Annotated in this window: 97 protein-coding genes and 6 pseudogenes; 44 read left to right on the top strand and 59 right to left on the bottom strand. The window is 71.6% G+C overall.

Translation table 11 applies throughout. The annotated features are described in order from the left end of the window. Positions 1–12: 12 nt before the first annotated feature. From AB0946_RS31450 to AB0946_RS31430, 5 genes are all read right to left on the bottom strand, one after another. The gene (locus AB0946_RS31450) at positions 13–1,275 is read right to left on the bottom strand and encodes an acetamidase/formamidase family protein (RefSeq protein WP_366764063.1); all 1,263 of its coding nucleotides are present in this window, start codon (positions 1,273–1,275) and stop codon (positions 13–15) included. Positions 1,276–1,572: 297 nt separating this feature from the next. Next, positions 1,573–2,484: a carbohydrate ABC transporter permease gene (locus tag AB0946_RS31445; RefSeq protein ID WP_366764062.1), complete on the bottom strand. Its 912-nt coding sequence runs from the start codon at positions 2,482–2,484 to the stop codon at positions 1,573–1,575. Further along, positions 2,481–3,335, bottom strand: a complete 855-nt coding sequence (locus AB0946_RS31440) for a sugar ABC transporter permease (RefSeq protein ID WP_366764061.1) — start codon at positions 3,333–3,335, stop codon at positions 2,481–2,483. The genes AB0946_RS31445 and AB0946_RS31440 overlap by 4 nt, the downstream gene beginning before the upstream one ends. Before the next feature lie 121 nt (positions 3,336–3,456). Beyond that, on the bottom strand, positions 3,457–4,812 hold the full coding sequence (locus AB0946_RS31435; RefSeq protein ID WP_366764060.1) for an ABC transporter substrate-binding protein: 1,356 nt from the start codon (positions 4,810–4,812) through the stop codon (positions 3,457–3,459). A 57-nt stretch (positions 4,813–4,869) separates the two neighbouring features. Continuing rightward, positions 4,870–6,375: an alpha-N-arabinofuranosidase gene (locus AB0946_RS31430; protein WP_366764059.1), complete on the bottom strand. Its 1,506-nt coding sequence runs from the start codon at positions 6,373–6,375 to the stop codon at positions 4,870–4,872. A gap of 249 nt (positions 6,376–6,624) precedes the next feature. Here AB0946_RS31430 and AB0946_RS31425 point away from each other — a divergent pair, with 249 nt between their 5' ends. Both AB0946_RS31425 and AB0946_RS31420 read left to right on the top strand, forming a co-directional pair. After that, the gene (locus AB0946_RS31425) at positions 6,625–7,644 is read left to right on the top strand and encodes a LacI family DNA-binding transcriptional regulator (protein ID WP_366764058.1); all 1,020 of its coding nucleotides are present in this window, start codon (positions 6,625–6,627) and stop codon (positions 7,642–7,644) included. A 273-nt stretch (positions 7,645–7,917) separates the two neighbouring features. Further along, complete coding sequence (locus AB0946_RS31420; protein WP_366764057.1) at positions 7,918–8,667, top strand: lysophospholipid acyltransferase family protein; 750 nt, start codon at positions 7,918–7,920, stop codon at positions 8,665–8,667. A 171-nt stretch (positions 8,668–8,838) separates the two neighbouring features. Here AB0946_RS31420 and AB0946_RS31415 read toward each other — a convergent pair whose 3' ends face one another. Beyond that, positions 8,839–10,104 carry a biotin carboxylase gene (locus tag AB0946_RS31415; protein WP_366764056.1) on the bottom strand — a complete coding sequence of 422 codons (1,266 nt, stop codon included), beginning with the start codon at positions 10,102–10,104 and terminating at the stop codon, positions 8,839–8,841. 16 nt (positions 10,105–10,120) lie between these two features. Beyond that, on the bottom strand, positions 10,121–11,149 hold the full coding sequence (locus AB0946_RS31410) for a hypothetical protein (protein ID WP_366764055.1): 1,029 nt from the start codon (positions 11,147–11,149) through the stop codon (positions 10,121–10,123). A gap of 499 nt (positions 11,150–11,648) precedes the next feature. On the opposite strand from AB0946_RS31410, the gene AB0946_RS31405 reads away from it, so the two are divergent. Continuing rightward, positions 11,649–15,365, top strand: coding sequence for a S8 family serine peptidase (locus AB0946_RS31405; protein WP_366764054.1), 3,717 nt, complete (start codon positions 11,649–11,651; stop codon positions 15,363–15,365). A gap of 186 nt (positions 15,366–15,551) precedes the next feature. On the opposite strand, the gene AB0946_RS31400 is transcribed toward AB0946_RS31405, so the two are convergent. The 3 genes from AB0946_RS31400 to AB0946_RS31390 all read right to left on the bottom strand — a co-directional run bounded on the left by AB0946_RS31400 (position 15,552) and on the right by AB0946_RS31390 (position 17,517). Next, positions 15,552–16,067 (bottom strand): VOC family protein, encoded by a 516-nt coding sequence (locus AB0946_RS31400; RefSeq protein ID WP_366764053.1) that lies wholly within the window; start codon positions 16,065–16,067, stop codon positions 15,552–15,554. Positions 16,068–16,178: 111 nt separating this feature from the next. Continuing rightward, a complete protein-coding gene (locus AB0946_RS31395; RefSeq protein ID WP_366764052.1) occupies positions 16,179–17,210 on the bottom strand; it encodes an LLM class flavin-dependent oxidoreductase in 1,032 nt (343 codons plus the stop codon). Continuing rightward, on the bottom strand, positions 17,203–17,517 hold the full coding sequence (locus AB0946_RS31390) for a hypothetical protein (protein WP_366764051.1): 315 nt from the start codon (positions 17,515–17,517) through the stop codon (positions 17,203–17,205). Before AB0946_RS31390 ends, AB0946_RS31395 begins: the two co-directional genes overlap by 8 nt. Positions 17,518–17,700: 183 nt before the next feature. Between AB0946_RS31390 and AB0946_RS31385 the strand changes: the two genes are divergently transcribed. Then, entirely contained in the window at positions 17,701–18,474 is a 774-nt protein-coding gene (locus tag AB0946_RS31385) for a hypothetical protein (RefSeq protein ID WP_366764050.1), read from the top strand. A 5-nt stretch (positions 18,475–18,479) separates the two neighbouring features. Continuing rightward, positions 18,480–19,172 carry a DedA family protein gene (locus tag AB0946_RS31380; protein ID WP_366764049.1) on the top strand — a complete coding sequence of 231 codons (693 nt, stop codon included), beginning with the start codon at positions 18,480–18,482 and terminating at the stop codon, positions 19,170–19,172. A gap of 935 nt (positions 19,173–20,107) precedes the next feature. Here the strand turns inward: AB0946_RS31380 and AB0946_RS31375 are convergent. Continuing rightward, entirely contained in the window at positions 20,108–20,707 is a 600-nt protein-coding gene (locus tag AB0946_RS31375) for a TetR/AcrR family transcriptional regulator (protein WP_366764048.1), read from the bottom strand. A gap of 172 nt (positions 20,708–20,879) precedes the next feature. Between AB0946_RS31375 and AB0946_RS31370 the strand changes: the two genes are divergently transcribed. The 4 genes from AB0946_RS31370 to AB0946_RS31355 all read left to right on the top strand — a co-directional run bounded on the left by AB0946_RS31370 (position 20,880) and on the right by AB0946_RS31355 (position 24,944). After that, on the top strand, positions 20,880–21,509 hold the full coding sequence (locus AB0946_RS31370; RefSeq protein ID WP_366764047.1) for an isochorismatase family cysteine hydrolase: 630 nt from the start codon (positions 20,880–20,882) through the stop codon (positions 21,507–21,509). Beyond that, positions 21,506–23,083 carry an aldehyde dehydrogenase (NADP(+)) gene (locus tag AB0946_RS31365; RefSeq protein WP_366764046.1) on the top strand — a complete coding sequence of 526 codons (1,578 nt, stop codon included), beginning with the start codon at positions 21,506–21,508 and terminating at the stop codon, positions 23,081–23,083. The genes AB0946_RS31370 and AB0946_RS31365 overlap by 4 nt, the downstream gene beginning before the upstream one ends. Before the next feature lie 88 nt (positions 23,084–23,171). After that, positions 23,172–23,657 (top strand): lipocalin-like domain-containing protein, encoded by a 486-nt coding sequence (locus tag AB0946_RS31360; protein WP_366764045.1) that lies wholly within the window; start codon positions 23,172–23,174, stop codon positions 23,655–23,657. 522 nt (positions 23,658–24,179) lie between these two features. Further along, positions 24,180–24,944, top strand: coding sequence for an SDR family NAD(P)-dependent oxidoreductase (locus AB0946_RS31355; RefSeq protein ID WP_366764044.1), 765 nt, complete (start codon positions 24,180–24,182; stop codon positions 24,942–24,944). A gap of 301 nt (positions 24,945–25,245) precedes the next feature. Here AB0946_RS31355 and AB0946_RS31350 read toward each other — a convergent pair whose 3' ends face one another. The 4 genes from AB0946_RS31350 to AB0946_RS31335 form a co-directional block, all read right to left on the bottom strand. Then, a complete protein-coding gene (locus AB0946_RS31350; protein WP_366764043.1) occupies positions 25,246–25,872 on the bottom strand; it encodes an FMN reductase in 627 nt (208 codons plus the stop codon). Continuing rightward, a complete protein-coding gene (locus AB0946_RS31345; RefSeq protein ID WP_366764042.1) occupies positions 25,869–26,966 on the bottom strand; it encodes a CE1758 family FMN-dependent luciferase-like monooxygenase in 1,098 nt (365 codons plus the stop codon). Before AB0946_RS31345 ends, AB0946_RS31350 begins: the two co-directional genes overlap by 4 nt. A gap of 229 nt (positions 26,967–27,195) precedes the next feature. Next, a complete protein-coding gene (locus AB0946_RS31340) occupies positions 27,196–27,429 on the bottom strand; it encodes a hypothetical protein (RefSeq protein ID WP_366764041.1) in 234 nt (77 codons plus the stop codon). Between the two features lie 303 nt (positions 27,430–27,732). Next, positions 27,733–28,200 (bottom strand): MarR family transcriptional regulator, encoded by a 468-nt coding sequence (locus tag AB0946_RS31335; protein WP_366764040.1) that lies wholly within the window; start codon positions 28,198–28,200, stop codon positions 27,733–27,735. A gap of 270 nt (positions 28,201–28,470) precedes the next feature. Here AB0946_RS31335 and AB0946_RS31330 point away from each other — a divergent pair, with 270 nt between their 5' ends. The 3 genes and pseudogenes from AB0946_RS31330 to AB0946_RS31320 form a co-directional block, all read left to right on the top strand. Next, complete coding sequence (locus tag AB0946_RS31330) at positions 28,471–28,947, top strand: MarR family transcriptional regulator (RefSeq protein WP_366764039.1); 477 nt, start codon at positions 28,471–28,473, stop codon at positions 28,945–28,947. A gap of 191 nt (positions 28,948–29,138) precedes the next feature. Next, on the top strand, positions 29,139–29,507 hold the full coding sequence (locus AB0946_RS31325) for a DoxX family protein (protein ID WP_366764038.1): 369 nt from the start codon (positions 29,139–29,141) through the stop codon (positions 29,505–29,507). A 267-nt stretch (positions 29,508–29,774) separates the two neighbouring features. Continuing rightward, positions 29,775–29,942, top strand: a pseudogene (locus tag AB0946_RS31320) (LuxR C-terminal-related transcriptional regulator); the annotation flags it as partial. A 76-nt stretch (positions 29,943–30,018) separates the two neighbouring features. Here AB0946_RS31320 and AB0946_RS31315 read toward each other — a convergent pair. Next, complete coding sequence (locus AB0946_RS31315) at positions 30,019–30,504, bottom strand: helix-turn-helix domain-containing protein (protein ID WP_366764037.1); 486 nt, start codon at positions 30,502–30,504, stop codon at positions 30,019–30,021. A gap of 108 nt (positions 30,505–30,612) precedes the next feature. Between AB0946_RS31315 and AB0946_RS31310 the strand changes: the two genes are divergently transcribed. The 3 genes from AB0946_RS31310 (at position 30,613) to AB0946_RS31300 (ending at position 33,292) form a co-directional block, all read left to right on the top strand. Continuing rightward, positions 30,613–31,449, top strand: coding sequence for an enoyl-CoA hydratase/isomerase family protein (locus tag AB0946_RS31310; RefSeq protein WP_366764036.1), 837 nt, complete (start codon positions 30,613–30,615; stop codon positions 31,447–31,449). Positions 31,450–31,534: 85 nt separating this feature from the next. Beyond that, on the top strand, positions 31,535–32,353 hold the full coding sequence (locus AB0946_RS31305; RefSeq protein ID WP_366764035.1) for an enoyl-CoA hydratase/isomerase family protein: 819 nt from the start codon (positions 31,535–31,537) through the stop codon (positions 32,351–32,353). Between the two features lie 39 nt (positions 32,354–32,392). Then, positions 32,393–33,292: an alpha/beta fold hydrolase gene (locus AB0946_RS31300; RefSeq protein ID WP_366764034.1), complete on the top strand. Its 900-nt coding sequence runs from the start codon at positions 32,393–32,395 to the stop codon at positions 33,290–33,292. A gap of 113 nt (positions 33,293–33,405) precedes the next feature. On the opposite strand, the gene AB0946_RS31295 is transcribed toward AB0946_RS31300, so the two are convergent. Then, complete coding sequence (locus AB0946_RS31295) at positions 33,406–34,206, bottom strand: enoyl-CoA hydratase/isomerase family protein (RefSeq protein ID WP_366764033.1); 801 nt, start codon at positions 34,204–34,206, stop codon at positions 33,406–33,408. A gap of 138 nt (positions 34,207–34,344) precedes the next feature. On the opposite strand from AB0946_RS31295, the gene AB0946_RS31290 reads away from it, so the two are divergent. Further along, the gene (locus AB0946_RS31290; RefSeq protein WP_366764032.1) at positions 34,345–34,710 is read left to right on the top strand and encodes a hypothetical protein; all 366 of its coding nucleotides are present in this window, start codon (positions 34,345–34,347) and stop codon (positions 34,708–34,710) included. Positions 34,711–34,939: 229 nt separating this feature from the next. Here the strand turns inward: AB0946_RS31290 and AB0946_RS31285 are convergent, their stop codons facing one another. From AB0946_RS31285 to AB0946_RS31275, 3 genes and pseudogenes are all read right to left on the bottom strand, one after another. Further along, a complete protein-coding gene (locus AB0946_RS31285) occupies positions 34,940–35,788 on the bottom strand; it encodes an alpha/beta hydrolase (protein WP_366764031.1) in 849 nt (282 codons plus the stop codon). 248 nt (positions 35,789–36,036) lie between these two features. After that, positions 36,037–36,437 (bottom strand): annotated as a pseudogene (locus AB0946_RS31280) (12-oxophytodienoate reductase); the annotation flags it as partial. A 142-nt stretch (positions 36,438–36,579) separates the two neighbouring features. Further along, a complete protein-coding gene (locus tag AB0946_RS31275) occupies positions 36,580–37,260 on the bottom strand; it encodes a TetR/AcrR family transcriptional regulator (RefSeq protein WP_366764030.1) in 681 nt (226 codons plus the stop codon). A gap of 60 nt (positions 37,261–37,320) precedes the next feature. Between AB0946_RS31275 and AB0946_RS31270 the strand changes: the two genes are divergently transcribed. From AB0946_RS31270 to AB0946_RS31260, 3 genes are all read left to right on the top strand, one after another. Beyond that, a complete protein-coding gene (locus AB0946_RS31270) occupies positions 37,321–37,944 on the top strand; it encodes a hemerythrin domain-containing protein (protein WP_366764029.1) in 624 nt (207 codons plus the stop codon). A 454-nt stretch (positions 37,945–38,398) separates the two neighbouring features. Continuing rightward, on the top strand, positions 38,399–39,118 hold the full coding sequence (locus AB0946_RS31265; RefSeq protein WP_366764028.1) for a helix-turn-helix domain-containing protein: 720 nt from the start codon (positions 38,399–38,401) through the stop codon (positions 39,116–39,118). Positions 39,119–39,197: 79 nt separating this feature from the next. Continuing rightward, positions 39,198–39,752 carry a dihydrofolate reductase family protein gene (locus AB0946_RS31260; protein ID WP_366764027.1) on the top strand — a complete coding sequence of 185 codons (555 nt, stop codon included), beginning with the start codon at positions 39,198–39,200 and terminating at the stop codon, positions 39,750–39,752. Positions 39,753–39,967: 215 nt separating this feature from the next. On the opposite strand, the gene AB0946_RS31255 is transcribed toward AB0946_RS31260, so the two are convergent. Together AB0946_RS31255 and AB0946_RS31250 are read right to left on the bottom strand one after the other, a co-directional pair. After that, complete coding sequence (locus AB0946_RS31255) at positions 39,968–40,714, bottom strand: phosphotransferase (protein ID WP_366764026.1); 747 nt, start codon at positions 40,712–40,714, stop codon at positions 39,968–39,970. A 270-nt stretch (positions 40,715–40,984) separates the two neighbouring features. Then, a complete protein-coding gene (locus AB0946_RS31250) occupies positions 40,985–41,743 on the bottom strand; it encodes an SDR family oxidoreductase (protein WP_366764025.1) in 759 nt (252 codons plus the stop codon). Positions 41,744–41,931: 188 nt separating this feature from the next. Here AB0946_RS31250 and AB0946_RS31245 point away from each other — a divergent pair, with 188 nt between their 5' ends. Then, on the top strand, positions 41,932–42,249 hold the full coding sequence (locus AB0946_RS31245) for an ArsR family transcriptional regulator (RefSeq protein WP_366764024.1): 318 nt from the start codon (positions 41,932–41,934) through the stop codon (positions 42,247–42,249). 164 nt (positions 42,250–42,413) lie between these two features. Here the strand turns inward: AB0946_RS31245 and AB0946_RS31240 are convergent, their stop codons facing one another. Continuing rightward, entirely contained in the window at positions 42,414–44,351 is a 1,938-nt protein-coding gene (locus AB0946_RS31240; protein WP_366764023.1) for an AfsR/SARP family transcriptional regulator, read from the bottom strand. Between the two features lie 137 nt (positions 44,352–44,488). On the opposite strand from AB0946_RS31240, the gene AB0946_RS31235 reads away from it, so the two are divergent. Together AB0946_RS31235 and AB0946_RS31230 are read left to right on the top strand one after the other, a co-directional pair. After that, on the top strand, positions 44,489–45,367 hold the full coding sequence (locus AB0946_RS31235) for an alpha/beta hydrolase (RefSeq protein WP_366764022.1): 879 nt from the start codon (positions 44,489–44,491) through the stop codon (positions 45,365–45,367). 278 nt (positions 45,368–45,645) lie between these two features. Further along, positions 45,646–45,813, top strand: coding sequence for a hypothetical protein (locus tag AB0946_RS31230; protein ID WP_366764021.1), 168 nt, complete (start codon positions 45,646–45,648; stop codon positions 45,811–45,813). Between the two features lie 59 nt (positions 45,814–45,872). Here AB0946_RS31230 and AB0946_RS31225 read toward each other — a convergent pair whose 3' ends face one another. Beyond that, positions 45,873–46,601, bottom strand: a complete 729-nt coding sequence (locus AB0946_RS31225) for an SDR family oxidoreductase (RefSeq protein ID WP_366764020.1) — start codon at positions 46,599–46,601, stop codon at positions 45,873–45,875. Between the two features lie 75 nt (positions 46,602–46,676). Here AB0946_RS31225 and AB0946_RS31220 point away from each other — a divergent pair, with 75 nt between their 5' ends. Beyond that, complete coding sequence (locus AB0946_RS31220; protein ID WP_366764019.1) at positions 46,677–47,054, top strand: MerR family transcriptional regulator; 378 nt, start codon at positions 46,677–46,679, stop codon at positions 47,052–47,054. Between the two features lie 28 nt (positions 47,055–47,082). On the opposite strand, the gene AB0946_RS31215 is transcribed toward AB0946_RS31220, so the two are convergent. Then, positions 47,083–47,211 (bottom strand): short-chain dehydrogenase/reductase, encoded by a 129-nt coding sequence (locus AB0946_RS31215; RefSeq protein ID WP_366764018.1) that lies wholly within the window; start codon positions 47,209–47,211, stop codon positions 47,083–47,085. Positions 47,212–47,273: 62 nt separating this feature from the next. Between AB0946_RS31215 and AB0946_RS31210 the strand changes: the two are divergent. Then, positions 47,274–47,451 (top strand): annotated as a pseudogene (locus AB0946_RS31210) (lamin tail domain-containing protein); the annotation flags it as partial. 101 nt (positions 47,452–47,552) lie between these two features. Here AB0946_RS31210 and AB0946_RS31205 read toward each other — a convergent pair. Both AB0946_RS31205 and AB0946_RS31200 read right to left on the bottom strand, forming a co-directional pair. Continuing rightward, a complete protein-coding gene (locus AB0946_RS31205; RefSeq protein ID WP_366764017.1) occupies positions 47,553–47,675 on the bottom strand; it encodes a hypothetical protein in 123 nt (40 codons plus the stop codon). 115 nt (positions 47,676–47,790) lie between these two features. Next, on the bottom strand, positions 47,791–48,396 hold the full coding sequence (locus AB0946_RS31200) for an AAA family ATPase (RefSeq protein ID WP_366764016.1): 606 nt from the start codon (positions 48,394–48,396) through the stop codon (positions 47,791–47,793). A 297-nt stretch (positions 48,397–48,693) separates the two neighbouring features. Here AB0946_RS31200 and AB0946_RS31195 point away from each other — a divergent pair, with 297 nt between their 5' ends. Beyond that, positions 48,694–49,335: a hypothetical protein gene (locus AB0946_RS31195; RefSeq protein ID WP_366764015.1), complete on the top strand. Its 642-nt coding sequence runs from the start codon at positions 48,694–48,696 to the stop codon at positions 49,333–49,335. Between the two features lie 76 nt (positions 49,336–49,411). Here the strand turns inward: AB0946_RS31195 and AB0946_RS31190 are convergent, their stop codons facing one another. After that, positions 49,412–50,137, bottom strand: a complete 726-nt coding sequence (locus AB0946_RS31190) for a dienelactone hydrolase family protein (RefSeq protein WP_366764014.1) — start codon at positions 50,135–50,137, stop codon at positions 49,412–49,414. A gap of 949 nt (positions 50,138–51,086) precedes the next feature. Here AB0946_RS31190 and AB0946_RS31185 point away from each other — a divergent pair. Both AB0946_RS31185 and AB0946_RS31180 read left to right on the top strand, forming a co-directional pair. Next, positions 51,087–53,261, top strand: a complete 2,175-nt coding sequence (locus AB0946_RS31185) for a discoidin domain-containing protein (RefSeq protein ID WP_366764013.1) — start codon at positions 51,087–51,089, stop codon at positions 53,259–53,261. 127 nt (positions 53,262–53,388) lie between these two features. After that, a complete protein-coding gene (locus tag AB0946_RS31180; protein ID WP_366764012.1) occupies positions 53,389–54,468 on the top strand; it encodes a DUF1996 domain-containing protein in 1,080 nt (359 codons plus the stop codon). Between the two features lie 154 nt (positions 54,469–54,622). Here AB0946_RS31180 and AB0946_RS31175 read toward each other — a convergent pair whose 3' ends face one another. From AB0946_RS31175 to AB0946_RS31165, 3 genes are all read right to left on the bottom strand, one after another. Further along, on the bottom strand, positions 54,623–55,663 hold the full coding sequence (locus tag AB0946_RS31175; protein ID WP_366764011.1) for a LacI family DNA-binding transcriptional regulator: 1,041 nt from the start codon (positions 55,661–55,663) through the stop codon (positions 54,623–54,625). Positions 55,664–56,552: 889 nt separating this feature from the next. Next, a complete protein-coding gene (locus tag AB0946_RS31170; RefSeq protein ID WP_366764010.1) occupies positions 56,553–56,717 on the bottom strand; it encodes a hypothetical protein in 165 nt (54 codons plus the stop codon). An 8-nt stretch (positions 56,718–56,725) separates the two neighbouring features. Then, positions 56,726–57,748: a TDT family transporter gene (locus AB0946_RS31165; protein WP_366764093.1), complete on the bottom strand. Its 1,023-nt coding sequence runs from the start codon at positions 57,746–57,748 to the stop codon at positions 56,726–56,728. Here AB0946_RS31165 and AB0946_RS31160 point away from each other — a divergent pair, their 5' ends adjacent. The 4 genes from AB0946_RS31160 to AB0946_RS31145 all read left to right on the top strand — a co-directional run bounded on the left by AB0946_RS31160 (position 57,749) and on the right by AB0946_RS31145 (position 66,596). Next, complete coding sequence (locus AB0946_RS31160; protein ID WP_366764009.1) at positions 57,749–61,066, top strand: multifunctional oxoglutarate decarboxylase/oxoglutarate dehydrogenase thiamine pyrophosphate-binding subunit/dihydrolipoyllysine-residue succinyltransferase subunit; 3,318 nt, start codon at positions 57,749–57,751, stop codon at positions 61,064–61,066. It begins immediately after the preceding gene. A 354-nt stretch (positions 61,067–61,420) separates the two neighbouring features. Next, entirely contained in the window at positions 61,421–62,902 is a 1,482-nt protein-coding gene (locus AB0946_RS31155; protein WP_366764008.1) for a CoA-acylating methylmalonate-semialdehyde dehydrogenase, read from the top strand. 172 nt (positions 62,903–63,074) lie between these two features. Then, complete coding sequence (gene dxs, locus AB0946_RS31150; protein WP_366764007.1) at positions 63,075–65,051, top strand: 1-deoxy-D-xylulose-5-phosphate synthase; 1,977 nt, start codon at positions 63,075–63,077, stop codon at positions 65,049–65,051. A gap of 48 nt (positions 65,052–65,099) precedes the next feature. Further along, complete coding sequence (locus AB0946_RS31145; protein WP_366764006.1) at positions 65,100–66,596, top strand: DUF488 family protein; 1,497 nt, start codon at positions 65,100–65,102, stop codon at positions 66,594–66,596. Between the two features lie 100 nt (positions 66,597–66,696). Here AB0946_RS31145 and AB0946_RS31140 read toward each other — a convergent pair whose 3' ends face one another. Beyond that, entirely contained in the window at positions 66,697–67,716 is a 1,020-nt protein-coding gene (locus AB0946_RS31140; protein ID WP_366764005.1) for a GlxA family transcriptional regulator, read from the bottom strand. Between the two features lie 366 nt (positions 67,717–68,082). On the opposite strand from AB0946_RS31140, the gene AB0946_RS31135 reads away from it, so the two are divergent. Next, positions 68,083–68,595: a DUF6884 domain-containing protein gene (locus tag AB0946_RS31135; RefSeq protein WP_366764004.1), complete on the top strand. Its 513-nt coding sequence runs from the start codon at positions 68,083–68,085 to the stop codon at positions 68,593–68,595. Positions 68,596–68,866: 271 nt separating this feature from the next. Here the strand turns inward: AB0946_RS31135 and AB0946_RS31130 are convergent, their stop codons facing one another. From AB0946_RS31130 to AB0946_RS31120, 3 genes are all read right to left on the bottom strand, one after another. Next, positions 68,867–69,319 carry an SRPBCC family protein gene (locus AB0946_RS31130; RefSeq protein WP_366764003.1) on the bottom strand — a complete coding sequence of 151 codons (453 nt, stop codon included), beginning with the start codon at positions 69,317–69,319 and terminating at the stop codon, positions 68,867–68,869. Between the two features lie 97 nt (positions 69,320–69,416). Then, positions 69,417–69,986 carry a hypothetical protein gene (locus AB0946_RS31125; RefSeq protein WP_366764002.1) on the bottom strand — a complete coding sequence of 190 codons (570 nt, stop codon included), beginning with the start codon at positions 69,984–69,986 and terminating at the stop codon, positions 69,417–69,419. A gap of 815 nt (positions 69,987–70,801) precedes the next feature. Then, a complete protein-coding gene (locus AB0946_RS31120; RefSeq protein WP_366764001.1) occupies positions 70,802–71,959 on the bottom strand; it encodes a phospholipase D-like domain-containing protein in 1,158 nt (385 codons plus the stop codon). Positions 71,960–72,076: 117 nt separating this feature from the next. Between AB0946_RS31120 and AB0946_RS31115 the strand changes: the two genes are divergently transcribed. The 4 genes from AB0946_RS31115 to AB0946_RS31100 all read left to right on the top strand — a co-directional run bounded on the left by AB0946_RS31115 (position 72,077) and on the right by AB0946_RS31100 (position 74,285). After that, positions 72,077–72,256: a hypothetical protein gene (locus AB0946_RS31115; protein ID WP_366764000.1), complete on the top strand. Its 180-nt coding sequence runs from the start codon at positions 72,077–72,079 to the stop codon at positions 72,254–72,256. Between the two features lie 169 nt (positions 72,257–72,425). Beyond that, positions 72,426–72,956, top strand: coding sequence for a DUF6584 family protein (locus AB0946_RS31110; protein WP_366763999.1), 531 nt, complete (start codon positions 72,426–72,428; stop codon positions 72,954–72,956). Between the two features lie 478 nt (positions 72,957–73,434). After that, complete coding sequence (locus AB0946_RS31105) at positions 73,435–73,656, top strand: hypothetical protein (protein ID WP_366763998.1); 222 nt, start codon at positions 73,435–73,437, stop codon at positions 73,654–73,656. A gap of 263 nt (positions 73,657–73,919) precedes the next feature. Beyond that, positions 73,920–74,285, top strand: coding sequence for a DUF4440 domain-containing protein (locus tag AB0946_RS31100; protein WP_366763997.1), 366 nt, complete (start codon positions 73,920–73,922; stop codon positions 74,283–74,285). 360 nt (positions 74,286–74,645) lie between these two features. Here the strand turns inward: AB0946_RS31100 and AB0946_RS31095 are convergent, their stop codons facing one another. Both AB0946_RS31095 and hchA read right to left on the bottom strand, forming a co-directional pair. Next, the gene (locus AB0946_RS31095; protein WP_366763996.1) at positions 74,646–75,497 is read right to left on the bottom strand and encodes a methyltransferase domain-containing protein; all 852 of its coding nucleotides are present in this window, start codon (positions 75,495–75,497) and stop codon (positions 74,646–74,648) included. Between the two features lie 258 nt (positions 75,498–75,755). Further along, a complete protein-coding gene (gene hchA / locus AB0946_RS31090; protein WP_366763995.1) occupies positions 75,756–76,637 on the bottom strand; it encodes a glyoxalase III HchA in 882 nt (293 codons plus the stop codon). 652 nt (positions 76,638–77,289) lie between these two features. Here hchA and AB0946_RS31085 point away from each other — a divergent pair. Together AB0946_RS31085 and AB0946_RS31080 are read left to right on the top strand one after the other, a co-directional pair. Beyond that, positions 77,290–77,718 carry a signal peptidase I gene (locus tag AB0946_RS31085; protein WP_366763994.1) on the top strand — a complete coding sequence of 143 codons (429 nt, stop codon included), beginning with the start codon at positions 77,290–77,292 and terminating at the stop codon, positions 77,716–77,718. 283 nt (positions 77,719–78,001) lie between these two features. Continuing rightward, the gene (locus tag AB0946_RS31080) at positions 78,002–78,538 is read left to right on the top strand and encodes a hypothetical protein (RefSeq protein WP_366763993.1); all 537 of its coding nucleotides are present in this window, start codon (positions 78,002–78,004) and stop codon (positions 78,536–78,538) included. 279 nt (positions 78,539–78,817) lie between these two features. On the opposite strand, the gene AB0946_RS31075 is transcribed toward AB0946_RS31080, so the two are convergent. The 6 genes and pseudogenes from AB0946_RS31075 to AB0946_RS31050 all read right to left on the bottom strand — a co-directional run. Further along, positions 78,818–80,512 carry an ABC transporter family substrate-binding protein gene (locus tag AB0946_RS31075; RefSeq protein WP_366763992.1) on the bottom strand — a complete coding sequence of 565 codons (1,695 nt, stop codon included), beginning with the start codon at positions 80,510–80,512 and terminating at the stop codon, positions 78,818–78,820. A 77-nt stretch (positions 80,513–80,589) separates the two neighbouring features. Then, positions 80,590–82,686 (bottom strand): ABC transporter ATP-binding protein, encoded by a 2,097-nt coding sequence (locus AB0946_RS31070; protein WP_366763991.1) that lies wholly within the window; start codon positions 82,684–82,686, stop codon positions 80,590–80,592. Beyond that, on the bottom strand, positions 82,683–83,615 hold the full coding sequence (locus AB0946_RS31065) for an ABC transporter permease (protein WP_366763990.1): 933 nt from the start codon (positions 83,613–83,615) through the stop codon (positions 82,683–82,685). The genes AB0946_RS31070 and AB0946_RS31065 overlap by 4 nt, the downstream gene beginning before the upstream one ends. A gap of 1 nt (position 83,616) precedes the next feature. Then, on the bottom strand, positions 83,617–84,600 hold the full coding sequence (locus AB0946_RS31060) for an ABC transporter permease (RefSeq protein WP_366763989.1): 984 nt from the start codon (positions 84,598–84,600) through the stop codon (positions 83,617–83,619). Between the two features lie 1,461 nt (positions 84,601–86,061). Further along, positions 86,062–86,706: pseudogene (snpA, locus tag AB0946_RS31055) on the bottom strand (snapalysin); the annotation flags it as partial. A gap of 867 nt (positions 86,707–87,573) precedes the next feature. Then, positions 87,574–87,741: pseudogene (locus AB0946_RS31050) on the bottom strand (leucine zipper domain-containing protein); the annotation flags it as partial. A gap of 68 nt (positions 87,742–87,809) precedes the next feature. Between AB0946_RS31050 and AB0946_RS31045 the strand changes: the two are divergent. Further along, the gene (locus tag AB0946_RS31045) at positions 87,810–88,448 is read left to right on the top strand and encodes a DUF1963 domain-containing protein (RefSeq protein ID WP_366763988.1); all 639 of its coding nucleotides are present in this window, start codon (positions 87,810–87,812) and stop codon (positions 88,446–88,448) included. 77 nt (positions 88,449–88,525) lie between these two features. Here the strand turns inward: AB0946_RS31045 and AB0946_RS31040 are convergent, their stop codons facing one another. The 3 genes from AB0946_RS31040 to AB0946_RS31030 form a co-directional block, all read right to left on the bottom strand. Next, positions 88,526–89,245 carry a hypothetical protein gene (locus tag AB0946_RS31040; protein ID WP_366763987.1) on the bottom strand — a complete coding sequence of 240 codons (720 nt, stop codon included), beginning with the start codon at positions 89,243–89,245 and terminating at the stop codon, positions 88,526–88,528. A 122-nt stretch (positions 89,246–89,367) separates the two neighbouring features. Continuing rightward, positions 89,368–89,976: a DJ-1/PfpI family protein gene (locus tag AB0946_RS31035; RefSeq protein ID WP_366763986.1), complete on the bottom strand. Its 609-nt coding sequence runs from the start codon at positions 89,974–89,976 to the stop codon at positions 89,368–89,370. 289 nt (positions 89,977–90,265) lie between these two features. Then, the gene (locus AB0946_RS31030) at positions 90,266–90,745 is read right to left on the bottom strand and encodes a helix-turn-helix domain-containing protein (RefSeq protein ID WP_366763985.1); all 480 of its coding nucleotides are present in this window, start codon (positions 90,743–90,745) and stop codon (positions 90,266–90,268) included. 60 nt (positions 90,746–90,805) lie between these two features. On the opposite strand from AB0946_RS31030, the gene AB0946_RS31025 reads away from it, so the two are divergent. Then, the gene (locus AB0946_RS31025; RefSeq protein ID WP_366763984.1) at positions 90,806–92,260 is read left to right on the top strand and encodes an MFS transporter; all 1,455 of its coding nucleotides are present in this window, start codon (positions 90,806–90,808) and stop codon (positions 92,258–92,260) included. A gap of 78 nt (positions 92,261–92,338) precedes the next feature. Here the strand turns inward: AB0946_RS31025 and AB0946_RS31020 are convergent, their stop codons facing one another. Together AB0946_RS31020 and AB0946_RS31015 are read right to left on the bottom strand one after the other, a co-directional pair. After that, positions 92,339–93,397 (bottom strand): zinc-dependent alcohol dehydrogenase family protein, encoded by a 1,059-nt coding sequence (locus tag AB0946_RS31020; RefSeq protein ID WP_366763983.1) that lies wholly within the window; start codon positions 93,395–93,397, stop codon positions 92,339–92,341. Between the two features lie 577 nt (positions 93,398–93,974). After that, positions 93,975–94,769, bottom strand: coding sequence for an SDR family oxidoreductase (locus tag AB0946_RS31015; protein WP_366763982.1), 795 nt, complete (start codon positions 94,767–94,769; stop codon positions 93,975–93,977). Between the two features lie 168 nt (positions 94,770–94,937). Here AB0946_RS31015 and AB0946_RS31010 point away from each other — a divergent pair, with 168 nt between their 5' ends. The 3 genes and pseudogenes from AB0946_RS31010 (at position 94,938) to AB0946_RS31000 (ending at position 96,858) form a co-directional block, all read left to right on the top strand. Then, positions 94,938–95,519: a TetR/AcrR family transcriptional regulator gene (locus tag AB0946_RS31010; protein ID WP_366763981.1), complete on the top strand. Its 582-nt coding sequence runs from the start codon at positions 94,938–94,940 to the stop codon at positions 95,517–95,519. A 163-nt stretch (positions 95,520–95,682) separates the two neighbouring features. Continuing rightward, positions 95,683–95,850 (top strand): annotated as a pseudogene (locus tag AB0946_RS31005) (oxidoreductase); the annotation flags it as partial. A 381-nt stretch (positions 95,851–96,231) separates the two neighbouring features. Beyond that, complete coding sequence (locus tag AB0946_RS31000) at positions 96,232–96,858, top strand: pyridoxamine 5'-phosphate oxidase family protein (protein ID WP_366763980.1); 627 nt, start codon at positions 96,232–96,234, stop codon at positions 96,856–96,858. 39 nt (positions 96,859–96,897) lie between these two features. On the opposite strand, the gene AB0946_RS30995 is transcribed toward AB0946_RS31000, so the two are convergent. The 10 genes from AB0946_RS30995 to AB0946_RS30950 all read right to left on the bottom strand — a co-directional run bounded on the left by AB0946_RS30995 (position 96,898) and on the right by AB0946_RS30950 (position 112,097). Further along, complete coding sequence (locus tag AB0946_RS30995) at positions 96,898–98,112, bottom strand: M20 family metallopeptidase (RefSeq protein WP_366763979.1); 1,215 nt, start codon at positions 98,110–98,112, stop codon at positions 96,898–96,900. Then, positions 98,109–99,164, bottom strand: a complete 1,056-nt coding sequence (locus tag AB0946_RS30990) for a methyltransferase (protein ID WP_366763978.1) — start codon at positions 99,162–99,164, stop codon at positions 98,109–98,111. The genes AB0946_RS30995 and AB0946_RS30990 overlap by 4 nt, the downstream gene beginning before the upstream one ends. Then, positions 99,161–99,925 carry a 4'-phosphopantetheinyl transferase superfamily protein gene (locus AB0946_RS30985; RefSeq protein WP_366763977.1) on the bottom strand — a complete coding sequence of 255 codons (765 nt, stop codon included), beginning with the start codon at positions 99,923–99,925 and terminating at the stop codon, positions 99,161–99,163. Before AB0946_RS30985 ends, AB0946_RS30990 begins: the two co-directional genes overlap by 4 nt. Positions 99,926–99,932: 7 nt before the next feature. Beyond that, entirely contained in the window at positions 99,933–100,862 is a 930-nt protein-coding gene (locus tag AB0946_RS30980; RefSeq protein ID WP_366763976.1) for a DMT family transporter, read from the bottom strand. Further along, positions 100,859–106,228, bottom strand: a complete 5,370-nt coding sequence (locus AB0946_RS30975) for an amino acid adenylation domain-containing protein (RefSeq protein ID WP_366763975.1) — start codon at positions 106,226–106,228, stop codon at positions 100,859–100,861. Before AB0946_RS30975 ends, AB0946_RS30980 begins: the two co-directional genes overlap by 4 nt. Continuing rightward, the gene (locus AB0946_RS30970; RefSeq protein ID WP_366763974.1) at positions 106,225–107,046 is read right to left on the bottom strand and encodes a hypothetical protein; all 822 of its coding nucleotides are present in this window, start codon (positions 107,044–107,046) and stop codon (positions 106,225–106,227) included. Before AB0946_RS30970 ends, AB0946_RS30975 begins: the two co-directional genes overlap by 4 nt. Next, positions 107,039–107,305, bottom strand: coding sequence for an acyl carrier protein (locus AB0946_RS30965; protein WP_366763973.1), 267 nt, complete (start codon positions 107,303–107,305; stop codon positions 107,039–107,041). The genes AB0946_RS30970 and AB0946_RS30965 overlap by 8 nt, the downstream gene beginning before the upstream one ends. Then, positions 107,305–108,186 (bottom strand): diiron oxygenase, encoded by an 882-nt coding sequence (locus AB0946_RS30960; RefSeq protein ID WP_225812889.1) that lies wholly within the window; start codon positions 108,184–108,186, stop codon positions 107,305–107,307. Before AB0946_RS30960 ends, AB0946_RS30965 begins: the two co-directional genes overlap by 1 nt. Positions 108,187–108,259: 73 nt before the next feature. Beyond that, positions 108,260–110,248 carry an AMP-binding protein gene (locus tag AB0946_RS30955; RefSeq protein ID WP_366763972.1) on the bottom strand — a complete coding sequence of 663 codons (1,989 nt, stop codon included), beginning with the start codon at positions 110,246–110,248 and terminating at the stop codon, positions 108,260–108,262. 769 nt (positions 110,249–111,017) lie between these two features. After that, entirely contained in the window at positions 111,018–112,097 is a 1,080-nt protein-coding gene (locus AB0946_RS30950) for a protein kinase family protein (RefSeq protein WP_366763971.1), read from the bottom strand. Between the two features lie 439 nt (positions 112,098–112,536). On the opposite strand from AB0946_RS30950, the gene AB0946_RS30945 reads away from it, so the two are divergent. Beyond that, positions 112,537–112,689, top strand: a complete 153-nt coding sequence (locus AB0946_RS30945) for a hypothetical protein (protein ID WP_366763970.1) — start codon at positions 112,537–112,539, stop codon at positions 112,687–112,689. Positions 112,690–113,117: 428 nt separating this feature from the next. Here AB0946_RS30945 and AB0946_RS30940 read toward each other — a convergent pair whose 3' ends face one another. Beyond that, the gene (locus tag AB0946_RS30940) at positions 113,118–113,390 is read right to left on the bottom strand and encodes a carboxylesterase family protein (protein ID WP_366763969.1); all 273 of its coding nucleotides are present in this window, start codon (positions 113,388–113,390) and stop codon (positions 113,118–113,120) included. Positions 113,391–113,621: the final 231 nt, after the last annotated feature.

The raw sequence follows: 113,621 nt of genomic DNA, 5'->3' as shown, positions 1-113,621 counted from the left end.
AGGGAGCGGCAGTCAGCCGAAGATGCCGCGGGGCAGGGTCATCGACACGAGCCACTTGGGCAGGTCGACCGTCTCGTTGATCTTCAGGTCACCGGCCACACTGCACAGGGCGTACGCCTGGTGCAGGCTCAGCTGCTGGTCGTTCACCAGCCAGTCGACCATCTCCCGGACGGCTGTCTTGGCGTTCTCCATCAGATCCGGCCCCGTGCCCACGGTCTGGTAGTACCCCCGCCGCAGCATCTCCGCGGGCATGGTCAGCTGCGTGGGGTCCGCCGCGGGAACGACGGCCCGGGACGAGGCGATCACGGTGTTCTTCACCAGGCCGAAGCGCAGCGTGACGGCCATGAGCGTCTCGACGGCCGTGCCCGTCACCTCCCCGTCGCCCTGCGCCATGTGCCCGTCCCCGGCGGAGAACATGGCTCCCGGCACGTACACGGGGAACTGGACCCGGGCGCCTTTGACGAGCTGCCGGATGTCGGTGTTCCCGCCCATCGACCCGCTGACGTCCGGCGGGAAGGTGCGGTACATGCCCCTGTGCAGCGGGGCGACCCCGAGGATGCCCATGAACGGGGCGACGGGGATGTGGGCCTTCCTGCCCGTGTCGACACCGGTGAAGGAGGCGAGGCCCTCGCTCTGGCCCCGCTCGAACGTGAAGGTCTGCAGGAAGGGGGCTCCGCTGTTGTAGGCCTGGTCCTCGGGTACGGCCCCGGCCGCGGGCCCCGGGGTGGGGTCGCTCAGCTGCGAGGCCTCGCTCCAGGAGGCGAACGGCGCCAGCGCCTCCGGACGGAGCGAGCCGAACAGGCCGAGGGCGGGGCTGATGGCGACGTAGCCGAAGTCCACCAGGGGAGCGACGTCCAGGATCTCCACCTCGAGGATGTCGCCGGGCTCGGCGCCCACGATCTGAACCGGCCCCGTCAGCGGATGCACCAGGCCCAGGTCGATGGTGAGGGTCCCGTCGGGCGTCATCGTCCGTGCCGCCTCACCGATGTCCAGCGCGTCCCGGCACAGCAACTGCACCACTTCGCCGGGCCGTACGGTGGCCACCGGCGGCAGGTCCCTGTTCCAGCGGTTGTGCAGCACCCTGCCGTACCCGTCCACGACCGTCTGCCCGCCCGGTCCCGCCGTCACGTCGGGAGTGCCGGAGCCGGCGACGTCCATGCCGCCGAGGCCCTCCTCGCCGGCGGCCAGGCGGGACAGCGCGTCCGCGCCCGGCCCGGCGGACGCCCGGTGCCGCAGGCTGCCGTCCGGCATGGTCCCGGAGTGGACGAAGCACATGGTGATACCTCCCGCGATGCCGCGCCGGCCGTACCCGGTGCGCCGGGGCCCCGGGAACGGATCCGCCGGCGGGTGACGAACCGCCGGCCCGCGGGAGTCGAGCCCTGTCACCACCTGGCGCCGTCTGATGGGGTCTGGACGGTCCGCACACGACCGTGCGCGGGCGCCGTGTGCCCGCGGGCTCTCCCAGCAGGTTCACTCACTCCGACCGCGTCGGCAAGCGGGGCACGGGGGCCGACGGTCCCGCGCGTCCCCGGCACCGGCAGCCCGGTACTGACCACCCGCCCCGGCGATCCGCTATCCCTTGAGGCCCGACCGGGAGACGCCCTCGATGACCCAGCGCTGTGCCACGACGTACAGCAGCAGGACGGGCACGCTGGCGATCACCGCCCCCGCCATCAGCAGGTCGTAGTGGATGCTGTTGGCGCTCTGGAAGTTGGCGAGCCCGGCGGGCAGGGTGAGCGAGTCGGGACTGAGCAGCACGTACAGCGGCCACAGGAAGTCGTTCCAGTTGGCGAGGAAGGCGAGCATGCCCAGCGTGGTGAGCGCCGGCTTGGACAGGGGCAGGATCACCTTGACGAAGATCTGCCACCGGTTGCAGCCGTCGAGTTCGGCGGCCTCCTCCAGTTCGGCCGGCACGGTGAGGAAGAACTGACGGAGGAAGAACACCCCGAACGCGCTCGCCGCGCCCGGGACGATCACCGCGGGCAGACTGTCCACCCAGGTCAGCTCGTTGACGATCAGGAAGTTCGGGATGAGCAGCACCATGGGCGGCACGAACAGCGTCGCGACGATCGACGTGAAGATCACCCGCCGGCCCCTGAACCGCAACCGCGCCAGCGCGTAGGCGGCGGGGGTGGCGGTGGCGAGCACCAGGGCGGCGTGCGCCGAGGCGGCGAGGACGCTGTTGAGGAGCCAACGCCCCACCGGGCTGTCGGTGGCGCCGAGGACGTGCCGGTAGGCCTGCACCGTGGCCGGGGAGGGGATCCACCGCGGATCCGTGGACCCCGCGGCCTCTCCGGTCTTGAAGGAGGTGACGAGCATGTACAGGAGCGGGCTCAGGTACAGCGCGGCCACGACGGCCAGTACCAGGTGGAGCAGGGACCGGCGCAGGCGCCGGGCGCCGCGCGAGGCCCTCGCGGGGGGCCGCCGCTCATCGGGGAAGGGGGCGGCGGCGGGCGGCCGCTGTCGTGTGCTCGTACCGGTCATCGCCCCTCCTGGCGTTCACGGAAGACGCGGAAGACCACGGCGCTGGCCGCCATGAGGGCCAGGGCCAGGATGAAGCTCATGGCCGAGGCCGACCCCATCTCGAAGCGTCGCAGGCCGGTCTCCGCGATGAGGTAGATGGCCGTCTTGGTCTCGTCCGCGGGCGCGCCCCCGGTGATGATGTACGACTGGCCGAACATGTTGGCCGAGGCCAGCAGCGTGGAGTTCACGACGAACAGCGCCACGGGCCGCAGGCCGGGAAGGGTGACGTACCGGAAGCGCTGCCACGCGCCCGCCCCGTCGACCCGGGCGGACTCGTACAGTTCGGCGGGGATGTCCTGGAGGCCGGCGAGGTAGATGACGGAGTTGAAGCCGAGCGTCCACCACACGGTGACCAGCACGAGGGCCCACCAGGCGGCCGGGGTGTCGGTGGTCCACTGGATGTCGTCCGGCAGGCCGAGGACCCCCAGGTAGTGGTTGACCAGGCCGATGTTGCCGTCGAGCAGGAACCGCCACAGGAGACCCACGACCGCCACGCCGAGGACGTACGGCGCGAAGTAGACGGCCCGGTAGAGGGTGCGCCCGCGGAACTTCCCGTTCATCAGCAGTGCGGTGAACAGGGGCACGACGAGCAGCAACGGCGTCGACAGCAGCGTGAAGACGCCGGTCGCGCGCATGGCCTGCCAGAAGCGGGGGCCGTCCACGCCCTGCGGATCGAACACCTCCCGGTAGTTGTCCAGGCCCACGAAGGGCTTGGCCGGCAGGTTGATGTCCCACTCGTGCAGGCTGATCCACAGGCCGTAGCCGATGGGGACGAGCACGAAGGTGAGGAAGAGCACCAGGTACGGTGCCATGAAGACATAGGGGGTCCACCACCGGTAGGACCGTGAGCCGGTCCGGACCGCGGCGCGGTCCGGGACTCGCGGTTCTTCCGTGGTGGACGGCGGTGTTGTCAGCCGTCGCACCGGACTTGCCTCACTTCGCGTACTTCCGCTTGTTCTCGGCCAGGATCTTGTTGGCGGTCTTCACGCCGTCGGCCAGGGCGTCGGCCGGCGACTGCTGGCCGAGGACGGCCTTCTGGACGGCCAGTTCCATCGCCTTGCTCTGCACGTCCCCGAGTCCGGGCAGCGCGGGCAGGAAGCGGAAGACGTCGACGTCCCGGGCGAGTGCAGTCTGCGGCAGCCGGGCCACCTCGGGTCGGGCGCGCACGCTGTTGCGGGCGGGGATCATGCCGGCCTTGGCCCACTCCGTGGACCGCTCGCTCATGTAGTCGATGAAGAACTTCGCCGCCTGGACCTTGTGCTCGTCCCGTCCCGCCTGGGACGTGAGCACGAAGTTGTGGCCGGCCGTCCACACGGCGGGCGACGAACCGATCGTGGGTATGGCGGAGATGCCCCACTTGATCTTCCCGGCCGTCGACTGCAGGTCGTTGATCTGCCAGATGCCGTCCCAGGTGAAGCTGACCTTGTCGTTCTTGAAGGCGTTGTACTGGGAGTCCTGCGCGACCTGAGCGGGGCTGTACCCCTTGCGGATCTGCTCCACCATCCAGCCGAGGGCCTGTTCACCCGCGTCCGAACCCCAGAGCGCCTGGGTGCCCTGCGCGTTGTACAGCTCGCCGCCGAACTGCCACAGCAGGCTCATGAACATCATGTGCGCGGGCCATTTGTTGGGCATCCAGAACGGGTGGGACACGCCCGCGGACCTCAGCTCCTTCAGGGCGTCCTCGTAGCCGGCGCGGTCGCCCGGCGCCGCACGCAGTCCCGCACGGGTCAGATGGCGCACGTTCCAGTAGTCGGCGAGGCAGTGCACGTCGAGCGGCACACTGTAGCGCTTGCCCTCGAAGACGCCGGCCTGCCACACGGCGGGGATGAAGTCGGACTCGCTGAGCTTCAGGGCGGACACGACGTCGTCCAGCGGCATCAGCGTGCCGCGTACGGCGAAGGTGGCGATCTGGTCGTTGTGGATGACGGCGACGTCCGGGCCCTTGCCGGCGCTGATGGCGGTCGGCAGGGCCGGGTAGAGGTCCTCCCAGCGCCGGGTGGTGTTCTTGACGGTGATGCGCCCCTCGTACCTCTTGTTGAACGAGGCCACCATCGCCTGCATGTGCGGACCGTCGCCGCCGGTGAAGCCGTTCCAGTACTCCAGGGTGACCTTGGGCCCCTTGTACTCGCCTCCGCTGAAGGCCGGCGCGTCGGCGGTCTCGCCCTGCCCGGCCCCCACCTTGGTGCCGCCGCCGCACGCGGTGAGGAGGCCGGCGGCCGTCACTCCGGCGGCGGCGCCGAGGAACGCCCTGCGCGGGACCGGGGGGAGGGGTGGGGTGGTACTGCGCATGCTCTGCTCCTTCGGATGGGTGCTTCGTCGACCGGTAGGGCGCTGTCGTGCCTGGGCTCAGACAGCGGTGAGGCGGATCATGGTCCAGCTCACGGGCGGCAGTTCCGTGCTGAGGACGCGGTCGTCGGTCTTGGTGCCCGCGACGGTCCTCGGCCTGACGCGGTCGGGGGCGGCCTCGGTGTTCGTCGCGGTCGGATCGGCGTCGTGCAGGATCACGTGCTCGGCGACCTGGTGCCGGGGGAAGGCACGGAGGTCGACGGACAGGGCCAGCCGGTCGTGGCGACCGCGGTTCACCGCGAAGAGGACCACCTCGCCGCTCTCCTCGTCGTGCGTGGCGGTCGCCCACAGGGCGGGAACGGCACCGTACTTCGCCGTGTCCACGAGCGGGGACTGCGGCTCCACCCGCAGCACGGTGCCGCGTGCGTGGCGCGCGGTGCGGGCGAAGGGGTGGAAGATGGTCTGCCGCCAGGCGGGACCTCCCGCCCGGGTCATGATGGGCGCGATGACGTTGGCGAGTTGAGCCTGGCAGGCCGCCCCCACCCGGTCGGCGTGCCGGAGCAGGGTGATGAGGAGGCTGCCCACGACCACCGCGTCGGTCACGTCGTAGACGTCCTCGATGAGCTCGGGGGCCTCCCGCCACGGCAGGGAGGACTCACCGCCGAAGCGGCTCTGGTACCAGACGTTCCACTCGTCGAAGGACAGTTTGATCTTCTTGCCGCTGCGGACGCGCGCGCCCACGTGGTCGGCGGTGGCCGTGATCGCGGAGATCATGCGGTCCATCTCCTCGCCGCTGGCCAGGAAGGAGTCGACGTCACCGTTCTCCGGCTGGTAGTAGGCGTGCAGGGAGACGAAGTCCACGAACTCGTAGGTGTGCTCGAGCACCGTGGCCTCCCAGGAGGCGAAGGTGTCGATGTAGGCGTTGGAGCTGCCGCAGGCGACCAGCTCCAGTTCCGGGTCGAACCGCTTCATGGCACGGGCCGTCTCCGCCGCCACCCGTCCGTACTCGTGAGCCGTCTTGTGGCCCATCTGCCAGGGCCCGTCCAGTTCGTTGCCCAGGCACCACAGGCGGACGCCGTGCGGCTCGGCCACCCCGTGGGAGCGGCGCAGGTCCGACAGCGCCGTACCCGCGGGATAGTTGCTGTATTCCAGCAGGTCGAGGGCCTCACGGACGCCGCGGGTGCCGAGGTTGACCGCCATCATCGGCTCCACCCCGGCCTTGCCGGCCCAGGCCATGAACTCGTTCAGGCCGAACGCGTTGCTCTCCAGGCTGCGCCAGGCCAGGTCGAGCCGCCGGGGCCGCTCGGACACGGGGCCGACCCCGTCCTCCCAGCGGTAGTTGGAGACGAAGTTGCCGCCCGGGTAGCGCACGGTGGTGACGCCGAGTTCCCGCACCAGATCGAGGACGTCGGTGCGGAAGCCGTCCTCGTCGGCGGCGGGATGCCCGGGCTCGAAGACGCCGGTGTAGACGCATCTGCCCATGTGCTCCACGAAGGAGCCGAACAGTCTGCGGTCGACGGTGCCGGTCGCGAACGCCGGGTCAAGGGTGAGACGGGCTGTGGCCATACGGGGAGCTCCTCGGTTCCGTCGGACGGCGAAGGCGGGCGCACAAGGGACACGACGCGGGCACGCCGTCTGTGACGGGATACGATTACATCGTTGAAACAGCGTCGTAAAGAGCTCGGGTCGCTCGGATTCGAAACGTGGCCGTGGCCGCGTGGGGGAAACGGTTGCGGACATGGGCGGGCCGTCTGCGAGTGTGGCCCTCGACGCGCTGGTGCAAGCGCCTTGCCCGGGCGCAGTGGAGGTGGACTGGTGGGAGCGAGTCTCAAGGACGTCGCGGCCCTGGCCGGAGTCTCGGTGAAGACCGTGTCGAACGTGGTGAACGGCTACACCTACGTCGCACCGCCGACGCGGGAGAAGGTCGAACGCGCTCTGGCGGAACTCGACTACCGCCCGAACCTGTCCGCCCGCAACCTGCGTCAGGGCCGCACCGGCGTGATCGCCCTCGCCCTGCCGGAACTCGACGCGCCGTACTTCGCGGAGCTGACGCGCTTCGTCATCGACGCGGCGTCCGAACGCGGCTGGACGGTCATCATCGAGCAGACGGACGGTCGGCCGGAACGGGAACGCCAGGTCCTCGAAGGGATCCGCGCGCAGCGCATCGACGGCCTGATCTTCAGCCCCATCGCGGTCGGGCGGGAGGAACTGGCCGACCGCGACGCCGGCACCGCCCTCGTCCTGCTCGGCGAGCGGGTCATCGACGGCCCCACCCACCACGTCGCCATCGACAACCAGCGCGCGGCGCGGGAGGTGACCGAGCACCTGCTGTCACTCGGCCACACCCGTATCGCCGCCATCGGACGGCAGACGAACCCGTCCGCGAACACCGCCCTCCTCCGGCTCGCCGGCTACAAGGAGGCCCTGCGCTCGGCCGGCCTGCCCTACGACGAGGCACTCGCCCCGCCGACGGACTCCTACCACCGGTCCGACGGTGCCGAGGCGATGGCGCGGCTGCTCGCTCTGGACGAGCCGCCGCAGGCGGTCTTCTGCTTCAACGACCTGCTGGCCCTCGGGGCCCAGCGCACCGCGCTCGCCCGCGGCCTGCGCGTACCGCAGGACGTGGCCGTCGCGGGGTTCGACGACATCGAGGACGGGCGCTACAGCACCCCGACGCTCACCACCGTCTCCCCGGACAAGGAGCAGATCGCCCGGGTCGCGGTGGAGATGCTGCAACAGCAGATCCACGGTTCGCCGCGCGGCGCCACCCGCCCCGGTCCGCGGGAGGTGACCGCGGCGCACCGGCTCCTCGTACGCGAGAGCACGACCGGCTGACGCGGGGACGCGGGCTCCGGCACGGGGGTGCCGGCACGGCCGGTGCCGCATCCGGACCCACGCCGGCACGCCGTCCGCGGTCCGCTTCGGTGAGGTGTCCCGCTGTCACCGGCGGCGGTGTTGATCGCGGCGCACACCAGCCGTAGACTGTTGCACAGTCAAGCAAATGGGTCGCACGGCGGTCCGTGTGTGCCGTGACCGGCCGCGGCGGGGAGACAGACGCGCGAGCGAGAGGCGGCCGGACCGTGCCGCAAGGAGGAAAGAGGATCCCGGGTGCCCCGCAGGACACACAGCCCCTACGGCTTCTGGTACCGACTGGCCGCGGCCATCGCGAAACCGGTGCTGTTCCTTCTCGTCAGACACCAGTGGCGCGGGAAGGAGCACATACCCGCCGAGGGCGGCTTCCTCACCGCCGTCAACCACATCTCCTACTTCGACCCGCTCACCTACGGGCACTTCCAGTACGACAGCGGCCGGCCGCCCCGCCTGCTCGCCAAGGCGTCGCTCTTCGCCATCCCCTTCGTCGGCACGGTGCTGCGCAGGACGGGCCAGATCCCGGTCCACCGCGGGACCGCGGACGCCGCGTTCGCGCTGCGGGACGCGGTGGACGCCGTCAACAGGGGGGAGTGTGTCGCGGTCTACCCCGAGGGCACCGTCACCCGCGACCCCGGGCTGTGGCCGATGACCGGCAAGACCGGTGCGGCGCGGATCGCGCTGACGACCGGAGCGCCCGTCATCCCGGTCGCCCAGTGGGGGGCCCACCGCATCGTGCCGCCGTACGCGCGCGGCGGTCGCGGCGACCGCAGGGTGCGGCTGGTCCCCCGCCAGCGGGTCCACGTGACGGCCGGGCCGCCCGTCGACCTCAGCCGGTACCGCGGCATGCCCCTCACCTCCGATGTACTGGCGGCGGCCACCGAGGACATCATGGCCGCCATCACCGCGCTCCTGGCGGAGATACGTGGCGAACAGCCGCCCGCGGAACGGCACACGCTCCGCGGGCAGGCACGCGAGGGCACCGGGTGAGGAGCCGGGAAGTGTGAGCGGGCCGCCGGGCGGACCGGCCGGGAACACCGTTCGCACCGAGGTGCACACCTCGTGGGCGCGGGTGACGACACGTGTGCGGGGTCCCGAACACGCCTCCGCACTCGGCCGCCGACGGCAGCGGGCCGCGGCCCCCGGCAGCCGGCGGGCCGGTCACGCCCGTTCGCCGGAAGGGCCCGGGTCCTCCCGCACCTCGTACATCCCCGTGCCGTCCAGGAAGCGGAGCGTGTTCAGGTCGCGCCGCAGGACGGCCTCCACGGGGTGGCTCAAGGTGAGCGTCGCCGGGTACCCCAGATCCCACGTGGTGGGCACGACGCGGTCACCGGGTTCGACCAGGAGCGTCACGTCCCGGAAGCTCTCCAGGCGCCGTACCTCCTCGAGGGCGCGGTAGCGTACCAGCCGTCCCGACACCGGGGACACGAGCGCCGCCCAGGCGAACGCGGTCCGGCGCCGGTACTCGCTCCCGGCGCGCGCCCTGAAGCGTTCCGGTCTGAGGTAGGCGTCGGCGGACCACTCCAACTGGCCCTCGCCGACCGCTTCCGCCACGTAGTAGGGCAGCCCCGAGGGCCGGGCGCCCGCTTCGACCAGCCGGGGGCCGTCCGGCGTCAGCTTGATCTCCAGATGCGCCGCGCCGTGCCGGATGCCCAGCGCGTCGAGGACCCGGCGGGCGTAGGGCACCAACTCACGGACCGGGAGGTCGTCCGGGCGGAGCAGCACCTGCGCGACGACCAGGTCCCGTACCCCGTTCGCGGTGATGCGGTCGGTGCTCCACACATCGGTGACCTGGTGGAGGCCCGCACAGCTCACGGTGTTGACGATGTACTCGGCGCCGACCAGGTATTCCTGCGCCACGACGTGGGTGTTGCGCTCGCCGAGACTGTTCACACGGTGCAGCAGCGAGCCGAGCGCGGCGGCCGACTCGTCCGGGGTGTCGCAGAAGGTCACACCGTCCCCGCCACCGGCACGCAGCGGCTTGACCACGGCGGTACCGGCGAGTGCCTCGTGCCAGGCGCGCAGTTCGTCCTCGTCGTCGGTGCGTATCTGCCGCATGGCGGGCACGCCTTGTGCCTTCAGGCGTTCGATCTGCAGGTACTTGTCGCGGCGTGCCGCGCTGAGCTCGGTGCCGTTGGTGGGCAGACCGAGTCGTTCGGACAGCGCGTCGGCGAGCTCCACACCCGACTCGCGCCCGGGCAGGACGGCGAGCGGCCGCAGCGCCGTCAGGCTGTCGGCGAGGCCGTCGAGGTCGCCGTCGTGCACCAGGGTCCGGGTGAACTTCGCCGGGTCCACCGGCGCGACCCCCGGAAGGAGTCCGGGCGTGCTCTGGACGTGTATCACCCCGGTGCCCAGGGCGGCGAACGCGTCGGTGTAACGGAAGGCCGTCCCGAACGCGTCCACGACGGCCACCTGTGGCTCGGACATCACATCTCCCCGCGCGTCAGGACGAGACGGCATGGAGGGCCTCGATCTCCCGGCGGGCCGCGAGCAGCCGGTACACCGCGTTGGTGAGCACGTTGCGCACGTCGAAGCCGGATGTGCCCGGATTCTCCTCGGCCAGGACGGTGCGCTCGCCGGACTGTGCGGCGATGTCCCTGCGGGTCGTCCCGCCCGTTCCCGCGAACGCTTCCGGGATCATTTTCCTGGTCACCCCGAGATGGACCATGCGGAAGTCCGTGAACTTGTCGAAGACGCCGAGCAGGGCGGTCGCGGACTCCCGGTCCAGCTTGAGGCGGCCGTCGAGGACCGCCTGCGTGATGTTCTCCCCCTGGGCGGACACCGCCCGCCGTTCGGCGATGAGCTCGCGGGACCACGTGGGGAAGTAGGGCATGGACTGGTCGAGGTACACCTCGTACTCCTCGGTCGGCGGGACGAGGACCAGCTCCAGCAGCTGCACGCTGGGCATGAAGGCGCCGCTGGCTCCCCGTGGCCCGCCCTGACGGCCCATGTGGTAGCGGCGGAAGGAGTTGAACTGCTCCCTGGTCAGTCTGGCGTAGCGTGCCATGCCGAGCCGGAACTCATCGAGTTTCCGGAGCGCCTCGTCCATGCCGGGCGCGAGGTCGTCCGGGGGCGGCTCCGACAGTGCCGAGCACAGCCGGTCGTAGGCCGTTCGTACGGCCGGCTCCGTGAGGTGGTGTCCCAGGTAGAAGTCGCGCTCCAGGCGTCCGAGCTCGCCTTCCGAGAACACCCGCATGTGTCCGTGTCGCTGCCACTGTTCGCTGTTGACGTCGATCAGGAGTTCGTAACTCATGTGCGGGTCCAGCGAGGTGTGCCGCGCGCACTGTGCCGTGATGGCGTCCAGCAGCGGCCGCGGGAACGCCTCCGGGCCGGCGGGCAGATAGCCGTTCAGCATGAAGAGCAGGTCGAGCTGGGTCACCCGCGCCGCGGCCAGGTCGTCGACCGGGAAGGCGCCGGCACCGGCCTCTTCCAGGATCCGGCACTGTTTGGCGGCGAGACCCGTGTAGGTCATTTCCTGCCGAGACACGGCCGACAGGTCGGACGGCAGCTCGGAGAGGACATAGTCACGGATTCTGCGGACGTGTGCAGGAAGTGTTTCGGGTGAGGGCGGTCGTGGGGGATTCTCCGAGCCGGAGAAGAGGTCTTCCTGGTTCATCGCTGCCTTCACTCGGTCGCTTTTGACGACTCGTCACACCGGCAAGTCATTGTTGGATCAAGTACATGTGACCACCTGACAGTGAGTCAAGTCGTTACAGGTGTCACACATGTCACGCGACCACCGACGGTGCGCGGCCTTGACGGCGGCCCGGTGTCACGGGTCGGCCGTCGCGGCCGGCGGGGGCTGTCGCGCGAGTCTTGACTTGTTGTTCACCAGGACTTTGAATGACGCCGCATTACTTGCTCTGTAAATTATCTGCGCTTGCTTGTGTTCTGTCCGTCCTTGTCGGACGTGACTGGGACACGCGCTCGCTGTGCGGCAGGCGAGCCCTGCTGCCCGAAGGGGAGTCTTCTTGCTCAGTTCATCCGGTCCCAGACCGGGGCCGATCACGCTCGTCGCGGCCGCCGCCCTGGCTTTCGGGGTGCTGCCGGCCACCGGGGCGGCAGCCGCACCCCGGACCGCCCCCGGCCCCGCCGACGTCGTACAGCAGCCCGATCACACGGGTGGCACCCACACCGTCACGCTGATCACCGGTGACAAGGTCACGGTCGCCGCCTCCCGCGGCCGGACCACCGTCCGCTCCTTCGAGGGGGCGGAGAAGACCGGCTCCGGTTACCACGCCGTCGTCATGGACGGTGCGACATATGTGTTTCCCACCGTCGTCCTGCCGTACGTGTCCTCGGGGCTGCTGGACAAGCAGTTGTTCAATCTGACCCGGTTGGTGCGCGACGGTTACGACGACGCGCACACCGACAGGCTGCCGCTGATCGTCCGCTACACCGACGAGGCCGCCAAGGCGCGCACCCCGGCGAAACTCGCCGGATCCACCACCGTCCGCGCGCTGGACAGCATCAACGGCGCGGCCGTCGCGGAGAACCACACCCGGGCCTCCGCGTTCTGGTCCGCGCTCACCACCGGAGCCGGCGCGTCGACCCGAACGGCGAAACCCGCCTTCGCCCAGGGCGTCGCGAAGGTGTGGCTTGACGGCAGGGTCACCGCGGACCTGGCCGACTCGACCGCTCAGATAGGAGCGCCGCGGGTCTGGGCGCAGGGGAACACCGGGGCGGGCGTGAAGGTGGCCGTCCTCGACAGCGGTGCGGATCTCGACCACCCCGACCTGGCCGGGCAGGTGGACGGGACCGCCAGCTTCGTCCCCGCCGACCAGGACATGACCGACGTGGTGGGGCACGGTACGCACGTCGCCTCGACCGTCGCGGGCACCGGCGCCGCCTCCGCCGGCAAGGAACGTGGCGTCGCGTCCGGCGCACGCCTGGAGATCGGCAAGGTGCTCAACCCCCGGGGCCAGGGGCAGGCTTCCTGGATCATCGCCGGAATGGAGTGGGCCGCCCGGGACCGGCACGCCAGGGTCGTCAGCATGAGCCTCGGCGGGTACGGCGACGGCACCGACCCGATGAGCCAGGCGGTGAACGGACTCAGCGCCGAGACCGGCGCGCTGTTCGTGATCGCGGCCGGCAACTCCGGGCCGGGCGCGCACTCGGTCAACAGCCCCGGCGCCGCCGACGCCGCGCTGACCGTCGGGGCGGTGGACGCATCCGACCACCTCGCCGACTTCTCCAGCCGCGGCCCGCGCACCGGGGACGACGGACTGAAACCGGAGATCACCGCGCCGGGTGTCGGCATCCTGGCCGCCCGCTCCCAGGACAGCGCGGAGGGCAGCGGCCTCTACACCACGATGAGCGGCACCTCGATGGCGACCCCGCATGTCGCCGGAGCCGCCGCGCTGCTGGCCGCCGCCCACCCGGACTGGTCGGGCCAGCAGCTGAAGCAGGCGCTGGTCAGCAGCGCCCGGCCCACCCCGTCCTACACGCCGTACGAGGCCGGGGCGGGACGCGTCGACGCCGGCGCCGCCACGCGCGCGGACGTCTTCGCGACCGCCAGCGCCTACGCCGGCCGCCACACCTGGCCGACCGCACCGGACGAGACCGACGTGCGGACGGTGACGTACAGCAACGTCGGTGACATCCCGGTCGACCTCGGCCTGGCGGTCGACGCCGGTACCGCCACGGACGCGTTCTCGCTGTCCGAGCGGCGCGTCACCGTGCCCGCGCACGGCACCCGGTCGGTGCGGCTCACCACGGCGGTCGGCCGCCTGCCCGCCGACCGGCCGGTCAGCGGCACGGTCCTCGCGACCGACGACACCGGAACCGTCCGGGGCCGGACGCTGATCGGTGCCTCCCGCGAGGGGGAACGCCACAACCTGACCCTCGTCGCCAAGGACCGGTCCGGCCGGCCGCTCGCCGGGGAGTCGATCCTGGTCGCGTCCGAACACCTGTGGACGTCGGCGACGTTCGACGACTCCGGCCGCGCCACCCTGCGGGTGCCGCCGGGTGTCTACAGCGGATGGATGCTGTCCACCGTCACGGGGGCCGCCGGCCCCCATGCGCTGGGTCTGGCACTGCTCGGCTTCCAGGGTGCCGAGGTGGAACAGGACCGCACCGTCACCCTCGACGGACGCCGGCTCCGGCGGGTCGGCGCGGAGGTCCCCCAGGACGCCACGGCACTCCTGTCGCGGCTGGACGTGTCCCAGACGTTCGGCGACAGCTCCGTGACGACCGTGCAGATGCCCGATGACACGTATGACAGCCTCTGGGCACTGCCGACCTCCCGGCAGCACGAGGAGGGCTTCACCTTCGGGGCGCGGTTCCGGCTGGAGGAGCCCGCCCTGACCATCGCGACCAAGACGCACACCTACCGCGACATCCTGGTCAGGCGGGGAGGCGCACCGCTGCCGGCCGGCACCCACCGGCTGACGGCGGTCTACGGCGGAACGGGTTCGGCCGACGAGCTGGCCGAGGCCGGTGTGCGCGGCAAGGCCGCGGTGGTGCGCCGCAGCGACACCCTCACACCGCAGCAGCAGGCGGAGGCCGCCGCCGCGGCGGGCGCCCGGCTGATCGTCGTCGTCAACGACGGCCTCGGTCGTCTGCTCCCCTCCCCGGAGGGGAAGCTGGAAGCCGACCCGGCTCCGCTGTCGACGGCCACGCTCGACACCGACCAGGGCGCCGCCCTCCTCGACGCCCTGCGGCAGGGCAGCGTCCGCCTGACGGTCACCTCGAACCCCACCACCGACTACGTCTACGACGTGGTGCACCACTGGACCGGGGGCGTCCCCGCGGACCCCACGTGGCGCGAGCGCCGGGGCGACCTGGCGCGCGTCGACGTCTCCTTCCGCAACTACCGGCCGGGCAAGGCGTACGAGTACCGCTCGGACGAGCAGGGCTTCGCGGGCGTCTGGGCGCCCCTCCCCGCTCCCGCCCAGGGCGAGCGGACCGACTGGCTCACCGGGGACATCCCGTGGCAGGACTACGCGGGCATCCTCGGTGAGACGTCCCAGGTGTCGCAGGATTTCACCACCTACCGCCACGGGACCACCAGCCCGGTCACCTGGTTCGGACCGGTCCAGCGGCCCCGGATGGGTCCGCTCGGGTACCAGCCGGCGCGCTACGGCGACACGATGTGGCTGCCGGTGCCGGGCTGGGGTGACTCCGGTGCCGGACACATCGGCGACTCCCACGCCAACTTCGGCGTCAAGAACCGCGTCACCCTCTACCAGGGGGACCAGGAGGTCGACTGGGGCAACGACGAGAAACTGCTGCTGTCCGGCCTGGCCCCGCAGCGGCTGCCGTACCGGCTGGTGGTCGACAACGACCGCGGCGCCTGGGCCAACCCCTACTCCCGGCACACCCTGACCGAGTGGAGGTTCACCTCGGAGGCCGCCGAGGGGGAGGCACCGCTGCCGATGATCCAGGTGGACTACGGCATCGGCACCGATCCGGCCGGCCGCGCCGGCCGGCACGCCGCGCTGACGGTGACCGTCTCGCAGCTCCCGGGCGTGCACAGCGCGGTGAACAAGCCGACCGTCGACCTCTCGTACGACGACGGGAAGACCTGGCACCGCGCCGAACCGAGCCGTGACGGCGGGGGCGGGGCCTGGCGCACCGCGTTGCGCGCCCCGAAGGACGCGCGGTTCGTGAGCCTCCGGGTCGGCGCGACGGACCACGACGGGGACAGCGTGACGCAGACGCTCACCCGGGCCTTCGGCCTGCGCTGACGCCGAGCACAAGGGGCGGGACCGCGACCGGCGGTCCCGCCCTTCGTCGTGCGTGCCCCGTCCGGGCCGCCCGCGCACGCCGGTGACGAGCGGGCCGAGCGCGGATCAGTGGCCGTGCCGAACGCCGTCAGCCGGTCCGCCGGGAGGTGCCCCGGCCCCGGCCGACGGGGGCCGGCGCGCGCGGTGTCACAGGAGGTACTCGCCGAGCGAGTGACCCATCGCCTCCGTGGTCAGCTCGATCCGCAGCCCGTTGGGGTCGGCCACGAACAGGCTGAGAGTGGGGCCCATCGGGAAGGCCGCGTACGGGATCTCACGCTCGTCGAGGCGGGCCTTCACCTCGTCGTACGTCTCCCGCGTGACCGACAGCGCGATGTGGTGGCCGCCGCCGATCGTCTCCGCGTAGTCCGGGTGCGGGTGACCCGGGAAGTCGAAGAAGGCGAGCATGTTCTCGCCGCCGACGTCGAAGAAGAAGTGGGTCGACCCGGGATAGTCCCGGTTGTCGCTCAGGTCCACCAGCGGAAAGCCCATCACGTCCCGGTGGAAGAGGATCGTCTCCTCGACGTCCCGGGCGATGTACACGGCGTGCTGGATGCCCCGTGCGGTGGTCCGCGGCCGTTCCGCCGCCGGTACGAGGTACTTGTTCCTCAGTTCCTCCTGTCGCTTCAGAAGCGCCTGCAGCTCCTCGCCTTGCGGCTGTGCCATGATCGGGTTCCTTTCTGGTGGACCGTGTGGGCATGGTGGCGACGCACCGCGGTCGCCGCGTTCGACGGCGCGGTTCACGCCCGGCTTCTTCCGGCCCGGTGCCGGACCGATTCAGCCGGCGAGCATGTCGCGGACCATGGGGATGACCTTCGAGCCGTAGAGCTCCACCGCGCGAAGGCGGGCGCTGATCGGCTGTGAGCCCGCGGTGTACAGGAGGTCGAACCTGGTGACGCCGAGCCCGCGCATGGCGCCGGCGATCTTGCGCGCGACCGTCTCGGGCGAGCCGATGTACAGGGAACCGTGCTCGATCTCGGCGTCGAACTCCCGCCGGCGCACCGGGGGCCAGCCCCGCAGCGCGCCGATCCGGTCCCGGATCTCCCGGTAGTGCGGCCAGAACACCTCCCTGGCCTCCTCGTCGGTGTCGGCGACGAAGCCGGGGGAGTGCAGACCCACCGGATGGGCGGTGGTGCCGAACTGCTCCGCCGCGCGCCGGTAGAGGTCGACGTAGGGCGCGAAGCGCTCGGCCGAACCACTGATCACGGCGAGCATCAGGGGGAGCCCGTAGTGGGCCGTCCGGACGACCGACTGCGGGGAACCGCCGACGCCGACCCACGTGGTCAGGCGTCCGGACTCGGTGGTGGGGAAGACCTCCGCGTTCTCCAGGGGGGCCCGCACGGTGCCCTTCCAGGTGACGGGCTTCTCCTCCAGCAGCCGCACGAAGAGGTCGAGCTTCTCCTCGAACAGCGTGTCGTAGTCGCTCAGGTCGAATCCGAACAATGGGAACGACTCCGTGGAGGAGCCGCGGCCGAGGATGATTTCGGCCCGGCCGCCGGACAGCGCGTCGACCGTCGCGAAGCGCTGGTACACCCGTACGGGGTCGTCCGAGCTCAGCACGGTCACCCCGGAGGAGAGACGAATGCGGCTGGTGCGGGTGGCGATGCCGGCCAGCACGGTCTCCGGCGTCGAGACCGCGTACTCGGGGCGGTGGTGTTCGCCGAGCGCGAGGACGTCCACGCCGAGGTCGTCCGCGAGCACCGCCTCCTCGACCAGTTGCCGGATCGCCCGGGCGTGGGAGACGAGGACGCCGGAGTCGTCCTCGGGCACCTCGCCGAACGTGTCCAGGCCGAACACGGGATCAGACATGGGCGGACTCCTTGCTGAGCGGTTCCCTGACGCGCGGGGCGACTTCGCGGCCCAGCAGCTCGCTCCTGCGGTCGCGGGCCCTCAGGGGAAGGTGCGTGATGGCGTACGTGAGGCCGAAGCGGCTCGGACGCGGGTCGCGGGCCACGTTGGCGATCTTGCCAGCGACGGTCTGCGGGGAACCGGCGAACAGCGCGCCGCGGTCGAGCTCCTTCTCGGAACGTTCCCGCGTGGGTTCGCAGAACCCCTGCTCCCCGGCCGGCACGGTCACGACCGGCTGCCAGTACCGCCAAAAGGCCGGGGCCGTCATGGTGTCCTCCTCGGGCAGCCTCGCTGCGGCAGACCACTCTCCACCACACCTGTTTGACTCGTCAAGTATTCGCGGCGCCGGTCACATGTCGACTCCGGTCGCCGTCGGGAAGTGTGTGTGAACTACTTGCTTGACGGATCAAATAATGTCATGGTTGCCGCGTCAAGTTAGTGAGGTGACCAAGTGGTAACCCACACCACGAAACCGCACGGCTCCACCGCCCCGGCGTCCGAGCGCCCGCAGACAGACCGTCCGCGTGCCGACCGGCAGGGGCGGGAGACCGTCACCCGCAGGACCCTGCGGCACCTGGCGACCGGGGCGGCGGCGCTCGCACTGCTCCACGCGGCCCTCCTCGGCGTCTCCTCCGCGGCCGGCACCCCGCTGGAACCCGACCGGCTGGACACGGCGCAGACCGTGGCCGTCGTCCGCCTCCTCGCTCCCTGGCCGTTGACGGCCCTGGTGCTGCTGTGGCTGGCACACCAGCGGCCGGCGGCCTACGCCCGCGCCGCTCTCGCACTGCTGTCGACCGGCGCCGCCGGGCTCGCCTGCACCAGCTGGATGCCTCTGGACCGCCTCCCGGCGCGCGAGGGCAGCCTCCTCGGCGACTACCTGGCGATGCCCGGTGCGCTGACGGGGTGGTGCCTGCTGACCGCGCTCGGGGTCGTCAGCGCCGTCTCGTCGTCCCGAGCGCGTGTCGCCGTCATGACGACCGCGCTGGGCGCCGTCGCCACGTCCGTGCTGACCACCGAACACACCGGGCTCGCCGTCACGTTCGCCGTGGGGGTGCCGCTGGTGAGCTGGCTCCTCGCGGGACGCCTCTCGCGCCTGGGCGCACGGGCCCGCGGCCCCGCGGACGCCTGGGAGCCGGAAGGCCGGGCCGAGCCGGTGCGGGGGCGCGCCGGAACCCGGAAGCGCCTACCGGGCGCGTCCTCCGCGACCCTGCGGCAGGCGGGCTGACGGCCGTGCACCTCGACCGTGTGATCGAGGCGGCCGGATGGTGGTCGTACGCCGCGGTGTTCGTCCTCACGGCCGGCGAGACCAGCGCGTTCATCGGCCTTCTGGTGCCCGGCGAGACGGCCGTCCTGCTGGCGTCGGCCGTCGCCGGCCGGGGCGAGCTGAACGGCCCCCTCCTGGCGGCCGTCGTGGTCGCGGGCGCCGTCACCGGCGACAACCTCGGCTACGCCCTCGGCCGCAGGTGTGCGCGGCGGCCCGGCCGGCGGTCCCTCAAGGCCCTCGTCGGCCACCGCGACGGACGGGCCCGGGCCTTCCTCACCCGCCACGGCGGAGCCGCGGTCTTCACGGGCAAGTTCATCGGGTTCGCGAGGACCTTCCTGCCCTACGCCGCCGGCTCGTCGGGCATGCCCTATCGGCGCTTCCTTCTCTACAGCACCACGGCGTCGCTGGTCTGGGGCACCGGAACGGTGCTGCTGGGCTTCTTCGCCGGTGCCGCCGCGACCGGACTGCTGCGCACGGCCGGCACGGTCGCCGTCGCGGCGGTGGCGGCCGTGACGGTTCCGGCACTCGCCGTCAAGGTCCTCGCACGACGCCGGCGCCACCGGCCGGTCACCAGGTCCAGGATCGTGGCGTGCGGCGGGCCGCGGCGCCCGCCGGCGCGGGGCGCGGCACGCGAGTTCACCCGTTCGCGGGAGGGATAGTCACGCCATGCGGGGCCGGGGACCGGGGCGCCACGGCCGCGCACCGGCGCGCGCTGCCGTTGCCGGTCTCGCGGGACCCCGGACCGCGTGGTGCAAACTGTGCTGGAATCCGCCCGCCGGGCAGGGCCTTTGCGCCCGTCCGCCGACGGCATGTCGGTGCTCGGGCAGCCGATGCTCGCGCCGGTCGCCGGCGGGGTGTTCGGTGCGGGTCCGGCCGAGGGCCGTACCGACCGCGTCCTGGTGAGGGTGGTGCGGGCGGTCCGACCGGCTCGTGGACGGCAGCACGCAAAGGGAACGCCATCGGTTCACGCGGCGCGCCCGGTCGGCGGGGGCGGCCGGGCCCGACGTCACGGCGGCCGTCTGCCGAAGAGGGGCCGGGCCCGCCGGGCGGCGGATCCGGCGTCGGCACCGCCTGGCACGGCCAGGGTGCAGGTGCCGATCACCGGGTACTCGTCGCGGACTCACCGGACCCGGACTTCGCGCCCCGGCCGCCGGACCCCGCGGGGCTGGTGGGGACACGGGCGGCGTCACGCCCGCCTGCGTGACCCGCGAGTACGGCGTTCCCGCCACGGTCCGCGTCGCGTGCGCGACCACCCGCTTCCCCTCGGGCACACCCCTGGCCGTCGACGGAGGCGCCGGGGCGGTCACCGTCCGCGAGCTGCCCGGGCTCGCCCCGCGCCGACGGCCTGACGACAGGAGCCGGCGGCGTGGAGGCCACGCGGCTGTCTGGCGTGTTGGAGAGCCCGATCGCTTCGGCCGGCCGGCCGGCGCGGCGGCCGGTTCCGGGCGGTCGCGGCCCGCCGCCGTCGCGGACGGGTGGCCCGCTGAGCGCAGGGGATCGCCGCACGCCCGGGTGGTGCGCCCCCGGCCCGGAACCGGGCGGCACCGTGCAGTCGTACGCCCCGGTGCCACCGCCTCCCGGCCCGTGACACGTATCAGGGGGCCGGAACCGTGTCGTGTGACGCGTGCCCCGTCAGCCGGGCGGTGACCGTCTCCAGCAGTTCGTCGGAGAACTCCTGGTCGTCGACGGCCCGGGCCATGAGCACGGCACCGACGAGGGCGCTCAGGGTGACCATCGCCTCCGCCCGGGCGTCCTCCCCGTCCTCGGCGTCGTCGTCCAGGCCGGCGATGAGGTCCAGGTAGGTGCGGACCTGCTTCTCGTACGCCTCCTTGACGTCCTGGCCGCCGCGCGCGGCGGCGGCACCGAGGGTGACCAGCGCGCAGCCGGTGGCCGGTGCGTCCCGGTGCTGCTTGGCGAGGTAGGCGTCGATCAGTCCGGCTCGCGGATCCTGCTCGTTCTTCCGCGCGGACCGCTCCATCTTCGCGGTGCCCTCCGCCAGGGCGAAGGCGACGGCCTGGGTGATCAGGTCGTCCCGGGACCGGAAGTGCTTGTAGAAACCGCCGTGCGTCAGCCCGGCCTCGTTCATGAGCTCCGCGATCCCGGGGCGGGTGACGCCCTCGGCGCGGATCTTGCGTGAGGTGATCCGCAGCACCCGTTCACGGGTCGCCGCCTTCTCCGCCTGTGAGTGGCCCATCCGACCCTGCCTTTCATGGAGCGACGCGGTGGGTCACCGCGCAACTGGATGACGTACATCATACACCTGCGCCTGTCAAAGCGGGCCGTCCGGCATCCGCGTTTGACTTTCTGGATGACGTACGTAATCTCGATTCAGGATGTTATGCATCATCCAGATCGGAGCTGAACCGATGACCCGGACCTACGACCCCCGTCGCACGGCCGTCCTGCTGGTCGACCCCTTCAACGACTTCCTCTCCGAGGGCGGCAAGATCTGGCCGCGCCTGGAACCCATGGCGCGGGAGGTGGGGCTGCTGGACCACCTGCGTTCCGTGATCGCCTCCGCCCGCGAGAACGGCGTCCGCGTCGTGTTCGTCCCGCACCGCCGCTGGGAGCCGGGCGACTACGAGACGTGGGACCACCCCAACCCCACCCAGCTCGGCATCATGGAGCGCCACAGCTTCGCCCGCGGGACCTGGGGCGGCGAGTTCCACCCCGACTTCCAGCCGCGGCCGGGCGAGCCCGTGGTCCAGGAGCACTGGGCGCAGAGCGGGTTCGCCAACACGGACCTCGACTTCCGGCTCAAGCAGCACGGCATCACCCACGTGGTGCTCGTCGGCCTGCTGGCGAACACCTGCATCGAGTCGACCGGCCGCTTCGCCATGGAACTCGGCTACCACGTGACGCTGGTGCGCGACGCCACCGCGGCGTTCCTGCCCGAGATGATGCACGCCGCGCACGAGCTGAACGGCCCCACCTACGCCCACGCCATCACCACCACCGACGAGCTCACCGCCGCACTCAAGGGAGCACACGCATGACCCTCACCGGAGACCTGCTGATCGGAGCCTCCCAGGTCCCCGCGACCGCGGGAACCATGAAGGCGCTCAACCCCGCCACCGGCGAACTCCTCGAGCCCGAGTTCGCCTTCGGCGGCGCGGCCGAGGTCGACCGCGCGGTCCGCCTGGCCGACGAGGCGTTCGACAGCTACAGCCACACCGGCCTGGCCGAGCGCGCCGCCTTCCTCGAACTCGTCGCGGACAAGCTGGAGGCGGTCAAGGACCGACTCGCCGCACGTCTCGAGCTGGAGACCGGTCTGCCGGCCGCCCAGTTCGAGGGCGAGGCCGTACGGACCGCGGGCGTCTTCCGCAAGTTCGCCGTCGTCGTCCGCAAGGGCCGCTTCCTCCAGGCGACCATCGACCCCGCGCAGCCGGACCGGCAGCCCGCACCGCGCCTCGACCACCGGTTGCAGAAGGTCGCCCTTGGCCCGGTGGTGGTCTTCGGCGCCAGCAACTTCCCGATCTCCTACTCGGTGGCGGGTGGCGACGTCGCCTCGGCACTGGCGGCCGGCTGCCCCGTCGTCGTGAAGGCCCACAACGCGCACCCCGGTGCCTCCGAGATCGAGGGCCGGGTCATCCAGGAGGCCGTCGCCGAGGCCGGACTGCACGAGGGCGTCTTCTCCCTCGTCCGCGGCGCGGGCAACGAGATCGGTGAGGCGCTGGTGGACCACCCCCTGGTCCGCGCGGTCACCTTCACCGGCTCCGAGACCGGCGGCATGGCCCTCTACCGCCGGGCCCAGCAGCGCCCCGACCCCATCCCGGTCTTCACCGAGATGACCAGCGTCAACCCGACCTTCGTCCTGCCCGCCGCCCTGGCGGCACGCGGAGCGGAGATCGGCGGCGGCCTGGTCCAGCGCGGCATGTACAACGTCGGACAGGCCTGCCTGAAGCCCGCGGTCCTCCTCGCCGTCGACGGACCCGGCTTCCGGGAACTGCGGGACGCCGCGATCGCCGAGGTGGAGAAGGTGGCCGCGCGGACCATGCTCACGCCCGGCATCCACGACGCCTACACCCGCAACGCCCGGCGCCTGACGGACGAGGGCGCCACCCGGATCGCCGCGGGAGCGGCCCCGGACGGCGCGTGGGACGGTCAGTCCCAGCTGTACGAAGTCGGCGGGGAGCGGTTCCTGGCCGAGCCGGCCCTGCGCGAGGAGGTCTTCGGCCCCGCCCTCCTGCTGGTACGGCTGACCGGTCCGGAGCAGCTGCTGGAGGCGGCCCGCGCGTTCCGCGGTCAGCTCTCGGCCACCGTGCACGCCGAGGCCGCCGACCGTGCCGAGGCCGAGCAGCTCCTGCCGGTCCTGGAGCGCCGTACGGGACGCATCGTGTTCAACGCCTTCTCGATCCCGCAGGAAGTCACGTACGCCACCACCCACGGCGGCCCGTTCCCGGCCACCTCCGACAGCCGTTTCACCTCCGTCGGCATGGGCGCGATCGAGCGGTTCATACGGCCGGTCACCTACCAGAACTTCCCCGACGGCCTTCTGCCGCAGCCGCTGCGCGAGGCGAACCCGCTGCACCTGTGGCGGGTCGTCGACGGCGAACTCACCCAGGACTGAACCGCCCCCACGGCCCCGTCCGCCACCGGACGGGGCCCGTTCCGTCCCGGACAGGGGATCGCCCCCCACCAAGGAAAGGAGACCTTCTGTGACCGCCACCGACCAAGCCGCCGCGGACGACGAGCGCGAGGCCCGCGAGGAGGTGCGCCGGAGACTGATCGGCGCATGGCAGCTCGTGTCGTACACCGCCGAAAGCTCCGACGGAGAGGTCGTCCACCCGCTCGGACCCGCCCCGTACGGCCTGATCGTCTACACCCCGGAAGGCTACATGTCCGCCCAGCTGGGGCGCGGCGGCCGCCCGCCCCTGAAGTCGGCGCGTCTCGAGGACGCGGAGACCGACGAACTGGCGCGGGCGGCGGCCGGCTACGTCTCCTACGGCGGGCCGTTCGAGGTCGTGGACCCCACCACCGTGGAGCACCACGTCACCACCAGCCTCTTCCCGAACTGGATCGGCCGCTCCCAGGTGCGCAAGGTGCGTTTCGTGGGCTCGTTCCTCAGGCTCGCCGTCGCCACTCCGACCCGGCTCTGGGGTGCGGAGCGCACGGCCGAGCTCACCTGGCACAGGCTGACCTGACCACGAGCGCCGCGGCGGGCTCCTCGGGGTGAACCCTCGGCGCGGGTCGCCTCGTTGTCTCCTTGAGGGCTGCCTCCGTCCACGCGGGCGGCGGCAGCGGGACGGCCGCCTCGGCGTGAGACGCCGCGACGACAGGCGGCCCGTTCCCCGTGCGGCGGTCCGGTCCACCGGGCCGGCCTCCCGTACGGCCTCGGCGGCCCTCTCCTCACGTCTGCCCGACCGGACAGGGCCGCCGCCCACGACTTCGGGGACACCCGCCGGCCCGGTGGGTGACCGGAGGAGGGCGAGCGCCGCCCGGACCGCGCAGGCGGCGGAGAGGGCGGCGGCCGAGGCGCTGGAAGGCCCGTCCCGCCCAGCACGCTCCGATGTGCGCGTCACACGTGTGTGAGTGCGGTCACGCCGCGTCCACACGGTCATGAATCGCTTGACGCTCGCCTGGCACAGGCGCAAGCTTGCTTCGTCAAGCAAATGGTTGATCGATCAAAGGACCGGTCCCGACATCCTGAGGCAAGGAGAGTTCCGATGGGAATGCTCGACGGGAAGGTAGTGCTCGTCACCGGCAGCGCGGGCGGCATGGGGCGCGTCGCGGCGCTGATCTTCGCCAGGGAGGGTGCGAAGATCGTCGGGTCGGACGTCAAGACCGGCCTCAACGACGAGACGGTGGGGCTCGTCCGCGACGCGGGCGGTGAGATGACGGGGATCGCGCCGATCGACCTGACCGACCCGGAACAGGCGCGGCAGTTGGTCGAGGGCGCGGTCAGCGCCTACGGCGGGCTCGATGTGGTGTACAACAACGCGGCCATGCAGCGTTTTGGCCCCATGCCGGATTTCTCGGTCGAGGACTGGCGTGCGACGGAGGCCGGCGAACTCGACATCCCGTTCTTCGTGTCGAAGTTCGCGTGGCCGCACCTGGTCCGGCGCGGCGGCGGCGTCATCATCAACGTGGCGTCGGAGGCCGGCATGATCGCCGGCTCGAACCCTCCGATGGTCGCGCACACCGCGGCCAACGCCGGCGTCATCGGCATGACGCGGCAGCTCGCGCTCGAAGGAGCCCCGCACGGCATACGCGCAGTGGCGATCAGCCCCGGGCCGGTGCTGACCCCGGCCAGCGACCGGGACCTGGGTGACAACCAGGCCCTCCGGGACGCCGTCACCAGCAAGACGCTCCTCAAGCGGTTCGCCAGGCCCGAGGAGATCGTGGAGCTGGCCGCCTTCCTCGCTTCCGACCGGGCGTCGTACATCACGGGTGCCAACTACCCGGTCGACGGCGGCGCGAGCGCCTGGTAACACCGTCCGCTCGCGGTGGTTCCGACCCGTTCCCGTGGCGCCGCGCTGCCGGTGTCCCTCGCACTCCGGCGGCGCCCCGGGGAGGGTGCCGGATCCAGGCGTCGCGCGCGCGGAGAGGTAGACCGTACGCCGCCACGACCGGGGCCTGCCGTCCGCGCTCAGCCGGCACGCTGTCCCGTGCCCCCCGTCGCGGAACAGCCTCCGCACGGTGCCCCGGACGCGCTCGGCGCTCCGGGGCACCGTGTCCGTGAGGACCGTGCCGGCAGGGCGGGGGAACCGGCGGCCGCCGCCCCGCGGCGGCTCACCTCAACTCCCCGCCCTCCAGCAGACGCGCGAACGGTATGAGACCGTCGTGGGGGTCCTCGACGGGCGGTGCCTCACGCCGGGCCACCGCGTCGGCGAGTTCCCGGGCAGCTCGCCCGATGCGCCGCACCAGCGGGTCCTGCGTGTCGCCGCTGCCGTGGCCCCAGTCGTCCGTCGCGGCGAACACCGCCGTGGGCACGACCACCGCGCGCAGGTACGCGAACAGGGGTCGCACCGCGTGTTCGAGGACGAGCGAGTGCCGCCCGGTGCCACCGGTGGCGGCTGTCAGCACCGGCTTGTCCACCAGAGCGGTGTCTTCGAGACAGTCGAAGAACATCTTGAACAACCCGCTGTACGAGGCGGTGAAGGTCGGCGTCACCACGATCAGGCCGTCCGCGGCCGTCACGGCGTCGAACGCGCGCCTCAGCCCGGGTGACGGATAGCCCGCCATCAGGTGGTTGACCAGGTCATGCGCGTGGTCGCGTACCTCGACGACGTCGACGTCGACCCGGGCGCCGCGCCCCTCCAGCTCCGCGCGGACACCGTCGGTGAGCCGGTCGGCGAGCATCCGGGTCGTGGACGGCAGCCGCAGGCCGGCCGAGACCACGGCGAGCGTGCGCTTCATCGTCCGCCCTCACCGCGTGCGACCCCCGCCGCCGCACTCGCGGAGGGATGCGTGGGGGCGTCCGGCACGTGGGCGGGCCGGCTCCTGGCGAACTCCTTGCGCAGGACGGGCACGATCTCGCCCAGCGATTCGATCTGCTCCAGCACGGTCCTGTGCGGCACACCGATGCCGTCGACGTTGAACAACTGCCGCTGGTAGTCGCCGCCCGCGTTCTCGCGGTAGGCGAGAACGCGCTCGATCACCTCCTGCGGGCTCCCGACGACCACCGCCGTCTGGGCCATCGTGTCCTCCAGCGACGGACCGTTCCCGTACGCGGCGGAGCCGTCGAAGTAGGGGCGGAACTCCCGTACGGCGTCCTGCGAGTTCCTGCGCACGAACAGGTGGGCGGCGAGGCCGACGACGGCGTGGTCGGCGGGGCCGTGTCCGTAGTGCTCGAAGCGGCTCCGGTAGAGGTCGACCAGCCTGCGGACGTGTTCCTTGGGCCAGAAGAGGTTGTTGTGGAAGAAGCCGTCACCGTAGTACGCGGCCTGTTCGGCGATCTCCGGGCTGCGGATGGACGCGTGCCAGACGAAGGGTGGAACGCCGCCGAGCGGGCGCGGGGTGGAGGTGAAACCCTGCAGCGGGGTACGGAACCGTCCGGTCCAGTCGACCACGTCCTCGCGCCACAACCGGTGCAGCAGGGCGTAGTTCTCCACGGCCAGTTCGATGCCGTTGCGGATGTCCTGGCCGAACCAGGGATAGACCGGGCCGGTGTTGCCGCGGCCGAGCATCAGGTCGACCCGGCCGTCCGCGAGGTGCTGCAGCATCGCGTAGTCCTCGGCGATCTTCACCGGGTCGTTGGTGGTGATCAGCGTGGTGGACGTCGACAGCAGGATCCGTTCGGTCCGTGCCGCGATGTGCCCGAGCAGAGTGGTGGGGGAGGACGGGACGAAAGGAGGGTTGTGGTGCTCGCCGATCGCGAAGACGTCCAGCCCGACGTCCTCCGCGAGCTTCGCGTACTCCACGAGTGCCTTGATCCGCTCGTGCTCCGTGGGCGTCCGCCCGGACAGCGGGTCGCGCGCCACGTCACCCACGCCGAAGATCCCGAAGTGCATATGTGTGTCCTGCCTGTCGTGTCGACGGCCGCGTCGGCAGCCGTGTTGGGCTGAGGGTTTCTCGGCTGAGTCACCGGCTGCTCTCGGCCGGCGCACGATGCGCCGTGCGGGCCGCGACAGCGGTACGGGGCTGTCCGCGGGGTGCGGACGCCGCGGTGACGACCACGGCGTCGTCGGCCGTCACCGGCCGGACGGCACTCAGGCCGGCCGGTGGCGGTTCCGGCCGATTTCAGTTCCGGCCGGGCCGGACCGCCGTCTCGTCGGCGCTTCCGAGGAGTGCGGCGGGCGGCAGCAGGGGCGCGCCCGCCGGCCGGCGGTGACGGCCGTGCCCCACGAAGTCGCCGACGGGGGCGCACCGGTCCTCGTCGGCGTGTGTGCCCCGGTGCCGGCCGGTGCCGCCGAAGGTGAGGACACGCGTGATCCGAGCGTGCTCTGACGGGACGTCGGTGATGCTGGGAGCCATCTCGTTTTTCCTACGTGGTGTGCACTGCTGGGCAGTGGTGAACGATCGGGTGTCCGGCGGGTCCGCGTGCGCTCGTCAGGTGTGGGCCATCGCCGCTGACGAGACCGGATGCGCGGTGCCGAGGAACTTGCTGCGCGAAGCAAATATAGCCACGTATCTCGTCGGCCGCCCGACCGGAACCTGTGCCGTGCGCCACACGGGACACACCCGGCGCGGTCCCGCCGGGAGGACGTACGCCTCCGGCGCCGCGGGGGTGCGCATGCCCCGGCCCGGCCGGCTGTGCGGCGGCCGGGTATGCGAAGGTCAGACGGCGACGTTCCGCAGGGCGGCGGCGAGCTTGGCGAGGTCGAAACCCTCCAGGTGGTCGAGGAAGTGCCGGCGTATGGCGGCGAGCGCGCTCGGCCATGCCTCCTCCAGGCGCGTCAGTCCGCTGTCGGTGAGGTAGGCGTGCCAACTGCGGCCGTCCTGGTCGCACCGCACGCGCTGGATGTAGCCCTGGCTCTCCAGGCGGTGCACGACCCGGGTCATCCCGCTGAGTGACATCTCGCAGGCGTTGGCGAGGGCCCCCATGCGCATCTGCCGGTCGGGTGCCTCGGACAGGTGCATCAGCGTCAGGTACTCCGTGTTGGACATTCGCTGCTCACGCATCATGTCGGCGTCGATCGCGCGCGGCAGGGCGTAGATGAGACAGGGAAGGGACCGGACGACGGCCTCTTCGTCCGCGGACAGCGGCCGAACGCCGTCTGTGGTGGCTGCGGGCTTCGGTGCCATGGTCACATCCTCGTGTTTCGCTCGATGAGAGCTGCGCCGACCGACCAGGGGAGGACTCGACCTCCCCGCCGACGGGGCATCGGGCCGCCCTTTACTTGACGTTACAATTTTCAGTGCTAGATTGCTTGCCGTAGCAAGTATATCCCGGACCGTCGCCGGGCGGCGCCTTCGCGAAGGGTTACGGCATGACCAAGATCGGACAGCACCCGGCCGGGCGGGCCGGACCGCCCCCCGGCCGTCTCGGTCCCCCGGGCACGTACTGTGGGGAACATGTCCTCCGACGCACGGCGTTCGAAGCCCGCTGAGCGGGAACCGCGTCCTCTCACCGCGGACGAGGAGGCCGTCGTACGGGCGCTCGGCCGGGTCATCCACGCCATGCCGCGCGCCGTCGACGCCGACATGGTCCGGGAGCAGCGGCTCCCTCTCGTCGAATACCTGGCCCTGATGAACCTCTCGGAGGCCCCGGACCGGCAGATGCGCATGGGCGACCTCGCCGCCGCGCTGGAGATGTCGGTCAGCGGTCTGACGCGCCTGGTGGACCGCCTGGAGAGGCGGGGGCTGGTGCGGCGGGTCAGGTCGGCGCGGGACGCCCGCGGCTGGCACGCGAGCCTCACCGACGCGGGGTTCGCCCGGCTGGAGAGGGCCTGGCCGACCAACCTGGCATCCGTCCGACGCCACTTCCTCGACCACCTCGCGGGCCTGGACCTCGCGAGGCTGGCGGCGGCCCTGCGCAAGATCGGCACCTGAGGGGTGCGGACGGCCGCCCTGCCCTGCTGAGGCCACGCGTGCCGATCCGGGCGTGGGCGCGTGCGTTCCCTCCCTCGGGACGCTCCGGCCTCGCGCCTCCCGCCTCGCGCACGCCCGGGGGCAGGGCGCACGAGCACCCTCATCCCTCTCGATCCAAATTTCTTCATCCCATCTCAAAGTCAAGGACTGTCATGTACATTACCGCCGTTGTTCTCAGCGTCCTCCTCGCCCTCCTCTCCCTCACCGCCGGTGCGCCCAAGGCGCGGCTGAAGGGTGATGTGCCGAACGGCCTCGTGGCGAAGGGACTCGCCACCGGGCTGGTCCGCTTCATCGGTCTCGCCGAGACGGCCGCGGCGGTGGGACTCGTCGTGGGCATCTGGTGGCAGCCCCTGGGCATCGCCGCGGCCGTCGGCATGGCCGTCCTCTTCCTCGGGGCCATCACGTACCACGTCAAGTGGGGCGACTACGGGGACAGCGCGAGCCGTGGCGGTGCCATGGCTCCGGTGCTCTTCCTCGTCGTCGCTGTGGCGGCCGCCCTCACCATCGCCGCCTCGCAGTGAGACCCGCGGCGCGGGTGACGCGGTCCCGGCCGGCCCGCCCGTGCCTGGAGGGGGGTCCGGGCCCGGCCTGACCGGACGCGCCGCGCCACACGTTCGCGAGGGCCCGGCAGACCCACGGGACCCCCACGCACGGCCGCCGGACGCATCGTCCTCCTGCGCCGGCTCACCGCCGGCGTCGCCGGGCCGCCCTCCGGGGAGGGGCCGGTACGGCGGGAGCCCGGCCGGGACGGGCAGACCGCGCGGGCGCCGCTGGACCGACTGGCCGCCCGTGAGCGCGAAGTCGCCCTCGCCGTGGCCGAGGGGAAGACCAACGCGCAGATCGCCGCCGACCTCCACCTGGGCATCCCGACGGTCAAGACACATGTCTCCCACGTCCTGACCAAGCCGGAACCGAACAACCGGGTCCGGATCGCTCTCGTCGTCCACCGGTCCGGTCCGGTCTGCTCTGACCGGACGGGCGGCTCGCCTCGACGCAGACGTCGTCCCCGGGCCGCCGCCTGCCCGCCGGCCGCTACGCCACCGGCCGCTCGGCCTCCTCGTCGACCGGTGAGGCCAGGTCGACGTCCTCCAGCGGCGTCTCCCGGCCGGTCTCGTCGACGAAGGCGACGCGCAGGGGGCGGCCGCTCGACCTGCTGCCCCGGCGCACCAGAGGGCCGTCCGGGTGCGGGCAGTACTGGTCGCCCCACTGCTGGAGCGCGCCGAAGACCACCATGAGTTCACGCCCCGCGGGGGTCAGGTGGTAGGCCATCCGCGACCGGGTGCCCGCCTCCTGGTAGGGGCGCTTGTCCAGCACTCCGCCGTCCACCAGGACGCCGAGCCTCTGGGTGAGGACATCGCTCGCCACGTGCAGGCGTTCCCTGAACTCCGAGAAACGCGTCGCTCCGTTCAACGCCTCCCGCAGTATCAGCAGACTCCACCGGTCGCCGAAGACCTCCAGCGAGCGAACGATGGAGCAACGTGCCTCACCTGTCGGGGCTGCATGGCTTCTTCTCGGCATACCGCCATCCTACCGCTGAGACGAGTTTTCCAATCCAGATGCTAGATTGGAAAAAAGGTCCCAGGCTCGGCATCCCCGGAGGTCACCGTCAACACACAGCAGCGCCTCATGATGGACAGGTCGGATCCCCGGGTGTGGCGGATCACCTTCGACCATCCGCCGCTCAACCTCATCGACCGCCACACCATCAGCGAACTGACCGCTCTCGTCGAAGAGTTGGAGCAGGATCCCGACGTACGCGTCGTGGTCTTCGACAGCGCGGTCCCGGACTTCTTCCTGGCGCACTACGACGTCGACGCCCCGCCGCCCCAGAGCCCGCCGCCGGCCGGGCCCACGGGTCTTCCCCCATGGCTGGACGTACTGGCGCGGATCGCCGAGGGCCCGTTCGTGTCGATCGCCAAGATCCGGGGACGCGCCCGTGGCGCGGGCAGCGAGTTCGTCCTGGCGTGCGACATGAGGTACGCCGGCCGGGAGAGCGCGGTGCTGTCCCAGCCCGAGATCGGTCTGGGACTCGTCGCGGGCGGCGCCCCCACACACCGTCTGCCCTTCCTCACCGGCCGGGGCCGGGCACTGGAGATCATGCTCACCGGCCAGGACTACGACGCCGAGCTCGCCGAGCGCTACGGCTATGTCGACCGGGCGGTCCCGGACGCCGACCTGGACACGCTCGTCACGGACGTCGCGGAGAGGATCGCCTCCTTCGACAAGGTCGCGCTCGTCGAGGTGAAGGACTTCGTCGGCGAGGTCTCGCTTCCCGCCCACGCCCTCCAGGCCCGGACCGGCCGCGCGTTCTGGGCTTCCGCGGCCCGCCCGGCCGGCCGGCGCCGGCTCGACGCCGCGCGGGAACGGGGACTGGGCAGGCCCGGAGACTTCGAGATGCGCATGGGGCGGCACCTGCCGGGCCTCGACCGCCCGGCCGGCCCCGAAGGCCGCCCTTCGCCGTGACCATGCCCGCCTGCCCGCCTGCCCCAGCCGGGTCTGGCGCGGCACGGCTCCGGAAACACACGTACACCCAACCGAGGAGACACCCATGGGTACCCACGAACAGTTCGCCGTCGAAGAGGTAGGTCCGTCCTACTGGCGGGTGACCTTCTCCAACGGAGAGATCAACCTGATCGACCCCGACACCATCGAGCAGCTGGCCGAGCTGGTCACCCGCATCGAGCAGGCCCCGGAGCTGACCGCCGTCGTCTTCCGCAGCGCCAACCCCGACTTCTTCATGGCGCACTGGGACATGCTGGCCGACCGGTCCCGCGTCGCCGCGATGCGGCCGGCCCCCTCCGGCCTCCACCCCTTCGCCGACAACCTGTACCGGCTCGGGAAGGTTCCCGCCGTCACCATCACCGAGCTCAACGGCCGCGCCCGTGGCGCCGGCAGCGAGTTCGCCCTGGCGACCGACATCCGCTTCGCCGGACCGGGCGCCGTCCTCGGCCAGTTCGAGGTCGGCGTCGGATCGGTCCCCGGAGGAAACCCCAGCGGCCGGCTGCCCCACCTGGTGGGCCGCGGGCGCGCCCTGGAGATCCTGCTCGGCGCCGACGACTTCCCCGCCGACCTCGCGGCGGCGTACGGCTACGTCAACCGCGTCCTGCCGGACGGCGAACTGGAGCGGTTCGTCGACGCCTTCGCCCGCCGCATCGCGGGCTTCGACAAGACGGCGATCACCCGGACCAAGGCCCTCGTCGACGCGGAGTCCCTGCCCGCCGAGGAGTCCTACGGCGCCAGCCTGCAGGCCTTCTTCCAGACCTCCGGACGCCCCGAGAACGCCCATCGCGTGCGCTCCCTGTTCGAGCGTGGGCTCCAGCGACCCGACGGCGTCGAACTCGACCTCGGCCGCCACGTCGCCGAGTAGGACACACGCAGGCTGTCACGGACCCGGAAAGGTACGCGCATGACCTTCACCCGTCACGACGTCGAGATACCGGCGGAAGGGGCGACCCTCGGGGCTTGGCTCTTCGTGCCCGACCGCGCCGGCACGCCGCTGCCGGCCATCACCATGGCCATCGGGCTCGGCGGGATCAAGGACCAGGGACTCGAACCCTTCGCCAGGGCCTTCGCCGAGGCAGGTTTCGTCGTCCTCGCCCACGATCACCGCACCTTCGGTTCCAGCACCGGAACGCCGCGCCACGATGTCGACCCGTGGCAGCAGGTCGCGGACTGGCGCCGGGCGATCTCCTACCTGGAGGCACGGCCGGAGGTCGACGCGGGCCGCATCGGTCTGTGGGGCACCAGCTTCGCCGGCGGCCACGCCCTGGTGCTCGGCGCCACCGACCGCCGGCTGCGTGCCGTCGTGGCGCAGGTCCCCATCGTCAGCGGCACCGAGATCGGCCTGCGCCGCGTCCTGCCGGAGCACCAGGCGCAGATCGAACGGCGTTATGACGACGACGAGCGCGCGCAGTTGCGGGGGGACGACCCGGCGACGGTCACGATCGTCAGCGAGGACCCGGCCGTTCCCGCTCTGTACCACGCTCCCGACGTCGTCGACTTCTACCTCCGGCCGTACGACTCCGACGTCCCGTGGGAGAACAGGCTGACGCTGCGATCGAGCCGCAACAGCCGTATGTACGAACCCGGGGTGTACATCAACCGGATCTCCCCCACGCCCCTGCTGATGATCGTGGGCCGTGAGGACACCATGACGCCGACCGACATGGCACTCGCCGCGTACGAGCGCGCGCTGGAGCCCAAGCGGCTGGAGCTGATCCCGGGCGGACACTTCTCGCCGTACCTGGAGGAGTTCGACGCGGCCGGCAGCGCGGCCGTCGGCTGGTTCACGCGGCACCTGTCCTGAGGACGCGACGGCCGGCGGCGACCGGCCGGGGTGCCGCGCGGAGGCCCACCGGACGCCCGGTGGGCCTCTGGCGCGTCACGGACGCGGGAGCAGTGGTGCGGGCCGGCGGACGGTCACAGCCCGGCTGCGTGGTCGCCGAGGCCGTACTCGACGTCGCCACGTTGCTGCAGGCCCCGCTGGAGCAGCCGGCCGATCCTGTCGTGCCCCTCCGGCCAGGTCAGCGAGGCGCGGAAGGTGTCCTGGCCGGCCGTCAGGTCCGCTTCCGACGGCAGGGTGGAGGGGTTGACCAGGGTCTTCACCTCGGAGAGCGGGCGCCGGTCGAAGGACGCGATCCGGGTGGCGAGGCGGTCCACGTAGGCGTCCAGGTCGGCGTCGGGAAGCGCCCGGTTGATCCAGCCGTACCGCTCCGCCGTCTCGGCGTCGAAGTCGTCGGCGCCCGCGATGATCTCCAGTGCGCGTCCCCGTCCGACCAGCAGCGGCAGCCGTTCCGGGGCCCCGCCTCCGGGTGTGACACCCACTCCCACCTCGGGCTGTCCCAGCACGGCGTTCTCCCTGGCGGCGAAGCGCATGTCACACGCCAGAGCGAACTCGTTGCCCACTCCGCGCGCCCGGCCGCGGATGGAGGCGATGCTGATGACGCGGGACCGGGCCATGCGTCCCGCGACCTCCAGCCAAGTGGGGCCCGTGTACGGCTCACTGCGCGGGAGCATGTCGAAATGAGCGAGGAAGAAGTCGGGGTCCGCGCTGTCGAAGACGACGACCTTGAGGTCGTCGTCCGCCTCCATGCGATCGAGGAGATCCCCCAGCGCGGCGAAGAGTTCGAACGTCACCAGGTTGATCGGGGGGCTGTCGAACGTCACGCGCCAGTAGGAGGACGAACGCGGGGTCACCCGGAACGGCGAGGAAGTGCTCATGAAACATATCTTAAATATCTTTCGCGTGTTTTCTCTCTGTGACGGACGTCAACTCAAGGCTGACTTGCAGGAGTTGCGAATTCGACTCATGCTTGACGAGTCAAGTATCACCGATGGACGAGCGCAAAGGAGCGCACCATGAACATGCGCAGGAGTACGCGTCTCACGGGTGCCGCCGTCAGCCTCTCGGGAGCGGCACTGCTCGTGGGCGGGACCCTCGCACAACCCGCCGCGGCAGCCGAAATCCCGTGGGGGCAGGCCAACTTCTACACCGGTACGAATCTCACCGGGACGGTGTACCCCATCCCGGCCACCGACACGGCGTGCACGAACCTTCCGGAACCGATGCTGTCCGTGGCCAACTTCAAGTACGCCAATGTGGAGATCTTCAAGGGCAAGGACTGCACGGACGGCCTCGGCAACGTCACCGGCCTGCACTGGTGGAACCCGCCGGCCCCGGTCTACAGCTACCGCGTCCTCCCCGCCTGGCCCCCGGCTCAGTGATCCGCCGGCGTCACGCTGCCGTGAGCGCGGGGTGACGCGCCGCGCCGTCTGTCACCCGGCCTGGACGGCGTGGAGCCCCGCTGGGCGTTTCCCAGCGGGGCTGTGCGGGCGGGTGACCGAGGTCAGGGGCTCGCGGGCTCTGTCCCGGCCTCGGGGCGCCCGGCTCTGGTGGCCGGCCGGGCTGCCCGTGCCGGCGTGCGTGACCGTTGCGCGGCGGGGCTGTGCGCGGTCAGTGGGTGACGGTGCGTGCGGCGTGTTCGATCAGGTCGGCCACGGCGGCCGGCTGGGAGACGGAGACGGCGTGGGAGGCGGCGATCTCGACGGTGTGGGCGTGGGCGCGTTCGGCCATGAAGCGCTGGGCGGCCGGCGGAATGTTCTTGTCCTGGGTGGTGACCAGGTCGAAGGAGGGGATGGTCTTCCAGGCGGGCTCGGTGGCCTTCTCCTCCAGGGCACTGGCGGCGATGGGGCGCTGGGTGGCGGCCATGAGGTCGGTGGTGGCCTTGGGTACGTCGGCGGCGAACTGGTCGTGGAACTTGTCGGCCTTGATGTACAGGTCGGTGCCGGTGCCGCCGCCGGGCAGGGGGAAGGTGACGGGGTTGAGGTTCTCGCCGAGGGTGCTGCCGGGGAACTTGTTGGACAGTTCCAGTGCGCTCTCGCCCTTGTCGGGGAGGAAGGCGCCGATGTAGACCAGCGCCTTGACGTTCGGGTCGCCGGTCGCGGCCTCGCTGATCACCGCGCCGCCGTAGGAGTGGCCGACGAGGACGACCGGTCCCTTGGCGCTCGCCAGGACGCTGCGGACGTAGGCGGCGTCGTCGGCCAGTCCGCGCAGCGGGTTGGCGGGTGCCACCACCTGATAGCCCTCGTGCTGCAGCCGCTTGACGACGCCGTTCCAGCTGGAGGCGTCCGCGAAGGCGCCGTGGACCAGGACGACGGTGGGCTTCTCGCCCGCCGCGCGGTGCTCGGCCCTGGCCGCGCTGGCGGGAGTGGTGACCGTCAGCGTGAGGGCCGAGACCGCGGCGACGGCGCCCAGCACGGCGATGCGCTTGCGGGTGGGGCGGAAGACGGTCTTCAGGTCCATGGTGGCTCTCCTCGGGCAGTGGGCGTGCAAGGGGCGTGTCTTCCGGGGCGGTCCCGCCCCGTGGCGACGTGGAAAAACATAGCGCGCAATTAAGTTGCGCACAACTCAACTGCGCGCAATCGCTGCAACCGACCGCCCTTCCTGGCCCGCTAGGGAGGGCGAGGAGCGCCCGGCCGACCCACGAGGCCGCAGCCGTCGGGTTCCAGCGCCTCGACAAGCCGTTCCAGACCGGGCGACCCGGCACTGTTCCTGGTGAAGTCGCCGTCGAGACCGACCGAGCCGACGGTGACGGCCGGCTTTCCGGTGAGCTTGGGGCGTCGAAGTTCCAGCCCTTCCACGGGGAGAAGCGGAAGATGACGGGGAAGTTTGGTGAGATCAGCTCGTGGACGGCCTCGACGATCTCGACAGCGAAGCGCGTTCACGCGAGGTCCACGAGGTGGCCGTGCGCGCCGTGGATCTCGACGTCGTCGAAGCCGGTCCGCTCGGCGTCCGCGGCTGCCTGCGCGTAGGCGGCGACGACATCGTCGGTGTCCGCTCGGCTCATGGCTCGGCCGGCGCCGTCCCTGCCGTCGAGTGCGAGGCCGGACGGCCGGACGGGAATCGCGTCCTCGAAGGGCGGCTTGCCCGGCTCGCGGACCATGCCCACGTGGGTGGCGCCGAAAGTGGCGCGTACGGCCCCGGAGGCGGGGCCGGAACCCGCTCCAGCGTGCAACGCCTGGGGCCGACGCGGCCTGCTGCGCCACTGGGTACGGCGCTGCGCCTGGTCGACGCGCCCGGCTCCGAGGGCAGGATCAGGAGTCGGCGGTCCGGCTCCGCGGCGTGGCGGGCGACGCCGGGGAGGTCGGCCCGGACTCGCCGGGTGCGGACAGGAGAGCCCGGCCGGCGGACTCGGCGAGCCAGGCCTGTGCCCGGTCGAAACTCCAGCCGCGGTCGCCCACGAGCGAGAACCAGGCCCGTTGGCCGAGGTGGAACCACAGCAGGTCCAGGGCGGTTCCGCGATCGATTCCCTCCCGCAGGCCACCGAGTTGTACGAGACGGCCGGCGATGACGTCCAGGGCCGCGAGGTAGCTGCTGATCCCCTTCTCCACGACGTCCCGGGCGGCCGACTCGCCGGGCGGGTGGCGCAGCAACCCGTAGATCACCCGCCAGTGCCGTTCATGCGCGCGGCGGGTGCCGGCGGCCGTCAGGCCGATCACGGTCCCCGGTTCCCGCGCATCGGCCACGGCGGTCAGGGTCTCCTCCACGGCGGGGTCCGCCACGGCCCGCTCGAGCACCGCGGCGAAGATCGCCGCCTTGCCACCGGTACTCGCGTACACGGTGGGGACGGCCACCGAGGCCGCCTTGGCGATGTCCGCGACGGTCACGTTCTCGTAGCCGCGTTCCAGGAAGAGAGCGAGTGCGTTGTCCAGGATCGCCTCGCGGGTGGCCCGGGCCGCCTGGGCCCGCCTGGGGGAGTGGTAGACGCTGCTCATCGGTACAGCAGCCTACCCACTTTATTGACTATAGAACCCTATGATGAATATAGTTCAGTCATGAAGCAATCTGCGGAGCCCCGTTCCGTACTAGAGACCCGCCTCACCCACGAGACGCACCGCCGGGCCAGCGCCCTCCTGGCGGAGGCGGCGACCAGCCCGTCGGCCGACCCGGGGGCGCTCACGCACCTTCGTGACTTCCTCGTCGCGACGCTGCACCACCACCATGAGAGCGAGGACCACATCCTCTGGCCCTTGATCGAGGCCACCGCCCCGGGCTCGTCCGCGCCGCTCGTCGCCCTCGGTGAGGAACACGAGGAACTGGAGAGGAAGCTCCGCGCACTCGCCGAGGCCCCCGTGCCCGCGGCGGAACCCAGGGACGCGCTGGCCGAAGCGGCCCGGGACGTGCGAGACCTGGTACACCGCCACCTCGAGCACGAGGAACCGGTGCTGTTCCCGGCGCTGCGGGAACACCTCACCGCTGAGCAGTGGGACGAGTTCTCGCTGCAGGTGGTCTCCACGACGCCACCCGTGGGCGCGCTGCTGATGATCGGATTCGTCAACGAGTTCGCCACCCAGCAGGAGCTGGACGCCATGATGTCCGGACTGCCGGCCACCGTCCTGGAGATGGCACCGGCGATGGCGGCCGAGGCTGCCAAGGTGCTCGCCGCCGTACGGGGCTGACGCACGGATCCCGGTCGATCAGCGGCTCGCGGCATGGCGTTCGCGAGTCGTCGGCCCGCAGGCCGGCGCCCGCCGCCGGCCTGCGGGCCGACCGGTGGCACCGGCATCGGGACACCGACGATCCCGGCCAGGGCACCGGTGGTACCGGCACCCGGATACCGGCGATCCCGGCCAGGGCACCAGCAGCACAGGGCGTGAATCCCTGGGTGAAGGGGTCCGGTCCAGTCGACGACGAACTGTCCACCAGGGCGAGACAGACGGGGCTGAACTCGCCGGGGCGCCGTCACGCGGGCAGGCGGCGGAGACGCCGACCGGCGCCACCCGAGGGCGGGTCGCCTCCGGACGGCCGTGGAGACTGCCGCTGACCGGGTGCGAAGGACACCGGCGAGCTGACAGGATGCTACGGAACGCGCCATGGCGGGGCCGACGCCTGTGCTGGAGCTGGGGGGCCGGAATGGGCTTGGTGATCGAGAGCCGACCCTCGGAGCTGGCGTACGTCGAGCGGGTGTGGCGCAGCCGCAGCGAAGACGTCCGCCGGATGATGTCCGTGGCGACGTCGCACTGGGAACTGGTGTTCTGGGAGCACCGGGGCGAGGCGCAGGCGGCGGTGCTGGGCCCGGAGGCGAAGGCGTCGCCCGCCCCGGTTCCGGAGGACTCCGTCTTCTTCGGGATCAGCTTCGCCCTGGGGACGTCGATGCCCCACATCCCGGTCAGCCGGCTGGTGGGCGGCAGCGCGGAGATCCCCGACGTGACGAAGCGCTCGCTGTGGCTGAAAGGGTCGGCCTGGCACGTCCCCGACTACGACAACGCCGAGGCGTTCGTGCGCCGCATGGTGCGCGAGGGCATCGTGGACGTGGACCCGGTCGTCCCCGCGGTGCTCGGCGGCGCCGGCCCGGACGTGTCCGAGCGGACGCTGCAACGGCGCTTCGTCGCGGCGACCGGCCTGACCCAGGGCGCCATCCGGCAGATCCACCGCGCCCGCCAGGCGGCGGTGCTGATCCAGGAGGGTGTGCCGGCCCAGGAGGTCACGCACCGCCTGGGGTACTTCGACCAGCCGCACCTGGCGCGGTCCCTGAAGCGGTATGTGGGAAGGACCGCCACCCAGCTGAGCGTGCCGGACACCACGGAGCCGCTGTCGCTTCTGTACAAGACCTCGCTCCCGGCGCCTGACTAAGGTCCCGACGTGGCCGACGGGTCGCCCCGCCCCGGCCGGGGCGGGCGGAGAACCCCTCGGAACAAGTCATGGAGGAATCATGCGCAAGCTTGTCTCGGGTCTGTTCGTCTCGCTCGACGGTGTCGCCCAGTCGCCCAACGAGTGGCAGTTCGCGTTCGACGAGGAGATGGGCGCGGCGCTGGCCGGCACGCTGGAGACGGCCGACACGATCCTGCTGGGCGGGGTGACGTTCACCGAGTGGGCCGGGTACTGGCCGACGGTCACCAGCGGTGAGGACGCCGGTTTCGCGAAGTGGATCAACGAGTCGCCCAAGTACGTCGTCTCCTCCACGCTGGACAGCGTCGAGGACTGGGCGAACAGCACGCTGATCAGAGGCGACCTCGTGACCGCTGTCAACGAGCTCAAGTCGGGCGAGGGCAAGGACATCACCGTCGCGGGCAGCCCCACGCTGGTGCGCTCGCTCCTGGAACTCGACCTGCTCGACGAGCTCGTGCTGCTGATCCACCCGGTGGTGGCGGGCGAAGGCCGCAAGAAGCTGTTCACCGACGACGCCCCGATGAAGAGGCTCGAGCTGGTCGAGGCCCGGCCGACGAGCAGCGGAGTGATCATCGCGACCTACCGCCCCGCACGCTGAGCCCTGGAAACACGTGCCGAAGGGCGTACGGCACGGATTCGAGAACACGGGCGTGCACGCCGCCAGTGGTGGACGGTCCGTCCGTCGAGCACTGGTCGTAAGGCAACTCCGGCGTGTTTCTCGCCGCACCCGGGCCAAGTCCCTCCGGGCACCGTCTGGCCCGCGTTCGTCACCCTCGGCTGCGCCGGCTACGTGGCAGTCGGGCCGGCGCGGCCTCACATCCGGGATCTCAGCACGTCCACCTCACAGCCCGGCGCGAAGGGGTCGAAGCCGTGCTCGGTCAGCCAACGCACTGTCAGCAGGCTCCGCAACGACCACCACGCGCGGATCACGTCGAGGTCGACGTCGGTGCCGTACCCGGCGATGACGTCGTCGAGGTGCTCCTCGTGTCCGAGCGTGAAGGTGGCGAGGTCGTACAGGGCGTCGCCCTGGCCGGCCTCGGACCAGTCGATGATGCCGGCGACCTCGTCGCCGTCGACGAAGACGTGATTGATCTGCAGGTCGCCGTGCGTGAACGCCGGGGTCCATGGCCGGAACGCGGCCTCGGCGACCCGGCGGTTGCGGGTGACCAGGTCGGCGGGCAGGACGCCGTTCGTCACGAGCAGTTCGCACTCGCCGTCGAGTTCCGCCGCCAGCGCGGCGATGCTCCGGCCGGCCCGGCCCGGCCGGGACGGCAGCGGTGCGTCGTGGAGCGTCCGGATGGCGGCGCCCGCCGCGGCCCACGCCGCCGGCGACCCGGTCGACGGCCCGCCGAGGCGCCCAAGCGTCGTCCCCGGGAGTGCGGCGGTCGCCAGCACGGACGGCTTGCGCCACAGAACTTCCGGGGTCGGGACCGGCGCGAGGGACATCGCCTCGACCTCGGCATCGATGCGCGCCGGATCGGCGTCCACCTTCAGGAACACGTCACCGACCCGCAGAGTCGCACGCTCGGAATGGGCGACGACGACTTCGACCTCATCCATGGGCGACCAGTATCCCGGGACAATCGCCGACGTCTGCACCTGGGAGCGGGTTTTCACCGCCTTCATGGCTCAGGCCGGTGCCGAGGAGGATCCGGCCTGGGCGGTGTCGCGGCGGACTCCACGTCGCGCGGGCTCACCGGCATGTGGCCGTGGCCCGTACACAGGGGTCCCGGCGGGGGAGCCGGCCGAACTCCATGGCACCGGCCCAGGGCGGACCGACCACGAAGATCCACCCGGAACCGGCCCACGAGCGCCGACAGGGCAGGCGGATCAGACCAGTTCCAGCCCGCCGTCGATCGTGAGGATCTGGCCCGTGAGCCAGGTCGACGTGGGATCGGCGAAGCGAACGATCCAGGACGCCACTTCCTCGGGCTCACCTCGCCTGCCGAGAGGAATCTGTGCGGCCTGCTCCCTCTTGACCCTTGTCACCTCCTCCTCTGTGAGACCGCTCAAGGACAGTGCCTCGCTCTCCGTGGGGCCGGGCGCTATGGAGTTCACCCTGACCCCGTCCTTGGCCAGTTCGAGCGCCCAGGTACGTGTCAGCTGTTCCAGCGCGGCCTTGGAAGCCGCGTAGTGGGCGGCGCCGGGCTGCGGGCGGTGGCCGTAGGTGCTGGAGACGTTGATGATCGAGCCATGACTGCGGCGCAGATGGGGAAGTGCCGCCTGGGCGAGCATGGTGGGCGCGATGACGTTGAGGTCGAACAGATCGGTGATGCGCTCGCGTGTCAGCTCCTGGAGGGAGACGCGTGCGGTGGCGCCCGCGTTGTTCACCAGCACGTCCAGTTGCTTCCACCGGTCGATCGCCGCGCCGACGATCAGCTCGGGAGCCTGCTCCGAGCGCACGTCGACGGCGAGGGTCGCGATGTTGGAGTTGACGGCGGCGGTCTCTTCCAGGGCGGTCCGCCGTCGACCCACACCGAGGACGCGGGCCCCCGCCTCGGCCATCGCGATCGCCGTGGCTCGGCCGATCCCCGAGCCTGCGCCGGTCACGATCACGACGCGACCGCTGAGGGTGGGCTCAAGCTTCATGACGGTACTTCCTCACTTGGTGACAGGTGGTGGGACCGAGGCGAGGACCCAGCCGGGCATCGGCGCCCCGCTCCGCCCTCCTCGGTATCGCGCAGCCTGCGCGGGCGAGACAGCGCAGGAGGTTCCTGCGCGGCGCCGCACACACCACGATAATCGATAATCGTCGATGTTCGAAGTATGCTGGACTCATGCCCAGAGAACTGGCCCATCCCGACCTCGAAGCCGTCACCCTCGCGAAAGTGCTGTCAGCCCTCGGTGACCCCGTCCGCCTCTACGTCATGAACGTCATTGCGGACGGCAACGAACACACACGCAAGGACTTCGACGTGCGGCTCGCCCAGTCCACCTTCAGCCACCACATCAAGGTGCTGCGCGACGCAGGGCTCCTGCTGCAACGCATGGAAGGCACACGCTGCTACGTGTCCCTGCGTGAGGAAGCACGGGACAGGTTTGCCGCCGTACTCGACAGCGTCCTGGCCACGGACAGGGCCGAACGCGCGAAATGATCAGGTGATCCGGAACATCCGGCGGTCGGGGGGTCTTCGGCAGGCCATCCACCGGAAGGGCTCACGGCCCTCTCGGGCACATGTGAACGGACCGGTCCGGAGGTCCTGTCGCCCGGCCCGGGTGGCAGGAGCAGGTGTGCCGGCGGGGCCGCAGACGACGCCGGTCATCTCCCGCGGGCGCATGCCTCCGCCTCCGCCAGGTACCGCGCCACCGGCCCCAGCGTCACCATCCCGCTCGCCCCGCCCGCGTGTTCGGTGCGGGCGGGGCGCAGGGCCTGCGCGGCGCGGGCGGCGACCGGGCGCTCGCCGAGGCGGGCGGCGGCGTGGGCGGTCAGGCACCACAGGGCCTCCTGCATGTGATCGAGAGGTGGTTCGGGCGCCCTGGCGAGGGCAGTACGGGCCTCCTCGGCGCGGTTCCGGGCGAGCAGCACCAGGGGGTGCGTCCACGGGTGGTACGGGCCCCAGTCGAGGGCGGAGTCGGTGGGCGCGGGACGGTCGTGCAGGAGACGTAGGCCCAGGAGGGCGAGGGCGAACAGGCCCCGGTGCAGTCCCGGCATGCCCGCCGTCCCGGCGAGGGCGTCCTCGGCGACCCGGTAGTGCGCCGCGGCCGTGGCGGCGGGCGGTCCGCCCGGTTCGGCGCTGCGGGCGGCCGTTGCCCGGGCCCGGAACCAACCGGTGAGGACGGGAACGAGAGAGGCCTCGGTGCTGACGGCGAGCTGCTCGGCGGCCTCGGCGTGTGCGGTCGCGGCGTGGAGGTCGCCGAGGGCGGAGGCGGACTGCAGGCGGATGAGCCGGCCGAGCACGGCGAAGTTCGACAGCCCGTGGCGGGTGGCCAGGTCGAGGATCTCGGTGCCGATCACGTCCCGTGCCGCCGCGAGCCCGGGGCGGGTGAAGGACTGGAGGAACACGCCGTTGAGCGCGAACACCAGCAGGGCGGGGTCGCCCAGCTCCCGGGCCAGCGCCTCCGCCTCGCGCGCCGCCCGTCCCGCACGCCTTCGTTCGGTGCCGGACAGGTCGGCGCTGCGGCTCTCGACCGCGACGGTCGCCAGCAGCCGGGCGCGCAGTTCGGCGGGGCCGTCGGGACCGAGCGCACCGAGCGCACGCTCGGCCGCCGCGACGACGGCGCGGGACTGCTCGGGGTCGTCGGCCCGGCTCCACAGGGCAGGTACGTCGTAGGCGCCGATGACGCGGGCGGTCAGGGCGGTGTCTCCGGTGCGCTCCGCGGCCCGGGCGGCGGCGAGGCGGTCGCGCCGCGAGTGGACGAGGGCGTCACCACCGGCCAGGGCCAGGGTGCGTGCCAGTTCGACGGTGGTGCGCGGGCCGAGCCGTACTCCGGCGGTCCACACGGTACGCGCGGGCTGGAGCGTCGTGACTCCGTGGAGGATGTCCGTCTCCAGGCGCCGCAGGTCGGCACCGGGGTCGAGTCCGAGCTGGTCCGCGAGCATCGTGCGGGCGCGGCGGAGGGTGGCCAGCGCGTCCGCCTGACGGCCCGCCCGGTGCAGTGCGCGGGCCAGCAGCCCCCAGGCGGGCTCGCGCCAGGGGTGTTCGGTGACGTGGGCGCCCAGTTCGGCGACCAGCTCGGCTCCCGCACCGGAGTCGAGGAGGAGGCGGGCGCGCAGCTCCACCCCCTCCAGCCTCAGCTCCTCCAACCGGGTCCGCTCGCGCTGGGCCCAGGCGGAGCCGGTCACGTCGGCGTAGGCGAGGCCGCGCCAGGCCGCGAGAGCCGCTTCGAGGTCGGTCAGCGCATCGGGTGTACGCCGGGCGCGGGCCAGGGCGTCCTCGAACCGGTGGACGTCCACGTCGTCCCGCGGGAGGCGCAGCACGTAGCCGGGGCCTTCCGTGACGAGGACGCGCGGCGGAGTGCGCGGCGGCCGGTCGGGTTCGATGGCGCGGCGCAGCGCGGCGACGAACGTGCGCAACGCACCCACGGCGCGCATCGGCGGCTCGGCCCACAGGTCGTCCACGAGGGTGTCGGTGGCGACCATCCGTCCCCCGGCGGCGACGAGCCGGGCGAGCACCTCGCGGTGGCGGGGCCCGCCCAGGTCCACCGGTGTGCCGTCATCGCGGGAGGCCCGTACGGCACCGAGCACGTCGATTCGCATGCCCTCCATCTTCCGTGCCGCGGGTCCGCGAGGTCGAAGCGTACTGATCGGCTGCTGATCGCCGTGGCCCACGCTGATCCGGTCAGTCCCCGGACCAAGGCTTTCATCGGTCCGCCGACCCCCCGAAAGGGCCTTCCATGACGCTCACCATCCCCGGTTTCGACCACGTCCGTCTGCCCGGCACGGACGGCGTGGAGCTGGCGGCCGCCGTCGGCGGCGGCGGCAGCCCGGTCGTGCTGCTGCACGGCTTTCCGCAGACCCACCTGATGTGGCGGCACGTCGCCGAGCGGCTCGCCGGCGAGCACACGGTGATCTGTCCCGACCTGCGCGGCTACGGCGCCAGCGACAAGCCGGCGGCCACCGGCCCCGAGGTGTACTCCAAGCGCACCATGGCCGCCGACGTCGTCGCCCTGGCCGCGGCTCTCGGCCATGAGCGCTTCGCCCTGGTCGGCCACGACCGGGGCGCCCTGGTCGCCTTCCGGGCGGGACTGGACCATCCCGAGACCCTCACACACCTCGGCATCCTCGACGTCCTGCCGACGCTGGACATGTGGGACGTCCTGCGCGGCGTCCCGGCGGCGGTCGGCTACCACCTGTTCCTCATGGCGCAGCCGCCGGGGCTGCCGGAGACGATGATCGCCAACAGCGCGGACGCCTACTTCGGCTCCTTCCTCGACGCGTGGGCCGGCGATCCGGCCGCCATGCCGGAACCGGTCCGGGCCGCGTACCTGCGGGCGAGCGCCGCGGCCGTGCCGTCGATCGTCGCGGACTACCGGGCCTCGGCGGGCATCGACGTCACACACGACCAGGCGGACCGGGACGCCGGTTCCCAGCTGGCCATGCCCGTGACGGTCGTCCAGCAGGACTGGGGCGTGCGACTGGGCTACGACGCCGCCGCGGTCTGGCACGCGTGGGCACCGGACCTGGACCACCGGCTCACGAGGGCGGGACACTTCATGGCGGAGGAGGCGCCCGACGAGATCACGGGGGCGATCCGAGACCTGCTGCTCCGCTGAGCCCGCCGACCGGGCCACGGCCGGCAGCGGGCGAGCCCCGCGTTCCCGGCGCCGGACCGGTACCGCGATCCGGCGACCGCCGACCAGGCCGCCTCCCTCTGTAACGTACGGAACGGAGCCGTTCCGTACCTGACGGTAGCAGCCGAATCGCCATGGCCCCTCACGTTCCCTCGCGGGATGAGTCTGCGGCTACGGCAGCGCCGTGCCCCTCGTGCTGCTTCCCCTCCCGTCCAAGTCGCGGAACCTCTTCCCTTGCTGTCAGGTTCGGGACCCACGAGATGGCTGACATGCCTCCCGTCCGGCGGCGAGTGCGCGCCTTCCTGGCCGATCGCGGGGTGCGGAACGACGTTCTCGACGATGCGCTGCTCGTCGTCTTCGCACTGCTCAACGCGTTCCTCGAAGCCCGGCTGCCCCACCGAGACCGGCCTGCCGTCAGACCCGCCTGAGGAGTTCGGGAGACCGATGGAGAGGCAGCCGACTGGAGTCCTTGGGGCCCGAGGAGCCCTCAGACCGCCATCAGCTCCGCCAGGGCGCGGTCCATCGCGGCGTTGAACTCTTCCGGCGTCAGGGGGAGACGGGACTTGACATCCCGGCTCCACTGGTCGGCGAGGACCTCGGCGGAGCCCGCCTCCACACCGTCGAGCGCCGCGTCGGCCAAGTCCGACGGAGCGATCTTGTCCACGGGCCAGCCCGCGGCCATGTCGGTGTCGGCCAGGCCGAGGTGCACCGCTGTGACGAGCGTGCCCTGTTCGGCGAGCTCCAGGCGGACGCCGTTGGTCATGGCCCAGGCGGCGGCCTTGGACAGGTGATAGGCACCGGCGCCTCTGCCTCCGAACCACGACATGGCGGAGAGGACGTTGACGATCGCGCCGCCGCCGTTCCCGGCGAGCGTCGGCGCGAACGTCCGGATCATTTCCAGGTGTCCGAACATGTTGGTCTCCAGCTCGTGCCGGACCGCGTCCAGCGAACCGGTCACCAGGTCGGTCCCCGTACTGACTCCCGCGTTGTTGATGAGGAGCGAGACGTCCGGGGCGGCCTCGGCGGCGGCCCTCACGGATGCGGGATCGGCGATGTCGAGGGACAGCACCTCGGCCCCGGGCAGGTCCACGGTCTCCGGGCGGCGGGCCGTCGCGTAGACCTTGCGGGCGCCCCGCTCGAGCAGGCGCTGGGCGAAGGCACGGCCCAAGCCGCGGTTGGCTCCGGTGACAAGGGCGACGGAGTTGTTGATATCCATGTCCGGTACGCTAAAACCTGACGTTAACGTCAGAGGCAAGTGCCGGCCGTCAGAGTCAGGGTGAGAGGAATCACCATGTCTGTCACAGCGGACGCGACCGAGCGGTTGATCCGCATCGGTGAGGTGGCACGGGGGGCCGGCGTCTCGGTGCGCGCCGTGCGCTACTACGAGCAGCAGGGGCTGCTCACCGCTGAGCGCAGCCCGTCCGGCCAGCGCCTGTACCGGCAGGAGGCCATCCCGCTGGTCCGCTTCTTCCAGCAGATGTTCGCCGCCGGCCTGACCAGCCGAAGGATCAGCGAACTCCTTCCGTGCTGGGACTCCGGGCACACCGACGCCGACCAACGAGCCATGCTGCGCGTCGAGCGCGAGCGCATCCAGGCCAAGATCGAAGATCTGGAAGCCGCCCGGGACCGCCTCGACGAGGTCATCGCGATCACGGACACGCACCCGTAGGCGCGGCCCGGCCAGACGTCTTCTGGCGTCACCGGGAGTTGCCCGCGCTGAGCGGGCTGTCCAGGCCGATCCGGCGGAAGAAGTCGGTGCGGATGCGGCCGACGACCGCGCGGACGGCTTCGCTGCCATCACCGCCGGGGTCCACGCGGGTGTGCACAGGCCAAGTGCCGTGCTCTCTCGCGACAACTCGCGCGATGGCGTCAGCGACCTCGGCCGCGTCAGAACGGCCACACGTGCACCGTCGAGCACTACCGGCTGAACGGCCGCGCCACGGTCCGCGTTCACACGGGGATCGGCCGCGGCATCAGGGCGAACCTGTATCAGGACCGGGCGGGCGTACGTGTGGGACAACCACTCCGACACCGCGACTGCCCCCGACCCACACGGCGGCAGATGACGCCAGCGCATGAGCTCGCCTGCCTGCGCCAGCTCCCGCACCGCCGCCCGTCTCACCATGGTCATCGACAGCCGCCTCCCTTCCGGTGACCTGCGCCCGGGTCAGGGGGCCGACGTGCTGTGGGTGGCCGGGGCCGGCTGGTCGTCGTCCTCGCCCGAGGAGGCGAACCAGGCGCCGACGGCCACGACGGCGGCCACCACCGCCCCGGCCACGCCGACAGTCACCCGGCGCCGCCGCACCGCGGCCCGGTGGGCGTCGCGACCGGTCTCGGGGGCCGGCCGCGACACCCTCACCCCGGAGGGCACTCACAGGGCAGACCGTGCCTGGGCCGGAATCCGCTCAGAGTTCGCGCTCATAGGCGCAGTTGGGTGCCGTCGAGGGCTGCTCGCCGTCGGCCAGGTAGCGCCGTCGCAGGCGGGTGAAGGCGTTGGGGCGGGGGAGCTGTGGGAGAAACTGCTTGATGCGCTGTGCGCATTCGCGCGGGCTCATCGTGCTGGTGTCGCACTCCAGGTCGTAGTCGCCGTGGCGATGAACCAGGCCGTACTGGTGCTTCGCCAGGCCCGAGGGACGGTCGCCCCGGGCCTGCTCACGGCGTGCCAGTTCATCCAGCGGGCAACGGACGCCGACGAAGAGGACGTCCTCAGGGCGCAGGACCGTCAGACAATCGAGCAGCCGCCACGGCTCGCTCAGCACATGGTCGACCACGATGTCATTGCCGGCCTGGGCCATGGCTGCGATCGAGCGGTGGAAGCCCATCCGGGTACGCCGCAGCGCGGCGTCGAGCTCCTCCGCCTCGAGCTCGCGCTTGCTGCGCATCGCGTTGAAGGCATCGACCGCCAGGTGGAAGTAGACGCCGTCGTCCAGGATGTCCAGAAGCTCCCGTGCGATGCTCGACTTCCCTGAGCTGGATGTGCCGTTGAGGAAGATGATCTGACCAGGTGTCATTCCCGCATGGTCACACGACGTCGCCGCGTTGCCGCGTCGCCGCGTCGCAGGGTTGTGAGGCGGGTCGTGTGGGAGAGGCCGGGGCGCGGGCGGTGTCATCGTGCGGGGTGCCGCCGCCGGCCCTCGGTGTCGTAGTGGCCCAGCAGCAGTGTGTATGCGACTGCCACCCGGTTTCCCGAGGAACCCGGCCCGCTGGTGACCGGCCGTGATCGCCAGCGGTGTGCGACCCCAGGACGAGCTCCTCGCCTTCACCGACCACGGCCAGGGACCCTTCGCGTCCGCTGATAGGTTCCATCGGTGAGCGAGAGACTACCCAGCGGCGGCGTCGAACTGTCACCCGACGAGATCGAAGCCCTCCCCGCCAGGTGGTCGTCATGCTGGACGCCGAGTGAGGTCGCGCAGCGGTTGGCCGGGATCAGTGCGCCCTGGTACGTGGCCGCGGGCTGGGCGCTGGACTTGTTCCGTGGCACGCGGACGCGTGCTCATGGAGACATCGAGATCGCGGTTCCGGCCGCGAGCTTTCCCGAGGTCCGCCACCGCTTCCCCGGATACGTCTTCGACGCCGTAGGAAGCGGCCGGATCTGGGAGGACGCCACACCGGAGGCGCTGGCCGCCGTGCACCAGACGTGGCTCCGCGATCCGGCCACCGGAAACTACCTGCTCGACGTGTTCCGCGAACCGCACGACGGTGACACCTGGATCTGCCGACGCGATGAGAGCATCCGGCTTCCCTACGGCGACATCGTCCATCACACACAAGACGGCATCCCGTATCTGGCGCCCGAACTGGTCCTGCTGTTCAAGGCCAAGCATGCCCGCCAAAAGGATCAGGCAGACTTCGAGGCGACCGTTTTGCACATGACCTCGGCTCAGCGTGAGACCCTGGCCGGGCTCCTCGCCCGGGTGCACCCGGGACACCTCTGGCTCGCGGGCCTGTAGCCGGCGGTTCACTGGTGCGACCGCCTGAGAGCCTGTGCAGAAACCCCCTCTGCGCACATCGTGGTCGCCGACCAGATCACTCCGTTGTGGGCAGGCACTCGGCGAGCAGGTCGACGACGTCCCGCCAAGCTCGCTGCGCGTGCCGCGGGTGGTAGCCGACGCCGGGAAGCACGATGTGGTCGACCGGTGGGTGATGGAAGGCGTGCAAGGCGCCGCCGTAGACCACGAGGCGCCAGTCGACGCCCGCGGCCTGCATCTCGGCAGAGAACGCTTCCCGTTGCGCGGGCGGCATGATCGGGTCTTCCGACCCGACCCCGGCCCACACCGGGCAGTGAATGCGCGCCGTCTCGCCTGGTCGGCCCGTGGTCAGTCCGTTGACTGTCGCGATCGCTCGCAGGTCGGCGCCGTCGCGCCCGAGTTCCAGCGCGATTGCGCCCCCGGTGCCGTAGCCGACGGCGGCGATCCGGTCCGGGGCGGTCCGCGGCTCGGCGCGGAGCACGTCGAGCGCCGCATGGCCGATGCCCCGCATCCGGTCGGGGTCGGCGAGCAGCGGCGTGCAACGGGCCAGCATCTCCTCAGGGTCGGCCAGATAGCGCCCGCCGTGGAGGTCGAAGGCCAGGGCCACGTAGCCCAGCTCGGCGAGCGCATCGGCCCGGCGGCGCTCGACGTCGCTGAGCCCCACCCCCTCGGGCCCGACCAGGACCGCGGGCCGGCGGCCGGTACCGGCCGGGAGCGCGAGATGCCCGATCATCGTCAGGCCGTCGGCCGCGTACTCGATCGTGCGCGTTGTCACCGTCGTCATGAGCCTGGACTGTAGCGATCGTGGAGCCCGGTCGGGCCGGTGCTCTGCCGCTGGCAGAAGGCAGGTCTCCGGCGTAATCCGGAACCACCCCGCCGGCGGTCGGGCTCAGATCCTGTGAACGAAACGCCCTCCGTCCTGAGGACGGCTGGAAGGCACCCCCCCGACGGAGCATCGGTGTCCACACCGCCGAACCCGGCACACCAACCACGGCCGGACTCGGACTGCTGCCAGGACGCCCCCTGGGGCAATTTCTTAAATAAAGCCGAAAGAAAAGGGGTCCGACTCCTTGACCCCGGGATGACCGCCGGGCATGGTCGGGAGAGCGCTCTCCCAGTCCCGCACGCCCCCCCAACTCCGCTCCCGAGGAGACGACTTCGTGTCCGCTCTCGGTACCAGCGCAGCGATGCCGCAACGCAGAGGACGCCCCGCCCGGGCCCGCGGCGCCAACGGCCGGTGCTCTCCCCTTCACCCTGGTCGGCGTTCTGCTCGCGCTTCTCCCGGACACCGCCGCACAGGACGCTCCCGTGCTCCCGGCGCGGGGCAAGCCCGTCACGGCGCCGAGCGAGGAACACTCCACGACGCCCTGGTGGTCGTGCCGGGCGGCAACGGCCGGTACGAGCACGTCGGCGACAGCGCGGGGGCATCCGCCCTCGGATCCCTCCGCCGCCCCGTCGACCGCCGTTCCCGCCCCTGACCCCACGCCCTGTTCCGCGTCACCCCGTACCCGGGCCGCCACGACCCCCCTTCGGGCCGGACCGGCCTGCCCCGCACCGCGGCCCGCGGGGACAGCAACTCCCGTACGGCGCGCACATGGACGCCCTGCTCCGCAGGAGCGTGGCCGACGCATCCCCACACCGCCAACCGGTTCAGGGGGCCGAGAAGGACGGCCCCTCCGGCACCACGTCCTGTCCTCGGCGACCCCACCGCACCCGACCCGTCAGGAGCACCGTTGTCCAGACCGGCTACCACCCCCTCCCTCCGCCGCCGTGCGGCCGTTCCCTTCGTCGCTCTCGGCGCCCTCCTCGCCTCCTCGCTCACCGTGGCGCTCGCCCCCGGCGCGCACGCGGCCGACACCCTCCTGTCCCAGGGCAGGCCCGCCACCGCCTCCTCACAGGAGGGCGACGGCTACGCGGCCGCAGCCGCCGTGGACGGTGACCTCACCCGGACCCGGTGGGCCAGCCAGTGGAGCGACCAGCAGTGGTTCCAGGTCGACCTGGGCCAGGTGTCGAACCTCAGCCGCGTGGTGCTGACCTGGGAGTCGGCCTACGGCAAGGACTACGAGATCCAGGCGTCCGACAACGGCAGCGACTGGCACACCCTGAAGAAGGTGACCGGCGGCGACGGCGGCACCGACGACCTCACCGTGTCCGGGAGCGGCCGCTACGTCCGGATGCAGGGCCTGGCCCGGTCCGGCGGATACGGGTACTCGCTGTGGGAGTTCCAGGTCTACGGCTCCGCCGGCGGCACCACACCGCCCCCCGCCCCGGGCGCCGTGAAGGTCGAGGGCGGCCAGGGCAACTGGCGCCTCACCGTGGGCGGCCAGCCGTACACCGTCAAGGGGGTCACCTGGGGCCCGGCGGTCTCCGATGCGCCCAGGTACCTGCCGGACGTCAGGGCCATGGGCGCCAACACGATCCGCACCTGGGGCACCGACGGTTCGAGCAAGGCACTGCTGGACGCCGCGGCGTCCAACGGGATCCGCGTCATCAACGGCTTCTGGCTCCAGCCCGGCGGCGGGCCGGGCGCCGGAGGCTGCGTCGACTACGTGACCGACACCGCGTACAAGAGCACCATGCTCACCGAGTTCGCCAAGTGGGTGGACGCCTACAAGAGCCACCCGGCGACGCTGATGTGGAACGTCGGCAACGAGTCGGTCCTCGGTCTCCAGAACTGCTACGGCGGCACGGAACTGGAGGCCCAGCGCAACGCCTACACGAGCTTCGTCAACGACGTCGCCAAGAAGATCCACGGCATCGACCCCGACCACCCGGTCACCTCCACCGACGCGTGGACCGGCGCCTGGCCGTACTACAAGCGCAACGCGCCCGACCTCGATCTGTACGCGGTGAACTCGTACAGCAACGTGTGCAAGGTCCGGCAGGACTGGATCGACGGGGGGTACACCAAGCCGTACATCGTCACCGAGACCGGACCGGCCGGCGAGTGGGAGGTGCCCGACGACGCCAACGGCGTCCCCGACGAGCCGACCGACGTGCAGAAGGCGGACGGGTACACCAAGGCCTGGAACTGCGTCACCGGCCACCAAGGCGTGGCCCTGGGCGCCACCCTCTTCCACTACGGCACCGAACACGACTTCGGCGGCGTCTGGTTCAACCTCGTCCCCGACGGGCTGAAGCGGCTGTCGTACTACGCCGTCAAGAAGGCGTACACCGGCTCGGCGTCCGTCGGGAACACGCCCCCGGTCATCAGCGGCATGACCGTCTCCCCGGCCTCCTCCGCACCGGCCGGCGGCGACTTCACCGTGCACGCCGACGTCCGTGACCCCGATGGTGACGCGGTCACGTACAAGGTGTTCCTCAGCGGCAACTACGCGAACGGGGACAAGCGGCTCGTCGAGGCGCAGTGGCGCTCGACCGGGAACGGGAACTTCACGGTCACCGCACCCCAGAGACTCGGCGTGTGGAAGGTCTACGTGCAGGCCGAGGACGGGCACGGCAACGCCGGCATCGAGACCAGGTCCGTCAAGGTCGTCGCCCCGCCGGTGAGCGGGACCGACCTGGCGCTGAACCGGCCCGCGACCGCCTCCTCCTCCCAGCAGTCCTACGGCGACTGCCCCTGCACCCCGGCCCTGGCCGTCGACGGCCGCGCGGACACCCGCTGGGCCAGCGACTGGAGCGATCCGCAGTGGTTCCAGGTGGACCTCGGCGCCCCCAAGGCCCTGCGCAGGCTTCAGCTCGTCTGGGACCCCGCCTACGCCAAGTCCTACGAGGTGCAGGTGTCCGACGACGCGAACACCTGGCGCCCGGTGTACTCCACGACCGCCGGCGACGGTGACGTCGACACCCTCGACGTCTCGGCCACCGGCCGCTACGTGCGCCTCCAGCTGACGGCACGCGGTACGGGCTGGGGCTACTCCCTGCACGAACTGGGGATCTACGGCTGACGGCTGTGCCCCGGACGACGGTGACGGAACCTCCGCGGCGTTCCGCCGCCACCGCACCGAACGCACCACCCGCGTGTCACGCCCGTGTGCGCGGGCCCTCTTCCCACCCCACGGGCAGGAGACCCTCATGAGATCGAGTCCGAAACGACTCCCCGCACTCCTCCTCGGCACCGCCCTCCTCGCCGGTGTCCTGGGCGTCGGCACCATCTCCGCCGCCGGTGACAGCCGCGAGGTTCCCGCAGCCGCGGCCGCGCACACCGGGCACGTGATGGCCGCCTCCACCCAGGCGTCCGGCGACGACCCGGACGGCGACGGCTACATACCGGCCGTGCCGCAGGTCACCGGCGTCACACCGTCCACGAAGACCCCGCCGCCACGCTACTTCCACGAGTTCCAGGCCAACTGCTCGGTCACGCACACCGCTCCGGACGACCCGATCGTCTACCCGGGCCAGCCCGGCAAGTCCCACGACCACACCTTCATGGGCAACACCTCGACCGACGCGGGCAGCACCACGGCCTCCCTCTACGGCGGCGCCACCACCTGCAAGGCACCCGCCGACGCCTCGGGATACTGGATGCCCTCGCTGTACAAGGGCGACCAGAAGATCCTGCCCGTCGGCCCCCAGACGATCTACTACAAGGCCGGCGTCACCGACTACACCAGCGTGCGGCCCTTCCCCAGGGGCCTGCGGTTCGTGGTGGGCGATCCGATGCAGAGCGCCGACCAGTTCCGCCACCACCGCGGCTTCGTCGAGGGCTGGGAGTGCGGCGACAGCTACTTCAACACCGACATCCCCACGAGCTGCCCGGACCGGGCCGACGTACAGCTCAACATCCGTTTCCAGGCACCCAGTTGCTGGGACGGGAAGTACCTCGACACACCGGACCACAGGAGCCACATGGCGTACCCGGTCGTCAAGCCCGGGACCAACGACAACATGTGCCCCGACGACCATCCGGTGGCACTGCCGATGATCGAGTTCAAGATGGCCTTCCCGGTCAACGGCGACATGTCCCAGGTGCACCTGGCGAGCGGACGCGGCTACTCCTTCCACTACGACTTCTTCAACGCGTGGGAGGAACGCACGCTCAAGGCCATGGTCGACCACTGCATCGTGGGCGGCCTCCAGTGCGACGCCCGCGGCTACGACCAGACACACCCGGAAGCCGGTGCGGCCCTGAACACGGACTACCGGCTGCCCTGACCGCCGGTGCCGCCCTCGGCCCGGCCGGTCCCGCGCACCGCGGGGCCGGCCGGACCCCGGGCGTTGACGGGGGGCGACACCGCCCGGCACCACCCGGGGCCGGGCGATGGACGGCCCCGCAGGCGTCGGTGCCCGGTTCCGCCCTCAGTCCCCGTCACGCGGTCTCCCGCACGACCAGTTCCGGCTCGAAGAGGACACACGTCGGATCGGTACGGTTCCGGCGAACATGTGCGTCGAGGAGGCGGGCCATCTCCGCCGCCATCTGCTCGACCGGCTGGCGCACCGTCGTCAGCGGCGGAGTGCAGGACCGGGCGACCCCCGAGTCGTCGAAGCCGATCACCGCGACGTCCTCGGGCACCCGTCTGCCCCGCTCACGGAGCAGCCGGCAGACGCCCTGGGCCATGAGGTCGTTGGCGGCGAACACGCCGTCCACATCCGGGTGTTCGGCGAGCAGCCGCTCCATGGCGGCGATACCGCTGTCGACGGTGAAGCCTCCCTCGGCCACCGGCACGTGCGGACGGCCGCCACGGGCCAGCGCGTCGCGGAAACCCGCCAGCCGCTCCCGGCTCGCCGGCAGGGCCAGCGGGCCGGTCACGGTGGCCGGTCTGCGGCAGCCGCGGGCGAGGAGGCGCTCCGCCGCGAGCCGTCCGCCGTGCCGGTGGTCCAGGTCCACGTAGCTCAGTGGGACCTCGCCTGCCGGGCGGGCGAACAGCACGGTGGGCAGCTTCGCCTCGGCCAGCAGCGCGGGCAACGGATCGTCGGCGTGGGTGGAGACGACCAGCGCGCCGTCGGCACGGCCCTGCCGCAGGTAGGTCAGCACCTCCTGCCGGTCCTCGGGCGACTCGGCGAACATCAGCACCGGGTACATGGAGCGTGGCCGCAGGAAGCCGACGATCCCCGAGACCACCCTTCCGAAGAAGGGGTCGGCGAAGGTCCGGGCGACGAAGGCCTCCTGGGTCTCCCGGGAGAGGTCCCCGGCTCCGGACACCACGAGCGCCACCGTCTCGGCGCGCCGGGTCACCAGCGACCGGGCGGCCCGGTTGGGGGCGTAACCGGTCCGCTCGATCGCGCGGTGCACCAGCTTCTGGATCGCCGGGTCCACGTTGCGGACACCGTTGACGACCCGGGAGACGGTCGCCCGGGAGACGCCCGCCTCACGGGCGACGTCCTCCAGCGTCGGGGCCTGGTTGCTCATGCCCGCACCTTAACCGCGCCCCGGAAACACCGAGTAGAGCGCCTCACCATGGCGGGCGCCCTCGCTTCGCGGCGCGCAGCGGTACCCGACGGTTCGGCATCGGCTCTGCGCCACGGCGCGACCGCCGACGCCGAACAGGCCGGTACCTGCGCCCCGGGCGCCGGCCGGATCAGGTCGGTGGCCACCTCGCCGCCGCGCCGGGCCATGCGACCAGGGCACGGTGAACCACTCGGCCGTCTCGGTCCTGACCTCGGCCGCCCGAGGCGGAGCCGCGCGGTGGTGACGCCCGTCCCGGCAGGTGTCCCGCATGGCGCGGTCCCCTCGCCCACCGAGCGCCGGCGGACGGCCGAGCGGGCCGGCCGGCACCCGTACGGGCGCGTTGCCGGACGCCGTGCCCGGGGGTCGGCGTGGGCCGTCGCCCGCACAGGTACGCGGTCGGGTAGTCCTCAGCCACGGCCCGTCCTGCCCTGCTCGGTCGCATCGACGAGCGCCCCCGGGGTGAGCCGTGAGAGGGTGCGGTGCCATGCGCGAGAGGGGGAAACGTGGGGCTGACCTACGGCTACGACATCTGTCTGAGTCCTCGGAACGTCGCCAGGGCATTGGCCAATCCGGCCGCGCCGGCGCCACCGGCCCGTGCCGTGCCGCCGCTTGAGATCACCCTGCCCGACGGTGAGCGGCTCGTCCCCCCGTTCACGTCCCACTTCGAGAGCGAGCCGGTCGACCGCTCCACGCACAGCACGCTCGCGCTCGACATGTCCCTCATGTTCGACGCCGATGACGCACTGCGCGACTACGCGCAGACGGGCGGTATCGAACCCCAGGCCGACGGGCGCGTCCAGATCGGGTACATCTACGCGACGGTCCGGTTCGAGTCCCTTCCGCATCCTGGCTACGCGTCGTTGGAGTGCTGGCCGGCGACGTCGGGGATGAGCCGCTTGTTCGCGCGGTCGGCCGGCATCAGGAAGGCGTTCACCGACCTCACCGCCGACAGCGGGCGCGTGTGCTGCCTGTTCGACACCGGCGACGGCGCCCCGGCGGCGGGGGCGGCATTCACGTCCGGGCTCACCTGCGGGCGGCGTGTCCGGCGGCGTGGTGCAGCGAACGCCACGTCACCACCGCCCAGGCCGCCGCGAGCACGAGGTACAGCACGACCGCCGTCCAGACGAGGGGCTGCGACCCGGTGCGGGCGGCCAGCGCGCTCGTGCCGGTGACGCAGGCGCCCAGCGGGAAGATGAAGGACCACCAGGTCGGCGCGAAGGGAAGTCCCGACCGCAACTGCCGTACGGTCAGCGCCGTGGCGAGGACCAGCCACAGCATCGCGAAGCCCCACAGCCCGACTCCCCCGAGGAGCGCGAAGGCCGCCGCGCCCCGTGCGTACGACCCGGACAACGCGCTCGGCGACGCCGCGGCGAGGGTGCCCATCGCCGTCACCGCCTGGTCGACGGCGCCCACACCGATCCATACCGTGGGCACCACCGCCCCCGTGGGTGCGTCGTGGTGGACCAGGCGGCTGAAGACCATCGCCAGCACCAGCAGCACCGCCACCAGGCCGAGCCCGAGCATCGCGTAGCAGCCGAGCAGCAGCGCCAGCCGCGGCTGGCCGGCGGGTGTGTGCGGGACGAGCAGTGCGCCCGTCGCGGCGGAGACCAGCGGCGGCACCACCGGCATCAGCCAGCCGCCGAACGCCGCGTCCGGCTCGAAGCGGTGCCGGGTGACCATCACGAACAGCACCGCGCAGGCCGCGGCCAGGCCGAGCGCGGTGCCCAGTGACCACAGCACCCAGTCGACGGTCAGGGCCGTCCGCGCCCCGATCACCGGTCCGCCGAGCAGCAGCGCGCCCGAGCCCACCGTGAGCAGTGCCATCGGCGGGGCCCCGAGGAACGGCGCCAGCACCGGATCGGTGGCGTGCACCCGCAACGCCCGCTGCCCGAGGTACCGGACCGCGAGGACGACCAGCAGTACCGCGGCGCCCGCCCAGACGACCCTGGCCGCGTCCCGCAGCCAGGGAGAGCTCCGCGGCAACGTCACCGCCGCGTTGGCGACGATACCGGTGCCCATGACCGCCGCGAACCAGCTGGGGCCCAGATGCGGACGTCGCGTCCCGCCCGCCGCCGGAAACCGGGGACGTGCGTGGCTGGCGTGCCGGGTCCCCGAGGCCCTCGCGGGCAGGAGGGTCCGGGTGTCGCTGGGATCGGATGTCACGGCGGAGAACGCTTCTTTCCTCTGATCGGCGATCACCGTCGGCGGTCGGCACACCGGCACCCTGCCCCGACAGCGCACGGGCCGCGGCCGCAGCCGTCGGCTCGTTGGCCCTACGACGTTACGGTGTCGTCCGGCCGCCACCGCAGTGCTCCGCATGCCACGGCGCCCTCACATCAGGACGTCCGCCCCCCGCGCCCGCGGACACCGCGTCCACCGGCACGGCGCGGCGCCGGGGAACGTCCTGATGTGACGCCTCCCCGGCACCTTCGGACCCCGGCACCGGCCCGGCGCTGCCGTAGCGTCGGTGGTGCCACACGGTCAGCGATGCGCGTACCCCGCCGCAACGGAACGGGGCCGCACCCCCGCCGGGAGCGACGCGCGGATGACGGGGCACGCGCGAACGCGCCCGCCATCGGCTGTCCCGAACGAGGAAAGAAGGCGATCCACCCAGTGGCGTCGACATCCAGCGCCGAAGAAAGGGCGCTCGAAGAACCGGAATTCGGCCTCAACGAATGGCTCGTGGACGAGCAGTACGAGCGCTACCTGCACGACCCCGAATCGGTCGACGAGAAGTGGAGGGACTTCTTCGTCTCCCGGGCCTCCGCGACGGGCTGGCGTGAGCCTACAGGCGCGCCGTCCTCGGACGGGAGCGCGCGCGAGGCGGCGCTCAAGGCCGTACGCGTCGCCGCGCTGATCCACGCCCATCGGGCGCGCGGACACCTGGCGGCCCACACCGATCCCCTCGCGGCCGGCGGACCGGGGGCCGCACACGCGGAGCTCGACATCGCGGCATTCGGGCTGAGCGAGGAGGACCTGGACGAGGAGTTCGTCGTCGACGGCTTCGCCGGCCGCGACGCCATGACCCTGCGCGCCGTGCTGGACGTCCTTCGTACGTCCTACCGCGGGACGGTGGGCGCCGAGTACATGTACATCCAGGCCGTCGAGGAGCGCCGCTGGGTGCAGGAGCGGATCGAGGCGCCCGCGCCCCTGCCGGACAGGGCGGACCAGCTGCAGATCCTCTATCGGCTGGGCGCGGCGGAGGCCTTCGAGACGTTCCTGCAGACCAAGTACGTCGGCCAGAAGCGGTACTCGCTCGAAGGCGGCGAGTCCGCCATCGTGCTGCTGGACGCCGTGCTGCACTGCTGTATCAGGCACGGAGTACGGGAAGCGGTCATCGGAATGGCCCACCGCGGCCGGCTCAACGTCCTTGCCAACATCGTCGGCAAGTCGTACGGGAGCATCTTCCACGAGTTCGAGGACGCGGTGGACATCCTGTCGGCCCAGGGGACCGGCGACGTGAAGTACCACCTCGGAGCGGAAGGGACCTACCACGCCCTGGACGGCGGCTCGCTCGCCGTCTCCGTCGTGGCCAACCCTTCTCACCTGGAGATCGTGGGTCCGGTGGCCGAGGGGGTCGTGCGCGCCAAGCAGGACCTGGCCGACGGCGGCGGCGAGGCCTTCTCCGTCCTGCCGGTCGTCGTCCACGGCGATGCCGCGTTCGCCGGGCAGGGCGTGGTCTTCGAGACACTGAACATGTCGCAGCTGCCCGCCTACCGCACCGGCGGGACGGTGCACGTCGTCATCAACAACCAGCTCGGCTTCACGACTTCGCCCGCCAACGGCCGCTCCAGCACCTACGCCACCGCCGTGGCGCGGACGGTCGAGGCCCCGGTCTTCCACGTCAACGCGGACGACCCGGAAGCGGTCGTCCGGATCGCACGCCTGGCCTTCGACTACCGGCAGACGTTCCACAAGGACGTCGTCATCGACCTGATCTGCTACCGGAGGCACGGCCACAGCGAGGTCGACGACCCGTCCATCACCCAGCCGGGCATGTACGACCGCATCAGCGCCACACCGTCCGTGCGCACGCTGTACGCCCGGGCGCTGGTCGCCGGCGGGGCCATCGACGAGCGGCAGGCGGAGGGCGCCCTGCGGGACTACCGGGAGCGCCTGGAACGGGCCTTCGCCGAGACCCGCGCCCTGCCGGCGGCCGGTTCCCTCAGGCCCGCCGCCCCCACCGGCTCCGAGGACGACACCGCCGCGCGCGTGCCGACCGCGATCACGGAGGCCGCCGCCCGGCACGTCATCGCCTCCCAGACCGGGCACCCCGCGGACTTCACCGTCCACCCGCGCGTCCTGCCGCAGCTCCGCAGGCGTACGACGATGCTGGACGCCGGGACCGTCGACTGGGCCACCGCGGAGGCCCTGGCGATCGGCTCGCTGCTGATGGAGGGCGTTCCGGTACGGCTGGCCGGTCAGGACTCCCGTCGCGGCACCTTCGGCCAGCGTCACGCGGTGCTCACCGACCGGCGCACCGGAGCGGAGCACACTCCGCTGAACGGGCTCGGCGCGGGCGCCGCGGACTTCACCCCCTACGACTCGATGCTGTCCGAGATGGCGGCCCTGGCCTTCGAGTACGGCTACTCGCTGGAGCGGCCCGACGCCCTGGTGCTGTGGGAGGCCCAGTTCGGCGACTTCGCCAACGGCGCGCAGAGCGTCGTCGACGAGTACGTCGCGTCGTCGGAACAGAAGTGGGGGGAACGTTCCGGGGTCACGCTGCTGCTGCCCCACGGCCTGGAGGGGCAGGGTCCCGACCACTCCTCGGGCAGGATCGAGCGGTTCCTCCAGCTGTGCGCGCAGGGGAACATGACCGTCGCCGTCCCGACACTGCCCGGCAACTACTTCCACCTGCTCAGGCAGCAGGCGCTCACCGGGCGCAGGAGGCCGCTGGTGGTGTTCACCCCCAAGTCGATGCTGCGGCTGAAGGAGGCCACCTCCGGGCTGACGGACTTCACGACGGGCTCCTTCCGTCCGGTCCTGCCGGACGCAGCGGTCGACGGTGCCGGGGTCCGGCGTGTGCTGCTGTGCTCGGGGAAGGTCTTCTACGACCTGGACGCGTACCGGCGGAACGCCGGGCTGCGGGACACCGCGATCGTCCGGCTGGAGCGCCTGTACCCGTTCCCGGACGCCGAACTCGCCGCGGAACTCGCCCGCTTCCCCCGTGACGCCGAGGTGCGGTGGGTGCAGGAGGAGGCCGGCAACCAGGGCGCGTGGTCCTTCGTGAGGCCGCACGTGGAGCGGCTGGCGGACCGCTCCCCGGACCTGGCAGGCCGACCGCCCGCCTCGGCGCCCGCGGTGGGTTCCGGCAGGCGGCACGCCGCCGAGCAGAAGGAGCTCGTGGAGGCAGCCTTCCGCTGACGGATCCCGTCACCGCCCCGGCGATGCCCGGGAGCGACGGTGCCTCTCCCCTCGCAGGAGAGGCACCGAAGTCCACCCCCCCCCGCTACGGCTCGGGTCTGGCGTTCGGCACGCGCGTGATCCACCCCACGACACTTCCGGACACGCGGCAGGCACTTCGGGCCGTGCGCCTCCGCAGCGCCCGAACGCGCGGATCGGAGAAGTAGCTTCGATGTCGGCAGTCCTGCACCGCGCGGGCGGTGCAGGCGAATCCGTGGCCGGGCCGCGGACCCTCCGGCTGACCTCAACGCCCTTGTGGTGGGCGCCCGGAGCCGTACGGAAGCCCGCCGCCGTCACCTCTGAAGGAGTTCCGCGATGAAGACCGTCGTCCACTGGATAGGTGGCAAGCCCTTCGGAGACGCCGTGGCCGCTTCCGGCACCTGGGGCCCTGTGACCGACCCGGCGACCGGAGAGGTCACCACACGGGTCGCGATGGCCGGAGCCGACGAGGTCGACGCCGCGGTCGCCGCGGCGAAGGAGGCCTACGCGACCTGGCGCACGTCACCTCTCGCGCGGCGGACGGCGATCCTCTTCCGCTACCGCGAGCTGCTGGACGCGCGCCGGGACGAACTCGCCGCGCTGATCACCGCCGAGCAGGGCAAGGTCCACGCGGACGCGCTGGGCGAGGTGGCGCGGGGCCTGGAGATCGTCGAGCTGGCCTGCGGGCTCGGCACGGCCCTCAAGGGTGAGACGTCCACGGAGGTGTCGGACCACGTCGACGTGGAGTCGCTGCGCCAGCCGCTGGGCGTGGTCGCGGGTATCTCGCCGTTCAACTTCCCCGCGATGATCGGCATGTGGATGTTCCCCATGGCGATCGCCTGCGGGAACACCTTCGTCCACAAGCCGAGCAGCAAGGCCCCCTCCGCCTCCATGTTCCTCGCGGAACTCGCGGCCGAGGCCGGGGTGCCCGACGGTGTGCTGAACATCGTTCACGGCGACGAGACCGCCGTGAACGCGCTGCTCGACCACCCGGACGTGGCGGCCGTGTCGTTCGTGGGCTCCACGCCGGTCGCCCGGCACGTCTACCGCAGGGCCTCCGCGAGCGGCAAACGCGTCCAGGCCCTCGGCGGCGCGAAGAACCACATGCTGGTGCTGCCCGACGCCGACCTCGACGCCGCCGCCGACGCCGCCGTGACCGCCGCCTACGGCTCTGCGGGGCAGCGCTGCATGGCGGTGTCCGTGGTGGTCGCCGTCGGCTCCGCGGGCGACGCGCTGGTGCCCCGGATCGTCGATCGGGCCACGAAGGTCAGGATCGGCCCGGGCAACGAGCCGGGGTCCGAGATGGGCCCGCTCGTCACCAGGGCACACCGCGACGAGGTCGCGGACTACGTCGCTGGCGCGGCCGCCCAGGGCGCCGACGTGGTCCTGGACGGCAGGGACTTCACCGTCGAGGGCTTCGAGAACGGGCACTGGATGGGCATCTCGCTCCTCGACCGGGTCGGTACGCACTCGGACGTCTACCGGAACGAGATCTTCGGTCCCGTCCTGTGCGTGGTCCGCGCGGAGACCTACGAGGAGGCCATGCGCGTCATCAACGGTTCCCCGTTCGGCAACGCGAGCTCGATCTTCACACGGGACGGCGGTGCGGCCCGCCGGTTCAAGCTGGAGGTCGAGGCCGGCATGGTCGGCGTGAACGTGCCGATGCCGGTGCCGGTCGGCTACCACTCCTTCGGTGGCTGGAAGGACTCGGCCTTCGGCGACCACCGCATGTACGGCAGCGAGGCCGTGCACTTCTACACGCGCGGCAAGGTCGTCACGAGCCGCTGGCCGGACCCCGCCGGGACGACGGCCGGCTGACGGCGTTCCGCTCCGGCTCCGGCCGAGCGGGGGCCGGCGACCACAGTGGCCCGGGGTCCGGCGTGCCACGAGGTCTTCCGCGTCCTGATGTGCGGCCGACGTGACCTGCGGGAACCTCCGTCGCCGGCCTCTTCCGGATCTACCGTCGTCACCGCGAGGAAGGAGCAGCGGCATGAGCCTGCTGGCAAGGATCGGACAGCCCGCGGACCTGAGGGGGCTGAGCCGTCCGGAGCTGGTGCGGCTGGCCGGGGAGATCCGCGAGTTCCTGGTCCGGCACGTCGCGGTTACGGGCGGGCATCTGGGGCCCAACCTGGGCGTGGTGGAACTGACCCTGGCGCTGCACCGGGTCTTCGACTCCCCGCGTGACCGGCTGCTGTGGGACGTCGGGCACCAGGCGTACGTCCACAAGATCCTGACGGGGCGGGCCGGTGAGTTCACCGGGCTGCGGCAGCGCGGCGGTCTGTCCGGATACCCCAGCCGGGAGGAGTCCGCGCACGACCACATCGAGCACTCCCACGCGTCGGCTGCCCTGTCGTACGCCGACGGCATGGCCAAAGCCGGGGAGCTCGCGGGAGAGACGGACCGGCACATCGTCGCCGTGGTGGGCGACGGAGCACTGACCGGCGGGCTGGCCTGGGAGGCCCTCAACAACATCGCGGAGGCACCCCACCGGCCCGTGGTGATCGTCCTTAACGACAATGGCCGTTCGTACGCACCGACGGTGGGCGGACTCGCGAGGCACCTGGCGGCCCTGCGCGGCCGTGCCGGCTACGAGCGTCTGGCCGGCTGGGGCAGACAGGTCCTCGGCGGTGCCGGGACGCCGGGGCGCGCGCTGCACCGCACCCTGCACGCGGCCAAGGAAGGCATCAAGGAGGGCGTGAAGGAGGGGCTGAGGCCGGGTCCCGGGGAGGGTTCCGCCGAGGCCGTGGCGCCGCACTCGCTCTTCGGCGCGCTGGGACTGCGCTACCTCGGGCCCGTCGACGGCCACGACCTCACCGCCGTGGAAGAGGCCCTGCGGCGGGCCAAGGCCCATGGCGAGCCCGTCGTCGTCCACTGCGTCACACGCAAGGGGCTCGGGTACGCGCCTGCCGAGCAGGACGAGGAGGACCACCTGCACGGCATCGGCACCATCGACCCGCGGACGGGGCGCCCTCTGCGGCCTGCCGGTCTGACCTGGTCGGCGGCGTTCGGCCGCGCACTGGTGGAACTGGCGGACACGCACCCCGAGGTCGTGGCGATCACCGCGGCCATGCCCGGCTCGGTCGGCCTGAACGACTTCGCCGCACGGTACCCGGCACGGTTCTTCGACGTCGGGATCGCCGAGCAGCACGCGGTCGCGTCGGCCGCCGGGATGGCCATGGCGGGACTGCATCCGGTGATCGCCCTGTACGGCACCTTCCTGAACCGCGCACTCGACCAGGTGCTGATGGACCTCGCCCTGCACCGGCTCGGTGTGACCCTCGTGCTCGACCGGTCCGGAGTCACCGGTGACGACGGGCCCAGCCACAACGGGCTCTGGGACCTGGCGATGCTCCAGGCGGTCCCCGGGCTGCGCCTCGCGGCTCCCCGCGATGCCGTCACGCTGCGGCAGCGGTTGGCGCAGGCGGTTTCGATCACCGACGCGCCGACAGTCCTGCGCTACCCGCGGGGCGCCGTCGGCCCGGAGATTCCGGCGGTCTGCCGAGCCGGTGCGGTCGACGTGCTGCGTGAGGCCGCCGTCGCCGGCGGCGTCCTGCTGATCGCCGTCGGAACGATGGCCGCGGTCGCCCTCGAGGCAGCGGGGCTGTGTGCCCGGCACGGGGTCGAGGTCACCGTCGTGGACCCGCTGTGGGTCAAGCCGCTTCCCGGTGAACTGACCGCCCTCGCCGCCGATCACGCGCTGGTCGTCACCGTCGAGGACGGCCTGCGCCACGGGGGAGTGGGCACCGCCGTGGGCCAGGCCCTCCAGGAGGCCGGCGTCCGTACTCCGGTGCGTGTCCTGGGCGTGGCCGACGGGTTTCCCCGCCAGGCCGGCCGCGCCGAGATTCTCGCGGAGGCGGGCCTGGCGGCCCGGGCCATCGCGCACACCGTCACTCAGGCCCTTGCGGGGACCGCCGCCGGGGCGGTACCGGACGGTGCCCCGACCGTCTCTGCTTCCGAAAAGCGATGAAACGCACATATCGGTAAAGTCTCTACAGCGGGGGCATCCGGAGGATGTGTGACAGCCGAGATCATCTGCCGTGGAATCGACGAGCAGACGCCCTCCGAGGACGGCGTGCGCGTGCTCGTCGACCTGGTCTGGCCGCAGGGCGCGCGCCGGGACGGCGCGCCGCTCGACGCGTGGGTGCCGGAGGTCGCACCCTCCGTCGAACTGCAGCGCTGGTACGACCGCAACCCCCTGCAATTCGGTGAGTTCCGCCGCCGTTACCGGACCGAACTGGGCGACCAGCGGCACCGGCACGCGGCTGCCCGATTGCGGGACCTGGCCGGACACGGCGGCCTCACCCTGCTGACCGCCGCCCAGGACACAGGCCGCAGCCATGCCGCGGTCCTCGCCGAATGGCTCACCGACACCGGCCCCCGCGACGAACGGCGTCCGGCTGCCGGACCTCCCACGCCCCGAGGCACTGCGTCCGGTGTCCGGCCGGCCGGCTGCCGCGCGGGCTTGTCCGCCGCGGTGGCCGACCTCAACGCGGGCGCGCTGGCCTTCGTCATGGGCACCGGCATCGTCTCCACGGCCCTGTACGTCAACGGCGCCGGCACCGCCTCCGCGGCGCTGCTGTGGGTGGCACTGGCCGGATTCGCCGTCCTGGTGCCGGCCTACGGCTGGCGGCTGCTGCGGTGGCGGGAGCGGTTCGTCGCGGACCTCCTCGGGCCGCGCGCCTTCGCGTTCCTCACCCTCGCCATCTCCTCCAACGTACTGGCCGCACGCCTCGTGCCGGACGGCCACACCGCGGTCGCCGGTGCGTTCCTGGCGTTCGGGACGCTGGGGTGGGTGGTGCTGGACTACGGCATTCCGGTCGCGCTCATCACCACGTTGAAACGGGGGCCGTCGTTCGACCAGGTGAACGGCACCTGGTTCCTGTGGGCGGTGGGATCGGAGTCGGTGGCGGTCGCGGCGGCCTCGCTCGCGCGGGTGACCCCGGGCCACGTACTGCCCGTGCTGGCGGTGGTGTGCTGGTCGGTCGGCCTGATGCAGTACCTCTTGACCGCCGGCATCGTCCTGGCCCGGCTGCTGGCCCGGCCGGTCCAGCCGGAAGGCCTCATGACGTCCGTCTGGATCTTCATGGGGGCGGCGTCGATCGCGGTGCTCGCCGCGGTGCGGCTGATCGCCCTCCCGCCCGGCGGCGCCGTGCCGTCGCGCCCGCTCCTGGTCGGGTCGTCCGTCGTCCTGTGGTCGTTCTCCAGCTGGCTCATCCCCCTCCTGCTGGCCCTGGGCGTATGGCGGCACGCCCTGCGCCGCGTTCCGCTGCGCTACGAGCTCGGCTGGTGGAACCTCGTCTTCCCGGTCGGCATGTACGCGGTCACCACACACGAGTTGGGACGTGTCACCGGAACCTCGTGGATGACGAGCGTGGGCCGCTGGGAGGTGTGGATCGCCGCGGTGTTCTGGGCCGTCGTGTTCGCCGCCATGGCGGGCGCCAGGCTCCGGCCCCGCCGCACGGCCGTACGCGGTTCCGCCGCCGGTGCGGGGCAGGGGCCGCCCGCGGGGTAGGGATGCGACGCCGTCCCGGACGCTGCCGTGGACCGTGAGAGGGAGCCCCCGTGGTTCCGGTCGGACGGCCCTCGACGCTGCCCGCGCACGGACGCCTGGACTACGACGGGCCGGCCGTGGAGGTGCGGTCGCCGGTGCCCAGGCCGGTCGTCCGGAAACTGGCCCGGAACGCGGCCGGTGTCACACCCAGGTGGCGCACGAAGGCCCTGCGGAGCGACTCGGGTGAACCGAAACCGGTGCGCCGCGCGACGACCGCCATGGGGTCGTCACCGGTCTCCAGCATCGCCTGGGCGGCCTCCAGCCTGACCTGCTCCACGTACCGGCCGGGACTGGTGCCGACCTCCTCGTAGAACAGGCGCGTGATGTGGCGGACGCTGACGCCCGCCCGGCGGGCCATCGCCGTCAGGGAGTGGCTGCCTCCGGGGTTCTCCGCGACCGAGTCCAGGACGTCGCGGAGCATCTCCTGACGCGGGTTCGCCACCCGGGAACGGGCGCTGAACTGGGACTGGCCACCGGGTCGCTGCATGAAGACGACCATGTCCTTGGCGACCGCCCGGGCGACCTCCGCCCCGTAGTGCTCCTCGACGAGGGCCAGGGACAGGTCGATCCCGGCGGAGACACCGGCGGAGGTCATCATGTTCCCGTCGCGCACGAAAATGGCGTCCGGCTCTACGCGCACCGACGGGTAGCGCAGGCCCAGTTCGCGGGTCTGCCGCCAGTGGGTCGCCGCCCGCCGGCCGTCCAGGAGCCCCGCCGCGGCCAGCAGGAAGGCTCCCGTGCACACCGACGCCGTGCGACGCGCCCTGGCGCTCAGTCCCCGTACGGCGTCCAGCAGCGCGTCGTCCTTGACCAGCGTCTCCCACTCCGGACCGCCCGGGACCACCAGGACGTCGCAGGTCTCGCGCAGGTCGCCGACCGACAGGTCGGCGGCCAGACGCGTCCCGGCGGAGGTGACCACGTCCGCGCCGTCCTCGGACGCGATCCGAACCCGGTATTCCCCACCCCAGTCGTTCGCGGAGGTGAAGACCTCGATGGGTCCCGTCACGTCGAGCAGCCGTACCCCCGGGAAGACGAACACCGTCACCGTGAGCGGACCCGCTCCAGGGTGCTTGTGGTACACGGGGCGCCTCCCGGGCATGGGGTCACAAACGTTAGCAAGTGCAACCAGAGAGTCCGGTTCGGTCCTGGCGGGACCGCCGCTCCGGTCTTCCACCCGCCATCGTGCGCCCGCCTCGCACGTCGATGCCACGACCTGCTTGCTCCCTGCTGGTAGGCGCTGCCTCCCAGGCGGCCCGGCCCCGCCATGCCTACGCACAGCAAGTATACGACCGGTCGCATAGCGATCGGGTGCACCCCGAGGCCCCCGCGACGGCACCATCCCGGCGTCACGTCCACATCCGAGGGCTCTGTGTCCTGCGCTGCCGCGACGGCCGTCGCCCCGTGCCGCGTTCCAGTTCGCGTCACAAGCGAACTGAAAGGAACCTTCATGGACTTGACGGACTACACCGACGGCTTCCGGCCGGAACTGGTCGTCATCCCCTGCGGTGCGCGCAAGCTGGACCGTCGGGCCCCGGCCGCGGACATGTACATCGGTTCCTACCACCGTGCCTGCCGAAGGGCAGCCGAGGCGCTCCGACCGGATCGCCTCGTGATCCTCTCCGCCTTCCACGGTCTGCTGGATCTCAGTGACGAGATCGACCCCTACGACATCCCGCATGGGCACCCCGACGCGGTGACGGCCCCGAAGCTGCGCGAACAGGCGGAACGCCTCGGCGTGAGCGCACTCGACCCCGTCGTCATCCTCGGCGGCGCCCGCCACGTCTCTCTCGCCAAAGCCCTTTGGCCACACGGGCACACCCCGTTGACCGGGACGCGGGGCATGGGTGAGCAAGTCGCGCGACTCACCGCGATGGCACGCGCGGCAGCCACGCAGCCCCCTGCCACGGCCGAGACCCGCGGCCCACGATCAGCCGCAGCAGTGCGACGCCTCGACGACTGACCAGGCAAGCGCAGCCGTATACGACAGGCCCGCCGGCATCACCGGGTGGCGCATGTGCCGCGCCGTGGTGCCGGGGTCATGGCGGACCGCCTGCGGACGCGCCGGCGGGCGAGGGTGCCCACCCGGTGCCCTCACCACCGACAGGCGCACCACCCACAGCACGGACCGCGCCAAGCCGGGAGGGGGCGCGCGCTGCCCGGGCGCGGGTCCGGCGAAGGAGCCGGCCCCGCGCCCGAGCGGATGACCGCGCGGCGTTCCGCGGCCGGCGGTATCAGACCTGGCCGCGCCAGGCGCCGGTCTCGTTGCCGCCGCGGGATTCGATGAACTCCTTGAACCGCTTCAGGTCGCCGGTGGCCTGCCGCTTGACGAAGCCGAGTTTGTCGCCGACGGTCTCGGTCAGCCCTTCGGGCTCGTAGTCGAGCTGCAGCATGACCTTCGTGGTGGTCTCGTCGATGTAGTGGAAGGTGACGACGCCGGCCTGCTTGGCCTCACCGTCGACGCTGGTCCAGGCGACCCGCTCGTCGGGGATCTGCTCGGTGACCGCGGCGTCGAACTCCCGCGTGACCCCGCCGATCTTCGTCACCCAGTGGGTGAGGGTGTCGCTGCGCTGCTCGATACGCTCGACGCCGTCCATGAACTGCGGGAAGTCCTCGAACTGGGTCCACTGGTTGTAGGCGGCGCTCACGGGGACGTTGACCTCGATGGATTCCTCGACCTGCGACACGGGTGATCCTTTCTCGAAGTGATGTCAGCTGTGCTGTGACACGTTCCTTCTGAGACGGTTCTCATGCCTGCCTACGTGCACTCGTCTCTGCTGACCGTCAGGGCAGGAGCGGGGTGGCGGCGCGGGCGTGCTCCCACATGCCGTGCAGTTGCTCGAGTGGCCGTTGCTGTTCGCCGTGCAGGGCGTTGAGGACCACGAGGCCTCCGGTCAGGGCCGGCACCGCCCACTGCACGCAGGCGAGCCGGCGCTGGGCCTTGGCGGTGTCGATGGGGTGCTTGGCCGCCTTCTTCGTGTCCTGGGGGTCGGGGGAGGAGGCGAGTTCGATCTTCTTGCCCAGGACGCGGGCATAGGCGCTGGTGGCCAGTGCCGCCGCGGTGACGACCGTCTTCGCGGCGGTGGAGCCGGCCACGCCTTTCTGCTTGCACACCCGGTGGGCGTTGACGGCGAGCAGGCCCCCGCCTCCGTAGAGGTGCGCAGCGACCGCGGCCGCACTGACCGGCATCCACTTGCTCCAGCCGGCTGACGCGATGCGCGCCTGGGCGGTCGCTGTACCGCCCTCCTGCCTGGCGGCCCCGTTGAGACCGACCGCACCCATCAGGGAACCACCGAACCACGCGGCCAGCCCCAGATCGTGCAGGCTGCGGATGACGGTATTGCGTCCGGACATGGCGGTGCTCCTTGCAATGCGGGACATCGGTGAGCCGATGAAAGGGCGGGTCTCCGATCACCCTCGCCCGGCCATGGGCCGCTCGCGATCGCTGATCGCCCAGGCGTGGCCGGTGAAAGTGGCGGCGCGGGCGGGCGGCCGGGCCCTGGATGCGCGTCGCGTCGGGGCCTGCTCGCGAGCGGCCGGCCGACAGCGGCCGCTCCTTCCCGCCCCGAGAGGTGGCCGGCGTTCGTGGGATGGACGCCGTCGCACCATGGCACAGGCGAGGACCGCGTCCTCTAGGTGACCGTCAGCTGGAGGTCCGGACGGCTGGTCATCCGGTCCGGCGGGGCGCGGAGGAGCGCGATGGCGGGTCGGCGAAACCCCCGATCAGTCTCCCGCGCGGGGGCATCCAGGCCATCTTCCGCAGTTGGCGCGGGCCGCTGGACACCTACGACGCCGGCGCATCCTGAGTGCGGAGACGTGGCTTCCGCTTGACCCCGGCGCCCGCGTCATCCGCGCCGACGAGATGCACCAGGCCTTCAACTTCCGTCTCCTGGAGCCCCCTCGGCAGCCGGCCGCCCTGCGCACCGTCATCGACGAGTCGCCGGCCGCTTCGGCCGCGACGGGCCCGTCGAACCGGAACACGGCGTCTGCGCCGACGACCCCCAGCCCGACCGCGCCTTCCCGACACGGCCCGCCGGGACCCGATACGGGAACGCTCGGGACACCGCATCCGCGGACGCGACCTGTTACGTCACGGGCGCGCGTCGGCCGGAGGACGGACACCCGTCGTGGAGGGCCGGACCGACCGGTACGCCGAGGCACAGGCAGCGTCACAGGAAGTGTCGGATCGGAGCGACGGCGGCCTCCTTGGCGCGCTGGAGTATGGCCCGCCGTCTCCATCGGGTGAGGTCGATGTCGACGCTGCGCCGCAGGTCCGCGTCGTAGTCCCGGTCGAGTTCGGCGGTGAACGCCTCGTCCAGCACGGCGAGCATGACCTCCTCGTCGTGGTCCATGGACCGGCGGTTGAAATTGGTGGATCCGATCAGGGCGGCGACCGAGTCCACGGTGATGATTTTGGCGTGCATCATGGTCGGCTGGTACTGGCGCACATGCACACCTGCCTCCAGTAGACGCGTGTAGTAGTGCTGGCCGGCGAGTTGGCAGGCGCGCTGGTCGGTGTGCGGCCCGGGAAGCAGTATGTCCACCCGCACCCCTCGACGGGAGGTCTGGCACAGCAGGTCGATGAAGTAGGTGTCGGGGGCGAAGTAGGCGGTGGCGAGGCGGAAGCGCTCCTCGGCTGAGGTGAGCATGACGCGGATGAGCGTCTGCATGTCCTGCCAGCCGATGCTGGCCGAGCCGCGTACGACCTGGACCACCGACGAGCCGGCCCGCGCGTGCTCGACGAAGCGGTCGCGATCGTCGTAGAGCTGGTCGTGGCACTCGGCCCAGTTCTGCGCGAACGCGGCCGCGATGCCGTCCACCGCTGGCCCGCGCACCTGGACGTGGGTGTCGCGCCACTCCCCGGGGTTGCGGGCGTCACCACACCACTCCTCCGCGATACCGACGCCACCGGTGAAGGCGGTCTGCTCATCGACGATGAGAGCCTTGCGGTGGCAACGGTGGTTCTGCTTGAACGGCGACAGCCAGGCGGGCTTGCGGAACCAGGCCACCTGCACACCGGCCGCATCCATGAGATCCAGCAACCCCTGCTCGATCTCCTTGGCGCCGAAGCCGTCCAGCAGCAGACGGACGCGCACTCCCGCCCGCGCGCGATCAGCGAGAGCGACGGCGAAGTCCCGGGCGACCTGACCACGCCAGTACACGAACGTCATCATGTCGATCGTGTACTGGGCCGATCTGATCGCCCTGAGCATGGCGGGGAAGATCTCGTCGCCGTTACGAAGGGGCACGAGCTCGTTGCCTTCGGTGGCGGCCACACCGATCAGCCGTTCCAGACGGCGGCGCAGCCGTTGCTTGCGCGCTGCCACGTCGGACGAAGTGAGGTGGTCCGGGACTGCCGGTTCACTGCCTAGGATCACGTCGTATCTCCCGTTCGGCCATGAGGACGGATCGTTGCGGGCCGCTGGTGGAGCCCGAGAACCAACATGCCCGGCAGGTACGGCCACATGTCGGCGGCGGCCCTCGAGGAGGACGTGGCCTGGCACTCCCCGGCCGGCGTCCGTGCCCTGGCCTTTCCCCACCGCAACAAGCAGGCCCTGCGGGCCACTCCAGCGTCACCCACCAGCCGGGCCTGGAACCCGCGCCCGGCGCCGAAGCACATCTGACACCAGCCGCTCGACGAACCCCACTCCGGCAGCCTGTCGAACTCGCCGATTGAGATGACCTGTGAGTGAGGGTGTCCCGTCCCAGCGGGGTGCGGTCCATGCCATGCCGTGGAGAGCTGAGCGACAAACCGGCTCGACCAGGATCAGGGCGGTACCCGATCATGTGTTCATGCCCCTGAGAGAGACCCTTGCCCGCGTCGACGCAGACCTGGCCGCCGGCCGCGTTCCCGCCGCGCGCCAGCGCCTGCGAGGTCTCGTCTCGTCCTTCCCGTACGACCTGACGCTTCGTCGGCGTCTGGCCGAGGTGTACCGCCTCTACGGCGACGCGGCGGAGGCCGGACGCTGGATGTACCTGGAAGAGGACCGCAACGCCGACGAGACCGCTGCCTTCGAGGCACGGTACGGATCTCCCGGGTGGCGGATGAAGGCCCTCGCCTGGAGGAGCCCCGAGGCGATGGCTGCCACCTCCTTCGCGGAGCAGCAGTTGGTCGCGGCGCGGACCGCCTGCGCGGAGGAGTTGGGGCACCCCGTCGACTGGGACGACCCCGCCTCCTACCGGGACGCCCTGGAGGAGAAGTACGAGAAGGCGCCTTCCGGGCCGCGGACGGTCGGCGGTGTGCTGGCGGGGATCGGCTGCCTGGTGGGGGCCCTTGCGTTCCTCGCGATCTGGGTGAACGGAGTCATTGCCCTCTTCGACTGACCCAGGCCGCGAGGGCCGGTGGGGGGTCGGCCGTGGAGCACGGCACTGAAGGACCGGGTGCTGTCGGTCACGGCGCCGGCACCCCGATTCCACGGGACGGCTGCGCGCGTGTGCCTGCGGTGTAGCGTCTGGGCTGGTTGACCGGCCGCCCGCGGAGGGGCGTGGCATTGGCGGGGTGGGTGCGGGCGGTAGGGGGGAGACCCCGCCTGCACTGCGGACCGGGTGTGCGGTGCTGTGGGCAACCGGTGTGGTGCTGCCGGCCCTGGGCTGGTGGGGAGACCACGGCGGCCTTCGGAGTGCCGCTGGCTGTGGTCGTGCTCAGCCGCGTCGGGATGGCGCAGGCGGAGGCGGTCGAAGCCCGGGCGGGGCGGCGTCTGGCCGTACGAGTGGTGGGCGACTTCCCAGTTCCTGATCGCCTCCTGAGCGGCGCGTTCCGTCCTGGCTCGCTCCGCAGCTGGCCGCCCGGATCGACGAGTACATGGCCCGGCTGACCGTCGACCCGTACATGGACGGCTGGCTGCGGGACCTGGACATCGCGGTGCGGCGGTTCCACAACGGCTCGGATGTCTCCACCGCCCTCCACGAGCTGTGGCGGCAGCTGGAGACCGGGTGGGAAGTGACCGAGGCGCTGAGCGGACTCGGCGCACTGAGCCGGGAGGCGTCCGAGACCCTTCAGGGCTCGCCGCCCTCGCCGAGGTAGCCGCCCGTCCTCCGGCGTGAGACCGGCTCTTCCGGCGAGGACGTGCCAGGCCTCGTCCGAGCCCCCTGGCGTACACCAGCACCAGCCTCCGTCACCGCTCGGGCGGCGGCGGGTGCTGGGCCGCTGCCGATGAGCCCGTGCGCGCCCCGCGTCCGGAACGCCGGGCCACCACGTCGCTTTCGCGAGTCTTGACGGCACCGCCGTCGTCGCGTCGAGTGCTTAATTCACTGTGCCTTGGCAAGCAGCGTCCGTAGGGTGCGCGCATGATGGATGAGAGTGAGCGGGCAGTGCAGGCGGCCATCGATGGGGAGATGCGGCTCCTCGATCCCGAGGTGCGCGCTTCCCCGGCCCGTGTCCTGGCGCTTCTGGACCCGGAGTTCACCGAAATCGGGGCGTCTGGGCGCCTGTGGGATGCGGAGTCGGTCCTCACTGTGACGAGCAGCGGCTCGGTGTCCGCGGAGTCTCCGGTCAAGGTCAGTGAAATGTCCGGAGTCGTTCTCGCTCCGGGCGTCGTCCATCTGACGTACTTCGCCGACAACCAGGGCCGTAGGGCATGGCGGAGCTCTTTGTGGCGCCTGACGGAGACGGGTTGGCGGATGTACTTCCACCAGGGCACTTCGACCGGTTGAGTGGGTCCTGAACGCGATCCACCGGTCGGTTTCCACCCTCGCCCGGCCGAACAGCACCCGCAGCGCATGCACATGGCCTTCGAAGAAGGCTTTCTTGCCGGCAGAGGCGTGTGCCGCTGTTTACGCGGCGCGTTCAGGTCGGCCCGCAGGATACCGCCGATCACGGCCTTGTACCGCACCCGGTTCGAGCAGGTCATGGCCCGTGACAGCGTCCGCCGGTGCGGGCCGGGCCGCTCAGGACCCGGCCCGAGCGGGTCGTCACCGGCAAGGGCTACTCATCCACGTAGATCCGCTCCTACCTGCGCCGACGCGGCATCAAGGCAGTGAGGACAGGGCGCCAGGCGGCGTACCCGCTCCTGGTCATCGGGGCCGGTAGGCGGTGGCCAGTACGGAGACGGTGATCTGATCGGGCAGGTAGCGGCCGTCATTCAAATCCGCACGGCTCATGTGACGCGCGCTCGGCGTCATCGCCACCAGGTCGAGGGCGTCCAGCCTCGACAGGGACGCGGGGTACTCGACCTGTTCGGTGACGGCGGCCTCGAAGAAGGGATGCAGAGCCCGGTGCAGGCGCTGTTCCTTGGCCGGGTCGACCGTGACCATCGCGGGCAACCGGCCGCGCAGCTCGGCCAGGTGCCGCCCGGTGGGACGGACCACGATCAACCTGCCGGTCGGGCGCAGCACGCGGTGGAACTCGGCCGGGTTGCGCGGGGCGAACACGTTCAGCACGGCATCGGCCGCCCCGTCGGCCAGCGGGAGGGGGCGGAAGACGTCCCAGGCCACCGCGGCGGCGCGCTCGTGGGCTCGGGCCGCTGATCGTAGTGCGTGCACCGACGCGTCCAGACCCAGACCGCGGGCGCCGGGCAGCTGGTCGAGTACGCCGGCCAGGTAGTAGCCCGTGCCACACCCTGCGTCCAAGACCGTGGCCTGCTCAGGCACGGCGTTGGCCGCCAGGCGGGCCCCGACTTCGCGTATGGGTGCGTAAGTGCCGGTGGACAGGAATCGGTTCCGGGCCTGGACCATGGCCGCGTCGTCGCCACTGGTGGGACGGGTGCCCGTCAGCAGCCCGGCGTAGCCGTGGCGGGCGATGTCGAAGCAGTGGCCCACCGGGCAGCGCAGTGCACCGCGGTCGGGCCGCAGGTGGCGGGTGCGGCACGTCGGGCAGCGCAGCAGGTCGAGGGAGAGTTCGAGGGCAGGGGGAAGCGACACGGGCACGAGGCACTCCTGGCAAGGGTGAAGGGAAGAGTCCGTGCCTGCTCGCGCGCTCAGAGCGCCACTGCCCCAGGAAGGAACGGGCAGCGTTGGAACGTGGTTCACGCAGCAGGCACACCAACGAGGGCGATGCCGTTCGGTATCGCCCTCAACGCCTTCCGATCACAGGAAGCAGCAGTGCGGGGTGCTCATGAATGCCACGTCATCAGTCTACGAGGATCAACGAAGTCCCCGTCCGCCACCGGAGTCGGGAGACACGATTCAGCCGGCGGTCGTGGCCGCCTCGACCAGGGCCTCAGCGGCGAGCAGACCGAGTCTGTGGGAGGCGAGGGGGCTGTCACCCGTCAGGAGCTTCCGGTCCCGGTGGGTCCTGCCGGTCATGTCGTCGTTGAGGACGTTCAGTCCCTGCTTGCTCAGCAGATCGGCCACCAGCCAGGGCAAGCGGCCGGGCAGATAGCCGATCTCGAGGTTCGCCCCCTCGTCGAGTGCGTCGGGGAAGACACAGACCGAATAGCCCTTGAACAGCGACTCGTCCCTGCCCATCGAAGCGGCGAGCAGCGCCGCCGGGCCATGGCACAGGGTGATGATGAACCTGTCGTTGGACAGAGCCCACTCAAGCGTCTGGCTCACCGCCTCACTGGCCGGCAGCCCGACGACGGCCCCGTGTCCGCCTGGAATGAACACGGCGATGTAATCCGAGTCCTGTCCGAGTTCCTTGGCGACGACCTCGGAGAGCTTCTCGGGCTGCTTGAGCTTCGGCTTGAGGACTTCGTACGTCCCCATGACCGCGTCGTCCTCGCGAGGCATCGCCCACAGCTCGAGCTTCGCCGGATAACCCTCCAACGTGGCGATGTCGACGTCGAAGCCCGCCTCCATCACGTGATGAAGCGGAAGCAGCATTTCCACCGGATGGTTTCCGGTGGAGAACATCTTGCCGTTCTCCAGCAGGACGTAGCGCTCCTCCGTCGCGATCATGAGCACCTTCCACCTCCCCTGGGTGTAGGCGCCCCTGTGCTGGACCCCGTCGAAGTCAGTCTTCGACGACGTGTACTGACTGAGTGAATACGGCGACGGGAAGTACGCGTTGTCCTCTGCCGGGTCCGGCGTGGGGGCCCTGCTCAACTCGTCTGCGGCCTGGGACATGGCGACCCGCCTTCCTTGGTGCTGTGCAGGTGATGTGTCGCCCGGGTCGCTCCGAGGTCGACCCTGGGCTGCACCGAGACGCGTCCGCCCCCGTTGCGGGAGTCCGTGTACGGGGTGCGCCGCCGCGCGGAGACGAAAGGCGCCCGTTCGGGACACTTCACATACTGCCCGGCGCCCCCGCCCCACGCGACCGGGCCGCTGCGGTCATCTGGACAAGCGTCGCGGCGTCGCACAGGAGGAACCGGAGGGGCCGTCCAGCCTCACAGTCCGCGCTCCCCAGGACCGACGCACCGCCTCATCGGTGGGGTACTCGTACACCCGAACCCGTATTCGATTTCCCAGAAATCCGGGTCGGCATCGGGCCCACGATCACTGTCCCGGCCATCGCCTCCGACCAGGTCACCGATGCCGGCGGCGTCCTCGCCGTCGCCCCCGATCAGGTCGCCGGCCGGCCTCCGCCGCCGTACGCCACCGCTTCACCAGTCACACCCTGGACTGTGCCGTCGTCCGGGCCGCCCTGCTCGACCTCCAAAGCCGACCAACCATGTCGGCCGAACAGATCAGCAGGACGCACGTCCAGTGGCCCTGCGGTGGAGGTGGAAGTAGCCGCTCCTGTGAGTGCTGATGCGGCTGCCTGCTACCTTCCGGAGCCATGACCGACAGTGTGTACGTGGGCAACGCGGGCAGGGACGCGGCGCTGGACCGAGGGTGGCTGCTGGGGCATTTCAAAGACGCCTCCGATCCTCGGCACAGCGAGGACGTGGAGATCAAATGGGGCGTCCACCCGCAGGGCGACGAGCGGGCTCAGTGGGTGACCGGCGAAGAGCGCACCGCGCTGCTGGTCCTCATCAGCGGGCGCTTCCGGGTCGAACTGCCAGGGCGCAGCGTGGTGTTGGCCCGGCAGGGGGACTACGTCGTGTGGGGCCGGGGTGTCGATCACTCCTGGTTCGCGGAGGAGGAGTCCGTGGTGCTGACGGTCCGCTGGCCCTCCGTGCCCGGCTACAAGGTGACCGACGAGGACGATTCCGCTGCCGGCCACAGCCATGCGTTCAGGTCCGGCACCAACACGGTGGCCCCGTAGCGGACGGTCGACTTGTCCGAGCGGGTGGCCATCGCACGGTGGCGCATGAGGCGTCGACTTCGCATGCGACCGTGAGGGCCGGGGTCGCCGCGGTTGCGGACCCGGTCCGCCGGGACGGGGATCGTCGCCCCGATCCCGCGACGACGCAGGTAGGCACCGGTTCATGCGAGAGTCGTACGCTTCGTCGCCCGGACGCCCGGTCCCGCGTGTGGTGGCCACCTGATCAACACCCGCGCCCGGTGACGGGACTTCCCCTACGGAAAGATGATGAGGAGGCGAGAGCGTGGACGCAGTAGTGGCGATCGCCCTGATGCGCATGGCCGCTGCGGACTTGGCCATGGAACCCTGGCAGCGCCCCTCCGACGCTCACCTGGTCCAGTTGGGCCTGGACGCCCTGATGGCCGGCGTCGAGGCCCCCTCGCTTCCCCTGCTGGCCGGCCTCGCGCGTGGTGAACATCCGCAGGCGCGCGAGCTGTTCGGCCTTGTACTCGAAGAGTCGGGTCTGCTGCCGATGACCCCGGAAGATCTTGCCAAGGCGCGGTGGACCGCGGCCCGGTGGTGGGCCCGCCAGATCGCGGCGGGCCGGCTCGATCCCGTGCACGGGGCGAAGCTGATCCATACGGAAGCTGCGGCCGAACTCGGCCACCCCGACGCGCTGCGGCCCATCGTCGACCTGGCGACAGCACTCGGCCTGCCGAACGATCAGCCCCCGGACCAGCCGCACGTTCACGACCGCGTCACCTCCGCGGCGCGAGACTTTCTCGCCACAGAAGCACGCCGGGACCACGGCCTTCGAGCTACGCCGGATGACCCACCGTGACCGGTTCACGCGAAACGAGCCCGAACCGCGAGTCGCGGACACAGCCGGCCGGCCCCGGCCCGAGGCCGGCGGCGCGCTGGTGACGCGGTGCGGTGTGCCGTCGCGGGCCGGAGCGTGGAGCGGCGGCAGCAGGTGTGCCTCGGCCCCCGCCGGCGCGGGCAGATGCCGCCAGGGCTGCCCGCGCCGGGGCCGGGGTGCGCCGTGCCCTCGGCCGGCGGTCGGCGAGGGGGACATCACGGGATCAAGGCGGCGGGAAGACGCCCCCACGGCGACGAAGGGTCACTTCTGCCAGCCGACCGTCTCCGGCAGGGGGGTGCCGAAGATCGTGGCGCCGACGTTGGCCAGTCCCTTCTTGACACCGTAGACGGAGGGACCGCTGTACAGCGGCAGGAAGGCGTACTGCGCCAGTTCCTTGCGTTCGATCGCGTTGGCCCGGGCCGTCTGCTTCGCGGGGTCGGAGATCCGGGACGCCGCGTGGATCTCCTTGTCCAGTTCGGGGGTGCCGGTGCCGGTCAGGTTGGAGTCACTGTCGGTGCCGTAGAACTGGTACAGGTAGCGAGCGCCGAAGGGGTCCGTCGAGCGGTTGCCGGAGAGGAAGAGGTCGAAGTCGCGATCGCTGAGGATCTTGGAGAAATCGGCTTCGTCCGCCTTCTTGATGTCCACCTGGATGCCGACCGGCTTGAGCATGGCGGCGAACGCGTTGGCCGTCGCCTTCTCCAGCGGGTCGTCGCCGAGCAGGGTGTAGCCCACCTTGAGCTTGGTGCCGTTCTTCTCCCGGACGCCGTTGCCGTCGGCCTTCCAGCCGGCCGCGTCGAGGGTCTTCTCGGCGTCGTCGGGCGAGTACTTGATCACCGATGAGACGTTGTCCGAGTAGCCCTTCTGGAAGCTGTAGAGCAGAGCCGAGCCGGGGAGGGGCTCGGAGTAGTCCAGGCCCTGGAACTGGATCTTGGCGATCTGTGTCCTGTCGATGCTCTCCAGCAGCGCCTTGCGCACCTCGACGTCCTTGAGCACCGGGGACTTCGCGTTGACGTAGAGCGAGTACTCGAAGGGGCTGCCGCCGCGACGGATCTCGGTTCCGTCGACCCCGCTGATCTGCTTCAAGCCCTCGGCGCTGCCGGTGGCGGCGTAGTCGACCTGCCCGTTCTTGAAGGCGTTGATCGCGGCCTCGGAGTCCAGGTTGACGTAGACGCGCTTGTCGAGCTTGCCCCTCTTGCCCCACCACTTCGGGTTCCGGACGAAGGTGAGGTTGCCGCTCTTGGTGTCGAAGGTGCCGACGGTGTACGGACCCGCGCCCCATTCGGGATGCGCCTTCTTCACGTAGGCGTCGTTGAAGTTGGCGACCGTGGCGGCCTTGGGATGCAGGAACGTCGTGAACAGGCTCGACCACCACGGGTCGACTCCCTTGAAGTCGATGACGGCCTGCCGGTCGTCGGTGCCGCGGGTGACCGAGACGATGTTCCGGTAGCCCTCGGTGTTGGTCGCGTTGTAGTCCTTGTTCGAGCCGTTGTTGGCCTGCCAGGTCGCCTTCACGGCCCGCCAGTCGATCGGGGTGCCGTCGTTGTAGGCGGCCTTGGGGTTGAGTGTGAGGATCACCCGCTGGTTGCCGCCGGTCACCGTGACCTTGACGTCACTGAGGTAGTCCGGGTTGTACTGCACGTCACCCGTGGGGGAGTAGGTGATGACGTCCGGGTTGTACCAGAACCACACTCGGCTCGCGGTGAGGGTGGCGTTGGCGTTGAACGGGTTGCCCTGGTCGTCGAAGGTTCCGGGAGTGGTGTAGGTACCCCCGTCCTTGATGTTGTCGTACGGCTGGGGGTTGTAGTCGACCTTCGCCGAGGCGACCGCGGGCGTCGAGCCGTTTCCTGCTTTCCCGGCGTTCGGGGCGTCGGTCCCGGACGAACTGCAGGCGGTGGCCGTGAGGGCGAGGGCGAGGGCGACGGTGAGCGCGGAGGCCGGGGCGATACTCGATCGCATGGGGAGTTGATCCGTTTCTCTGTGGGGTGAGGCGATGCCGCGCGTCGCGGCATCGCTGCGGAAGGCGGAGGAACCGGTCAGCGGGCGTGGCAGGCGTGGCGGTGGTCGGTTCCGGATGCCGCCGGCCGCAGGAGGGGCCGTTCGGTGCGGCAGCGCTGTTGTGTCCCGTCGTCGAGCAGCGGATACAGCGGACAGCGGTCGGTGAAGACGCAGCCTCGCGGGAGACGCGACGCACTGGGCTGCTCGCCCTTGAGCACGATGTGCTCGCGAGAGCGTTCCACCTGCGGATCGGGCACCGGGATCGCCGACAGGAGGGCTTCGGTGTACGGGTGCCGGGCGTGTGTGAAGAGGTCTTCGGTGGCACCGCTCTCGACGATGTGTCCCAGGTACATGACGGCGATGCGGTCGGACACCTGTCGCATCACCGCGAGGTCGTGGGCGACGATCAGGTACGCCAGGCCCAGTTCGTGCTGGAGCTTCCTGAGCAGGTTGATGACGTCGGCCTGGACGGACACGTCCAGGGCGGACACGGGTTCGTCCAGGACCACGATCCGCGGTTCGGTCGCCAGGGCTCGGGCGATCGCGACGCGCTGGCGCTGGCCGCCCGAGAGAGCCGCCGGGAAACGGTCCGCCAGCGAATCGTCCAGCCCGACGAGGGAGAGAAGTTCCTGCACGCGGATCTGCACGGCGTCCCGGTCCGTGCCGATGGCCTGGAGCGGTTCCGCGAGCAGCCGGGAGACGGTCAGCCGCGGATCGAGCGATCCCATGGGGTCCTGCATGACGATCTGCACCGTGCGGCGCAGTCGCTGTGTCCGTCCGGTGGAGCGTGGTGCGGCGACGTCGGTGCCCGCGATCTCGATCAGGCCGTGCTCCGGCGGCCTCAGCCGCATGATCTCCAGCAGGGTGGTGGTCTTGCCGCTGCCGGACTCGCCCACGAGCCCGAGGGTCTCACCGGCCCGCAGCTCGAAGCTGACGTCGCTGACGGCGTGCAGCGTGCCGACGCGGCGTTTGAGGAACGCCCCCTTGGTGATCGGGAACGTCCTGGCCAGTTCGGCGACCCGCAGCACGGTCTCACCGGGGACACGCCGGTCGGGGCGGTGCTCTTCGACGGCCGCTTCGGGCGGCGGGAACAGCGAACTCGCCGCCGGGTTCCCGGCGGCTATGTCATCGGCGCGCCAGCAGGCGACCCGACCGTGTCCGGGTACCGCGCCCAGCGGTGGTTCCTGGCTGTGGCAGCGGTCCACGGCGGCGGGACAGCGGTCCGCGAAGGAGCATCCTGCCGAGAGCGCCACCAGCGACGGTGGTTCGCCCCCGATCGGCACCAGCTGCCCGCTCGCCCGTGCCTCGGGCCGGGGTACCGCGCCGAGGAGCCCGATCGTGTAAGGCATGGTCGGCCGCGCGAACAGCTCGTCGGCGCCGGCCTGCTCCACGATCCGGCCCGCGTACATCACGGCGACCTCGTCGGCGTACCCGGCCACCACCCCCAGGTCGTGAGTGATCAGTACGAGGCCGGCGCCCGTCTCGGTCTGGGCGGTCCGCAGCACGTCCAGGATCTGCGCCTGCACCGTCACGTCGAGGGCGGTGGTCGGCTCGTCGGCGACGATGACCGACGGGGAGTTCGCCATCGCCAGAGCGATCACCACGCGCTGACGCATGCCCCCGGAGAACTCGTGGGGAAAGGCACGCGCGCTGCGGTGCGGCTCGGCGATGCCGACCAGGTCCAGCAGCTCGACGGCGCGATTCCACGCGGCCTGCCGGGTCAGGTCCTGGTGCACGCGCAGCGCGTCGGACAGCTGTCGGCCGACGGAGAAGATCGGGGTCAGGGCGGACAGCGGATCCTGGAAGACCATGCCGATGTCCTTGCCGCGCACCGCGGACAGTTCACGGTCGCCGAGCCCGACCAGGTCGCGGCCGCCCAGCAGCACGCTGCCCGACACCTGGGCGGTCTCCGGCAGCAGCCCCATGACGCCCATCACCGTCGCGGATTTCCCCGACCCCGACTCACCGACGATACCGAGCGTGCGTCCGGGCAGGACGTCGAAGCTCACTTCGCGCACGGCCCGTACCGGACCGGCCTCCGAGGGGAAGACCACGCTGAGGCCGCGAACGGACAGCACCGGTGCTGTCGCGGCGGACCCGGCCTGCGGGTCCGTCCCCGGGGTCGCCACGGTCATCGCCGGCCTCCGCGTGCACCGGTGGTCGAGCTGGGGTCGAACGCGTCGCGCAGGCCGTCCCCGACGAGCGTCATGGACAGGGTCAGCAGCACCACCAGCGCCGCCGGGTAGCCGAACAGCCACGGTGCGGTGGTGATCGTGCCGGATCCGTCGGCGAGCATCGTGCCCAGTGACACGTCGGGTGTCTGCACTCCGAAGCCCAGGAACGACAGGGCGGTCTCACTGAGCACGGTGGCGACGACTCCCAGGGTGAGGTTGACGATGAGCAGGGAACCGAGGTTGGGAATGATGTGCCGCAGGATGATCCGCCACGGCCGCACGCCCATGAACTCGGCGGCCAGCACGTAGTCCCTCTCGCGCAGCGAGGTGGAGACGGACCAGATGACCCGCGCCGTCGACATCCAGCCGAAGACGGTCAGCACCAGGATGAGCACCCGCCAGTCCCCGGCGAGGTGGTGCGAGACCAGGGCCAGGATCAGGAACGACGGCACCACGAGCAGGAAGTGGATGACGGTCAGCGTCAGCCTTTCGACGCGACCGCCGAAGTACGCGGCCCCCGCGCCGATCACCGCGGCGAGCACGATCGTCAGTACGGAGACGCTCACGGCGATCACAAGGGAGCGCTGGAGACCGTGGACGGCCTCGGCGTAGACGTCGTTGCCCCCTTGGTTGGTGCCGAAGTAGTGCGTGCCGCCGGGGGGCTGGGTGAGTGCGGTGAAGTCCACGTCGGTGTACGAGAAGTGCGTGAGCCGACCGCCGCCCACACTGAACAGGACCAGCAGCACGAGGAGCACGACTCCGAACAGCGCCGGCCGGTTGCGGGCGAACCGCCGCAGATACAGTCGTCCGCCGCCGGCACGGGCCGCCGGACCCTGTTTCGCCGTGTCCGGATCGAGCGGCTCGGGCAGGGAGGTCACCGTGGTCGCCATGTCACCTCACCCGCACCCGGGGGTCGAGGACGACGACTGCGACGTCGGCCAGGATCGCACCGATCGCCGTCATGCCGGCCCCGAAGGCCGCGACGGCGACGGCACCGTGCACGTCGTTCTTGGCGATGGTCTGGACGAAGTACTGGCCCATGCCGTTCCAGCCGAAGACGGTCTCGGTGATCACCGCACCGGTGAAGATCGCCGGAATGCTGAACGCCACGGAGGTCGCCGTCGGGATCAGTGAGGCGCGTAGTGCGTGCCGACGGATCGCCTGGGCACGTGTCAGGCCGGTGGCGCGGGCGGTGCGTACGAAGTCCGAGTTGATGTTGTCCAGCAGCAGCGAGCGCTGGGTCAGGTGGTAACCGACGTAGCCGAGCAGGGTCAGGCTCAGCGTCGGCAGGACCAGGTGCCGGAACCGGTCGGCGACCGTCGGCCAGAGTCCGCTGACGTCCGGGGACTTCTCCCCGGCGACGTACAGGAGGCGCCAACCGAGGTGCTGGTTCAGCCAGATCCCGGCGAAGACGACCGCCAGCGCTGCGACGGCCGCCGGGACGTTGAAGAGGAACACGGAGACGAGCTGGGTCGTCCGGTCCCACCACCCGTACTGCCGGGAGGCGGTGAACACGCTCAGCGCCACACCCGCCACCACGGACAGCAGTGTCGCGGCGGTGACCAGCTGACCGCTGACCACGACCCGGAAACCGATCTCCGAGTCGACCGACGCACCGACAGGGGACTTCCCCCAGTCGAAGTGCAGGAGCACGTTGCTGAACCAGTGCCACCACCGTTCCGCGAGAGGGGTCCGCGGATCCAGGTTGTAGGGCGCCAGCGCGTGATCGATCTGTTCCTCGGTGCGGACCGGTCGCAGCCCCCGGTAGTTGGACCTCGGGTCGAGGAACCAGGCGGCCAGTACATACGTCACGTTGGTGGCGACGACGATCATGATGAGCCATCCCGCGGCCTTGCGCGTCACGTGGCGGATCACGAGGCCGCCCCTCTGGGCAAGCGGATCTCGACGGCAGTGACAGCGCGGGAAGCCGGCGAGACTGTGCCGGGATATGGCATGAGCCTGACACTTTCTGAGGGCGAGGGATACGCCGCCCTGGTGGAGCGGTGACGGACCTGCGAGCGGCAGTCGTTCTCTGTGCATCGGGCGAGCACACCGACCGGCATTGATTCTTCGGCCGTGATCATGCTCCGCGCCAGCCCTGCCGGGAGCCTGTCACGTGATCGCAATGCGGGTGTCACAAGGCCGGAGGCGTGTTCCTGAAGCGGGTGAATCACCTTGTCCGGCCGGGAGTAGAGAGGCCGGAGCCCGCGAAATGGTGGTGTCCCGGACCGAGGGTGCGGACGGCGGTGCGGGGCCGGGTCACCGTCTCGCCGTGACCTACGACGAGGGAACCGACACGATCAGGCTCCACCTCGTGCTGATCCCGGAGCCCTCCGACTCCCGACGGCCGGCCGAACCCCGGTTCCGGCGGGCCGCCGGCTCCACGCCGCCGCACCAGGCGCGGCCTCCCGCCCGGCCGCGGCTCCTCACGACCCGCCGGACGTGTGCCGGTGGACGGAGAAGCCGCGGCCTGTCTCCGACCGAGCCGGCCCACCTTGCGGTATGGCGGGCACGGACCTGCTGCCGGCGGCGATCAGCGCGGCGGGGCCGGTCCCCGGTGCCCGGGGGAGCAGGCGGGTCCGGGAAGGCCGGCGTGCCGAGGCCGGCGGCGCGGAGGTGGCCGGGGCATGGACGCGGGTGCCGCCGGGCCGGGCGGCGGGGATCCAGGTCAGGGCGGCCCTTTTCCCGGTCGGGGCGGAGGAACCGCAGGCCGTGTCCGTGGTTCCGCCGGAATAGTCGCGTCGTCCGGCCTCCCCGGCCCGGCGTCGGACGGGGACCAGGGTGCCGCCGATGATGACGGCCCCGCCGGCCTGCTTGGCGAGGTCTGGGCAGGGGCCCGTGCACTGCCCCGGTGCGGTCCGTAGACACACGGACGGGGCCGGGAGGACGGGAGGCCGCGGATGCCGAAGCGTCCGGCTCGCTCACTCGACGACTGACCTCAGACTCTGCCGTGGTGAGGCAGGCACCGCCGGGGACGGCCCGAGGGCGGCGGGCCGACGAGGTCCCTGAAGGCCGGGGCGGATGCCTTCGCGGCCGACAGGAACACTCGGACGGCCGTCCCGGGCATGTGACTGGAGCCGGCCGTGACGGCGAGCCGCTGCCCGCTCGCTCACGTGATCAACCGACCCCGGCCGTCAGTCAGGGCGCATTGCGGACCGGGTGCCACGGACCGTTGCCCGGCGTCACGATCCGTACCCGCGGTGCGGCGCTCAGGCCCCCGGCAGGCTGGTTCCCCGTGCCCGGGCCCGCGGCGGGCTGGCTCCCGGTGCCCGGGTTCCCGGCAGGCTGGCTCCCGGTGCCCGGGCCCCCGGCGGGCTGGCTCCCCGTGCCCGGGGTCTGGGCGAGTCCGGTGGCCCACAGCTGGTCGACACGGGCGCGCTCGGTGGCGTCCGGGTAGCGGTTGGTGCAGGACGGGCCGGGACCGCCGCCCGACATCAGCTCACTGCACGGCCCGCTGTAGTCGTCCGGAAGACCCAGCACGTGTCCGGTCTCGTGGGTGACGACGCGGATCGAGTCGTTCTGCTGGGTCTGGGTGTAGTCGAGGAAGATGGAGCCTTTTCCGTGACCGTCGGTGTTCGCGTGGGACCCCCGCGGGTCGTTGCCCTCGTAGTAGGAGAAGTCGGCACCGCTCGACGCCTCTTCGAGCTTGACGTGGGATTCGGAGCTGTTCCAGATCGAGGCCGCGCTCGCTATCTGTGAACGGAAACTCGGCGCCTTGGAGGCGTCGTAGTGGACGGTCACTGCCTGCGCGTCGGGCTGGGCGGCGCGCTTCTCGGCGACCGACTTGAGTACGGCCTCGAAGAACGCCTTGTTGTTCGCGGCCTCCTCGGCCGACCCGTCGTACCGCGCCACGGAGGTCCCGGCTGAAGCGGGCGGGGTGGCGGCCGGCTCTGCGCTCGCCGGCACTGCCGCGCCCAGCGCGCTGGAGGCCAGGCCCAGGCCGAGAGCGAGGGAGAGGAGTCGCGGGGACGGTCGGGACAATTTCACGTGGGGGGCTCCTGCTCACTCGGTGACCGATCGCCGCAGTGCGCGGTCGAGTCGGCGTGAACACCGGTTCTCAACTGCGGCGACGTCCTGTGGGCCGTCATTCTTAGAAAGGCTCGACAGGGTGCGCAACGGGTCCCGCCACTACGTCCCCTCGTAGGCCCCGGGACCTCGCCGGGGCAGCGCGCAGGCGCCCCGGTCAGCACACGGCGACAGGAGGACGAGCTGTTACGACGTCAGAAGCCGTACGGCGCGGGGCAGATGGCATGCGGGCCGACCGGGCGGAGTTCCAGCACGCACGGCAGGATGGACATCCAGGCCAAATCGACCAAAACCATAAATATCCGCTACGTCGCGTCTACTAAGAGCGCTGGTTGATCGGCGGGTCGCGTGACCGACGTCACGGATCGACGTCCGTCGACCGACGAGAACGGACGGCTTTGACGACTCCCTTCAGCGACGTTTCCAGCGAGCGCGGTCCCTGGCGGAGCCGGACCGTCCGGATCACCGGACACGGCGACCGTTCCGCCGGCGCCTCCAGCAGCACTCCCGCCTGCCGGGTATCACCGCGTTCTAAGATCCTCGCGGTCCTGCCTGCCTGCGCCGCCCGGCACGCCGCCGCCCACGCCGAGGCCGCCGCCGTCCGCCCTACGCCCGATGCCGCTGCGTCGCCCACCCCGCCCCGCAGGCCGCTGAGCGGCCGGCACACGCCTCCCACAGCAGGTACGCCTCGGCCCGGGCCGTGCCGTCGCCTTCGCGGCCGGGCGTCAGGCCCGGGAACGCGCCGGCCCTGGCGGCCAGGCGCATCGGCACGATCCGGTGCTCGCGCCGCAGCAGCGGAACCTGTGCCTCGACGGCGGCCGGAGTGCGGCGTGGCTGACGGTGCGGGCGGCTGGAGCGGTCGCGCATCCCGGCCTCACCTTGCTGCCGGTAGCGGGCGACGGCGGTGTGGCCGCCCTGGACCCGTTCCGCGGCCCTGCGCAGCCGACCCCGGAAGGCCCTCACCTGTTCAGCGCCCAGCACGCGTGTCACCGGCCTCCCGGGACGGCACAGCCAGACCTTTCCGGGCGATGTCACCGGTCCGCCGTAGAGTCCTGGCCGTGACCACTCTCATGATCGATGCAGGTCCAGTCGCGTCGGCTGCTCGGGTGACGCGCACCGGGGGCGTGCCTCTGGCGTCGGCCGGCACTCCGTGGCCCTGCTGCACTTCGTGCGAAGGCCCGATGCGGTTCCTCGCCCAGGTGGTCCTGGATGACCTCGGGGGTGGGACGGAGGGCCGAGGGATCCTCGTCTTGTTCGCATGCCAGAACGACCCCGGTATGTGCAGCGACTGGGAGCCGGACTCGGGCGGGAATCAGGCCCTGCTCTTCCCGATGGATGCTCTTCAGCCACTGCCCCAGCCTGCCGGTGCCGATGAGGATCTGCTTCTGCTCGGTTCCGTGCGGGGGGTCGGCTTCGTGCATGTCGGCGAGCCCGATTACGACAAGGCCGGCGAAGAGTGGTCGGCGGGAGACGGCCGCTCCGCATCATCCGTGCTCGGCCGGCTCGGAGGCAGCCCCGCCTGGATCCAGGACGACGAGACACCGTCCTGCCCGTCGTGTGCCACCGCCATGCCGCTGGTCGTCCAGCTCGAGGAGGGTCCGGACCACAGCACCGCCATGAACTTCGGCGGCTGCGGCAGCGCCTATGCGTTCGCCTGTGAACCGTGTGGCCACGCGAAGTTCCTGTGGCAGTGCTGATGTGGCGTCAAAGCCCTTGCCGCTGAAGGGTGGAGCCGATCAGTTCTTCGTCCCGCAGACCTCGGTGGCCGGCTCGCTCAGCTGAAGTGCACCTCGCTCAGGTCGATCGAGACCATGAGCTGATCCAGGATGGGGGAGCCGTCGGCGTCGCGGCGGTAGGCCCGCCGCTTGGTGGGCAGCACGATGCCGTCCGCTTCCACGTGGTCGTGGACGTACTGCGCTGCCGCGAATCCGCCTGCCACGTCGACGTGGTAGTCGTGTCGGCGCAGCAGTCGGTCGGGGCCGAAGTAGAAGTCCTGGTGGGTGCTGTGGCTGGCGATTGCGGGTGGGAACGTGGCGCGCAGCCCCCGCCACAGTTCGTCTCCTTCCCGCCACGGTTCGGTCTCGGTGACCGTGAAGCCGGGCATGGCCAGCAGGAACGGCGTGGTGAGATAGGTCCACAGGGCGTAACCGTTGAAGTAGGCGCGGTCCAGCGGGTCCCAGGGGGTCTCCAGGGTGTGGCCTGCGAAGGACGACCGCGGGTCCTCGCGTGCGGCGACCACTCGCCCGTCCAGCTTGGCGATGCTCACCCGTCCGGGTGTGAAGTCGGTCTTCTGGTCGGGTGCGCCGAAGGGGCTGACCGAAGCGCGCTCCTCGTGGAGGAGGATGGTCATCTCGCGGGGCGCGGGATCCTGCGGCAGGCCCTTGACGGCGAACAGCTGACCGCCGCTGACAAGGGTGGCTCGCGCCTGGGTCAGCTGACGCCAGCGCGTGTCGCCACCGTGGGCTTCGATCACCTCGGTGAGCAGCTCGTTCATGCGGTCTCCTGAGGATGGCGACCGTGGTGCGTCCACGGGCTCGAATGCCGGGGGGATGCGGTCGGCACAGGCAGTTCGTCAGTTTTGCATCGTTTGTGACTGGTCGTCATGGTCACGGGGCATCAGCGCACCGCGCCCGCTCCCGTCTGGACGGCGCGCAGGGCGCGGTCGACGGTCTCCCGGTTCTCGCCGACCGGCGCCACGTAGTCGAGGACGTCGCGCGCGGCCGCTTCCCCGAGCGTCCGGGTGATCACCCAGGTCGCGAGGTACTGGGACGCCAGGCAACCGCCCGCCGTGGCGATGTTCCCCTCGGCGTGGAACGGCGCGTCCGGCACGGTGACGCCGCGGGCTTCGACGAACGGCCGGGTCTTGTTGTCCGTGCACGCCGGCATGCCCTCCAGCAGCCCCAGCCGGGCGAGCACCAGCGCGCCGGAGCACTGCGCGCCGATCAGCTGCCGTGAAGGGTCGAGCCGCAGCCTGGAGACCAGCCGGTCGTCGGCGACCACGTCCCGTGCCCGCACGCCGCTGCCGATCAGCACCACCTCGGCCTCGGTCACGAACTCCATGGGGCGCTGCCCGGTCACCTCGACCCCGTTCATCGACGTCACCACCGGTGTCGGCGTCGTGACGAAGGCTTCCAGGCCGTCCGCACGGCAGCGGTTGATCAGCGCGGAAGCGATGAAACTGTCGAGCTCGTTGAACCCGTCGAAGGTGACCACGGCTACCTGCATCACATCTCCTTCAGGCGCGGCATGATGTCTGCGCTCTCGCCCGGCGCGCCGTTCCGGGGTGAGAGCTGGGTCAGGGGCCGGCCAGGGCGGGGCAACCGGACCGTGCGGCTTCGGGTCACGAGCGCGGGGCGCCGCGGGGAGGCCGGAGTCCGCCCTGCCCGGAGGAGCGGCTCCGCGTCCGGGACGATCGGGTCCGCCGGGGACTGCCGGAAACCCGCGTGCCGCTTCCTCGCACCGCGCGGCGTGCCCGGACGTGCCGCCACCGTCGCGGTCGTGGCCCCGCTGCCGTCTATGAGGCATGCACCGGGCCGGACCGGTCCCAGCCAGGGGTTGTCTCCTCCCGGTGGATGTCCTCGGCGTGGACCCGCTCGCCGCAGGTCTCGCAGACCGCGTGGGTGACGAGTTCGTGGTCCCGGTGGAGGAGCCGGACGGGCGGTGAGGTGACGGCCCAGCGGTCGCCCCAGCCGATGAGCTCTCGGGTGATGCCCGCCAGGTCGCGTCCCGCCTCGGTCAGGTAGTAGCCGCTGTGACGGGCGTCGTCCGGCAGCGGGCGCCGTTCGAGGACGCCGCTCTCCACCAACGCCTTCAGGCGTGCCGCCAGGCGGTCCGTGGGGGCGCCCGTGTTCCTGGCGATCTGCCGGAACCGGTGGTTGCCGAGCATGACCTCGCGGATCGCCGGCAGAGCCCATCGGTCGCCGACGATCTGCAGGGAGGCGGCGAGCGAGCACGGGCGCCCGGCCATGTCCTGGGGATCGATGCGTGTGGTCACGCACCCAGTATCACTCGCAATGGTTTGATTCCCAAACCACGCTCGTGCTTCACTTGCGCCATGCCCACGACGCTTGGATTTCCAAAGCACACCCGAACGGCCACCGTGGTGGTCCTGGTGGCCGTCTTCATGACCAACCTGGACCTGTGGATCGTCAACGTCGCCCTTCCGGCCATGGGAGCGAGCTTCTCCGGGGGCGGCAGCGGTGTGACCCTCGGTTCGCTGTCCTGGGTCCTCAACGCCTACGCGATCACCTTCGCCGCGCTGCTTGTGGTGGCCGGCCGCGCCGGTGACCGCATAGGCCAACGGCCGGTCTTCCTCACCGGGATCGCCGTCTTCACCCTCGCGTCACTGGGCTGTGCCCTGGCCCCGAACCTGGCGACCCTCGTTGTGGCCCGGGTGGTACAGGCCGTCGGGGCGTCCGCCCAGATCCCGACGTCCCTGGCCCTGCTGCTGGCGACGGTGCCCACCGAACGCCGCACCCATGCCACCCGGAACTGGGCCGCGGTCGGAGGACTCGCCGCGGCCGCCGGGCCCGTCGCCGGCGGCCTCCTGACCGAGGTGGACTGGAGGTGGGTCTTCGCGGTCAACGTGCCCATCGGCATCGCCGCGCTCGTCGCCGGCCGATCGGTCCTGCCGAAGCCGGCCGCGCGGGAGAGGGGAGCGCTGCCCGACCTCCTCGGCGCACTGCTGCTCATCGCGTCGGTCGCGGCACTGTCCGGGGCGCTGGTGCAGGCCCCCGACTGGGGCTGGGCGAGCGGCGGCACCGTACTGCTCGTGGCCGTTGCCGTGACCGGCGGTGTCGCGTTCGTCCTCAGGTCCCTGCGCCACCCCCGCCCGCTGTTCGAGCTGCACCTGCTGCGGCTGCCGCGCTTCGGAGCGGCGAACGCGGGCAGCCTCGTGTTCGGCGTCGCCTTCTCGATCATGCTGCTGTCCAACGTGCTGTGGTGCCAGGAGGTCTGGCACTGGAGCGCGCTGCGCACCGGCGTCGCCCTCGTCCCCGGTCCCGCCCTCGTGCCGGTCGTCACCCTTCTGACCGCCCGCGCCGCGCAGCGCTTCGGGCACGGTCCTCTGGTCGCCGCCGGCGGGCTGCTGTTCACCGGCGGCATGGTCTGGCGCGTGTGCTTCGCGTCCGTCACACCGGACTACCTGCGTGATCTGCTGCCCAGCCAACTGCTGACCGGCACGGGCGTCGGCCTGGCCCTGGGCACGCTGGTGGCCGCCGGCGTGCACGCCCTGCCTGGGCACCGTGCGGCAACCGGGTCGGCGCTGGTCAACTCCGTCCGCCAGATCTCCGCCACGATCGGCGTGGCCGTCCTGGTCGCGGTGGTCGGCTCACACGTCGGAGCCTCCTCGCGGAACGACTTCCGGATTGCCTGGTGGGCGGCCGCCGCACTGGGCCTGGCGACCTCGGCGATCGGCGTGCACCTCGGCCGCGGCGGCGCCGGCCGGACGGTGTCCGCCACGTCGAAGGAGCCCGAGGCGGGTGCGCAGGCTCCGGCGGATGCGTCCTGAACCGGCCCCCTCGTGGCTCCGGCTGCCGGACCAGGGGCACGGTTCAGCGGACCTCAGCGGCAGTGGCAGGACCCCGCCCTACCCGTTGCCCCCGTCCCGGCCGTCTTCGAAGACGAAGAGCGGCTTCGTGCCATGCGCGGGTGCCTCGGCGAGCGTGACGGCCTCGCGGAAGTGTTCGAGCGGGAACGGCCGGCCCTGGGGGATGCCGAGGACCCCGTCGGCCACGAGACCGCGCACCTGTGACAGCGCGCGCAGGGCGTCCTCGGGCGAGGTGGTGCCGAACCAGCGGTTCAGCCAGAAGCCTCGGACCGTCTTGGTCTCGTAGATGACCGAGCGGGCCTGGAGCGGGATCGTCAGCGCCGCCGGGTCGGTCTGCCGGTGGGTGGAGAGCGCGCCGTAGACCACGAGCTCCCCGCCGGGAGCCAGCGCCTGGGACACCTGGGCCCCCACCGGGCCCGCGACGCAGTCGATGGCCTTCCGCACGCCGGCCGGTCCGGCCGTCTCGGTGATGCGCTGCGACAGGTCCTCGTCCTCGGTGCAGATGACCTGGTCCCCGCCGAGCGCTTCGATCTCCTGGACGGCGGCTCGGCGCCGAACGACGTTGATCGTACGGATACCCAGATGCCTGGACAGCTGGATGACGAGCCGGCCGACGGTGGAGCCCGCGGCCGTCTGCAGCAGTTGTTCGCCCGGCTGTACCTCGAGTTCGTGCGTGACGAGGAGCAAAGCCGTCAACGGATTGACGGCGAGCTGGCAGGCGCTGGAGTCGTTCAGGTCCTCGGGGACCGGCAGAAGCCTTCGCGTGTCGGCGACGAGGTACTCCTGCCAGGTACCGGCCGCCGGCGGCCCGGGCACCGCCGGGACCGCGGCGACCGCCACGCGCTCGCCGACCGTCGGTGCTTCGGTGCCCGGGCCCAGGGCCGCGACCCGGCCCACGCACTCCATAGCGCCCCCGACGGCGGGGAATCCGGGGGAAAAGCCGTAGCGGCCGCGCAGCACGTGCAGATCACTGGCGTGAATCGGAGTCGCCTTCACACGGATCAGCGCCTGCCCGGCTTCCGGCGTGGGAACAGGCCGGGATTCCAGCCGCAGGACATCGGTGGGCTCGCCGGCCGTCACGGCCACGAGCGCACGCATGGATCGAGGCATGAGCGGCCCTTCGTCTGCGCACCCGGGAAGACCGACGCGATGCCGACGCCGGCATCCTCGTCAGCCCGGGCTGTCGTCGGCGTCGCCGTCATCCCACGCTACGCCCGGAGCCGGAAAGAAGCCCGGCAGCAGATCGTCCAGCGTGGTACGAGTGCCTGTTGGAGCGACCCGGGCCTGCCCCTGGAGGGCTCCTGGAGCCCGGCGAAGGTCGGGAACCTCGGAACCGCTGCCTTGGCCCAGCGCCTGTTTGGCCACCACGGTCGTGCCATGGCCCGCGCGGGGTCCTCGTCATCATCGCCGTGAGGACCGCAGGGACGGCACACGCCGTCATCCGCCGCAGCCGGTCCCACCCCGCGGCGACGGCGCGCCGAAAGCGCGAAGTACCGGTGGATCGTGCAGCAGCCGACGGCATGAGCCGCCTGGCACATGGATCTTCCGGTGGCCGTCCCTACCGGGGGGGACCGGCGGCCGGGACGCCTTCACGCAGGTGCTGGACCTGGTGGACGCTGAAAGGCGGCACACCCGGCGGGCGGGAGACGACCGCACCGGATGTGCCGTTCGCGCGTCACGGGGTGAGGGAGGTGAGGGTGCCTCCTTCGACCTTCAGTGCCGCGCCGGTGGTGGCCGAGGCCCGGTCGGAACTGGTGAAGAGGATGAGGTCGGCGACCTCGGAGGGCTGGATCAGCCGCTGGATCAGAGACGTCGGGCGGAAGCGGGCGATGAACTCGCGCTGCGCGGCGTCGAAGGACTCCGCTTCGGGGATGAGGGCGGTGATGTACTCCTCGATGCCTTCGGTGTGCGTGGGACCGGGCAGCACGGAGTTGACGGTGACGCCTGTGCCGGCCGCGGCCTTGGCCAGGCCGCTGGCCACCGCCAGCAGGGCGGTCTTGGTCATGCCGTAGTGGACCATGTCCAGCGGGGTGTCGATGGCCGTCTCGCTGGAGACGAACACGATGCGGCCGAAGCCGCGTGCCATCATGCCGGGCATGTACTGGCGGGCCAGGCGCACGCCGCTCAGGACGTTGACCTCGAAGAAGCGACGCCACTCCTCGTCGGGGATCTCCAGAACCGGGGTGGAGGCGAAGATGCCGGTGTTGTTGATCAGGACATCAACCTCCGGAACCGCCTCCAGCAGCGCCTGAGCGCCCTCGGCCGTGGCGACGTCCGCGGCCACGGTGATGATGTCGGCACCGGGAACGCGCTCGCGGATGCCGTCGGCCGCCGCCTCCAGGCGGGCCCTGTCGCGGCCGTTGAGGACCGTACGGGCGCCGGCGCCGGCGAACGCCTCGGCAGTGGCCAGGCCGATGCCCAGCGTGGAACCGGTGATCAAAGCGGTGCGACCGGTGAAATCGATGTGCATGGTGTTTCCCTAGACAGTCCAGCGGCGGCCGGTCGAAGAGGCCGGCTGGTCAATTGAGACGGAACGTTCTCACTCATGCTGAGACGGAACGTTCTCTCCTGTCAAGCTTGATAGCAAGAACGTTCCGTCTCATAATGGGCTCGGGACCGACCTGAGGAGGACTTCCCCGTGGCGCGACGCTCGACCGAAGAGACCCGGCGGCACATCCTGGAGGTCGCGGGCGACCTCTTCTATGCACGGGGTGTCCGCGCGGTCGGCATGGACCTGGTCATCAGCAGCGCCGAGGTGGCCAACGCGACGCTCTATCGCCAGTTCGCGACCAAGGACGAGCTGGTCACCGCCTACCTCGTCACCCGCAATGAGCACTGGTGGCAGCGTCTACGCGAAGCCGCCGCCAGTGCGCCGGACGCCCGCGCGAGGGTCCGGGCACTGTTCGACCTCATCCGCCAGGACATGGCCGCCCCCGGCTACCGCGGCTGCGCCACGCTCAACATCACCAGCGAGTTCCCCGACACGGACCACCCGGCCCACGCTGCCGCCGTCGCACACAAGACCGAGGTGCAAGCCTGGCTGCGCGACCAGCTCCGCGAGGCCGGCGACCCGGATCCGGAGGACACGGCCGGCAAGCTCCTGGTCATCCTTGACGGCGCACAAGTCCTCGCGGCCGCCCTGGGGACCGACACCCCCGGTGACCACATGACCCAGCTCGCCGAGCAGCTCCTCGACACGCGGTTGCCCGCCCCCCACTGAGCGGGCCGACCGGCACGGCCCGACGCTCCGCCGGACACGGGCGGGGTGCGCGAGCCTCATGAAGGTGCCTGTGTGAACAGGGCTGGCGCACGCAGAGCAGCAGCCAGTCGACGTCGGCGGTGGTGTAGCGCCGTCGACCGCCCGCGGTGCGCCGGACGGGTACGGCCGCGGCGGCCTCTACCTCGAGGACTGCGACGTCGCGCGCGTCTCCGCCCCCGCCGCGCCCATGGACGACGGCGGCGTCCGCGCCCACGCCGTCGACCCCGACGCGGCCGCACGGCTGTGGGACCTGTCCGTCGCGGCGACGGGTGCCGCCCCGGTGACGCGATGAACCGCCGGTGACCGACGCCGTCCTGAAGGCGGACCCGACCGCGCCGCGAAAGCAGCGCCACACCGTCGAGCGGAGCTGCGAACGGCTGCTGGACGAGCATGAAGCCGTCGACGCCTCCTGCCGAAGTCCGCGCCCGCGTCGCCGCCCGCCGTGAGGAGGTCCGTCTCGGCAAGGCCGTGCACCGCCCTTCGCCTCGGCCGGGCAGGAAGCGTTGGTCCGCCCTGGCTCGACACGGGGCCGGGTCACCGCAGGGCGACCCTCGGTGCGTTCACCGAATCGTGGAGGCCGCCGGGACTTCTGAACTAAGCTTCGGACTCAGGTCGTCCCTCGTTGCTCTTTCCGCGTGCCCGGTTGGATTCCTCGATAGGGAGGCAGTGCCGCATGAGCCGATACGCCCACGTGGCCTTCACCGACAACGTCCGACGCGTCCAGGAGGAGCGGGGAAGCGCCGCCGCCATGCAACGGCTCCTCGCCTCGGACCCGGGGCGTGCCGACCGACTGGGCGACGACGAGGCCGAGTTCATCGCGGCCCGCGACGGGTTCTACCTCGGCACCGTGACGGAGACCGGCTGGCCGTACATCCAGTTCCGCGGCGGGCCGCCCGGATTCGTGCACGTGCTGGACGAGGAGACGCTGGCCTTCCTCGACGTGCGGGGAAACCGGCAGTACATCACGACCGGGAACGTGCGCGGGAACGACCGGGTCTCGCTGTTCTTCATGGACTACGCCCACCGCACCCGGCTGAAGGTACTCGGCCGGGCCGAGATCAGGGACGCCGCCGAATTCCACGGCCTGCGGGACCGTTCGGGGGACGCGCGCACCGACGGGCACGAGGAGGCGCTGATCGTCGTGCGGATCGAAGGCCTCGCCTGGAACTGCACCAAGCACATCACCCCGCGCTACTCCGAGGCCGAGCTCGCGCACGCGCTGGAGCCCGTGTACGAGCGCATCGCGCGCCTGGAGGAGGAGAACCGGGAACTGCGCTCACGGCTCGGGGCGCGGACCTGATCCGCACCCCGAGCCGCGTCCGTGCCCGCCCCGCCGCGGTCAGCCGGCCGCGGCCAGCCGGTCCTTCGCCAGGGAGGCCAGGAGCAGGGCGCCGTCGCCCAGGACCTCGTTGCCGAACACCGCGTCAGGGCTGTGGTTGAAGCTCGCTTTCCCCGGGTCGCGGTCGGGCGGGCAGGCGCCGAGGAACAGCATCGCCCCCGGCACCCGGTCCAGGACGAAGGAGAAGTCCTCCGAGGGACTGAGGGTGTTCGGGGACCAGATGAGCCGCCCCGGACCCAGCGCCTTCTCGACCGTGCCGGCCGCGAAGTCCGCCTCGTCCGGGTCGACGACGGTGACCGGGTAGTCCATGGAGTGCTCCACCGTCACCGTGACCCCGTGGGCCGCGGCGACGCCCTCCAGCACCCGCCGCACCCCCTCCACGACCTGGGCCTTCGCCCCCGGCCCGAAGGTCCGCACCCCGATCTTCAGCTCCGCCTCGTCCGGGATGATGTTGGCCGACGTGCCCGCGTGGATGCTGCCGACCGAGAGCAGCACCGGGTCGAAGGGGTCGAAGCCCCGGCTCGCGTACGTCTGGAGCGCCAGGACCATCTCGGCCGCGGCCGGGACCGGGTCCTTCAGGAGCTGCGGCTGGGAGTCGTGCCCGCCCCGGCCCCGGACGGTCACGCGCAGGGCGTCACCCCCGGCCAGCAGCGGGCCCTTGCGGGTCAGCAGCCACCCGGGCGGCAGCATCGAGGAGGCCACGTGCAGCGCGTACGCCGCCACCGGGCGCCGGCCGGCCGCCTCCAGCACCCCCTCCTCGATCATCAGCCGCGCGCCGTGGTGCCCCTCCTCTCCCGGCTGGAACATGAACACCACGTCGCCGCCCAGCCCGTCCCGGTCCTCGGTGAGCAGCCGGGCCGCGCCGACCAGCATGGCCGTGTGCAGGTCGTGCCCGCAGGCGTGCATCCGGCCCTCGATCTTGGACGCGTACGGGACGCCGCTCGTCTCCGTCAGCGGCAACGCGTCCATGTCGGCGCGCAGCAGGACGACGGGACGGTCGCCGTCCCCAGCGTCCGGGCCCCCGCCGCGCAGCACGGCGGTGACGGAGGACAGCCCGCTGCCGGTCGTGATCTCCAGGGGCAGTCCGTCGAGCGCCGCGAGCACCTTGGCCTGGGTCCGCGGCAGATCGAGCCCGAGTTCCGGTTCCCGGTGGAGGTCCTCGCGCAGTCGTACGAGGTCCTCCACCAGGCCGGGACCGGGCCGGCGCCCGCTCACTTGACCGCCGTGATGATGCCGTGCGGGGTGATGGCCTCGGTGCAGCGGGTGCGGCGCACCTGGTCGAATCCGACCTCCTTCAGTGACTTCTCGTAACCCTCCCAGGAGTAGAGCATCCCGCCCTCGCCGGCCACCGCCGCGAAGAAGGGGCTGGCCAGGGCGGCCATGAGGGGGCCGTCGTAGTTGTCCTCGGACATCGAGTTCAGGATCAGCACCCGGCCGCCGTCCGGCAGCACCGCGTGTGCGTGGCCCAGGAGCACGCGGATGCGGTCCTGCGGCCAGATCTGCAGCTGGTGCACGAACATCACGGTGTCGTGGCCCTCGGGGTAGTCGCCCGCGAAGATGTCGCCCTCGATCACCTTGACGCGGTCGCTGAGCCCCGCCTCCTCCACCCGCTTGCGGGCCAGGTCGACCACCTTCGGTATCTCCAGCACCGTGACCTCGATGTCCGGGTGCGCCCGGGCCACCGCCATCGCCATCGTCGCGTCGCCGCCGCCGACGTCGAGGACACGCCGGGAGGCGCTGAAGTCGCCGTACTTGATCAGGTGCTTGCTGGCGACGGCCGACCAGGTGCCCATGAAGTGGTAGAAGACCTTGAGCAGTTCGGGGTCCTCGCTGAGCCGGTGGTAGACGGTGGCGCCGTCGCCCGGGTAGCGGCGCAGGCCGATGTTGCTGTTGGCCCGCAGGGACTCGGTGAAGTCGACGAGGCCCGGGTAGGTGACGTACGCCTCGAACCCGACGACCGCCTTGACGAGTTCCCAGTGGCCGCCCGTGAACAGGTCCGAGATCGACTTCGAGTTGCGGTACCCCTCCTCGGTGCGCTCCACCAGCCGCAGCGAGGTGACGCCGAGCAGCAGGATGTCCAACGACCGCTCGGCGAGGTCCAGTTCCGCGCCGATCCGCTCGCGCGGCGTACCGGGGCTGCGCTCCAGCAGGTCGAAGAGGCCGAGTTCGACACCGGCGCGGGTGAACTGGAAGGCGTTGTGTCCGAGCAGCACGGTGGTCAGGGCGTCCGGGACGACGCTCTCGGGCTGGGTCTGTACCTCGGTCATGATGCTTCTCCCTGGAATGAGAGGGTGTCGATCAGGTCGTCTGTGGTGAGCGACTGCATGCCGGAGGCGGCTGTGGAACCCCGGCCGGCCGAGGCGTCCGGGGCGGTGACGGCGACCGCGCCGACCACGTCGGGCGGCACGCCGGGCAGGTCGTACAGGAGTCGGCGGCCGAGCCGGAACGGCCGGTCCCGGCCCGTGGGGACGAGCGGCAGGCGTGCGAGGTCCACGTCCGCCATCGCGGGCAGGCCCCGCGCGGTGAGCTTGACCAGTGCCTCCTTCCGTACCCAGGTCCGCAGGAACGCGTGGTGCGGGGCGGGCGACCCGCGGATCCGGTCGATCTCGCCGCGGGACAGGAACGACCCGAAGCCCCGCAGGTCGGGCCCGTCGGCCCGGGCGGCCGGTCCGGGCAGCCGCTCGACGTCGATGCCGACGGGGTGATCGGCGGCCGCGGCCGCCACCACCCCGTCCGCGTACGACAGGCTGACCCCGCACCGCGCGCCCGTGACCCGGGGCCGGCCGTGCGGGCCCGCGCAGAGCGGGCACCGCTGGTCCAGCGCGACGTCCCGGACCGCGCCGCCGGTCCGCCGTGCCACGCACATCCGGGCCAGGACGTGCGCGGCGAGGAAGTCGGCCCGGGCCCGCGCGGTGCGGGCGGCGGCCAGGCGCCGCCGCTCCGCGGCCGTCAGGAGCGACGCGTCCGCACCGGGCAGGGTCAGGAGCCGGTCCGTGTCCGCGACGGCGACGGTCACGGCCGCCGTCACCGGCCCCTCACCTCTTGCGCTGGCTGTAGACGACACCGGCGAGGGACAGCGCGCCGCCGACCACCGCGAGCCACGGAGGCGTCTCGTCGAGGATCAGCCAGGCCAGGGTGACGGCGATCGGCGGGGACAGGTAGGTCAGCGCGCCCATCTTCCCCGCGGTGGAGCGGGCCAGCGCGTACCCCCAGGTCGTGAAGGCGACCGAGGTCGGGAAGACGCCCAGGTACACCGTCCAGCCGATCGCCTTGCCGCTCGCGTGCGAAAGGTTGTCGATCAGCTGGGGCAGGAACGGCAGGCAGAGCACCGCGCCGACGACACAGGCCAGCCAGGTGATCACCAGGGCCGAACTGTTGCCGAGCAGCGGCTTCTCGGTGACGACGCCGCCCGCGTACGCGGCGGCGGCCAGCAGCGCCAGGGCACTGCCCGTCCCGGCCTCCAGCCCCTTGCTGGAGGTGGCGAGGCCGATCAGCAGGACACCGGCGAGGGCGACGCCGCCGCCGACGACCAGCGGACGCGGGAAGCCCTCCTTGAGCAGCAACCCGGCCAGGACGGCGATCAGCACCGGACCCAGGCTTATGATCATGGATGTGGTGCCCGCGTCGATCCGCTGCTCGGCGGCGTTCAGCGCCACGTTGTACACACCGAACCACAGCAGACCGCACAGCACCAGGCGCGGCAGGTCGGAGCGCGGCGGCAACGGGACCCTGCGGACCAGGACGACCACGCCCAGCAGCACCGCGCCGATGAACAGCCGCGCCAGGGTCAGCGCGCCCGGATCGAGGTCCTTGCCGGCCGCGCGGATCCCGATGAACGCGGAAGCCCACAGGAAGACGGTGAGCAGCCCGGCCGCGACCGCGAGCGGCGGAGTGCCCGGGGACGGGGCCGGGGGCTGAGACGAATCCGGTGAGGCGGTCCCCTGATTGGCTTTCGCAGAGGTCACAGATGTTCACTTCCTTGTCGTTCTACGGGGACGGTTCGCTCGCAGGTGTCCAGGGCCGCCGCCAGCCGCCGCGCGACCTGGGCGACATGGGGCGGGCGCAGCAGGGTGAAGTGGTTCCCGGGGAGCGTGGCCTCCTCGCGGACACCGCCCCGGGTCTGCCGCGCCCAGGAGCCGCGGTGCTCGCGGAGCCGGTCACGGGCCCACCAGAGCGTCAGCGGGGCGTCGACGACCGACGGCCGGTGCGCGAGCACCAACTGCTCGTGCAGCTCGGCCAGTTCCGCCTGCCGGAGCAGGGCCTCCGACGGCAGTACCCGGGAGCCGCGCTCCTCGGCCCAGGTGGTCAGCAGCTTCAGCCGCTCCGTCAGCGGCAGGCCGCGCAGCCGGTCGCGCAGGGCCGCGGTGTCCTCGGCGGTGACGTCGAGTCCGGGCAGCGAGTCGGCCAGGGCGACGGCGGGCGCGAGCAGCGGGTCGGGTCCGCCCTCACCGGGCACGGAGGAGTCCAGCAGGGCGACCAGCGCGACGCGCTCGCCCGCCGCCTCCAGCCCGGCCGCCACCTCGACCGCCAGGGCGCCGCCCATCGACCAGCCCGCGAGGTGGTAGGGCCCGGTCGGCCGGCGTTCCCGGATCACGTCCACGTACTGGGCGGCCATCTCCGCCAGGGTTGCCGCCTCGGCCTCACCGGTCAGGGCGCGCGACCGGATGGCCAGCACCTCGCGGCCCGGCGGCAGCAGCGTCACGAGCTGCCGGTACGCCATCACATCCCCGCCCGCCGGATGCAGCAGGAACAGCGGCGCGGGCGTGACCGGCGCCCGCAGCGACAGGATCAGCGAGTGCTCGGACCCCGCCGAGACCAGCTCGGCGAACCGGGCCACCGTGGGCGCTTCGAACAGGGCGGTGAGGGGCAGCCGCACCCCGAAGCGGCGGGCCACCACCGCCATCAGGCGCGCCGCGAGCAGTGAGTGCCCGCCCAGCTCGAAGAAGTCGTCGTCCGGTCCGATGGCGTCCGCGTCCCGTCCGAGCAGCCCGGCCCACAGGCCGGCGACCGTGCGCTGGAGCGCGGTGCGCGCCGCGCGGGCCGGTGCGGTGGCGGCGGCCGGGGCGGGCACGGGCAGGGCCGCGCGGTCGAGCTTGCCGTTGGCGGTGACGGGCAGGGCGGTCAGCGGCACGAGGACCGGCGGCACCATGTACTCCGGCAGGGACCGTTCCAGGAAGGCCCGCAGTTCCCCCGGTCCGGGCGGTTCGGCTCCGGCGGCCGGGACGACGTACCCCACCAGCCGGTCGTCCAGCAGCCGCACCGCCGCGCCCTGCACGGACGGGTGGGCGGCCAGCCGAGCCTCGATCTCGCCCAGTTCGACGCGGAAGCCGCGCAGTTTGACCTGGCCGTCGGCGCGGCCGACGAACTCCAGTGCGCCGTCGGACCGTTGCCGCACCAGGTCGCCGGTCCGGTACAGCCGGCCGCCGGGCCGGCGCGGGTCGGGCACGAAGCGCTCGGCGGTGAGCTCGTCGCGGCCCCGGTACCCGGCCGCGAGCTGCACCCCGCCGATGTGCAGCTCTCCCACGAGGCCGGGGGGCAGCGGGGTCAGCCGGTCGTCCAGCACGTCCAGGGTGGTGTTGGCGACCGGACGCCCGATGGGCACGGGGCCGGCCGCGTCCTCGGGTCCGCACGGCCACGCCGAGACGTCGACGGACGCCTCCGTGGGGCCGTACAGGTTGTGCAGCTCGACGGCGGGCGGCGGGAACACCTCGAAGAACCGGCCGACGAGGTCGGGCGGGAGGGCCTCGCCGCTGGCGATCACGCGGCGCAGCGAACCGCAGCCGGCGGCCGCCGGGTCGGCGAGGAAGACGCGCAGCATCGACGGGACGAAGTGCACGGTCGTCACCGACGTACGGCGGATCACCTCGGCCAGGTAGCCGGGGTCGCGGTGGCCGCCGGGCCGGGCCACCACGAGCCGGGCCCCGGTCATCAGCGGCCAGAAGAACTCCCACACGGACACGTCGAAGGTGAAGGGCGTCTTCTGCAGCACCGCGTCGGCCGCGCCGAGGCCGTACTCCTCCTGCATCCACAGCAGGCGGTTGCAGATGCCCCGGTGGGTGAGCATGACGCACTTCGGCGTGCCCGTGGACCCCGACGTGTAGATGAGGTAGGCCAGCTGGTCCGGCGCCACCACCACCTCGGGGGCCGTGTCCTGCGGATCCGGCGGCTCGGCCAGGTCGACCCTCAGGACCGGCAGGCCGTCCGGGAGGGCGTCCGGCGACCCGGTGACGAGCACCAGTTCGGCGCCGGCGTCGGCGAGCATGAACGCCTCGCGCTCCGCGGGCGTGGCCGGGTCGAGCGGCAGGTAGGCCCCGCCCGCCTTGAGGACGGCGAGCAGGCCGACGACCAGCTCCAGGGAGCGCTCCATGCGCACGGCCACCGTCGTACCGGGCGCGAAGCGGTCCTCGCCGACGGCCCGCCGGATCCGCCGGGCCAGCCGGCCGGCCGCGGCGTCCAGCTCCGCGTACGTCAGCGAGCGGTCCTCGAAGAGGAGCGCGGTGGCGCCGGGAGTACGACGCGCCTGGCGCTCGACGTGCGCGTGCAGCGGGATGCCGAGGTCGTAGGAGCGGGCCGTGTCGTTCCAGGCGTCGAGCTGCTTCAGCTCCTCGTCCGACAGCATCCGCGGGGCGGACAACGCGTCGTCGGGCCGGGTCAGCAGGGCGTCGAGCAGGGCCAGGTAGTGACCGGTGGTCCGCTCCCGCTGCACCTCGTCGAAGCAGGCGGTGTTGAAGTCGAAGTCGAGCACGAAGCGCGGCGGCGCCGTGGCGTTTTGGCGCAGCTCACGGACCTGGAGGGTGAGCCGGTCGGGGGAGTGCCCGGTGTCGAGCAGCTCGAAGCCGGCCGTGCCGCCGAAGCCCTCGAAGACCGCGTTCTGGTAGTTGAGGTACACGTCGTACAGACGGGCGCCGCCGCGATGCCGGGGCACGTGGTCCTGGTACCGGGCCGCTTGCAGGAAGGCGCGCTGCGTCTCGCGGGCGAGGTGGCGCAGCGTGGTGTCGCCGCCGACCCGCAGTTGCAGCGGCAGCACGTTCATGAACAGGCCCGCCGTCTCGCGGAACTCGGCCGGGCGGTTGGCGAACGGCGTCCCCACGCGCAGCAGTTCGCCGCCGCCGATCCGGCGCAGGTAGGCGAAGAGCGCGGCGGCGAACGCGACGGCGGGCGAGGCGTGGCCCTCCTGCCGGGCGAACTCGGCGATGCGGGCGCTGCGTCCCGCGCCGAGGTCCAGGGTGAGCCGGGCGGTGCGGGTCGTGCCCGCGACGTCGTCCTCCCTGCCGTAGAAGGCAAGCCGCTCCACCGGCTCGGCCAGCGTCTCGCTCCAGTGGCGTTCGGCCCGGGCGCGGCGCTGCGAGCCGTGCAGCGACCGCTCGTGGTCGACGTAGGCCTGGAACGGCGGCAGCGGCGCGGCCTCGTCGAGACTCCCGCGCCGGTCCAGGTCGTAGTACGCGGAGACGGTGCGCAGGAACAGCGACATGGACCACGCGTCGCAGACCAGGTGGTCCACGTTGAGGTACCACGCGTACGCCGTGTCGCTCAGCCTCAGCAGCGCGGAGTCGAAGACGCACCGCTGCGGGTCGAGCCCCGACCCGCTGCGCCGCCGGGCCCAGCGCAGGGCGGCCTGCCGGGGATCGGGTTCGGCGGAGAGGTCCACCAGGTCCACCGGCGCCGGGACGGACCCGGCGACCCGCCGCAGGGGCACGCCGTCCACCTCGTGAAAGGTGCTGCGCAGGGCGTCGCTGTGGTCCACCAGCTTCTGGAAGGCACGCTGGAAGCGGCCGTGGTCGAGCGGGGCGGTGATGGTGTAGAGGGCGGTGACGTTCTCGTAGTACAGCCGCACGCCCGCGGCGGTCTTCTTGCCGAACCACAGCGCGAGCTGACTGTCCGTCAGGTTCGTCACGGGCTCGTTGGCCGTCCGCGTCCCGGGCTCCGGCCCGCCCGTCACCGCGACCGCCTCCGGCGAGCGCACGGCCTGCCGGACCGCCTCCTGGAACTCCTCCGCCCAGCGGGCGACGGTAGTGGCGTCGAACAGGTCGGTGCGGTACTCGAGGCAGCCCAGCAGCTCGCCGTCCTGCTCGCGCAGGTGCAGGCTGAGGTCGAGCGGGGACACGCCGAGGTCGAAGTCGTCCGGGGCGGCCGGGGTGACGGTCAGCCGTCCGGCACGCCGGCCCCCGGTGACGGCGGGCTGGAGCGAGAACGCGGTCTGCCGCAGCACCGTCCGCCCGGGCGGCCGGGGCGGGTTCGTCTCCCGCACGATGTCGCCGAACGGGAGGTCGTGCGTCAGCGCGCCCCTGACCGCCTCGCTTGCGTGCCGGGCCGTCTCCGCGAACGTCTGCCCCGGCCGCAGCCGCAACCGCAGCGGCAGCGTGTTCACGAAGAAACCGATCAGCGCCTGTTCGCCGGCTCCCCTGCGCTCGTCCACGGGGGCGCCGACGACGACGTCCAGGGCGCCGGTGATCCGGTGCAGCGTGACGGCGTACGCGGCGAGCAGCAGACCGTAGACGGTGGACCGGTCACGGCCGGCCGCGGCGCGCAGCTCCTCGTGGAGGCCGGCGGACAGGCGGAAGCCGTGCCGGGCGCCCTCGATCGCCTCCCGCGCCGGCCGCGGCCGGTCGGTGGGCAGTTCGAGGACCGGAAGCTCACCGGACAGCACGCCGCGCCAGTACGCCACCGACCGGTCGCGCTCGGCGCCGGCCGGCCGGAGTTCGTCGGCCGGGAGCGCGGCGGGAGGCGGCAGGGGAGAGGGGAGCCCGGCCGCGAACGCCTCGTACAGCGCGGTCAGTTCGGCGGTGAAGACGCCCATCGACCAGCCGTCGCAGACGAGGTGGTGGGCGACCACGGTCAGCACGTGCCGCTCGGCCGTGAACCGGTAGAGCGTGAAGCGGGCCAGGGGCGCCTCGTCCAGCGCGAAGGGGCGCTTGCCGTTCTCGGCGTGCGCCCGCCGCGCCCGGCGCTCCCGCTCCGGCGGCTCCAGGTCGCCCAGGTCGACCAGGGGGAGGTCGACGGGCCGGGGCGCGGCGACCCGCCGTACCGGTGTGCCGTCCCGCTCCTCGAACGCCGTGCGCAGCGACTCGTGCCGGGCCGTGATCTCGGTCAGCGCCCGGCGCAGCGCGTCGGCGTCGAGCGGCCCTTCGAGGTGCAGCGCGGCGGAGAGGTGGTGGGCCGGGCTGTCCGGGGCGAGCCGCTGGAGCAGCCACAGCCGTTGCTGAGCGTCGGAGACGGCACCGGATACGGCGGGCCGCGCGGCGGGCCCGGCCGAGCGCTGCCGCAGCCGGGCCATGAGGCGGGCGCGCTCCGGCCCTGACAACTCGGCGAGGCGTCCCAGGAGATCGCTCACGAAGCCGCCCCCGCCACCCGTTCCAGGATGTCGTCGATGTTCGCGTGCGTCTCCAGCAGGGCGGCGATCCACCGCTCCAGACCGAAGGCGACGCACCCCGTGAAGGCCGGTCCGCCGTCGGCCAGGGAGATGCCGCAGCGCTCCCCGAAGAAGTTGCGGTGGAAGTTCAGCGAGCCGATGGCCAGGTCGCCGCCGTGCACGAACTCCTCCTTCACCGGGAACAGCTGCGCCAGCAGAGCCCGCCCGCCGCCCTTCTCGAAGAACGGGTCCGACGCCGGCTGAACGGCCAGTTCCAGGCCGAGCCGGGCCGCGAACTCCACCACCTTCGGCCGGAACGCGGCCAGGTGCGCCAGCACGGCCTCGCGGGGCCCCAGGCACACGATCTCCCGCATGGTGAACCCGTGCAGCCGGCGCAGCCCGTCGTAGTGGTCCTCGTTGCGGAAGCACTTGGCGACGGTGGTGACGTGGCGGGGTCCGGCGAGGGTCGCGGAGCGGTGGTGCAGGTACACGTTGTAGCAGGCCGCGGAGGCCAGGCCGTACGCGCTCGCGCCGAGACGTTCCGGCGGCAGCGCCGCGGCGTCCTCCACCTTCTGGGCCGGCAGCTTCAACGGGGCTGTCATCAGGGTCAGTTGAGGGAAGTTGTCGAAGTAGTCGATGGACGCCAGGTCCGCCGTGCCGATGACCGCCGGGAAGAGCATCGGGGTCGCGCCGCACTCCTCGGCCCAGCCCCGGAAGCGCTCGTCCAGCAGGTCCATGAGGCGCACGAGTTCCGGGCCGAGGGCGACGAGCCCGCCGCGTTCCGTGTAGAGATCACTCATGGCTCACCGCGCCGGCGCCGGTGGCGTCCGCCAGGACCGTGTCGCGTATGCCGCGCAGGGTCCGGAACCCGACGACGTTCTCCGGGGTCAGCTCCAGCTCCCGGCCCGCCAGCTCCTCCAGCAGGAGCAGCAGCTGGGGGAAGTCGAGGGAGTCGATGAGCCGGCTGTCGATGAGGTCCTCGTCCCAGCCGATCCCGGTGACCTCCGGGTTGCGCGCCAGCAGCCACGCCCGTACCTGCTCGATCACGTCCGTCGCCATCAGGCCGCGGCCTCCTGGAACGGAGAGGCCGTGATGATGTCCTGGCTCACCAGGAACCGGGTGATGCGCTTGAAGAACGTCTCGTGGTAGGCGGCGCGTGCCGGGTCCCGCAGCAGTTCCTCACGGAAGGCGAAGGCCTCGGGGACGCCGGCGTCCCGGTACACGGCGGGGTTGTAGAGGGACTGCACGCTCGCGGTGATGTAGCGCCGGAGGTAGACGTCGAGACGCTCGCGCAGCTCCTGGTCGCCGCGCTCCCGCAGGGGTTCGTACAGCAGGCCGACGAGCTTGCGGCCCATGATGATGTGCCGCCACTCGTCGTCGTGGTGGACCTGGTTCACCTCTCTGATCAGGGGGTGCAGGGTGGTGTCGCGGCCCATCCTGATGTTGAAGTGGTCGACCAGCTCCTCGAAGATCAGGATGCGGGCGAAGACCAGGAAGTTGGCGACGGCGGCGTCCTCCTCCGGCGTCGCGACCGGCAGCGACTTGTCGGGGTAGATCTTGCCGCCGTAGCGCAGGCAGAACTGGGCGAAGAACCACATGTGCCCGTTCTCCTCGCCCAGGAAACGGTGGAAGAACTCGGACGGCAGCTCGAAGCCCCGGGTGTGGATCCGCCGGGTCACCTCGATGAGCAGCTCGCGTATGCCGTGGATGTTGAGGCTGAAGAAGTTGATGCTCTCCCACTTGCTGAGCCGCATGAGCTGCTTCTCGTCCAGCTCCCGTGCGTGCCGTGTGCCGGCCACCGTGAGCAGGTCGGGCGTCATCCACCACTGCTCCTCGGCGAGTTCGTCCACCCAGTCGAACCGTGTGTAGGGGCTGTAGTGGTGGTCGGTGGCGTCGGCGACCAGGTTGTCCAGCGTTTCCACCACGTCCGTCGTATCCATGGGCCCCCCTGCTGGGATCAGCGTGCGTCAGGAACGGTGAGACTTCGGTCCAAGAGGTCGGTGCTCGCGCTGTTCAGCCGTTGTCGCTCCGGGCGATCAGACCGGCGACCTGCTCGTCGTCCACGGTGAGCGGTCTGCTCTCCAGCAGGGCGGCCAGCTTCGCGACGGTCGAGGCCTGGAAGAGGTCGCCCGTCGTGACCCGCACCGGCAGCTCCGCCTCGATGCGGACGGCGAGCTGGGACAGGAGGAGGGACTGCGCCCCCGAGGCGAAGAAGTCGTCGTGCACGCCGACCTCGTCCCGTCCGAGCAGCTCCGCCCAGATGCCGGCGATCAGCGCCTCCAGTGGGGTGCGCGCGGGGACGGCGGTCCGCTCGCCCGACGCCGCCGTGCCCTCGGGCCGCCAGCCGCCGACCGGCGACAGGTCCCCGGACAGGTACGCCTCGCGCGTAGCGCGGCGCTGGATCTTGCCGCTGGAGGTCTTGGGGATGGTGCGGGGCGGGATGAGCACGAGTTCGTGGAGGTCGGCCTCGCACTCCTCGCGCACCGCCCGGCGGACGGCGAGCGCGACGGCTTCCGCGTCCGCGCCGTCCACGACCTCGAACACCAGGACCAGCCGCTCCTCCGTGTCCACGGGGACCGTGAACGCCGCGCCGCATCCGGGCCGCAGGGCGGGGTGGCTCCGCTCGGCGGCGCCCTCCACGTCGTGCGGGTAGACGTTGCGGCCCCGCAGGATGAGCAGGTCCTTCAGCCGGCCGGTGACGGCGAGCGCGCCCTCCTCGTCCAGGGCCCCGAGGTCCCCGGTACGCAGGTACGGGCCCCGGCCGTCCGGGAGCGTGGCGCCGAACAGGGCCGCGCTCTCGGTGGGACGGCCCCAGTAGCCCACCGAAACACTCGGTCCCGACACCCAGATCTCGCCGACCCGCCCCGCCTCGGCCGGCGCCAGGGTGGCGGTGTCCACCACGACGACCGACTGGTCGCCGCGGGCGGTCCCGCACGCGATCCGGGACACACCCTCGACCGGGAAGCGGCGCACGCTCTCGCCGACCGGGTCGGCGGTCACCAGCAGAGTGGCCTCCGCCAGGCCGTAACTGGGACGGAAGGCGCCGGCGTCGAAGCCGGCCGGGGCGAACCGCTCCGTGAACCGCTCGATCGTCTCCACGCGCACGGGTTCCGCGCCGTTCACGGCCGCGCGCCAGGACGAGAGATCGAGCGACGCCCGTTGTTCGTCGTCGATCTTCCGCAGGCACAGTTCGTATCCAAAATTCGGGGACGGGCTGATCGTGCCCCGGTGCGCGGAGATCGCTTTCAGCCACCGATAGGGTTTCTGAAGGAAATGCAGGGGCGCCATCAGAATGCCCGGGAATCCACCGTGAAGTGGTTCCAGGATGGCGCCGATAAGGCCCATGTCGTGATACGGGGGGAGCCAGCTCACCATGACGTCGTGACCGGACCCGGCAAAAGCCCGGTAGATGGCCTCCAGATTGTGGACGAGGTTCGCGTGCGACAGCATGACGCCGCGCGGAAGCCGCGTCGAACCGGAGGTGTACTGGAGGAAGGCGAGGTCCTCGGGGGCCGTGGCGACCGGCCGGACGCCGAGCGGCCCGCCCGCCGGAGGTGCGCCGCCCGCCAACGCGTTGGTCGCGAGCCACTCCAGCGGGGCGTCCAGCGCCGACCGGGCGATCGGCAGCAGGTCCTTGGTGGTCAGGGCGATGCTCGCGCCCGCGTCGGCGATGATGGCGTCCAGCCGGCCGAGGCCGCGGGCGTCCTGCGGCGGGTAGGCCGGTACGGCCACGACACCCGCGAGCAGGCACCCGAAGAACGCGGTGATGTAGTCGAGGCCCGGGGCGAAGAGGAGGAGCGCCCGTTCGCCGCGCCCGTGCCGGGCGCCCAGGGCGTCGGCCACGTCGGCCGCCGCCGCGTACAGCTCCCGGTAGCTGATACGCCGTTCGTCGTCCTCGCCGTCGGCGAGGAATACGTACGCCGTGGCGTCGGGCTTTTCTAATGCCCTGTCCCGGAGTATATGAACGAGAGTAGGAGATGTCGGCGACGAGATTGCGGGCATACTGACCGCCCCTCCGGACGCGATAAGACCGATTCCTTCAGCTACCTGCCGGCCGCACGAGGGGCAAGACTAAATGCGGGTCCAGGCCACGTCAATGCGGTGGTCAGGGGTGCCCGCAATGGTCGCCGATATTCTGCCACGGGGGGCGGTGGGAAGATCTTGGTGAAACATTGCGGTGATGTTTCGCTGTGTGCGGCGGGGGATGTGCGGCGCCCCGCTCCGGCCGGCCGGGCGGCGGTGGGCCGAGTGCCGTTCCCGCAGGCAGGGAAGGCGATCGGCGCGTGGCCGCGGAAGCCTCCCCTGTCGCTCCGCTCTCCCCGCGTCACCCGGCCGGGCGTGCGTCCGGCGCCGTCCGCGACGCCGACCGGCGTCGGATCATGTCCGAAACATGACAGGAAAGCGTTTGGTTCCGGCCGGTTGTGTGCCCTGCGCGGGCGAGTACGGCGGCGACCCGGAGAAGCGGGGTCCCGGCTGGGGGTTGGCGTCGCTGTGGCAGTTGTTGCCCGGGAGTGCCGTCCGGTCACCACACCGGACACGCAGGGCGCCTTCCACCGCGCCCGGCGGCCGGCCGCGACCGACGGCACGACATGTGACCTGCCCGGCAGGGAGGCGAACGTGGACGCGTTCGGCCTGCCGGTCCGCTCCGGGCACGGTCAACAGGACGCCCGCTGGCCGCAGTTGCGCAGGGCCGGCCTGACGGCGGGCGGCATCCAAGCCGTCTCGTTGCCGCGATCGCCGTCGGCCGTGTGGGACTGCTTCGGCCCGCACTTCACTCCGGCGCTGACGTGCCGGCCAGGGCCCGTCGAACCTCGGCTGCGGGGAATGGAGTGCGCTTGCTCTCCGTGACGAGTCGATGGGCGAAGTCGTCCATGGCCACGGCATGCTGGGCATGGCGATCGATGATCGCGGTGATTCCGGGAGGCACGCCGTCGGGCCGGCGCCCGGCGAGCCATCGGCGCAGAAAAGTCCCGAGTTCCGTGTCACCGCGCACGGCCTCGGGCAGGTGGTGGCGCAGCAGGTGCCACGGTGCGTAGCAGCGGTCATATACGAGGTGGTCGCGGAGGAAGGCGGCTTCCTGAGCGGAGAGTTCGAAGTGGCGGCTGAGAGCGAGCCCGAAGTCCGCGAAGTAGACCTGTTGGCCGTCGGTCAGCAGGTTGGCGAAGTGTGCGTCGAAGTGCACCAGCCCACGGGAACTCATGAACTCGGTCCCCTCCAGCAGCGCGTCTTCCACCCACAGATAGGAGGAGTCGCCTCCGGGCTGCGTGCCGGCCGCCTCACCGGTGGCGCCGAGCCAGGCCGCGAGTGTGTGCGGCACGTGCTCCAGGAAGAGCACCAGGCTGACGGACGACCGGCCGATGGCTTCCAGCCGGCGACGTACGGCAGGTGATCCCTCCCACTGCGCGACGGCCCCCTCGACGCCTCCGAACTCATCGGCGAAGTCGGCAGGAGGCTTATCCGGCAGAACGCGCCAGTGGTACATGAGGGGGAAACCGGCGAACTCACCCCTCAGCACCCACGCGGTGGTCATGACGTGTGCCGCCAGTTCGCGCCAGGCCCCGAACCCTGCCGACCCCACCCCGTACTGGTAGTGGAGAGGGAGACCGAACAGGTTGGCGGTCGAGCGGACGTGCTCCGGCCGCAACTCGATGTCCGTCAGCGGGATTCGCTTGACGAAGACAGGTACCCCCGCGACTTCCATCTCGCCCCGTCTGCCACCGATGCCCGAGCCCAGTGCCGGCGCGGCAGCCACCGCATCCCCGAGCCGGCGGTCGCTGAGCAACGAGAGCCGTGCACCTACGGCCGCATAGGCGGATACACGTGCGGCGGGTAAGGAACGGGTCTCCTCCATCGGCGGCTCCTGCCTGAGATCACTTTGACCCGTTCGATCATGCCAGGCGTCACCGCTCGACTCCCGCGATTGCCGACAGTGACTCCCCGGGGAGCCGAGACAGCCGACATCTCCATCAGCGGGAACAGGGTGCAGTGGTGCTTCCAGCCCATCAGGTCGGCGACCGCGGTGCTGCGCCTGATCGCGCGTGTACTGCGCAGGGCACCGACCCCGCTCTGGCCTGCATCTACTTCTCGCCGGTCGGCACCGCGTGGGCGACCGTCCACGCGATCGCCCACGTGCGGCCGGGGGAGCGGGTGTTGGTCACCGGCGCGTCCGGCGCCGTCGGCGCCATGGCCGTACAGCTCGCGGCGCGCGCGGGCGCGGAGGTGGTCGGCGCGGTCGGGCGCCCCGCGAAGCCGCCGCACGTACCCGCCGTCGCCCAGGCACTGCTCGCGAGGTGCTGCGCCTGCTGCCGGACCTGTCCTCGGGCGCGCTGTCGCTGCCGTACGAGCGATACGGGACGGACGCGCTCGGCGAAGCGGTGGAGCGGCTGCGCACGGGCACGGCGGTGGGCAAGATCGTGCTCGACATGGGCGGCGCCGGCGACTGACCCCCCTCAGGAGGGGGCCCATGAGCTTGCCGGAGCACCATCCTTCTGGACGGCTCCTGCCGCTCGGGAGACAGCAGTGCGGAGGTCGCCGAGGGCGGCAGGTACGCCGTCTCGCCGGTGTGCGAGGCGCCCGAGTCGAAGCCGGTCGAGGGCCGGCCGGTGGGCGGGTGCGGGTCGTCGAACTCGTGGTAGTGCGTCGGCGGTTGTCGTGTGGCGTGCTGGGCGGTGAGGTTCTGGTACCGGCCACCCCCGGGCCCGAAGAAGACGCTGCTGTCACGCGTCACGCGGGTGGCCGACGAGGGGGGACGTTCGCGGTCCGGCCGGTGCGTACGGCCTCGATCGGCGGTACGGGCAGTTCGGGAACCGCGGACGTCGGCAGCGGGTCGCTCAGGAGGCCGCCGGCGAAGTCCCGTGCGGCGGACTGCGGTTCACCGGCCGGCTTGGCCCGCAGGCGGGGCGGGCCGGCCCACGAGACGGTAATCGATCGTGACGACCACGACATCGTTGGTCCTGGCGATCAGCGAACCGTCCTGCGTGTCTCCCGGACCGGTGCAGAAGCCGCCGCCGTGGATCCGGAACATCACCGGCAGCGGACGGCTCGTCCGGTGGGCGGGGGTGTGCATGCTCAAGTGGCGGCGGTCCTCGCTCGTCCCCGGGCCCGTGCTGCCGCCTCCGAACCGCAGGCAGCGAGAGCCGGGCACGTGGCCGACCGGGTGCCCTGAGAGGTCCGAGCGAGCCGGGCCCACGCCCGTTGAACCAGGCCGTTTCGCTTGAACGACCTGATCGATCGGTGGGTGGTTGTTTCACGTCGGAGGCCGACGGGGACCCGCACCGCAGGCCGTCGGAGTGCCGGAGTTCCGTCGGGCAGGCCGGCGGCGGAACACCGTTCCACCTGATCCGGGTGAGCGGCCCGCGGAGGCGTTGCCGGAGCC

The sequence above is a fragment of the Streptomyces sp. NPDC046870 genome (genome assembly GCF_040704595.1).
Taxonomy (GTDB): domain Bacteria; phylum Actinomycetota; class Actinomycetes; order Streptomycetales; family Streptomycetaceae; genus Streptomyces; species Streptomyces argyrophylli.
The sequence above is the reverse complement of the archived record's forward strand: the minus strand, read 5'-3'. Positions and strand labels throughout refer to the sequence as shown.

What these genes read in the sequence shown, in the direction of transcription:
- AB0946_RS31450 (WP_366764063.1), bottom strand. Translation starts at nt 1,275, where the DNA reads ATGTGCTTCGTCCACTCCGGGACCATGCCGGACGGCAGCCTGCGGCAC.
- AB0946_RS31445 (WP_366764062.1), bottom strand. Translation starts at nt 2,484, where the DNA reads ATGACCGGTACGAGCACACGACAGCGGCCGCCCGCCGCCGCCCCCTTC.
- AB0946_RS31440 (WP_366764061.1), bottom strand. Translation starts at nt 3,335, where the DNA reads ATGGCACCGTACCTGGTGCTCTTCCTCACCTTCGTGCTCGTCCCCATC.
- AB0946_RS31435 (WP_366764060.1), bottom strand. Translation starts at nt 4,812, where the DNA reads ATGCGCAGTACCACCCCACCCCTCCCCCCGGTCCCGCGCAGGGCGTTC.
- AB0946_RS31430 (WP_366764059.1), bottom strand. Translation starts at nt 6,375, where the DNA reads ATGGCCACAGCCCGTCTCACCCTTGACCCGGCGTTCGCGACCGGCACC.
- AB0946_RS31415 (WP_366764056.1), bottom strand. Translation starts at nt 10,104, where the DNA reads ATGTCCGAGCCACAGGTGGCCGTCGTGGACGCGTTCGGGACGGCCTTC.
- AB0946_RS31410 (WP_366764055.1), bottom strand. Translation starts at nt 11,149, where the DNA reads ATGACCTACACGGGTCTCGCCGCCAAACAGTGCCGGATCCTGGAAGAG.
- AB0946_RS31400 (WP_366764053.1), bottom strand. Translation starts at nt 16,067, where the DNA reads ATGGCACAGCCGCAAGGCGAGGAGCTGCAGGCGCTTCTGAAGCGACAG.
- AB0946_RS31395 (WP_366764052.1), bottom strand. Translation starts at nt 17,210, where the DNA reads ATGTCTGATCCCGTGTTCGGCCTGGACACGTTCGGCGAGGTGCCCGAG.
- AB0946_RS31390 (WP_366764051.1), bottom strand. Translation starts at nt 17,517, where the DNA reads ATGACGGCCCCGGCCTTTTGGCGGTACTGGCAGCCGGTCGTGACCGTG.
- AB0946_RS31375 (WP_366764048.1), bottom strand. Translation starts at nt 20,707, where the DNA reads ATGGGCCACTCACAGGCGGAGAAGGCGGCGACCCGTGAACGGGTGCTG.
- AB0946_RS31370 (WP_366764047.1), top strand. Translation starts at nt 20,880, where the DNA reads ATGACCCGGACCTACGACCCCCGTCGCACGGCCGTCCTGCTGGTCGAC.
- AB0946_RS31365 (WP_366764046.1), top strand. Translation starts at nt 21,506, where the DNA reads ATGACCCTCACCGGAGACCTGCTGATCGGAGCCTCCCAGGTCCCCGCG.
- AB0946_RS31355 (WP_366764044.1), top strand. Translation starts at nt 24,180, where the DNA reads ATGGGAATGCTCGACGGGAAGGTAGTGCTCGTCACCGGCAGCGCGGGC.
- AB0946_RS31350 (WP_366764043.1), bottom strand. Translation starts at nt 25,872, where the DNA reads ATGAAGCGCACGCTCGCCGTGGTCTCGGCCGGCCTGCGGCTGCCGTCC.
- AB0946_RS31345 (WP_366764042.1), bottom strand. Translation starts at nt 26,966, where the DNA reads ATGCACTTCGGGATCTTCGGCGTGGGTGACGTGGCGCGCGACCCGCTG.
- AB0946_RS31340 (WP_366764041.1), bottom strand. Translation starts at nt 27,429, where the DNA reads ATGGCTCCCAGCATCACCGACGTCCCGTCAGAGCACGCTCGGATCACG.
- AB0946_RS31335 (WP_366764040.1), bottom strand. Translation starts at nt 28,200, where the DNA reads ATGGCACCGAAGCCCGCAGCCACCACAGACGGCGTTCGGCCGCTGTCC.
- AB0946_RS31330 (WP_366764039.1), top strand. Translation starts at nt 28,471, where the DNA reads ATGTCCTCCGACGCACGGCGTTCGAAGCCCGCTGAGCGGGAACCGCGT.
- AB0946_RS31325 (WP_366764038.1), top strand. Translation starts at nt 29,139, where the DNA reads ATGTACATTACCGCCGTTGTTCTCAGCGTCCTCCTCGCCCTCCTCTCC.
- AB0946_RS31315 (WP_366764037.1), bottom strand. Translation starts at nt 30,504, where the DNA reads ATGCCGAGAAGAAGCCATGCAGCCCCGACAGGTGAGGCACGTTGCTCC.
- AB0946_RS31310 (WP_366764036.1), top strand. Translation starts at nt 30,613, where the DNA reads ATGATGGACAGGTCGGATCCCCGGGTGTGGCGGATCACCTTCGACCAT.
- AB0946_RS31305 (WP_366764035.1), top strand. Translation starts at nt 31,535, where the DNA reads ATGGGTACCCACGAACAGTTCGCCGTCGAAGAGGTAGGTCCGTCCTAC.
- AB0946_RS31300 (WP_366764034.1), top strand. Translation starts at nt 32,393, where the DNA reads ATGACCTTCACCCGTCACGACGTCGAGATACCGGCGGAAGGGGCGACC.
- AB0946_RS31295 (WP_366764033.1), bottom strand. Translation starts at nt 34,206, where the DNA reads ATGAGCACTTCCTCGCCGTTCCGGGTGACCCCGCGTTCGTCCTCCTAC.
- AB0946_RS31290 (WP_366764032.1), top strand. Translation starts at nt 34,345, where the DNA reads ATGAACATGCGCAGGAGTACGCGTCTCACGGGTGCCGCCGTCAGCCTC.
- AB0946_RS31285 (WP_366764031.1), bottom strand. Translation starts at nt 35,788, where the DNA reads ATGGACCTGAAGACCGTCTTCCGCCCCACCCGCAAGCGCATCGCCGTG.
- AB0946_RS31275 (WP_366764030.1), bottom strand. Translation starts at nt 37,260, where the DNA reads ATGAGCAGCGTCTACCACTCCCCCAGGCGGGCCCAGGCGGCCCGGGCC.
- AB0946_RS31270 (WP_366764029.1), top strand. Translation starts at nt 37,321, where the DNA reads ATGAAGCAATCTGCGGAGCCCCGTTCCGTACTAGAGACCCGCCTCACC.
- AB0946_RS31265 (WP_366764028.1), top strand. Translation starts at nt 38,399, where the DNA reads ATGGGCTTGGTGATCGAGAGCCGACCCTCGGAGCTGGCGTACGTCGAG.
- AB0946_RS31260 (WP_366764027.1), top strand. Translation starts at nt 39,198, where the DNA reads ATGCGCAAGCTTGTCTCGGGTCTGTTCGTCTCGCTCGACGGTGTCGCC.
- AB0946_RS31255 (WP_366764026.1), bottom strand. Translation starts at nt 40,714, where the DNA reads ATGGATGAGGTCGAAGTCGTCGTCGCCCATTCCGAGCGTGCGACTCTG.
- AB0946_RS31250 (WP_366764025.1), bottom strand. Translation starts at nt 41,743, where the DNA reads ATGAAGCTTGAGCCCACCCTCAGCGGTCGCGTCGTGATCGTGACCGGC.
- AB0946_RS31245 (WP_366764024.1), top strand. Translation starts at nt 41,932, where the DNA reads ATGCCCAGAGAACTGGCCCATCCCGACCTCGAAGCCGTCACCCTCGCG.
- AB0946_RS31240 (WP_366764023.1), bottom strand. Translation starts at nt 44,351, where the DNA reads ATGCGAATCGACGTGCTCGGTGCCGTACGGGCCTCCCGCGATGACGGC.
- AB0946_RS31235 (WP_366764022.1), top strand. Translation starts at nt 44,489, where the DNA reads ATGACGCTCACCATCCCCGGTTTCGACCACGTCCGTCTGCCCGGCACG.
- AB0946_RS31230 (WP_366764021.1), top strand. Translation starts at nt 45,646, where the DNA reads ATGGCTGACATGCCTCCCGTCCGGCGGCGAGTGCGCGCCTTCCTGGCC.
- AB0946_RS31225 (WP_366764020.1), bottom strand. Translation starts at nt 46,601, where the DNA reads ATGGATATCAACAACTCCGTCGCCCTTGTCACCGGAGCCAACCGCGGC.
- AB0946_RS31220 (WP_366764019.1), top strand. Translation starts at nt 46,677, where the DNA reads ATGTCTGTCACAGCGGACGCGACCGAGCGGTTGATCCGCATCGGTGAG.
- AB0946_RS31200 (WP_366764016.1), bottom strand. Translation starts at nt 48,396, where the DNA reads ATGACACCTGGTCAGATCATCTTCCTCAACGGCACATCCAGCTCAGGG.
- AB0946_RS31190 (WP_366764014.1), bottom strand. Translation starts at nt 50,137, where the DNA reads ATGACGACGGTGACAACGCGCACGATCGAGTACGCGGCCGACGGCCTG.
- AB0946_RS31180 (WP_366764012.1), top strand. Translation starts at nt 53,389, where the DNA reads ATGAGATCGAGTCCGAAACGACTCCCCGCACTCCTCCTCGGCACCGCC.
- AB0946_RS31175 (WP_366764011.1), bottom strand. Translation starts at nt 55,663, where the DNA reads ATGAGCAACCAGGCCCCGACGCTGGAGGACGTCGCCCGTGAGGCGGGC.
- AB0946_RS31160 (WP_366764009.1), top strand. Translation starts at nt 57,749, where the DNA reads ATGCGGACGTCGCGTCCCGCCCGCCGCCGGAAACCGGGGACGTGCGTG.
- AB0946_RS31155 (WP_366764008.1), top strand. Translation starts at nt 61,421, where the DNA reads ATGAAGACCGTCGTCCACTGGATAGGTGGCAAGCCCTTCGGAGACGCC.
- dxs (WP_366764007.1), top strand. Translation starts at nt 63,075, where the DNA reads ATGAGCCTGCTGGCAAGGATCGGACAGCCCGCGGACCTGAGGGGGCTG.
- AB0946_RS31135 (WP_366764004.1), top strand. Translation starts at nt 68,083, where the DNA reads ATGGACTTGACGGACTACACCGACGGCTTCCGGCCGGAACTGGTCGTC.
- AB0946_RS31125 (WP_366764002.1), bottom strand. Translation starts at nt 69,986, where the DNA reads ATGTCCGGACGCAATACCGTCATCCGCAGCCTGCACGATCTGGGGCTG.
- AB0946_RS31115 (WP_366764000.1), top strand. Translation starts at nt 72,077, where the DNA reads ATGCCCGGCAGGTACGGCCACATGTCGGCGGCGGCCCTCGAGGAGGAC.
- AB0946_RS31110 (WP_366763999.1), top strand. Translation starts at nt 72,426, where the DNA reads ATGCCCCTGAGAGAGACCCTTGCCCGCGTCGACGCAGACCTGGCCGCC.
- AB0946_RS31105 (WP_366763998.1), top strand. Translation starts at nt 73,435, where the DNA reads ATGGCCCGGCTGACCGTCGACCCGTACATGGACGGCTGGCTGCGGGAC.
- AB0946_RS31100 (WP_366763997.1), top strand. Translation starts at nt 73,920, where the DNA reads ATGATGGATGAGAGTGAGCGGGCAGTGCAGGCGGCCATCGATGGGGAG.
- hchA (WP_366763995.1), bottom strand. Translation starts at nt 76,637, where the DNA reads ATGTCCCAGGCCGCAGACGAGTTGAGCAGGGCCCCCACGCCGGACCCG.
- AB0946_RS31085 (WP_366763994.1), top strand. Translation starts at nt 77,290, where the DNA reads ATGACCGACAGTGTGTACGTGGGCAACGCGGGCAGGGACGCGGCGCTG.
- AB0946_RS31075 (WP_366763992.1), bottom strand. Translation starts at nt 80,512, where the DNA reads ATGCGATCGAGTATCGCCCCGGCCTCCGCGCTCACCGTCGCCCTCGCC.
- AB0946_RS31070 (WP_366763991.1), bottom strand. Translation starts at nt 82,686, where the DNA reads ATGACCGTGGCGACCCCGGGGACGGACCCGCAGGCCGGGTCCGCCGCG.
- AB0946_RS31065 (WP_366763990.1), bottom strand. Translation starts at nt 83,615, where the DNA reads ATGGCGACCACGGTGACCTCCCTGCCCGAGCCGCTCGATCCGGACACG.
- AB0946_RS31040 (WP_366763987.1), bottom strand. Translation starts at nt 89,245, where the DNA reads ATGAACGAGCTGCTCACCGAGGTGATCGAAGCCCACGGTGGCGACACG.
- AB0946_RS31035 (WP_366763986.1), bottom strand. Translation starts at nt 89,976, where the DNA reads ATGCAGGTAGCCGTGGTCACCTTCGACGGGTTCAACGAGCTCGACAGT.
- AB0946_RS31025 (WP_366763984.1), top strand. Translation starts at nt 90,806, where the DNA reads ATGCCCACGACGCTTGGATTTCCAAAGCACACCCGAACGGCCACCGTG.
- AB0946_RS31020 (WP_366763983.1), bottom strand. Translation starts at nt 93,397, where the DNA reads ATGCGTGCGCTCGTGGCCGTGACGGCCGGCGAGCCCACCGATGTCCTG.
- AB0946_RS31015 (WP_366763982.1), bottom strand. Translation starts at nt 94,769, where the DNA reads ATGCACATCGATTTCACCGGTCGCACCGCTTTGATCACCGGTTCCACG.
- AB0946_RS31000 (WP_366763980.1), top strand. Translation starts at nt 96,232, where the DNA reads ATGAGCCGATACGCCCACGTGGCCTTCACCGACAACGTCCGACGCGTC.
- AB0946_RS30990 (WP_366763978.1), bottom strand. Translation starts at nt 99,164, where the DNA reads ATGACCGAGGTACAGACCCAGCCCGAGAGCGTCGTCCCGGACGCCCTG.
- AB0946_RS30970 (WP_366763974.1), bottom strand. Translation starts at nt 107,046, where the DNA reads ATGAGTGATCTCTACACGGAACGCGGCGGGCTCGTCGCCCTCGGCCCG.
- AB0946_RS30965 (WP_366763973.1), bottom strand. Translation starts at nt 107,305, where the DNA reads ATGGCGACGGACGTGATCGAGCAGGTACGGGCGTGGCTGCTGGCGCGC.
- AB0946_RS30960 (WP_225812889.1), bottom strand. Translation starts at nt 108,186, where the DNA reads ATGGATACGACGGACGTGGTGGAAACGCTGGACAACCTGGTCGCCGAC.
- AB0946_RS30955 (WP_366763972.1), bottom strand. Translation starts at nt 110,248, where the DNA reads ATGCCCGCAATCTCGTCGCCGACATCTCCTACTCTCGTTCATATACTC.
- AB0946_RS30950 (WP_366763971.1), bottom strand. Translation starts at nt 112,097, where the DNA reads ATGGAGGAGACCCGTTCCTTACCCGCCGCACGTGTATCCGCCTATGCG.